This is a genomic window from Anaerobacillus sp. QJM3NY_17, from assembly GCF_056173665.1.
Genome location: NZ_CM149685.1, coordinates 2,702,255 through 2,817,597 on the forward strand (window position 1 = coordinate 2,702,255; position 115,343 = coordinate 2,817,597).

Genomic DNA, 115,343 nt, shown 5'->3' on the forward strand with positions numbered 1-115,343 from the left:
TCTTTCGTATAGTTCTCTACATCCGGGAATCGAAGTTCATATTCAGAATCATTTTCAACCGCGTCCATAAAGTCTTTAGTTAAACAAATCGAGATGTTTGCACCAGTCAAGAAGTCAGGATTGTGGACAGAATACGTTCCACCCGTTGCAAGCTTATCCTGCGCATCCTGCATCACTTTTTCTTCAAAGCCACCTGTTCCGGGAATACTACGGTAGTTTAAGATACTTTGGTACATAGATCTTTCCGACTCTGAGAGCGGTGTGAATTTCAACTTATCTTCTGCAAGTTTCTTAATTTGTTCATCCTTTGTATTCTCCATAAGGAAACGAAGAATGCGTGGATTCTGCATTTTTGAAATGATAAATTCAATAATATCAGGATGCCAGTCAGCGAGCATAATCATTTGGGCCCCACGTCTTGAGCCACCTTGCTCCACTAGATGCGTCAGCTTTGCAATATCATCCAGCCATGAAACCGAACCTGATGATTTACCATTCACACCCCTAGCAAGCGTGTTTCTAGGACGAAGTGTAGATCCGTTCGTTCCTACTCCACCACCTCGACTCATAATCTCCATTACTTGTTTACGGTGTTCAGAAATACCTTCTCTTGAATCCTGTGGAAACGGCATAACGTAACAGTTAAAGTACGTCACTTCCGTATCAGCTCCAGCTCCGTAAAGCACACGTCCTGCAGGAACAAAGTTCATTGATGAAAGTTCTTTATAGAAACGATCTTCCCAATATGTCTTTTCCCCATCTGTTTTCTCTACATCAGCAAGACCACGTGCATTACGACGAGCAATTTGCTCATAATATACTTCCAAGGGCTTTTCTATGACATCCAACGAACGGACAATAATACCTGATTCTCTTTCTTCTTCTGTGTCTAAAACGCCAACGTAATCCTCATGAACAGCTACAGTTGCTTTCTTAGATTGAAGATCGAATTCTTCAATATACCCAAGACCTCTTGCTGGAAATTTTGGATCTTCTTTAATCGTTAAGACAACAAAATCACCTTTTTGTAATGTCTTTTTCTCTGTATCTTTAAATGCATAGCGGTCAAGCATCACAAGACGACTAACACCTTTGTGAGTTAGATGCATATCCTCTGTAATCGGATGAACCTGCGCAAACATTTCAATATCCTTATTCAACTGCTCAATGTTAATAGATCTTCTTTTTTCATTGGTTTGTATTGTCATATAAACCCCTCCGTTTCGACATTTATACACTTAAGAGCATCTCTAGATGTATGTAGCTATGATAAATCGTCTTGATTAATAGTAGCACATGTACACGAACCAGACAATCATTTTTAACCATATATAGTGTTCAGAATTCTTCAATCAATACTACATATAGTAAAAGAGCGAATACTTTAGCGATTTGTCAACTTTCAAATCCAGTGAAAATGAAAGGTTTTCCTCGATAAATAAAGGTTAGATTAGAAGAATAGAGAAAAAAGAGGAATTTTGTCTATTGCACATTTTTCCACACTCTGCCTTTTTAACATAGGAGACAAAAATTAATTAGTTAACAGACCATGATTAAGATTAGAACATTTGTTCTTGTTAAGTCAATAGGAAAAAGCACCCAACGAAGGTGCTTATTTGCTAAAATTCCATTCCTTGCTAGCGTATTTCTCCTCTGCTATTTGAACAACAAAGGACTCTTGTTCATCCGTTAGTTGATATGGAACCAATTCAATATCAAGCCCCTGTTGAAAACCATCATAAAAAGCTTTAACCGCTTCTGATATCGATACAGGAGTTTCACGGAGTGCATTAATAGCTACAGCCTTTTTTCTAAAACCTCGCTGCATCCGCTCACGTATCCGTTCATTTTTAAATTTGAAACAATCAAACAATTGGTCCTCATCAATGTCAAGAAGAATCGATCCATGCTGGAGAATGACACCTTTTTGACGGGTTTGAGCGCTCCCAGCGACTTTTCGCCCTTCTACAACAAGTTCATAATAGGATGGAGAGTCAAAACATACACCCGATCTTGGTGCACGTAGCTCTTCTTTCTCTGCATCCGTTTCAGGAACAGCGAAATAAGCATTCAATCCAAGTTTTCTGAAACCAATCAATAACCCTTCTGAAATAACCCGGTACGCTTCTGTTACGGTTGAGGGCATGTCTGGATAATCTTCAGAGACAATAACGCTATAAGTCACTTCCTGATCATGAAGGACAGCTCTTCCACCAGTAGGGCGTCTCACAAACCCTAGACCATTTTTTTCTACAGCATCCATATTAATATCACGTTCGATACGCTGGAAATAACCAATTGAAAGTGTTGGGGGATTCCACCCGTAAAATCGAATAACAGGGGGGATAGTCCCATCACTATGCCATTTCAATAATGCTTCATCAAGTGCCATGTTATAAGCTGGAGAACGTTCTCCCGAATCAATAAATGCCCATTGCTTCATTTTCGGAACTCCTTTATCACTGTCAGTTTTCTAACACCTTCCCTATTCTAGCAGAGGAGAAAATGGATGACCAATGAACACTCTCAATTATTTTAGCTATGTCTTGAACATTATTGGTTTTTCGATCTTTCGAGTATAGGCGAATCTCCTCTATCCCAACTAATTTAGAACAAATTTGATTTAATTACTGAATACTACCTATTCTTTTTATAGTTATTCCTTTTTTCTTTTGCGGAAAGCCGAAAAGACGTGTAAACTTAAAGTTGTCGATTTTACTTGAAAGGGTGTAACAAAGTTTATGGAATGGATTATCGCAATACTCGTCGCGATCATTGTGTATGTTGTCATTACTCGATACATGCAAAAGAGGAATTTGAAAACGTTAACGGAGGAAGAATTCCGTGCCGGCTATCGTAAAGCCCAACTGATTGATGTTCGTGAACCAAACGAATTTGATAATGGCCATATTCTAGGGGCAAGAAACATCCCTGTTAGTCAGCTAAAAATGCGAATTAAAGAAATCCGCAAAGATCAGCCAGTTTATATGTACGACTACAACGGAATTATTGTAGCTCGTGCTGCAAGCATTCTTAGAAAACATGGCATTAAAGATCTTTATCAATTAAAAGGCGGCTTCAAAAAATGGGGCGGCAAAGTAAAGAAAAAATAAAAAGCAGCTGCCTTTGCAGCTGCTTTTTTTGATTGCTATTCAGCAACTCAAAATGGCTTTGTTGATTTTGCATCATTGATTTATCCATGTTAAACGTATCTCTCATTTGAATGAGCCATAATCGAGTAGTGAACAATATAAATTAACAGGGCCTATCAATAAGCATTAGGCTTTTTGATAACGTAAAACAGGCTTTCTGGCAGCCGTGGTTTCATCAAGGCGACCAATAACTGTTGTATGTGGGGCTTCCTGAACAATTTCCGGATTTTCCTCTGCTTCTTTTGCAATTTGAAGCAGTACATCACAGAACTCATCAAGTGTTTCTTTTGATTCTGTCTCCGTAGGTTCAATCATCATACATTCCTCAACGTTAATTGGGAAATAGATCGTTGGCGGGTGGTAACCAAAGTCTAGCAGTCGCTTTGCCATATCAAGCGTTCTGACACCAAGTTTCTTTTGTTTTTTTCCTGAAATCACGAATTCATGCTTGCAGTGCTGTTCATAAGGTAACACAAAGGCATCTTGTAAGCGTCTCATCATATAGTTAGCATTTAATACCGCATTTTCCGATACTTGCTTTAAGCCTTCTGGCCCCATAGTACGAATATACGTATATGCTCGAACATTGATACCGAAGTTACCATAGTAAGGCTTTACACGACCAATGGACTGAGGACGGTCATACTCGAAACGATAGGCATTATTCTCCTTCACGAGTACCGGCTTAGGAAGATAAGGAATTAAATCAGATTTAACACCAACCGGTCCAGATCCAGGTCCACCACCACCATGAGGTCCAGTGAAAGTTTTGTGTAGATTTAAGTGCACAACATCAAAACCCATATCTCCAGGACGAGCAGCCCCCATAATAGCATTCATATTTGCACCATCGTAATATAGCTTTCCACCTGCGTTATGAATAATTGACGCCATCTCTGTAATCTGTTCTTCAAATAGTCCAAGTGTATTTGGATTTGTCAGCATCAGCGCAGCCGTATCTTCATCTACTACACGTTTTAAATCTTCAAGATCAACTAGACCTTTTTCATTTGATTTCACTGTCACTGCCTCAAAACCAGCAACTGTTGCAGAAGCAGGGTTTGTACCGTGAGCTGAATCTGGAACAATGACCTTTGTGCGATTGAAATCACCGTTCGCTTCATGATAAGCACGGATCATCATTAATCCTGTCCACTCTCCGTGAGCACCTGCTGCAGGTTGAAGCGTTACTTCATCCATACCTGTTACAGCCACGAGGTTTTCCTGAAGATTGTACATCATTTCTAGCGCACCTTGAACGCCCTCCTCTTCTTGAAGCGGATGTATGAAGGCAAAGCCAGGATACCTTGCTACATCTTCGTTAATTTTTGGATTGTACTTCATCGTACAAGACCCAAGTGGATAGAATCCAGAATCCACTCCATGGTTACGCTTAGACAAGGCTGTATAATGACGCATCAATTGTAATTCTGACACTTCTGGTAACTCTGGTTCTGTTTTACGATTAAACTCTTCTGGCAACCACTGATCTAAATCCATATCAGGAACATCAAGTTCAGGTAGACTATAAGAAATACGCCCCGGTTCACTTAGTTCAAATATTAATGCCTGATCTTTACTCATTGTGCTCCCCCCACTTCTTTTACGAATGCATCAATTTCTTCTTTCGTCCGATTCTCTGTAACAGCTATAAGCATGTGATCCTTCAGTTCTGGATAATCTCTTCCAAGATCATATCCACCAATAATCCCTTTTTCTAATAACATTCGATTAAGATCTTTAACCGAACCGTTTAATTTAATCACGAATTCATTGAAGTACACTCCATCAAAAACGGTTTCAACTCCCGCCTGTTTCAGCTGACTATTTGCATAATAAGCTTTCTTCATATTTTGCTCTGCCATATGTCGAACGCCTTCTTTACCAAGAGCACTCATAGCAACTGAAGAGGCAAGAGCATTCAACGCCTGATTGGAACAAATATTAGAAGTCGCTTTATCCCTTCGAATATGTTGCTCGCGTGCTTGTAAGGTTAGAACGAAACCGCGCTGTCCATTATCATCAGTTGTTTGCCCAATCAAACGACCTGGTACTTTTCGCATCAGTTTTTTTGTCACTGCGAAATAACCACAATGCGGTCCACCAAATTGTGCCGGAATTCCAAACGGTTGACAATCTCCAACAACGATATCTGCCCCCATCTCTCCTGGAGGAGTTAAACGACCAAGGGCAAGCGGGTTACTTGAAACAACAAACATCGCTTTTTGCTCATGAACAAGCTTTTCAATTTCTTGTAAGGGCTCTAACTGACCAAAAAAGTTCGGGTACTGAACCATAACACATGCAGTATCTTCGTCGATTTCATTTTTCAATTTATTAAGATCTGTACACCCATTCATCGTATCTACTTCAACCACTGAAAGACGCTGTCCACGCGCATATGTGTCAATGACAGCACGGGCTTCAGGATGTACGCTCTTTGAAACAATGATCTTTTTCTTTTTTGTTTGTCCAGCACTGAGCAGTCCAGCTTCGGCAAGAGCAGTTGGACCATCATACATCGAGGAATTCGCAACATCCATTCCAGTAAGTTCACTTATCATTGTCTGAAATTCAAAAATGGCCTGCAATTCCCCCTGTGAAATTTCAGGTTGATATGGAGTATAAGCTGTATAAAACTCTGATCGACGAATTACATGATCTACAACAGAAGGAATAGCGTGATCATAAACACCAGCACCAAGAAAAGATACATTCTCCTGTGTATTCGCATTCTTAGAAGCCAGTTTTGACATATATCGAATCAGTTCAGGTTCAAATAACTGTTTCTCTACTTTAAGATCTCCCTTAAAACGAATAGCCTCCGGAATATCTTCAAAAAGAGCTTGGACTGAGTCCACTCCAATTGTTTCAAGCATTTCCTTTCGATCTTGATCAGTTGTCGGCAAGTAGCGATGTTTCATATGTTTTTCTCCTCCTCTATTTCCCTTTATTTCTGTCGTTTATAAAATGGTGATGGAACAACTTTAGCTCCCACACGTTTGTTACGAATTTCAACATCTAGCTCAGTACCCATTTCTGTAAACTCTTTCTTTATTAATACAAGACCAACATTTTTCTTCAAAGTTGGAGATTGTGTCCCAGTAGTAACTTCGCCAATCAATTGTTCCCCTTTGTAAACAGGATAGTGGGTCCGCGGAATCCCGCGCCCAGTCATTTCAATCCCAACTAACTTTCGCTCAAGACCATTTTCACGCTGACTTAGTAGAACAGATTTTCCGATGAAATCAGCTTCTTTACTAGTTTTAACAGCAAAACCTATTCCCGCTTCTAGCGGAGAAATATCTTTCGTTAACTCCTGCCCATAAAGAGCTAGCTTTGCCTCAAAGCGAAGCGTATCGCGAGCCCCAAGGCCACAAGGTAGAATATTTTCTGGCTCCCCCGCAGCAAGAATCGCCTTCCACAGTGAAGGGGCATCCTCCCAAGAAGTATACAGTTCAAAACCATCTTCACCCGTATAGCCGGTTCTAGACACTAACGTATTAATGCCCTCAATCACGACTTCATTCTGAAATTTAAAGAAACCGATAGTTGAAAGATTCACCTCCGTTAGACGTTGGAGAATCATCTCTGCTTGTGGACCCTGAATAGCAAGTTGGGCCATCTGACTTGATATGTTCTGAATAGAAACTCCTTCGATAAGGTGTTTTTCAAGCCAGTCAAAATCTTTCTCAGTGTTAGCAGCATTAACTACCAATAAATAATGGTGTTCTGAGTGCTTATACACAAGAAGGTCATCCACAGTTCCGCCATCTTCATAGCACATTGCTGTATATTGAGCACCGTTGACCTTTAGTTTGCTTATATCATTTGTCATCATCTTTTGAAGGTAATGAAGCGACTGTTCACCACTAACATCAATTTCTCCCATATGAGAAACATCGAATAAACCTGCTCTCGTTCTAACGGCCTCATGCTCTTCTTTAATACTTGAAAACTGAACCGGAAGAGCCCATCCTCCAAAATCAATTGTTTTAGCGCCCATAGCTTTATAGGTTTCAAATAATGGTGTTTTTAATAGTTCACTCATCTTATTCCCTCCTAAAATCATTCATCTTAAAAAGCTTATACCGAAGCATAAAAAAGGACAGAGAAAACCGCTTTAAGTAGCGCGGTTTCTCTGTCCCGTTGACCTGAAAGTTTCTCCTCACATTACGCGAGAATTACATCTTTGGCGGCTATAAAAGCTCTCTCCAGAGGTGCGTCTAGCAAGAGTCTTTTTGCCTGAGAGATTCACAAATTTGTTTGCTCCTTCGGCGCTGCATATAGCAGTCTCTCCTCTTGCTTTCATTCGCCTATTTTCAGTTTTAAGGTATTGGATTCTACTGATTGATTCATACTAATAGTGCTTTCGATTTCAATCCTACCACTACCATAGTGGCATTGGCAACAATCTTTTTAATAATGAAAGTATTTTAACTAATATATTAAACACGAACATTATTATACATTAATCATGTATCATTCGTAAATAACCTTTACCGAGAAAGGGTTTTCATTTTGAGAACAGAGTTGAAATTTGATCAAGAGTGGACAAACAACTTTCTGAAACAAATTGATGAAGACGGCCCCTGGGCTAACTGGGACCTTTTTAAACTGGCTATCGAAGCTGAGCATCATACAACCATCCCCACTTTCGCAGGCTTACAGGCGCCATCACATCTCCCTCATTTAACACCACATCCTTACCAGCTTGAAGCAGCTCGGCGAGTTGTAGAGGAAATGAACGGAAAAGCGATTCTAGCAGATGAAGTTGGCCTAGGAAAAACCATTGAAGCTGGTTTGATTATTAAAGAATATATGATTCGGGGTCTTGTCAAAAAAGTCCTGATCCTTGTTCCGGCATCATTAGTATCACAATGGGCTATTGAATTAAATCAAAAATTCTACATTCCAGCTGTAGTCCAGAGGAAAAGCTATGTATGGGATCAATGTGACGTTGTGGTTTCATCGATAGATACAGCTAAACGAGAGCCTCATCGCTCAATAGTTTATGAGCAGAACTACGACATGGTTATTATCGATGAAGCACATCGTCTAAAGAATAGTCGTACAAAAAATTATGAATTTGTACAGCACTTACCTAAAAAGTTCTGTCTGCTATTAACGGCTACCCCTGTTCAAAATCGTCTTGATGAAGTTTTTAACCTTGTATCTTTATTAAAACCAGGACATCTAGGAAGCTTGGAAAATTTCGAAAAAGACTACAATGGTAAAGAAAAAAAGGTCGAAGACGAAGAAAGACTTCGCGCTCTCATTCAAAAAGTGATGGTCAGAAACCGGCGTGAAGATACCGGAATGGACTGGCCAGAACGTATTGTTCAAACAGTACCTATTACTTTCTCACCTGAAGAAGATGAGCTTTATCGTTCAGTCGAAGCGCTAAAGAAACAGCCCATGGCTACGAGAAGTCAATTCTCGATCATCACTTTACTAAGAGAAATCTGTTCAAGCCGCGAAGCAGCATATATGACATTAAAAAAAATGCTTGATAAAGAACACCTTGACGACTCTTCTCAAACTCTCATTCAAATGTTAATTAAAAAAATTGAAGGAGTGCCAACGAATTCAAAAGCAGAAAAAGCCCTTGAATTGGTTCAATCAATCGAAGGTAAGGTCATTATTTTCACAGAATATCGAGCGACTCAGTTATATTTACAGTGGTTTTTAAAAGAACATGGAATTACTTCTGTCCCATTTAGGGGTGGATTTAAACGAGGGAAAAAAGACTGGATGAGAGAACTCTTCAAAAATCACGCAAAAGTCCTCATTGCAACAGAAGCAGGGGGAGAAGGAATCAATCTTCAATTCTGTCAGCACGTTATTAACTACGATCTACCTTGGAACCCAATGAGAATTGAGCAGCGCATCGGTAGAATACATCGGCTTGGGCAAGAAAGCGATGTGCACATTTATAATTTTGCTACGAAGCATACAGTTGAAGAGCATATCCTTACCCTCTTATATGAAAAAATTCAACTATTTGAAAGTGTTATTGGACAATTAGATGAGATTTTGACACGACTTGGTATGCGCGATATTGAAAAGCATATTTCTGATATACTTCTACACTCTGAAAGCGAAGGAGAAATCCGAATTAAGATGGAGAATATTAAAGAGCTTATCAATTATCAGAAGGAGGAGACAGATGCAACAAGAAAATATTCATAATTATCTGCGCTCGTATTTTCTAGCCAATGACTGCCAGATTCGAGAAGAAAAATCCGGCTATCTTGACGTCCAATTAACGATTGATCTTGATAAAGAACTAATGAACCGCCCTTTTTATTGGCACTATCTTGAGAAGACTGGTGGTACTCCTCGACCAATGACACTCACCCTAATTACAAACCAATCAAGCGATGAAAAAGGGGAGTTCGTTCACTTTGGTGCACCAAGACTACATCAAATTTTCTCATCTACTAAAAAGCTTGCGTCCTCTATCCGACTTTTTGAGGATGTGCAAACAAATTATCAACAACAATATTCTCTTCATCCATGGCTCTGCCTTAATATTAAAATATCTTATCAGTGTGATCGAAAGAAACACCGTCTCCTCTCCCTCGGTCTACACCTTGTAAGCGGAGCGGTTGTTGATGACTTTCACCAATTATTACTAACAAAGAAACTCACTCCTAAAATTCCAGATTATGCTTTTACAATAACGCCAATTATTAAACCCTCAAGCGGCTTGAAGAGACTTGAAGATGTGGTAGAAATGCTTATTTCACAGGAGGATTTAGAATGGGCAGAAGAAGCAAAAATGAGATGGGCCACTGATTTAAACCTTCTTGATCAATTTTATAACGGAAAAACCAATGATCAGAGCTATCAAGTTGAAAGAGATGCTCTTCGAAAACAATATGAGCCAACAATTACGGCAGAAATAATTAACGGGGGCATCTTTCATTTAGCACCAGGTATTGAGTCACATCCTTCCTAAACGAAGAATGTTAAAATTAGCGAATCCATACAAAAAAGCTCAGACGAGTCAGTCCGAGCTTTCATGTTTCTTTTTTTTAACAAACATTGAAATCGACATAGGGATAATGCCAAACCATCGAAACAAAAATGGTTGCTTTTTGGCTTTTTTGACAGCACGCTGTTGCTGCCTTTCCTCTTTTGGTTGATCAATATAAGACACAACTTGCTGAGTCATATATTTCACAAGATCATTTGATGACATCCTGATCACCCTTTAATAGTTGTCTTCTATTTTAAGGATGCCCATTTATTCTTTGTTTAACCAAGCAGGTTACATATTTCCTTTACAATTCCCCCTACTGAACGTTTCGTTGTGTCAATTTCATATTCAGCTTCACGATAGAGTGATAATCGCTCTTTGAATATCGTATGAACCTTATGTTCTAGATCCGCTCCAGCAAGTAAAGGCCTTGATGTATCACCTTCAAGTCGCTTTATGATTTCTTCTGGTTCACAATGTAAGTAAATCACCGTTCCATTTTGCTTCATAAATGTTCGATTTTCTTCTTTTAAAACAATCCCACCGCCTGTACTAATGATCACGTTTTCAGTTGGTAGATCTTTTAGAGAGGCTGATTCATACGTTCTAAAAGCAAATTCTCCTTCCTCTTCAAAAATGGCAGGAATGGTCTTGCCTTGCATTTTCGTAAGATGCTCATCTGTATCAACCGATTTCAGCGATAACGCTTGAGATAATTCCTCACCTATAGTTGTTTTGCCAGAGCCCATAAATCCTGTTAAATAGACCGCTCTCATGTTGAACCTTCACTCCATTCTACGACTTGCTTCATCATTTGATTGTATTGAAAAGACGCAGCTACGCGTATTCCATTATCCGTCGTTCCACTCAACGTAATTTGCAATACATCAGAAGAAGAATTAATCACAGCGCGAACTGTACCTTCATTGTACGTAAACGTTCTCTCCGCACTAGATCCCCCTGTTTTCTGTATATATGAAATTGTATCTTTCATACTAAGGACTAGCAAGGTCTGCTTCTTAATTTCTTCCTCTTCACGATCAAGAAAAACTCGCTCATTTTGTGTCACATTCCATAAATGAAAAACAAAACCAAGAAGCAGCGTACTAATCATCATCATCATAGCCGTCATATAACCTCTTTCATTAAGGTTTATGAGACATTTGAAATATAGCGCGCTTTTCTTTCTGTCCATCAGCAAGTTCCACCTCAACAATCACTCTTCCATCAGTTACTTCAAGAAATAACTCCCGAATGTTCTGTAATACAATTTCATGCCCAGCATTGTTTACTCTACGCCGAATAGACGATCCGTAGCGTTCGTATCGTATAGTTGTTCCGTTCTTCGACAACATCTCAATTCCGCCATTATGGATCTGAATTCGAGAAGATTCACGAACTTCTTTAGAAAACAAATGAAAGAACAATTGTGCTTCCTCATGCTGAAAATCTGCATTCACTTCTTGTAAAGAAGCGTTCATTATCAAAGGAAGCACACATACAATCGCAATGAGAATGGTCACAGTTAACATCAATTCTAGTAATGTGATTCCTTTTTCATTCATTATCTTGCGGTAAGCTTTTACATATCATTGATTCAGTTTTTACTCCGCTATCAAAAGAAACACACACTTTATCAACTATTACTAAAAAGGAAAATTTGGAGCCTTCAACGGTTTCGCTTGCAGGTAGAATTCTCCCCTCCAAGACCATTCCCCTCCAGTATTGATCAAGCAATATCACTGCAGTTTTTCGCACATGTATCACCTCTCGCTCTTCATAAAGATGGGAATAAATCGGTAATACACTTGAAGATAAGATCGTTAAGATAGAGAGACCCGTTAATGCATCAAGCAAAGAATATCCTTTACAACTTCTTAATATAGAAACGACCAGCTCCCACCTGCACCACAAGTTTATACTCCTCCTTGCCATCCTTTATATAAAGTGTTCCTGCTTTTTGAACGTTTCCATTCCCCCCAAACACAATTTGATACCCCATTGTTCCTTCATCAATCGTAATATGTTCTGGAATTTCATTCGACTTCACTACCGTAGATGCGGTGCCCTGTATACTATACGACCCTTTACTAGGTGAAATGGAAAATCGATACGAGGATTTATTTACATATGCAAGCTCCTGGGTATACCTTAGATCTGATTGGATGTCGTCTAGAAAATGTCGTGTGGAAGAAGCATTTTGTGTAGGGGAAATGTGTAGAAAGATCAGACATAGAAGAATTGATAAAACGGAGAGAACAATCATCATTTCTAGCATGGTGTAGCCAAAAGAATTTCTGAATTGCACACGAAAAAACATTAGTTAGCTAGCTTTACCTTCCCATCGGCGACGGTTAACTCTTCACCTCCAGGACAAGTTACTTCATCCATGTCTAGGTATTCTTCTGAAACAAGATCATTGATTGAAGTTGGATAGGATCCAAAATTCGCTTTATACGCCGCTACCTGTGTTTGGGCAACTTTTATTGTGGCCTCGCAGCTTTTCGCCTCAACAACCTCATTGTTTTTAGTTAATCCTGGCACCGCAATTAAAAGCAATATTGAAATGATCATAATAACAATCATCATTTCGATTAGCGTAAACCCTTTCTCATCTTTAATAAAACCTAACCATTTCCTTATTTTCATTTACAATCTCCCCTTTAAATATTTTGCAAATAATAAAACATGGGTAAAAGAATAGACATAAACATCAACATAACAACAAGACCAACACCGACAAAACTAACTGGTTGCAAAATCATAAATCCTTTTTTTACCAACTCCTCAAACCGTTCACCGATCACCTCCCCATATAAGATTAGCTCTCTTCCTAAATTCCCGCTTGCCTGGCCATGCATTAAAATTTCTTTGAATTCAGGAACATACAAACGTGGCTGATCAAATAAATCCTCTAATTTTTCACCACGCATTAATGATCGTGAAACACGTTCGGCTTCTTCTTGAAAAAACACAAAGTGAGATTGTTTCGTTAATAACGAGAAAGCTTCTGCAATTGAAAGACCGCTTTGAAGTAGGAGCCCCAGGTGAAGAGAGGTATGATGTGTCAGATAAAGAGGAATAAAAAAATGCACGAACGGAATTTTACTGTAGACAAGCATTTTGTGTACAGCTGAACTTTTCTTGTTTTTTATCAAAGTGGAAAGGTAAAGGACAATAGAAAGTAAAATTAAAACGACAAAAATAGCTGGAGTAAATCTAACGAGCGTCATAAAAAATCTTGAAATAAAAGGGAGTGGAACATCAAGGGAGTGGTAGAGCGTATTAAATTGAGGTAATAAATACTTTCCTACGACAAACAGCATGATCGCTGTCATCCAAAATAAAAAGATGGGGTAAGCAAGCGTACTTCTAAGTCGTTTTTGCCATTCACTTCGCGTTTTCATCAACTGACCGGATGCCGAAATACCGGTTGCAAAATCTCGCTGCTCAGACATATATAAATAGGATAAGATATCTGCTGGAAACTGAAAATCTGCTAAAACATCGTGAAAGGAATCACCACCCTTAAGTCTGATAATAATCATTTCAATATTTGATCGAATATGGTCGTTTTGATATAAGGCGTATACCTCCAAACATTTGGCAAGTGAGTATCCTTCCTCAAGCATCTTCCCTATACGACAAAGAAAATCCGCTTTACGGTCAAGCTTCCATTTGAATCGTTTCACGATTAAATAAACCCAACTCCTTCTCGACAGTCTCTTTTTGAATATAACCTAGGGCATATGCTCGAAGAATGTAATCTTTAATGGTGGATTGACCAGGGATCGATAAAAGATCTGGATGATCGAGGGCTTTTTGAAGATGAAGACCAGCGAGAATTTCAACGACAGCAAGTTTTCTTCGTGTTCTTCGTTTTAGACACTCTAGAGAGCATACTTGACAATAGGGACACTTTAGGGGTACGAGTCGTTGAGTGGCGACTCCTCTTAACGTTTGAGTAATATTATGAAGAGGAATACCAAACTCAAGTAATCTTGGAATGCACTCTAGCGTACTTCCAGTGTGTAGCGTTGAAACCACAAGATGCCCCGTCATGCTAGCTCGAATAGCGAGTTGGGCAGTTTGTTCATCTCTTATTTCCCCAACGACAAGAATATCTGGATCATGCCTGAGCCCAGCTTTGAAACCTTCATAATAAGATAGTCCAGCTTTCTCATTGACTTCCATTTGAATAAAATCAGGATTGCGCTTTTCGATGGGATCTTCAATTGTAAGAACTCGCCTATGCCGCTTAACGCTGAGAGTTTGAAGGAGGGAATACATCGTTGTAGTTTTTCCTGAACCTGTTGGTCCTGTAATCATAAATAAGCCACTGTTACAACTTACGATTTGGAGAAGTCGAGTTGCAGTTGAGGGGAAAAGAAAGAGTTCTTTAAAGGAGTGGGTTTCATCTTGCGGAAGGATACGAACGACAAGACTTTCGTGATAAGGGGTGGGAATCGTTGAGAGTCTTAAGTGGAGTTTTCTTGGATATAGAACCATATCCATGGCCCCATTTTGCGGGCGACGCTTCTCTCCAATATCCATACCACTGAGGAATTTAAAATGAGACAATAGCTTTTCTGCTACCGTCATAGGAAGCCAAAGCGCATCATAAAGTCGATTATCAACACGAAATTGAATCAACGCTCCTTTTTCTTTCGGATGAAAGTGTACATCTGAGGCCCCTACTTCCACCGCTTGCTTAATAATATCCTTTCCTTTTTCTTCAATGTTCAGCAAAAACACACCTTCCTTTCATATAAATTGACAGCAAAACCAGTCACGATTTTTAAATCGTAAAGAGAAGGATTCGCCAGGTAAATGGCAATTCCTTCTTAATAAAGAAATTTCTTTTTGACTAGCCCTCAATAATGATTTGGGGTTTATACTCAATATTCAATATCTAAATGACGCATCATTGAGAAAATCATGAACCTTTGTTTCAAATAATGCTTTTTCTTCAAGAAAAGGATAATGATTGCTTTGATCAAAAATAGCCAGTTGGGCATTTGGAATTCCATCTGCTATTTCTTCCGAAAATAATAAAGGACACTGGACGTCATGCTTCCCACATGCTATTAAAGTTGGGGCAGATATTATATTAAGTTGTTTCGTTACATCAAATTGGATGATTTCGCGGGCAAAAAAGTTCATCCGATTTGTTGCCATCTTTTTATTTATTCGTTTTGAAAAATAGTCTTGATATTTTTCTGGCAAATAAAGAGACAGCTTGGTTCTGTCTCTGGTGATCCTTTCCCGCTCATCATCACCAAGTCTCGAGTCTTTTAGTTTTTCTATGTAATGCTGCATGATGTGATAATTCTCATGCGCAGAGTTATATATACATGCTGACGACGAAGAACCATATTCTCTAGCTGCAGCTCCTACTATTATTATGGCTGTAAGCGAACGGGATGCATGAATTCCATATACACAACCAAGCATCCCTCCCGTAGAATGACCAGCGAATGTCCACTGTTTAACTCCAAGAGCTGATCTAACACTTTCAAGATCAAATACAGTCTCCAACATAAAATACTCATAAGGTGCGTTTACAGAATCTGAATGACCCGCATCCTTTAAATTAACTAAGTAGACTTTATGACTAGTCGTAAACGTATCTGCAAAATAGTCTCCGCTTTCATTAAATTGAGAGTACAGGTGCGTCACACATAATGGAGGACCGTTCCCTTTGATAAAAACTTCAAAAGTCCCTCGCTTTGTATTAATAAGCGTTTGTTTCCACATATAGACCACTCCCTTTACTTAGGTTGCGTGAATCCCGTCATCCTATAATAACCGCTGTTCCATAAGCTATAATTTCTGATGCGCTTGACATTACAGCTGAAGACTGAAGGCGAAAACCGACAATCGCATTTGCTCCCTTCCCCTCAGCATCTTTGACCATTCTTGCGATAGCTCTTTGCCGTGCTTCCGTCATCATTTCTGTATATTCTGTTATTTCTCCCCCTACTATTGTTCGAAGACTTGCTAGTATGTCTTTCCCTACGTGTTTGGATTGAACTGTGCTCCCACGAACATACCCAATAACTTCCTTGATCTCTTTCGTTGCTATCTCATCAGTAGTTACGATCATCATCACTTTTTTCTCCTCTCTCCATCGATCTTCGTTCTTTTATTAGTACAAGAATTAAAAATAAAAGTGAAAGAACATATGCCAACGCAACAATCGGCACCCAAACTTTCTGGATAAAGAACATTACTACAATAAGGAACTGAAATACAGAGGCGCTAATTATAAGGAAAATCTTAATTATGCTCTTCCCTTTCATTCTTCAATTACTACTTAAAGAATACCTTATTAGGATCTACTTTACTTCGTTTTCTCTGAAAATTTCGCCTTTATTAGTGAACATTTTTATTTTTCACTAATTAATTAAAAAAACTTTAACAAACTACAAAAAAGCGATACGCAGAAGTTTTCCGCATATCGCTGTGACATGGATTATGATGCTATCTTATTCAAATAAGCAGTAGGACATTCCTAAAACATACATTACTTATTATTATTTAAAGTGCTAACTCAGAAAAAAGATACCATTACAATTCGCACCTTCAATGTAAGTATAAGTTACTGATTCTCTGATCATACTATCAGAGAAATACATGATTGGGCTATAGCCAAGCGGTAAGGCAACGGATTTTGATTCCGTCATGCGCTGGTTCGAATCCAGCTAGCCCAGCCAATTTCTTATGAAACCACCGCGAGTTTTTTCTTTCGCTGTTTTAAGTTCTGAAGTCCTGATTTGTTATAGCCCACAATCAGTTTTTTTCCATTTGTTACGATAGGTCTTCTAAGAAGTTTTGGTTCGTTATGCATAAGCTCTAACATCTCTGTTATGGTTAAATCGTCAATTTCAACATTTAGCTTTTTAAAGGAGCTACTCCTTCTAGCTAGAATCTCTTCAATTCCGTCAGTAGAAAGAGTGATAATTTCTTTTAGCTCTTCAATGGAAGGTGTGTCTTTAAATAAGTGACGCTCCTCAAAATTAACGCCATTTTCTTTTAACCAGGCTTTTGTTTTTCTACATGAGGTACAACTTGGATAAGTGTAAAACAATAATTTATCTTCCAATTTAAATCCTCCCCGTTTCGTTTTCCGTTAATAACTAACATTACCCACATTATACAACACTTAAACAAATATTGTACAAGAAAAAGATTTGTATTTTTGTGAACGATTTGGGATAATAAATTGGAACCCTTTTCAAGGTTAAATAAGGAAAGTCATTATTTTGCCATGAGACTAGCATTTACTTTTCTACAGAACCTCATATATAATACGATATGTATGAGGAATGAACGAGCAAGGGAGGAACTTTTATGCCTAGAATGTACCGAGTTTTAGCTTTCTGGACCGGCATTTTCTCACTAATGGGCTTTGTTGGTGAGATGCCAGTATTGGGATTGCTGTTCCTTGGCCAGGCCGGCATGTTTTTAGCGTTAAGTTATTTAAACTTAACAGAACGTACTTATCTGTATATTTTTGGTGTATACTTAACTTTATTTATGGTCGGTTTTTCATACTGGTCAGTGTTCATGATGACGCCTGGATCAGGCGGACATTAATTCGAACGAAAAAAGACGATGCTCATGCATCGTCTTTTTTTCTTTGGCGCTTTTCTTGAATCATGACAAGAAACTGATTTGATTCTGCTAACCATCTAATTGCTCGATTTTGTTTTTGTTCATTAGAAAACGGTTTATCTGGATTGACTTGCTTAATAAAGCTTAATAGATCATGCTTCAAAAGAAACTGTCCCTGCGGCAAGCACTCAAGCCATTCTAGTCCATTTTCTATTCCAATCTTTTCAATTGCATCAATAGAAACATGGGTGGTTAAATCCATTTCCCCTGGATACTGAAGAACATCTTCCATTAATTGGTGTTTCCTGTACCCGCGCAGACTCCCCCTTTTCCTTGCAGGATGTTGCCATTCCTCGTTCGTGTAGCCGTAGTCAATTGTATAAACTTTCCCCTCGGAAATCCATTCACCAGTCTTATAAAGCCAATCGCTCATGATCAAGGGTACTTCAAAGCGTTGATTTTCCGCAAGAACAACGTCATGATGATTTAACCATTTGATTAGCTTTGCATCTGTACAAGGTTTGTAGATCTCCCTAAAAGAACCACGATGATCTATTCCCACACATACTTCCCACAATTGATTTTGAAATTTCTCTACAACCCGAACAGGAAAAGCATCTAACAGTTCATTGGATAAAAGAATACCGTTTAATATAGGTACGTCATTCTTTATTTCAGAAAGTGAAGCATACATTCTCACGTTAAGCTCGTGCACCTTTTCTTTAATTAGACGACGATGGTATTGACTTGCTTCTATCACACAATAAGTTAGTTGATGAAAAAGTGCCTGGTCTTTTTGTTTCACTTCATCAAGAAAGGAGGCAATGAAGTTCCCATCACCAGACCCTGCATCAACAATGAAAGGTTCAAGATTATGCTTGTGAATATCGGCAATCAGAACCCGAGCCATAACTCTAGGAAAAATATCATGAACACTTGTAGATGTATAGAAATCACCGTTTCGACCTGTTTTAGGTTGATTTACCTGGTAATAGCCATACCGCTCATGATAAAGAGACAGCTTCATAAATTTCTCGAACGATATAGCGCCTCCAGGACTACGCTCGATCTCCTTCATGATTTCATCCCTTAAAGACGTCATTTATAAAGAAAATCCATTTAGAAACGGATTCTCTGCCATCTCCACTTCTATTGTCGTAGACGGTCCATGACCAGAGGCTACAATCGTTTCTTCTGGTAATACTAGAAGGCGGTTATGTATACTGTTCAGCAGCTGCTTTTGATTTCCACCAGGAAGATCAGTTCTTCCTACGCTACCTGCAAAAAGGGCATCACCTGAAAAGACTAGATTAACGTCTTTAAAATAAAATGAGACGCTACCAGGTGAATGTCCTGGCGTTTCAAATACCTCAAATTGAAACGGTCCGATTGTCATTTTCCCTTCACTTTCAATTAAATGATCAGCCGGCTTACCTTCAATATTATCAACTACCGGAAACAGCTTAGAGCCATTTAAAGAAGCATCTGAAAGCCATTTTTCCTCATAAATATGTAAGTAAACTGGGATTTGATACGTTTCTCTTATCAGATCCACCGCTCCAATATGATCGAAATGAGCATGAGTTAAAAGAATAGCGATTGGTTTTAGTTCTAGCTTTTCCACTTTCCTTTTGATTCGACCACCTTCAGCTCCCGGATCAATGATAAGAGCCTCATTTTGCTCATTCCATAAGAATCCTGCGTTTGCTTGCACCGGCCCAACAGCCATTTGTTTCCATTCCATTGTCATCGCCTCCATTGAAAGATTATGTTTCTTATTCTACACTATACAAAAGGTTGTACAAAAGGAGATGTTTATGTTGAAAAACATGTATGGCGTAGAAATGAATCCCCCAAATAATAAACTACCTGGCTTCATGGCCCAGATAGTGAAAAAGACAGCCGAACTTGCAAAAGTGTTTGATCGAGATAAACAGCTCGTTATTCTAAATGATCGTGAAGAAGCTGTTGCTCTTCAGGAATACTACATTTCCAAAAATATATTTCAAGACTTCTACCCACTTCTATACCTTTCTCCAAACACAGAAATAACTCCCTCTTTTTCAGATTATGGGTTTGTTTCTCAAAACAATGAGTATTTTCTTTATAAAAAGATGGTCTCCTGCTTTACTATAAGGAACGGAGAGCAGCCGCAAATCGAAATGGCGATTCTTCAAATGGAAGAGCATTTGATTTGCAAAGAGGGTGAACTCTTTTTTGTTGATCATATGTCCATTGAACTAATGGAGGGTATTGCTCGAGCTTATAACATTGAACTTACATTTTTGGATGAATAACACCTCGACAAACGAAAAGAAAACGGTTAAAATAAGAAAGGACTTATCGTACATACCACGCAAGTTAGAAAAATTTATGATTTAACCATGCAACAGCTATTTTACGGGTATACTGATAAAGAGTGCATGGATAGGGAGGTATTCCAAATGGGGTTAGCAATTATTTTTGCAATCGTTACGTTATTTTGCGTATGGGGCGTATTCCGTTCTCTTCGTGAAAAGAACTTTATGGGCCTTGCCTTTGCAGGATTAACAGTGCTTGTATTCGGCGCCTTTACCGTTGCCACAATGATCGATATACTTTTCGGATCTGGGGGCGGCGGAGGCCACTAAAAAAACAGCCATTTAGGCTGTTTTTTTATTTCGAAGAAAAATGAAAAGAATAATTTTATGAATCTGTCACAGCATAGCAAAACAACCAGTAATCAACTAAATGATGACAGGCACTTATTCTAAGTGCCTGTTTACCGAATCAAGTTTATCATCCATCTTAACCTTTTTATCACGACGATCATCTATACGAAGGTTAGTAGCGACACGCTCTATCCCCGCTTGAAAAGGTGCCTCATGTATGGCATGGACCACCTCGAGAAGATCTGCTATTTCCCCTTCAATAAGAGTGCTCATTGGTGTTAACCTATAAGTAACTCGATCTGAATAAGATTCAAGAATCTTCTGTACCTCAGCTACATATTTGCTGACACTAGGAGTTTCTGTACCAATCGGAATAACCGTAACGTCTACAATTGCCATTATTTATTTCCTCCTTTGACTTCTAATAACTGCATCTTTCGATTATAGAAAAAGCGGTATGTAACTAACGATATAATCATCGCACATATGGAAACGGATGAGAAGATGCTTATCGATATTACAATTTGATATCGTATAGCTTCAATGGGCGAAGCGCCACCTAGAATAAGTCCTGTCATCATACCGGGCAATTGTACAAGACCAATCGTTTTTAATCCATCTACGTTAGGGATCATAGCCGCACGAATTGTTTTCCTTATGATCATTTGAGAAGCTTGTGACGAATTTGCCCCAAGTGACAACGCTGCAAGAATTTTCCCTTTGCTATCATGAAACTCATTTTTCATTCTCTCGAATGCTAGACCTGTTGCAACCATACTATTACCAATAATCATTCCACTCATTGGAATGACTTGTTCTGATTTAAATGGAATGATATCAAAAATAATCCATAGTGAGAGAACAAACACTTCAATCAATATGAGAGAACAAAGAGATAGCAGAAAGGCATAGGGTATACCCTTTCCTCTTTTGGCAGCTTGTAGAGAAGCAATGACCAGCATAACCGCTACCCAAAGACCTATTCCCTGCCAATCACGCATTGAAAACAAAAAAGTAAGAATGTAGCCTATAAAAAATAATTGAACTACCCCACGTAAGGAAGACCAAATCGCGGATTTGCCAATTCCTAGTGAAAATAAATAAGAAAGAGACACGGGGATCATGACAAAGAGAATCATCGTTAATAAAGATAGACTTGATATTTCAGTCATTGGTTATCCTTCCAAAAAGTGCTTTAAAGCATCTGATTTAGGCGATTGAAACAATTTTTTCGTTTCTCCTTGTTCTTCAATCTTCCCTTCATTCATAAAGAGAGTATATGAACCAAGCCTCTTCGCCTGCTTTAGATCATGTGTAATCATTAGAATCGTTTTCCCTTCTTCATTCACAAGTGTATGTAACAATTCTTCCATCCAATCAACTGTACGCATATCAAGCGCACTAGTCACCTCGTCTAATAACAACACCTCAGGATTATTAGCAAGCGTTCTCGCAAATGCCACTCTTTGCTCTTCACCACCAGATAAATTTTCCACATCTTTTGTTAAAAAATCGCGAGGTAATTGAACTTTCTCTAATAGTTGAATGCCCATTTTTTCATTCCATTTCTTTTCTAGAAGCGGTCCAAACTTTAAATTATCTTCAATTGTTCCATTAAATAGGTGAGCCTGTTGAAAGACCATCCCAATATTTCGACGTAGCTTATTGATTGAAAATTCATCTAGCTTCTTTCCTTTAAAGAGAATTTCACCTCTATCAGGATCCTCTAATCGGTTCAGCAACATCAATAAGCTACTTTTTCCAGCGCCTGAAGGGCCGATGATCGTTGTTAATGATCCTTCTAGCATATCAAAATGAATATCTGACACACGTTCATTATTCACATTTTTCACTTCAATTATTTTATTCATGAGACGACCTTTCCTTACTGTAAATTAACACCATTATTCTATCATGCATTGATGACCTATGATACGAAAGTGCCTTTCGTGTATAGCTTATGTATTTTCGACCTTCTCATCCTAAAAGACAACCCCAAATAAAAAACTCTGCGCAGTGCAGAGCTATTGTTTCATTCCACTTATTAGCTTTTGCCTATGCGCAGAGTGGTTCGTAGGTCCAATTCCATTACCTATAGAAAGAGAATTCGCAATGGCTGCTGTAATAAATTCTTTTGCAGTTGAGACCGCCTCTTGTATTGTTCGTCCTTTCGCAAGCTCTGCAGCGATGCAAGCAGAGAAGGTACATCCCGTTCCATGAGTATGTTTTGTATCAATTCGTTTAGACTCATAGTGATAAAAACGTTGGTTCGCATACAAAACATCTATAGAAGTTTCTCCATCCATATGTCCGCCTTTAACAAGGACAGCCTTTGCACCAAAGTCCTGTAATGCTGCTGCAGCTTCTTCCATTTCTCGAACTGAAGTAATTGAGTCGCCACCTAATAACTCCGAAGCTTCAGGAATATTTGGTGTAATAATAGTACCAAGAGGAATGAGTTCTTCCTTCATGGCACGAATCGCCTCTTTTTGAAGGAGTGATGCTCCTCCCTTTGCAATCATAACAGGATCAATCACAAGGTTTGGCACCTGGTATTCTCTTATCTTCTTAGCAACGCCCAAAATAATATCACTAGAGAAAAGCATACCAGTTTTCACAGCATCTGTTCCAATATCCGATAGCACAGCATCTAACTGAGATTGAACCGCTTCTATAGATTGGGGATAAACATTGTGAACCCCTAGAGTATTTTGAGCTGTAAGTGCCGTTATGGCACTCATCCCAAACACTTCACGCTCTTGAAATGTTTTTAAATCGGCCTGAATACCAGCTCCTCCTCCACTATCAGATCCAGCTATCGTAAGTGCTTTACGCATAAAACTCACTCCTTCATTATATAACCTGGAAACGATCAGGTCGAAATTGACCGAGCCCTATTTCACTAACACTTCCATCGATTTCATTTGCTACAATTTTTGCTGTAACAGGACTAAGTAAGATTCCGTTCCGATAATGACCAGTGGCTAAAATAACCTTAGGTTTATGATCTAGCTTTCCGATAATAGGAAAGCCATCTTGAGTAGCAGGTCTTAACCCCGCCCACTTATGAAATGGATTTTTCTGCTGTAAGGCAGGCATCACTTGCTTACTCCATTTCTCAAGTCTTCCTACACCATGTTCTGTAACAGATGTATCAAAACCAGCGATGTCCTCCGAAGCACCAGCAACAACTGATCCATTTGCTTTCGCTACAAGATAGCCTTGACTTGTAAAAATAATGTGATTGAGAGATGGGGCTTCATATGCGCAAATTTGTCCTCGTATTGGATAAATGGGCAACGTCAAACCAAGTGCTTCCTCCCAGTACATAGACCATGCTCCTGCAGCAAGAACAACTCGATCGCTTTCGATCCGTTGACCTTTTACCACAACGTTATTCTCTTCAAACGTCGCCTCTCCCGCATTCTCTATCACCCGAACACCTAACTTGCGACAAGCATCTAAAAGCGCTGAGACGTAGCCAGGAGCATAAATATGTGACTCTTCTGGACACCATAATGCTGCAACAACATCTTGAGAAAGGCCTGGCTCTTTCTCTCTTACTTCGTCAGCATTTAATATTGTAGATTCGACGTTAAACTTACGTTGCCAGGCCTGCTTTGTCTCAAGAGACAGCCGATCAGCCTCATGAAAGATACAATAAAGACTGCCGCTCTCGCTATATTCAAAATCAACATCTGAATTCTGTTTGATTTCTTCCTGCCATTTCGGGAAAAGCTTTAAACTATGTTGGCAAAGCCTGAAAAAATCATCTGGATCTTCTTCAATTTCCGAATAAGGCGCAAGCATGCCTGCAGCTGCACCTGAAGCTTGCCCCCCACACTTATGAGCTTCTACTACAGTCGTTTCATGTCCCCTCGTACGGCATTCATAGGCAATGGAGAGACCAATCACTCCGCCTCCTACAATCGTAATGTTAGCCATGATCGCCCTCCTTCTATTAATTTCGTACTGGACTACTTGCAGTGGCGTACTTCTTTTTAGGAATTCTTCCTGCAACGTAAGACAATCTTCCTGCTCTAATAGCCAACTTAACTGACTCAGCCATCATAACAGGGTTTCTCGCTTTCGCTATGGCTGTATTAAGGAGGACTCCATCTGCCCCAAGCTCCATCGCTTGTGTTACATCAGATGCATGTCCAAGACCCGCATCGACTATGACGGGTACCTTCAGTTGTTCTGTAATTAGTTCAATATTGTATGGATTTAAGATGCCGAGACCAGTTCCAATAGGAGATCCACCTGGCATGACAGCCGCTGCACCTGCTTCTTGTAGTCGATAGCAAAGTGCTGGATCATCAGAAGTATACGGTAAAACAACAAAACCTTCTTTAGCAAGAACCTCTGTAGCTTTCAAAGTTTCCACCGGATCAGGGATTAGCATTTTTTCATCACGACTAACTTCGATTTTTATCCAATCACTTAAGCCAGATGCTTTTGCTAAACGAGCGATGCGAATGGCTTCTTCAGCAGTCGTAGCTCCGGAAGTATTGGGCAAATAGTGAAATGATTGATTCTCGATGTGCTGTAAAATCGCATCTTCATTTGGTGCAGTAAGATTCACTCTTCGAATAGCAAATGTGAGAACTTCTGCTTCAGAAGCTTCAATTGCTTTATTTTGAACATATGGATTTGGATATCTTCCCGTGCCAAGAAACAATCGTGAAGAAAGTTCTTTACCGGCTATTGTTAATTTATCATTCATTCGGTCAACCCCCTCCTACAAAGTGGACAAGTTCGATTTTCATTCCTTCTTTTACTTCTGTATCGATCCATTCCGAGCGATCAATAATTGTTCCATTAACTTCAGTGACAACCAACCCTTCTTGCAAGCCAAAATGAGTAACAACTTCTTTCAATGTTGCCACTTCTAAATCATGCTGCTCTCCATTAACTAGTAATGTCACTTGGGAATCACCTCTTTTTGAATGGATTGAATAAATGCTTCGCACGTGCCTTTAATATCGGCACTACCAACTACTTCACTAATGACACATACTCTAGAAGCACCTGAATGGAGGACGTCCGAAACATTATGCAATTTGATGCCGCCGATGGCTACAAACGGAATAGATATTTCTGCTGCAACTTCTTTGAGATAGTCAGTTGTTACTGGATCAACAACATCGCTTTTGCTATTTGTAGGAAAGACTGGCCCAGCCCCGATGTAATCAGCACCACGCTGCTCTGCTTCACGCGCTTCTTCGATTCGATGTGTGGAGATACCGATGATCTTATTAGGTCCAACAATCTTCCTTGCTACCTCTAAAGGTAAATCATCCTGACCGAGATGAATGCCATCAGCATCAACGGCTAGCGCAATATCAATGTGATCATTCACAATAAAGGGAACTTCATATTTTTGTGTTAGCTCCTTTAATCTCAAAGCTTTTGCTAGTACAACCTTTTTAGAATTCGTCTTATCACGCAATTGAATAATATCAGCACCACCTTGTATCGCTTGCTCCATTACCTCAACTAGGTCTCGATCAGGGTGGAATTCTTCCCCTGTAATGACGTATAATTTAAAATCCTTCATTATTTACCTCCTCTAATACTTTTAACCTTAAGCCTATGTTAATGAGCTTTGTTGATTTTCGGCTCAATTACGCTCTGTGATAACCAATCGCTTCGAGCTAAAAATCGAGAATCAAGAGTATAAGCTACCACCGTAAACGCTTAAAAACGATTAACATAAAACACACTAAAAAACCCCATTCCGCGTAAGGAATGGGGGTAGTAATACGTAATCAATACTGCTACCGACTTCCCTACGCTGGTATCAACCAGATCAGGTTCAAGGGTAAAAGAAATGACGGTTTCTTTTTCTCAGCCTTCCCTTACATGAAGGCACCCCTAGTCTTTGGAATTATGAAATTAAGTTTATTATGACAAAGAAGTGATTAAAAAACAAGCCACTAACCTACATATACAGAGAAGAAAGGAAAATCCCTAACGTATCTTGGTAAATAGTGTTGAAATCAGAAGTAGGCAAAGGACTTTCCCCTTTTCCAATTTCTACGGTAAAACCCGGTCTTCTAAAGTCTTGAATAAACCAATCCTTGTATCCAGCGAAACTATCAACATAGCGAACTGCTCGATAACCGCTCAGTCGCGAAAATTCTCTCACTAAGATTTCTGACTCAGGAGGTTCAAGTCCTTCGAAACCCCAAAAGATCACTTCACCTTGAGAATGAAATGCTAGCGCACGATCAAATTCCTTTCTTCTCGTCAGGTCTGCGATCGCTATTGCTTCTGGCTCTGTAAGCGGTGCTTTTCCCGGGTAATTTCTTGGAGAAGGTTTTGTTGGTTTTCGTTCAGCTTCTATTTCCCATTTAGCAGGATACTGATTGTTTAAATCAACTCCCCTAATGTTCGCCTTCCATCTGTTAAATTGTTCACTTCCATTATTAATTTGATCCGCTAATGAGCGATAAGGTTCTTCTTCAGGTAATCCATTAATGACAAGATCAACGCCATCTGGGTTTACCATGGGTACAAGAGAGAGAGAAGTCGATTCATATAGAGATGGGAGGTAAACACCGCTCAATCTCTGACTATTCGTCAATTCACGAGAATAATCATCTACAAATTTCATAATGAGAGTTGAGGTTAACCATTCATTAGCATGAAATGCTCCATTCATATGAACTTTTTTCTTTCCTGTTCCCACTACTAGTTCTGGGATTGGCTTTTCCATGACAGATTCGCCAATGATTGATCGTTTAATAAATGGATAAACAGCAAGTATTTTTCGAATATCATTAACAAGGGTTTGATAATCGTAATTTTGATTTGGGTTAATGAGTGACCACGTTACACGAATCGGTATATTCACTTTTTCTCCTGGTTGTAACGAAAAAGGATTCGAATCGTTTAGCAAAAGAACACCATCTAGGGGTGTTCCGTACCATCCTGCTATTTTCCATAATGTATCTCCTGGCTTAATGGTATAACTTTTCGTGACAAACCCAGGGATCTGAATTTGTTCTCCGACTATAAGTTGATCAGGATTCTCAAGATTATTACTATCTAATATTAATCGAAGTGGAATTTGAAACACTCGGCTATATTTCCAAAGGCTATCCCCACTCTTCACCCTAATTTTCATGTCATACCCTCCCACATTTCATATCCTTCTTACAATGATATGAAATAATGAGTGATGCATATGCTACATAATTAGGACATATTAGCCTTATTGCTCGCCTCAGAAAAAATTCATTACAATACAATAACCCCACCTAACATCCAAGGTGGGGTTTGCATCTTTCATGCTATTTTTCTATTTCTGTATCCTCTTGTTGCTCATCATGCTTGCCTAAGAAACGTAGAAGGTCTCCATAAACGATTTTATCTGAGTAGGCAAGATCAGTTTTTGCCTTCTCCATGTATGGTTCACAGGCTGATTTATCCGTTTCTTCTCCTGTTTCTTTGTCATAACAGACATTTTTAGTGTATAGATTATTTTCAGTAATGAAGCTTCCATCGCGAAGGATAGTGAAATTATCCTGTTCTTTTGCAAAAAGATCGTTACCAAATTTAATCATATCCTTCGTATCAATACCAAGCAGGTGCATGATCGTCGGCTTCAAATCAATTTGACCACCGACCTGGTCCATCACTTCCCCTTCTTGGCCAGGAATATGAACAACGAGTGGAACTTTTTGAAGTTCCGTGGATTCAAATGGTGTAATTTCTTTGCCTAAGAATTCTCCCATAGCTTTGTTATGGTTCTCAGAAATTCCATAGTGATCACCGTACATGACGAAGATGGAATCTTCATAAAGTCCTTCTTCTTTCATGCGCTCAAAGAATTTCTTTAGAGCTTCATCCTGATATCGAACTGTAGTGAAAAATCTGTTAACAGTTCCATCATCTGAAGTCCACTCTGGAATATATTCATCCTCTGATTCAAGTGTAAAAGGAAAGTGGTTCGTTAATGTAATGTATTTAGCATAGTAAGGTTCCGGTAGCGTTTCTAAATATTTAATGGATTGATCAAAGAAATATTCATCTTTCAATCCCCATCCGATTGAATTATCAGGCGTTACTGTAAAATCGTTAATGTCATAGAACTTATCGTATTTAAGGGAGTCATACATAACGTCACGGTTCCAGAAGCTTTTGTTATTCGCGTGGAAGACAGCATTATAGTATCCATCCTCACTTAATATTTCTGGAGATGCATTGTATTCGTTACCTGAATGGGTAAAGAATACAGCTCCACTTGGGAGTCCATATAATGAATTCTCAAGAATAAATTCGGAGTCAGAAGTTTTACCCTGAGCTGTTTGATGATAGAAATTCGGGAAATAATAACTTTCATCTATAAGATCATTTAAGAAAGGCGTAATTTCTTCTCCATCCACTTCTTCATTCACTACAAAACTCTGTGTGGATTCTAACGATACAAGGATGATGTTTTTCCCTTCTGCTTTACCAAACATTTCAGGATCTGGCTCAACGTGGTTAGCTTTTACATAGTTTTCGATATCTACAATCTCACTGCCATCTGCAAATGCTCGCTGTGCTTTTGCTTTCGACTGAAGAACAGCGTCATAAACGTGGTAGTTATAAGTACCAATATATTTTATGAGCATTTCACGATCAAACGTACGAGTTAAGAGCTGCGGGCGTTCTGTTTCTGCAAGCCCAACATTAACAGCAAAAAGAGCTATAGCACTAGCAAATACAATAGCAATTTCTTTCTTCTTAACCGTGTACGCCTTCGTTTTTCTTACGAAAAGGAAAACTGACAGAATAATGATATCTACAAAGAGCAAGAAATCAAAACCGCTTACAAGTTCAGCAATACTATTTCCGAGCTCTCCCATATTATTCGTTTGAAACAACAATGGTATTGTTATAAAATCAGTAAATTCACGGTAGTATACGACGTTTGCAAATAGAATAAATGAGCCAATAAAATTAATGACCAATAGTACTCTGTTGCGATACTTTGGTGAGGCAAATAGGGCAAAACCGAGGAATAGCAATACAGAACTAAGTGGGTTTAGCAGTAAAATAAACCCTTCCATTTTATTTTCAGGTTCAATGTTGAAAGCAAATTCATACACCAAATACGTTTTTAACCACAGCATAAAGGCTACGATTAGGAAAAAAGAATACTTATTTTGTAGCTTTTTCATGTTTTCTTAGTACCTCCTTAGTTGAATATAAGGAAAAGCTACCATTACTTTCTACGACCATACATAATCGCAATGATAGTATGTTTTCGAAATTTAATCAACTAACTTTTGTCCTTATTTTAGTATTTCTTTCACAATTATTTTGATTCTGAGCAGCCTGTCTGTTAGTAATAACGAATGAAAAGGACAAAAAGTTTCATTTGGGCAATTTTTTTACATAAAAAAAGAAAAGATCGAACTTAACTGATCTCTTCTTCCCTTGTTATAGCAGGCTGAAACATGAAAAACTAGGACTATTTCATCAATTTCGTTTTTACGAGCCACGCTCCTCCTATTACGCCAGCATCATTGCCGAGTGTGGCAATTGCAAAATCCGCACCTTCTCTAACTCTTGGCAATGCATATTTTTCAAATTGTTTTTTTAAGGGGGTTAGAAGTACATCTCCTGCTTTTGATACGCCCCCACCTATTACAATTTTAGAAGGATTCAAGGAATTAGCCAGGTTTGCAATCGCAAGTCCTAGATGGAAAGTTACATTATTCACTACTTCAACAGCATATGGATCCTCGGCATCAGCGCCTTCAAAAATATCACGAGAAGTAATTTCATTCTTTTCTTGATAAATATGATATAGGACACTGTCCTGATGTGACATAAGTTTTTCCATCGCAATACGAACAACACCAGTCGCTGATGCTACTGTTTCAAGGCAGCCTGTTTTGCCACAATTGCATTGCGCTCCACCATCAGGGATGGATGTAATATGACCTATTTCCCCCGCCATGCCATTCGTTCCATGAATGATTGTTCCATTCGTAATAACGCCTCCGCCTACTCCAGTCCCAAGCGTGACGCATAGCAAATCACGTGCTCCATCACCTGCGCCACGCCACATTTCACCAAGAGCAGCAATGTTCGCATCGTTATCAATAATAACTGGTAACCCTGTTTCAACTTCAAGCTTGTCTTTTAAAGGAAAGTCTCGCCATCCAATGTTTACTGCGTGGTAAATAAATCCTGAATCCATTTCAATGAAACCTGGAGCTCCCATACCGATACCAGAAAACTTCTTTCTGCTAACGTTCATTTCTTCCATCTTATCATCAATAGCACGAGCTATATGAGTTGTGATATGACGACCAGCTTCCGATTTATCAGTAGGAATTTCCCATTTACTAATAATTTCACCATAAAAATCTAGGAATGAAAGCTTGATGGTTGTTCCACCTAAATCAACACCAATGAGCCATTTTTCTTCTTTCATCTTAATCCACCTTTCGCAAGTAACACTTTATTTCAGAGGAAAACCTTTCTTTTCAAGAAATTTCTTCATATACGTTCGAACAGGGGTCGCTAATTTATGTGCCATCATAGAAGTCCATCCTGCTGATCGTTGACCTCCCGTTCGATTCGTGTAATAACCTGAAATAACTTCATCATATTCGTTTAATCCTTTTTTAAATGCATTTGCATCCTGCTCATATTCATCAATATGATAGATGTTATTTAAGGGCAATCGTGGTTTTACATCTGGATCCTGATCGGGATATCCAACACAAAGACCAAATAAAGGAATAACAAATTGAGGAAGATTCAATACTTCACTCACTTTATCAAGGTCGTTCCGAATGCCACCAATATAGCAAATACCTAGTCCCATTGACTCTGCTGCTATGCTGGCGTTTTGTGCAGCAAGCGCTGCATCTATTAATCCTACCATGAACTTTTCAGTTGTTTGCGTCGTTTCCGTTACATCTGTCCCATGCATTTCAGCTGTTGCATGGTGACGATTGAAATCTGCACAAAAAACAAAGAAGTGACCATTTTTTTCAACATAACTTTGCCCACCAGCTAATTCAGCAAGCTGCTTTTTCTTTTCTTTGTCTTCCACACCAATGATCGAATATGCTTGTATGTAGCTTGAAGTTGAAGCGGATTGCGCTGCTTTTACTAACGTATGAATTTGCTCTTCTGTTAATGGCTTATCTTTAAATGCTCTAATTGAGCGGTGAGCAAGCATCGTTTCAATTGTCTGATTCATGTTTTGTCCCTCTCCTTGCTAATTTCATTTCTTATGATCATTCTGGCGACGAGGTAATCCTCATTCTCGAGAATTTTCATATCGTATAACTCTTGGATCTCGCCTTCCATTAGTTCAAGGTCTCCAAGTCGAGTTCCAGTATAAACAATCATGCCATATTGCTTTAAAAGCTGCTGTATATCATAAAATGTTTTCATTTTCTTCACCATTGTTCATTATAGCAATCCCTAGCGCCAAAAAAAATAATTACGCACAAAAAGACCACATTCCCGTTTAAGAAATGTAGTCTCTGCTTTACATCTTGTAAATAAGCCATTGATATTAACGATCCGGATCTTTAGGATGTAATACCGTAGGTCTACGATTTTTAAGTGGCATAGGTGATCTGAATATAACATCTCGAAATGCCCGATAAGAAAACGGGATAAACGGCCATAGATAAGGAATATGAAACGATTTTGTACGAATTAAAAGCATTATCCATAGTGTAAATCCTCCAACAAATCCAATTACGCCAAAAGCTGCGGTCAAAATGAGCAATAAGAGACGAAAAAGTCGATTAGCAAGACTTAATTCATAGGATGGTGTTGCGAATGTCCCCATTGCTGCAAGGGCCAAATATAAAATGACCTCATTAATAAACAGTCCTACCTCTACTGCTACTTGTCCAATCAAAATGGCCGATACAAGACCAAGCGCAGTCGCAAGGGAGGTTGGAGTATGAATGGTTGCCATCCTGAGTATATCAATCCCTATTTCTATAAGTAAAAATTGAACGAACAGAGGCAACGTTCCGTTTTGATCTACCCCAATAAACTGCATATTTGAACCGAGTAACCGTGGGTTTGTAGCAAATAAATACCATAGCGGCAAAATGAAAATTCCGATCCAAACGGCTATAAAACGAACAAGTCTCAAATATCCGCCAACAAGCGGCTTTTGTCTGTACTCTTCAGCATGTTGCAGATGATGCCAGAAAGTAGTAGGGGTAATAAGCACACTGGGCGATCCATCTACAAAGATCAATACGTGACCTTCATAAAGGTGAATAGCTGCTGTATCGGGACGCTCTGTGTACCTCACAAGAGGATAAGGATTTAAATGTCTTCCACAAATAAACTCTTCAATCGTCTTTTCGCCCATCGGTAAGCCATCTGTATCAATGTTACTAACAGAATCCTTAATTCTATTTACGATTTCAGGATCAGCAATATCTTCAATATAACTAACACAAATGTCTGTTTTGGACCTTCTACCTACTTGCATATATTCCATTCTTAACGTTTTATCTCTCACTCTTCTTCTCGTCAGTGATGTATTGAATACGATCGTTTCTACAAAGCCATCTCTCGCGCCCCTTGTTACACGCTCCAAATCTGGTTCCTGTGGTCCTCTGACCGGGTACGTTCTTGCATCGATCATAATAACTTCGCTCATACCTTCTACAATAAGGGCAGTTGGACCAGCAAGCACTAAATCCATTACAACATCCAGATCCTTTTGTCGATCAATTTCAACGTATGGGATATGTACTTTCATGAGCTTCTCAAGTGGATCAGGATCAAGTTGGGAAGGTTCAAGTCTTGATAGTAACTTCATAAGATAGTGAAGAATATCATCTTTGACAAAGCCATCGATTAAAAACATCGCCATTTTTCTACCTGCGTAATCAAGATCTAGTTGAATAACATCAAAACTTTTCCCAACACCTAATTCTTTATGAAGGAAATCGATATTTTCCTCAAATGAACGACTAACGGGATGAATGATCTTTTTTTGAGACATAGTTCCCCCTCCTCCCTTCCATCATTCACCATTCTTACATTATGCATACCTCATTGGAAAATTGGGCATAGAAAAACCAGCCTTTTAAGAAAGGCTGGTTATCTCATTCAATCGATCATTTCCGATAAGAGGTACTGATAAATTAAATGTGCTGTATGAAGCATTGAATCCTGATGTGTTCGCTCATATGCGTGGGAAGCATCAATACCAGGACCAATAAGCGCATGACGAACATCCACTCCTGCCCGAATGGCAGCTGATGCATCTGACCCATAATAAGGATAAATGTCGAGTTTATACTCAATCTTATTTTCCTCTGCAAGCTTCACAAGATGTTTACGTAAGCGATAATGATATGGACCGCTTGAATCTTTGGCACAGATCGAAACCGTATATTCATCAGAAGTTTGTCCATCTCCAAGTGCTCCCATATCCACAGCTATGTATTCGATGGTTTGATCAGGGATATTGGAATTACCACCATAACCAATTTCTTCATTATTCGAGATTAGAAAATGCGTCGTATGTGGAAGCCTGATGTTGTTTTCTTTTAGTTTCTTAATGTTTGCAAGAAGAAGAGCTACACTAGCTTTATCATCCAAATGGCGTGATTTAATAAATCCAGAATCGGTAATTTGGACACGAGGGTCAAAAGAAATAAAGTCACCAACACTCACTCCTAAATTCATGACATCTTCAGGATTAAAGACACGCTCATCAAGACGCACTTCCATGTTCTGTTCGTCTCGTTTGACCTCCCCATTGTTTTTATAAACATGAACAGAGGTTTGGTGTAAAAGAATCGTTCCAGTAAAACGCTTGCCATCTCCGGTGATAATCTCACAGTACTCACCTTCAATTGCATTAAATCGAAAACCACCAATTAAAGATAAGCGCAGGCGACCATCACTCTTAATTTCTTTCACCATCGCTCCCAATGTATCAACATGAGCTGTTAACATCCGTTGACGCGACGAATCTGCCCCTTCAATAGTAGCAATGAGTCCACCCTTATTATTTCGTTTTGTCTCTACTCCAAGCTCTTGCATTCTCCCCTCAACCCAACTAATGACTTCATCAGTGTAACCAGATGGGCTTGGAATACTAACTAATTCTTTCGTAGTTTGTAGAAGTTCTTCTGCATGAAATAAATCACTCATTGATTTCATCCTCTCAAATTGAATTAATTGGAAAAGCAAACGAATCCTTCTTCATATTTCAGTTAACTATCACATACATATGATGACAAGCTTACTCATTTGGAGGTATCGGGATGATCAAAAGAATTCACTACGTTATCATGCTAGGTATGATTGGTTTTTTTGCGCTCATCCTTGTTAACACTAGTAGTAATCCTGTTAGGGAATCATTTACGTATTTCCCACCTGATCCAGACGTCGCATTTGATTCAGCAAGCACATCTCTTTCTATTCTAACGCAGGACGATGAAGATGAATACACATTGGATTGGAAGACAGAATCAAGTCTTTCTGAAGTGGCTTACCTTCGTCAAGATTTATCATTTCTCTATGAAGAAGGTCGCCTGATTGATTCCATGTCAATTTGGAAAGAAAATACGGCTACACTTCGTCAAAAAAAAGAATCTACAAGTGAAGATAGCGGACATTATGAAGCGATTACCTACCATTATGGAGAAATCCATTACCCTAATGATGTAATTAAAAGTGCCCAGCAATTGAGTTATGACCAACTTTACGTCATTGACTCTCCGATGACACCACTTGAGTCTTTTAAAAAGGCTTCAAGTGAAGAGGAAAAAGAATGGCAATACATCCTCGATCATGCCATGGATCAACAAGCCCAGTTGGTTTTCAAAGCTATGGTAACAGAATATAATCTTCATCCTGAAGACTATTATATTTTCCCACTAACCTCGTTAGATCAATATCAACAGCGAACGCTCCCAGGACTATCTCAGAAACAGACCGCTGATACGATCGGAGGCATTTGGGAAGGTCTATACAAAAACTATTTCCTTGGCATAATTCCACCGAATGGCCCGACAGAATCACCTATTGGAAGTACAATTCCAATCATATTGCTTCATAAAGATTCACCATATTTACTCATCCTATTCCAAACGAAAAGTGGAAAGAACATTGAGCTTATTCAATACCTTAACGAGCCTATATTAGAGCCACAAGATACAGAAGAATAAAGAAAGGATTAATTGATTAATACTTTCTTCAGTTCTTCATAAGTCAATATTTCTGGAATATCTTTGCGAATTGCGTGGTCAACAGCTTCATTCCTGGAATTAAAATATATTGCATCAAAGCCTGCTTCTATAGCAGGCTTAATGTCATGATCCCACGTATCCCCTATGTAAAGATACTGCCCCGTACTTCCAAGAACATATTGAAATATGTCAACGTCTGGCTTTTCAATCCCTACAGTTTCTGAAATGTAAATATTCTCATGAGGGATCCATTGAAGCAGTTGAAGAGCTTTAATTTTTGCTAGCTGTGTTTCCTGCCCACCATTTGTAATAATGCCCAGCTCTATTCCACTATCCCTCAAATTAGATAGAATAGAGGAAACCCCGTCATATAATTCAGCGAAGGAGGCAACTTTAGATTGATATTCTCTTTGGAACTCTAACGCTTCCTCCTCAGAGCAAGTTAAGTTAAAATAGTCATTCGTTTTACAAAATCGCTTCACCTGGTACCGCTCTCTTGACCATCTACCTTCTTCATAGGCATTCCAATATTGATCGCAATTAGATTTGAATACATTAAACCACTGCTCAACTGAAACAGATTTACTTTTATTTAGCAACATTTTTTCTGCACAATGCAAAATGGTTTTTTTAAAGGCCTTTTCATGATCATAAAGAGTGTTATCTAAATCAAAGTAGATGTGTGTCCACTTCATCTAAAGCTCCCCCAGTCTCCGGTTAATCAAACTATTCCTTATTGTCTTCCCCCTATTCTAACCTTTTCAATTTTTAGAAGAAAGCTTTGTTAGCTTATATTGTTGATTCTCGACTTTTGCCTCATTCGAGTGGTCATCACAGAGCATAAATGAGCCAAAATCAACTGCGTGCATTAACATACCCTAGAACAAAGAAAAACCTCCACCGGTGAGGTAGAGGTTAAGATAGAAAAGAGCTAAAAAGTTTGTTACGTAAACCTGGAAATTTCAACGAATTTCCGACGACAAAGCGCCTTATCACCGCGACGCCTAGCAGCCCATTTAATAATCGGTATCGGTATTCATACAACACGACTACTAAAGATAATAGAACAAGAACCTTCGTTATTTTCATCATTCTCCTCCTGAAACTGTACTATATCTCTACTGTTTGCAGGTAATGACGTTTTTATCCATGATTCACAGAGGGGTCTTCACCTAATTTCTTATTATTCCAATAGCCCAAAATCACAGTAAATAATGGTGATAGCCATAGAAAGACTGCAAACGGAAGATAGCTTAACACCGATACCCCTAACGTTTCTGCAAAAAAGGCTCCCGATACTCCCCATGGAATTAACGGATTAATGAGCGTCCCAGCGTCTTCTAATGTACGGGAAAGATATTTCCGATCCACGCCTGCTTTATCATAAAACGGCTCAAACGTTTGACCAGGAAGAAGAATTGACAAATACTGCTCACCTGTTAACAAATTCACTCCAATTGCAGATGTGGCTGTGGCAGAAATTAAATGACCTCGCTTATTTAGAAGCTTTGTTAACCCGCTCATGAGGGATTGAATGATTCCCATCACTTGCAGAACGCCACCAAGTGCTAATGCTAAAATAATCAGTGAGACGCTCCACATCATTGATTGAAGGCCACCTCTATTTACGATTCCATTTACAAGATCACTTGATGTATCACTCACAAAACCATTTTGCATCGTTCCAAGAATTGAACCAGCTGAATACACGCCTTGTGTTAACATTGATACGATAATTCCCGCAAGAAGCCCGGCAAACAAAGTGACTAGGACAGGCACTCTTCTTACAGCAAGAACGAGCACGATAACAGGAGGAATTAACGTCCAGAGTGATATATTAAACTCACTTTGCAAAACCGACATAGCTTTGTTCAAATCCTCCGGGTTAACGGAAGTAGATAAATTTTTACTCATCATAAAAAAGAAGATTACTGCTACGACAATGGCTGGAATGGTAGTCTGTGTCATATGTCGAATATGAGTGAACAGATCTACTTTTGCAACAGCAGGAGCAAAGTTGGTCGTATCAGAGAGGGGAGACATTTTGTCTCCGAAGCATGCACCTGAAATAACAGCTCCAGCGGCCAAAGCCGGGTTAACACCCATTGCTGCTCCTATTCCCATCATCGCTACGCCAATGGTACCGATTGTAGTAAATGAACTGCCTGTAAAGCTTGAAACGATAATGGTCACGATCAATGCACTGATGAGAAACCACTCAGGCTGGATGAACTGAAGCCCTCCATATAACAATGTTGGCACCGTACCACTCTGCATCCATACGGCGATCATCATTCCTACTACAAAAAGAATGAGAACTGGCTTTAAGCCCGTAGTTATACTCTGCAGTAAAGCCTTCTCTATTTCTTCCCACTTCATACCAAGAATTAATCCCAAAATCCCCATTCCTACTACGCCAGCAAGAAGAGGAATATGCGGTTCTACCTTTAAGCCAATAATACTAAACAACATCCAGCTCATTAATAGCGCAATCACAACAAGCGCTATTGGAAATGATATTTTTTTCATTTTCTTTCTCTCCCTTGATCTATGTTCTCTCACCGATTAGTTTTGCTCTATCTGTATTTTTCCATTAAAAAAAGCCCTTCAATAATTGAAGGGACGAAATTTTTTCGCGGTACCACCCTTATTGACAGTAATAACTGCCCACTTATATCCTCAATATCGGGAGGATCACCCGTACCTAGCTCCTCAAATGTAATTTCACTCCTAGACGCCCTAGTTTTCACCAACCACCAGGTCTCTTCGACTGCTTATCTAGAGAAGCTACTTTTTCTGAATCTTCGCTTTTGTACTTTTATGCTTTTGTGCGTTTAAGTAACATCGTTATTCTATAATTGAATATGAGCTATGTCAAGGATAAGAGTTAAGATGTCAAAAAGCACCAGCCTAAGGCTGATGCTTTTTACATGCCAATATATCTTGAATAGAGTGCTTTTGCTCTTCCACTATCTTCTGTTCCTTGAATAAGTACCCGTCCATCTGGAAATAACACTAGTCTTTCCCCTTCCTCAAGTTGCGCTTTAAGTAAGAAAGGAGTTTTCTTAACTGTTGTTGTTTTTTCTAGCTTTGATGCCCATTCTTTTAAATCAAAATGACTTTCAAGCTGTATCTGAATCGTTTCTCTTCCACATAGAGAGGTGATATCCTGCTTAGCTCCCGCTTTTAATGATGGATATTCGTTTGTTTGGCATGTTGGACAACCTTCTTTAGGCGAAGAAAATTTCATCGCATAACTATGATTATGCCAAATATCCATTGTCATTAGGCTGCGATGAAGCTTCTCATGGTCTCCCGCTATATATTTCATAATCTCCGTCACTTGATACGATGCGATAATATCAACGATAGGAGAAATAACCCCGATCGTGTCACACGTTTCACCAGTCGTTCCTTCGCCACCCTGAATAAAGCAACGAAGGCAAGGCGTTTCACCAGGAACAAATAGTGCTGTCATTCCCCTTGAACTTACCGCCCCACCATATACAAAAGGAATATTCATTTTAAAACAAGCATCATTTAAAAGAAAACGTGTGGAAAAGTTATCGGTCCCGTCCATAACAAAGTCCACTTCTTCCATAAGGTCACTTACGTTACTTGCATTAACATCCGCTATGATCGCTTCGATTTCAACTGAGGAATTCATTTTTTCTAGTTTCTTTTTGGCTGCAATTGTTTTTGGTAACGCTGCCGAAACATCCTCTTCGTCAAAGAGCATTTGTCTTTGAAGATTGCTCTTCTCAACATAATCACGATCGACAATTCTTACACGACCGAAGCCCGCTCGCACAAGATGATTGGCAATCGCTGTCCCTAGTGCACCCATTCCTACAACAAGAGCCCGTGATTGACTGAAATTCTTTTGGCCTTCTTCGCCTATAGGAGAAAACAGCATTTGTCTTGAATACCTTTTAAAGTCATCCATTTAATCTCTCTCCTTTTGAACAAATTTATATTCTTCTTTTGTATTTACATTTAAAAACTGCTTTTTCAGTTCTTCAACTTTTATATATTGGGCATTAATTAATTCAAAAAGATCATTCATTTTTCTTTTTCCTGATAAAAGAAGCTCTTCGATAATGGATTTACAGGAAGAATGATAGATAGCACAGAGTGGCTGGCTTCTTCCTGAGCTCACCGGTATGACGGCCATTGCTTCTGGATGTTTGATCATTTCTTCAATTAGTGTAGAAAATAGACCATCTGTTACGAACGGCATATCACAAGCGACCGTTAGATAAAGATCACCATTCGTTTGAGTCATCCCAGAATAAAGACCTGCTAGCGGTCCCATCCCTACAAATTTTTCCTCATCTCTTATCACTCTTATATCTTCTGATGTGCTCATCCTAAACTGCTCTAATAAATCTCTATTTGTTACGATAATGGATTCATTTACAACAGGGTGAAGTTGATTCAGTACCACTTCATAAAAAGGCTTGCCGTGATAAGTGGCAAATGCTTTTGGGGATCCAAACCTTCTGGACTCCCCTCCTGCTAGCAATGTACCTATTATTTTCATAACCACCATGCCCCTCCCACAAGAGCGCCAATCATAGACGAGGCGAAATTGACCACGTCATTATTAAATCCTTTTATACCGCTGATTTTGACTGTCCTATTTCCACAATGCATATGGCGTTCGGTTTTTGAACCACATTTCTGACATTTTAATTCTTCTTGCAAGGTTGCTCCAATCAGCGTATCGCTTAAACAGCCGACAAATCCTGCGACCGTAACAATAACTAACCCTAGAAAAGATAAGTCAAAAACAAGTGAACCAACTCCTCCAATTAAACCAGCTCCGAGCAAAGACGCCAATATACCTGGCATACTAATAGCTCCAGAAGTGCCTGCCGGAACGAATTTCATCGTTATTATATGAAGGGGGCGTCGCTTTGAGAGAACGCCAAGTTCAGATGCCCAGGTATCAGAATTAGAAGTGGCAATCGCACTTAGAAAAATAAACAGCCATACATCCCCAGGGAATAAAAGCATCATTATTCCAGCGAAAGCAGCAACCCCACCATTTGCAAGAACTTGATACTGATCTCTCGAAGCGCCCTTTTCAACAATTTGTTCCACGCCATCTTTTAACTGCGCTTTATACTTACTCCATATAGTAGAAGTTAAAAAAAAGATACCAAGAAGCAAGAGCCCTTTCCAGCCAAAACCTAGTGCGATCGCGCACCCAACACCTGTGGCGGCTATTGCTCCATTTCTCGAAAGTGCATGAACTTTATATCCTAAAATACCTGTTATAGCACTTAAAAAAGCGTAAATGATCATTTTACGTTAACAAGCTGTTCATTAGTAATGATGGCTTCCACAGGTACGTCAAAAGATTCGGTTGGCACCTTTTCAACGACTTGAAATTGATAGGCAAGGGATACGGTTGAGTTTGAATAGTGTTGCAAATATCGATCATAGAAACCGCCACCAAATCCAATCCTAAAGCCATTAAGATCAAAAATGAGACCAGGAACAAGCAAAAGATTTATTTCTTCTGGGGGACACATTACTGTTTTATCGGGACGAGGTTCTTCCAACCCAAAATAAACGCTTTCTAGCTGATCCCACTCTGTTAAATAGCGAAAAGTCATCTGCTTCGTTTTCGGATTGCACTTCGGGACTGCTACTCTCTTTCCATTAGTCCAAGCTTTTTCTATAACTTTCTTCGTATTTATTTCACCTTTCATTGCCACGGTTAATCCGATCGTTTTAGCCTTTTTGAATGGTTCATATGTATAAAGACGTTCACGTATTTGTTCATCAAGCAATATTTTCTCATCAGCACTAATTTCTTTTAATTTCACTTTCATGTTTGTTCGCCATTCATGTTTTGATTGCATCATCATTCCTCCTACTTTTCTCTTCTATTAGTTTACGAGAAAATGTGCAAATAAAAAAGCAGTAGGATATCCTACTGCTTACTTTGTTTCGCGATGTAACGTCTGCTTTTTAAGTCTTGGGCTGTATTTTTTAAGTTCAAGACGATCAGGGTTAGTACGTTTGTTCTTCGTCGTGATGTAGTTACGATCGCCTGTTTCAGTGCAAGCCAATGTAATTTGTACGCGCATGAATATCCCTCCAAATCCTATCAAACTGTTCATTTAACAACATACTTCATTATGATAACAAACATATCTCATTCAATCAAGTTGTTTTTGTTGAAGAAAGTGACTCATATTTCTCAAGATAATCCTTCACCACATCTACGTACGTTGCATGTGACCAGGTTAAGGGTGCTACAGATAGTGGTTTACCCGTGTAAGGATGAACCTGCTCTGGTAGTATACCACTTGTGAGGGCCTGCTTAAATACCCAATCAATATGATTCTTCGCATCGCGAAGTTGTTCAATCGTTTGAGCACTAGAAATTTTCCATTTGGCGATCCATAGAGTACAAATAACCCAAGGATTCCCTGGTACTTCTTCTACATTTTGTGATTGTTGAAAATAATAATCACTAACATAACGTGCTACACCGCCTATACTTGTTTTGACAGACAGGCGTTTTTCAATTTCTTCCATTGTACGAACGACCCTTGGATCATCTGCAGGGAATACTCCAAAAGCAAATAGACCAAACAAACTGCTTTCTATTGTATAATCCTTCGTTATCTCTCCAGTCTCACCATTGCGGTACAACCCCCGAATAAAGCAGGAACGGGTCTTATCATATAAATGTGTCTCAATTCCTTTTTTGATCCGCTGCGCCCCTTCAAAATAGCTATCAGCGCGGTCATCTTCACCAAATAGCCTTGCAAACGAATGAGCTGCCATCAAACCTCCATAGCAAGCTGAAGCTGTAAAGCTAAAAATTCCAAATCGCTCTTCCCAAAGATCGTAAGAAGGAAGTGGTAAATCTAGCGCTTCATCCATAAATTGCAACAAGAACTTAGCTCCTGGCCGTACTAAGAACTTATAGAGCGATTGAGCAAATTCAATATCTCCTGTCGATTGATAATGCTCCCAAAAGGCCCAGAGAACAAGAGCAGTTTCATCTTCTTGTATTGGAAGCTGAGATTGCTTTAAACGATCCACATAGGGATGCCAGCTCGATCCTACAGAGCCATCAGGATTGTATTTGTGATGTAAATACCCTTCTTTTGAAAGAAGCTCTGCACAGCAGCGATAGAAGTTCGCCACCATTCCATGGTAACCTGCTTTTGACATCGCTGAAGCAATGAGAGCGCCATCTCTTGGCCACATATAACTATAATGGTCTCGATTGTAATGCAAAATGTCTGAATCATTCGCCGCAATAATCGTTCCATTTTGGTTGGTTTGCGTTCGAACAATTAATAAGCTTCTTTTATAAAGTGAAAGAATGTCCGATCCTAAGTCTGTCTCAGGTAACACCGACTTATTCACCCAACGGTTCCAGTACATCCGAATTTTTTCAACAGTCAATTGTGTTCCAATCTCACTTACATACTCATGAATACTACTAACTTCTTCCTTCGTCCTTCCAACTGTCATCCAATAATAGGCTACTTTCTCACTGTTAGGTTCCAGCTTCGTTTCCAAAGAAAATGTGCTATCTACTGATCCCTGTGCGATGGGATTCACATGTAAGTGGCCGTCTTCAGCATCGCGCCACGTACCTTCAGCAGCCTGGAATCGTTTCACACCAGAAGTATACTGTTTAATTCCCGCCCCATCTATTTCACCATTAAAAAGAAAATATCGATATCGTTTGTAATGAATCATCGACTTAGTGTCAGGACAATAATAAGCTGTATCGCCTACTTCAGTTTCATAAATATTTAGATCTTGATGAAAAAAAATCCTAACGTCACGTCTTTGACCTTCAAGGTTATGAATCGTAATCTTACGAATCATCAGCATCTCACGCTGATGGACCCCCTCTTCAAACACAAGCTTAAGTCCAAGATGAGGATGGACAGCCGTACTATATGTTACCAGCGTGTCTTGATCATAATTAGGCTGAATCTCCCATTCAGATGAATGTAACCATGAAAATTTCCCATCTACCCAAACCCCTATACGATTTGCATGACCTTGAACGTGATTTTGCTGCCCAACATACGGATAATAAATATCTCGTATTTGAAGAAACTGATCCATATTTATAAGCAATTGTCCATTTCCTATTACTAAGTGTCTTGGCATTTTGCTACCTCCTATCCATCTCCTACACTAGTTTATTGCACGAGTGGACAGGTCATTACTTAAGCTTTCTAATTATATGAAAAAACCACACTCTAATTTAGAGTGTGGTTCGATCACTATGCATTAAGGTCGTATCGTTTCCCCTTCACAACATAAATCACGCTTTCGGAAATGTTCGTACAGTGATCACCAATACGTTCAACATAGCGGCATATAAATGAAAGCTGTTGAATTTGACTAACACTTTCAGGATGTTCGGTCATTAACTCAAGTAGCTCCTTCACAAGACGACCATACATGTTGTCAATTTCATCATCTGCATCCGCAACAGCCATTGCCTTATTCACATCTTCATCATAGAAAGATGCAAGCACTTCTTTCAGCATGTTGTTTGCTTTCTGAGCGAGCGCTGGAATTTCTTCGATCGGCTTTACAAATGGTTTATCGCCAATACGAATAATCGACTTTGCAATGTTAACTGCTAGATCTCCAACCCGCTCAACATCAGTTGTAATTTTCAGGGCTGAAATAAGTCTTCTTAGATCGGTTGCAAGCGGCTGCTCCTTCGCGATTAACCAAATCGCTGTTTCGTTAATCTCTTCCTCGAGGCGGTTAATTTTATAATCATTATCAATAATTTCAAGTGCTTTATCAACATCCTGATTCTTTAATGCAGTAATCGCATCATCAACCGCCAACTGCGCTAAAGAGCCTAGTTCAAGAAGCTTAGTCTTTATTTCATCTAACTGTTCTTGGAAATTTTCTCTTACTACCATAAATGCTCACCCCCGAAATAATTAACCGAAACGGCCTGTAATATAGTCTTCTGTTCGCTTATCTGTAGGATTAGAGAATAACTGGTTCGTATCAGAAAACTCTACGACTTCACCGTTTAAGAAAAAGGCCGTTTTATCAGAGATACGAGCTGCTTGTTGCATGTTGTGCGTTACGATAATAATACTGAAATCTTTCTTTAACTCTTGAACAAGTTCTTCTACTTTTAGAGTAGAGATTGGGTCAAGCGCAGATGTTGGCTCATCCATCAAGATAACATCAGGCTCAATTGCGAGACAGCGAGCGATACAAAGGCGCTGTTGCTGACCACCAGATAAACCGTAAGCATTTTCGCTAAGACGATCTTTTACTTCTTCCCAAAGCGCTGCACCTTTTAAGCTTTTTTCGACAATTTCATCAAGTACTTTTTTGTTTTTAATGCCGTGAATTTTGGGACCATAAACGACATTTTCATAGATTGATTTTGGAAATGGATTCGGCTTTTGGAAAACCATCCCCACTTTTGTGCGCAAATCTTCTACTTTGTATTTGTTCTCAAAAATATTTTTCCCACGATAGTTAATATCACCAGACATTTTTACAATTGGCACCATTTCAACCATTCTATTAAGAGCTTTAATAAACGTGGATTTACCACAACCGGATGGCCCGATAATGGCTGTTACCTGTTTTTCTGGAATTTCGAATTTAATATCTTTTAGAGCCTGGTCTTTTCCGTACCATAAATTAAAATTTTGAATGCTATATACAGAATCTTTTTCTTTTATCTGTTCTTCTGACCGCGGAGCTTTTACGACTTTCTTTTCATCCATAACTGTTTTCATTTTCAAAATCCCCTTTACACATTGATGAGAGTTTTACGTAGCTACAGTCTTTTAGAAAACTTATTTCGAATTAAGACAGCAATTGAATTCATAATGAGCAACATCGCAAGAAGAACGATAATTCCAGCTGCCGCAACATCATGGAACTCTGTCTGAGGTCGACTTGTCCAGTTGAAAATTTGGATTGGCATAACGGTGAAGCCGGACAAGAAATTCTCAGGCAAGTAAGCTACAAACGTTAATGCACCAATCATAAGAAGTGGCGCTGTTTCACCGATTGCGCGTGATAGCGCAAGAATTCCTCCTGTTAAAATCCCAGGGATCGCAGCTGGTAATACAACCTTTTTGATTGTTTGCCATTTCGTAGCACCCATCGCATAAGAAGCCTCTCGAAGTTCTTTTGGAACCGAACGTACAGCTTCTTGAGCAGCAACAACGATTATTGGCAAAATTAATAAACTCATCGTTAAACCACCGGCTAGAACACTGCGCCCCATTTCCAACATCCGAACAAATACAGTTAGACCAAGTAAACCAAAAACGATCGAGGGCACACCTGCTAAGTTTGAAATATTTATTTGAATAAACGTTGTAAACTTATTTTTCTTTGCATATTCTTCAAGGTAAATCGCGGTTCCAACTCCAATTGTAAGTGCCACTGGAGCTATCACTGCCATCATCCATAAAGTACCGAAAAATGCTGCTTTAATCCCTGCTTTTTCAGGGAAACGAGACGCGAAATTTTGAAAGAACTCAAGATTTAAGTAACCAATTCCTTGAGTGAATATCCGATATAACAAGATAACAAGCACTACGAGTGCTAGCATTGTTGCTCCAAAGAAAATTCCTTTAAGAATCTTATTTTGTGCCAGTCTGGTTTGCATTTTACTTTTTACTTTTGCCTGATCTACTAATTGCATTAGTATTCCTCCCTGAATCTACGAGAAATATATTGCGCGATAAGGTTCATGATAAGTGTGAAAAGGAAGAGCGTCATCCCAACAGCATAAATGCTGTAGTAAATTGTTGTTCCATAACCAGCATCCCCTAGACTTACCTGCACAATATAAGATGTCATTGTCTGTATAGACTCCGTTACATCTAGAGTAAGTTTTGGTGTTGCACCACCTGCGACTGTTACGATCATTGTTTCACCGATTGCTCTTGAAATCGCAAGTACAAAAGATGCAATAATTCCTGATAATGCTGCTGGTAGAACTACTTTCACAGCAACCTCAAATCGTGTAGCGCCAAGTCCGAGTGCACCTTCTCGAATTGCGTTCGGTACAGAGCTCATCGCATCCTCTGAGAGAGATGCAACCATAGGAATAATCATAATCCCTACAACGATACCGGGGCTTAACGCGTTGAAAATAGGAAGACTCGGAATAATATTTTGTAGAACTGGTGTAACAAAAGTTAAAGCAAAGAAACCATATACAATCGTAGGAATACCTGCTAATACTTCCAGAATCGGCTTAATGATTCTTCTAACGCTATCACTTGCATATTCACTCAAATAAATGGCTGCTGCTAAACCTAACGGAATGGCAACGAGCATGGCGATCCCGGTAATCATTAATGTTCCAGAAATCAGTGGCCAGATTCCATAATCAGGGTTGTCTCCAAAAAACGGGTACCAATCTTTATTCGTAAAGAATTCAATAATTGAAACACGGTTGAAAAACGTAATTGTTTCTACAATCAATGTAAAAACAATACCAAGCGTTGTTAATACAGAGATAATTGCACATAAAAGCAATAAGCCCGGTACAAGTTTCTCCATAAACTTCGCTCGTGATTGATTTTTCTCTTTTTTGTCTTTAATCATCTGACGAACAGAGCTTTGCATTTATTACTCCCCCTCACAAAGAGCAAAACAGGATAAAGTGAGGAGCCGTAACTCCTCACCAATCTGTTTCATTTTATTCTTACTTACCAGCGATTTCTTCTAGTTTGTTCATGTCTTCTGTATACTTTTCTTCTGGAAGAGCTACATATCCAACTGCTTCTGCCATTTCACCAGCGTTTTCTAGTGCATATTTAGTGAAATCATATACTGCAGGATTTTCTTCTACTGCAGAGTGCTTCACATAAGTGTATAGCGGGCGAGACAGTGGCTCATATGTTCCATCTTGAATTGTTTCTGCATTTGGTTCTACAGCTTCACCGTCACCATTAACGATTGGAACAATGTTAAGGCTATCTTTGTTTTCAAGGTAGTAAGCATAACCGAAGAATGCCATACCGTTTTTAGAGCCAGTTACACCATTTACAAGTACATTGTCATCTTCAGAAAGTGTTGCTTCTTTCACCATTTGCTCATCTTCTAGTACTACTTCATTAAAGTAGTCATACGTTCCAGAATCTGTACCAGGGCTAAATAATTCGATTTTTTCTTCAGGCCATTCAGGGTTAACGTCGCTCCACATCGTTGCTTCGCCTAACCAGATTTTCTTTAAGTCGTCAATTGTAAGCTGATCTACCCAATCATTCTCAGAGTTAACAACGATAGAAAGACCGTCTTTTGCAATTTCAAATTCTGTGAAGTCAATACCAGCTTCTTCAAGTGCAGCTGTTTCTTCTTCCTTGATTGGACGAGAAGCGTTACTCATGTCTGTTTCACCAGCAGAGAATTTCTCAAATCCACCACCAGAACCTGAAACACCTACACTAACTTTTACATCAGGTTGTACAGAAGCGTATTCTTCAGCAACTGCTTCCATAATCGGGAATACTGTAGAAGATCCGTCCATTAGAACTTCGCCAGATACTTCTTCACCAGAAGCTTCTCCGCCGCTGTTTGTGTTACCAGAATTATTTCCGCAAGCTGCTGCGAAAATCATTACCATCGACATAACTACCATAAGCATAATGCCCTTGAACTTCATGTAATTTCCCCCTAAATGGATGTTTGTACTTTGTGACCAACCAGGTTGTTTGTGTATTGGCCTCTCAATCACAATTCTTAGAATACAGGCTAGATATTAATGTCGTATAAACCGAATGTAAAGAGATTGTAAATGCGTGTCGGAAAACGTTTTAATTAGTCTTTTTGGTGCATACCTTACTTTTGCAATGCATTCAGCCTATCACTTCACCTCAATCTGACAGATATTATTCATTAATTTGTCCTTAAACAATAAAAAAAACCGCTTTTCAGCGGTTTTTCATGAAATGCTATTCTGTTTCTTTTTTGTTAGCCTCAATAGGTTTCTTCGCTTCATCTTTTAAATCAAAATAAGCATCTAGAACGCGTCCACCTATTTTTTTATTAACATATCCTGAAGAAGAATCATTTACTTCTGGAACTACTACAGAAAAGGCTACTTCGGGATTATCATAAGGTGCATAGCCAACAAGGGTCAAATTATATCCATCTCCGATTTGCGCTGTTCCAGTCTTCCCAGCAGCTTGATAATCATCACTTTGGAAATAAGGATAATGTGTACCTGCGGTTCCATTTGCCGTATTCATAACCATCCACATCCCCTTTTGGACATGTGTCACTTCTTCTTCACTCATTTTAATTTTGTTTAACACCTCTGGAGTGTTTTGGAAAAGAATAGTATTTGATAGACCATCTTTTTCAGAAGGTTCATGAACTTCTTTTAATATGTGTGGCTCAATACGATAGCCGCCATTTGCGATTGTAGAGGTATACTGAGCCATTTGCATTGGTGTATACGTATCATACTGTCCAATTGCAAAATCGAGAATTTTACCAAATTCATTCACACCTCCGTTTAATCCTGCACTTTCACCAGGGAGATCAACCCCGGTTTTAACGCCTAGACCAAACTGAGAGAATGACTCTTTTAGCTCATCGTAAGCTGAAGGGTCATAACTACTACTTTCGTACGGAGCATAGTCATAGTCAGCCATCTTCATCGCGATTTTCCACATATATACGTTTGAAGATCTTTGTAAAGCAACTAGGTCTGATATAGGCCCCATTGCATTAGCCGTATATGAAGATTTTTTACCTTCGTCCTTAAAGTATAAAACTTCATCCACAAGCGTCGTATTCGGGTTAATAACACCATACTGATAACCTGTTAAAACAGTTGCTCCTTTAACAGTCGATCCCATTGCGTAGGAGTCACCGATCACTCCAAACGTTCGGTCTTTAAACTCTCCGTTGCTATATTCCTTACCAGCAAGAGAAAGAATTTCACCTGTTTTGGGATCCATCATGACTACATAGCCTCGTGTTGCCCCATATTGTCTTGCATCACGAAGCTCTTCATCGAGAATTTTCTCGACTTCCTTTTGAAGATCGATGTCTAATGAGAGGACCAAATCGTTTCCTCTTTGTCCTTCAATTACTTTCGGTTCACCAATTGGCTCTCCTGATTTGTCGGTCACGTAGGTTTGCTTTTCTTTTTGACCTTTTAAGTACTCTTCATATTCTTTCTCGAGATAGCTAATCCCCACTTTGTCATTTCTTTCGTAATCTCTCAAACCATAATAATCTAACTCATCCTTAGGGATTGGTCCGACCCTTCCGAAAATTGTTTGAAGAGTATTTCCATAGGGATATTCTCGAGTTGCGTCTGCTTGAATTTCTATTCCAGGTAGTGAACCAAGGTTTTCACTTACTTTAGCAATTTCATCTTCAGTTAAACCAATCTTAATTGTTTGAGATGATAAAGCGTACCCAGTATCCATCGCCCTTTTGATAGCAGCTACCTCAAGCTCTTGTGGATCGTTCTTAATCTCTTCTAAATCATCATCATTAATCCGTTCAATTTGGAGTTGATAAGCCTCACTCGACTCAAGTTCTTCCCACTCTTTTTCCGTTAGCTTTGCCTTCGCTTTTTCCGGATTCGTTACAATCCAATAATCTTTAAGATCTCGATCAATGACATCATCTGTATCTTTTTCAATATACCCAGCTAATTTCTGAGCTAATTCAAGCCTCTCAGCTTGCTTAGTATTCTGCGTTCGGATATATGTAAGCGCAAATTCAGGGTTATTATCAACCAGAACTCGCCCATAACGGTCATACATTTTCCCACGAGGTGCTGTTGATTCTGCTGTAACATTCTCAGTTTGCTCAGAAACACGCTCGTATTCTTCACCGTTTACAATCTGTATAACGCCCAGTCGAAGAATTAATGTAGAAAACAAAAGGAATACAGATAAAAATAATATATTTAGCCTTAAAGGCACATGATTTTTCTTTTTCTTCGTGTTCACGATAGACTCCCTTCCCTTAAACAAATATAGACACCTGTTCCAGACAGGTGTCTCTGCTCTCTCTTCTACTTACTATACTTAGTGAAATAAAAAAAGTAAAGGGTCTAATGAGCTATTGTACGGTGTCAGGAGAAGGGTTTGGGGGATGGGGAGCTTGAAGTTTTCTTACAAATAAGTAAATAAACGAATGGCCAGCACCAACAATTAATAATAAAATCGGAATGCTCGTTTCATCGTCGAATAACGCTACTGTTATTAAGAATAAAAGAACGGAAACAATTCGTCCTAAGTTTAAGTATACCTCTCGAACGACAATATACTCAATCCGCATTTCAGCTGCATTCCAAGCCTTACCGATCACATCGTACGTAAGCGAAATGTAGGGGACAAGTAAAAGTGGATAAGCAAGAGAAATACAAACACCATACATTAACAACCGGGCAAACGTTAGGTCGGATACAAGTAAAAAAACCGAAGCGTAAAGAATAAGTCCGCCATATAAAATAGCCTTCTTACGATATCGCGGTTTAATCAATCTCGTCGCCAAATAATAAGCTAAAAACGATACTCCTGAATTAACAAGTCCAAAAGTACCAATTGCAAGCTCACTTTCCGTCGTAATAAAAACTAGGACAACGATAATGAAAATAAAGGTACCTTCTCTTATACCTTGAAAAAAATGCGCGTGTAAAATGTTAAGCCAATCTGTATTCGCTTTTCTTTCTTGAAAAACACGTGTAAATGAAAAAGTCCCTTTGGCAGAACGACGTTCGAGAAAGAAACTTAAGATTACAGCTGCGAAAAACAAAGCAAGTGAGACGGCAAATATTACTTTGTACCCCGTGAATGCTTCTAGACTTGAAATAATAACACCAGCAAATATTGGCCCAATCATCCCAGCGAAAGATGTAAGTAAACCAAGGAATCCATTAAAGAAATCCCTTGTGTCCGGTTCTGTAATTTCGAATGTTAGCACATTAAATGCAAGCCAATAAAAGCCAAACCCTATTCCGAGTAAAGCGCCCAGTAAGATAAGCAAATGACTAGCGTTCTGACCAAGAAAAAGCACTGTTATATAGAAAAGAGCGAGAAAAATCACTCCAATCCGCAATACAATAACTCTATCCATTTTTTTAGCCCATCTACCTGCGAGAATAAAGGTAAGCGGCTGACTTATAACCGCAGCAAGGTTGTATATACCTATATCCGCAAAATCACCAGACTGCTTCCACAAGTAAACATTTACGAACGTATTTGAGAGCGCAATACTCAGCGCGTATAAACCACCGATTGTAAGTAATAACAACAAATCTTTTGTTACCTCTATCTCACCAATCATATGTTTTATAACTTTCATAACAAACTCCCCTTTTTTCATCCACCCTTATTTTGACTTAAATTCTGTTCGTTATGCGGATGAAACAAAAAGGATAAACTGTTTTTGAAAGGGGACTGGGTATGTATTACTTTCTATATCGGACAGACTACATTTCTGAAAACAGTCAAATCCAACTACTTCAAAGCGTTCAACATCTTATAGGAGATGATGAACACTCGTTCTTTATTTATAGGATGAGGCACTATCTTCAAATCCAATATCGAATTGATCTCATCTCTTTAACCATCACAGATCATCAAGTTCTGATTTGTACACCTCATGATTTTGAAACTGGCTGTGATTTTACAGATTTTATAATAAATTTCATGCTACACCATTTAGGAACAATTTATACCTTAATCGAACCATAATAGAAAAACCCCCAACATAAATGTCGGGGGTTTTGAAAGCTTGGTAAATTATTTAGCTGCTTCGTAACGCTTTGCAACTTCATCCCAGTTAACTACATTCCAGAATGCAGCGATATAATCAGGACGTTTGTTTTGATACTTAAGATAATAAGCATGCTCCCAAACATCTAGCCCAAGAATTGGTGTAACACCTTCCATTACTGGAGTATCTTGGTTTGGAGTGCTTGTTACTTCAAGTTCTCCACCTTTTACTACTAGCCAAGCCCAGCCTGAGCCAAAACGACCAGCTGCAGCATTAGCAAATTCTTCTTTGAAGCTTTCAAAGCTACCAAATTTCTTTTTAAGTGCTTCGCTTAGATCACCTGATGGTTCGCCGCCACCGTTAGGGCTTAGCAATTGCCAGAAAAGTGAGTGGTTAGCGTGCCCGCCACCATTGTTTCGAACAGCAGTGCGAATGCCTTCAGGAAGTGCGTCAAGGTTGCCAAGAAGATCTTCAAGGCTCTTAGATGCATGCTCCTCATGACCTTCTAGTGCACCATTTAATTTTGTTACATATGCGTTATGGTGCTTGTCGTGGTGGATCTTCATTGTTTCTTCGTCGATGTGTGGTTCTAGTGCATTGTAGTCGTAAGGTAGTTCTGGTAGTTCAAATTTAGCCATTGTGAATCTCCTCCTTAAATATAGTATGTAACTTGCTGTTAGGGTAGCGTTAGCCACCACTTGAACATGATGTCGTCACAAGTTTACACTAGCAGAATTGTCATGCGTTTTCAAATAATAAACCTTTGAATTTCCGCAACACAGATAAAGTTTCCCCTCAGTATATGGAATTAAACATCTTAAAAGAAAAAATCGAGAATTAACATCGTAATAACATACATAAAACATAAAAAAACTCGTCATTATTTGACGAGTGGGATCTTTATTGAGTGGTGGCTCCGGACGGAATCGAACCGCCGACACGAGGATTTTCAGTCCTCTGCTCTACCGACTGAGCTACAGAGCCGAATCATGTTATCAGTATTAATTTTAATTAGTATGTAGTTTGCATTTACATTCAAAATAATTTGGAGTTGCTATGAGCTTAGGTTGCCCCTAGAGCACTCCATTTAAATTCTAACAAAGAAGTATGTTCGACGTAGTAAGAATTTTATTTTGGTTGCGGGGGCAGGATTTGAACCTGCGACCTTTGGGTTATGAGCCCAACGAGCTACCGAACTGCTCCACCCCGCGATGATGTAAAAGAACCTAATTTGCATCCATTTTTTAGAAAGCTAACTTTTAGAAAATGGAGGAGGAAGAGGGATTCGAACCCCCGCGGGCGACTAAGCCCCTGTCGGTTTTCAAGACCGATCCCTTCAGCCAGACTTGGGTATTCCTCCGATATGCATTTGGTGGACCCTGCAGGACTCGAACCTGCGACCGGACGGTTATGAGCCGTCAGCTCTAACCAGCTGAGCTAAGGGTCCTTATGTAATAAGTGGGGCGGCTGATGGGAATTGAACCCACGAATGCCGGAATCACAATCCGGTGCGTTAACCACTTCGCCACAACCGCCATGTTGTATCGTTGAAATATATGGTAGCGGCGGAGGGGATCGAACCCCCGACCTCACGGGTATGAACCGTACGCTCTAGCCAGCTGAGCTACACCGCCATATGGCTCCACAGGTAGGATTCGAACCTACGACCGATCGGTTAACAGCCGATAGCTCTACCACTGAGCTACTGTGGAATATTTCTTAACGACAAGAACTAATATATCATATGGATAAAGAAAGAGTCAATAAGTTTTTCAAATTTAATTGAATTAATCTTAATTTCAATTATGAAAATACTATATCACGCTTTCATTTTGTCATCAAGAACTTATAGGACATACACTAGGAACACAACCACCATAATCGTTTGGAGTAATCCTTTCATAACAGCTCCACCAAGAAAACCAAGCAATGAACCTACACCTACTTGAACAGATTCTTTAAAAGCTTTTCGATGAATAACTAGTTCAGCTAAGATAGCCCCGATAAATGGTCCAAGGATGATCCCTGCAAACGGAATGACAAATGGGCCAACAAGTAAACCAATTGTACTCCCCCATATCGCCGCCTTTGACCCTCCATACTTCTTCACGCCAAATAAATTACTAGCATAGTCCGCAACAAATAATAGCATCGTCAGCAGAACTTCAACAATCCAAAAGGAAATAGTCATTGAACCAAAATCAAAAAACACCCCATACAGGATAAACCCAACATAAATAAATAGTACGGCTGGAATAATTGGATAAATCAATCCCACAAATGCAATGATGAATGACGCAATGATCAGGCACCATAATAGAATATCCACGCTTTTAACCTCCCTTCAACTTGACTCTATTTTAGCGGAGATGTCACTTTTCTTCTATATAATGATAAAAAGAAGCAGAGGCATCCCTCTGCTTCCCACATTTATTCTTCTCCAATGACGGCTTCTGCAATATTAACCGCATGGTCACCAATACGCTCAAGGTTACTGATGATATCAACAAAAACAATTCCAGCACTTCCAGTACATTCACCCTCATTTAGACGAAGGATATGCTGCTTACGAAGCGTTCTTTCCATTTTGTCGATCTTATCTTCTAGCTTAACAACTTCCTGCGCCTTAGCTACATCCCATTTATCAAGTGCATCAAAGGCTTCATTGAGTGCAGAAAGAGTCAGATTAAACATTTCATCAAGGTCTTTCATAGCAACGTCAGTCATCTTCACTTTATTGCTTATTTGATAATCAACCAACTCAACAATATTCTCCATATGATCGCCAATACGCTCGATATCACGAACTGAGTCCATTAGCATACCGTGTCGTGTCGACTCATCTCCAGACAGAGAAGTTGCTGATAATTGGATAAGGTAATCTGTAATTTTATTATCCAGGTTGTTAATAGCTTCTTCATACTGAGCGGTTTTTTCAGCGCTCTTCTGACTCTTAGATGTTAAATAATTTGATGCTTCTTTAACACCCTTATAAGCAAATCCGCTCATTCGAATCACTTCTTCTTTAGCTTGTCCTAATGCAACAGATGGAGAGCGTTCGATAAATACTGGATCAAGGTGTTTTGGCTTATATTCAATCGTTGCATCATCACCAGGAATAATTTTTGTAACGAGATAGGCAAGTCCGGCAATGAATGGGAACTGGATAACAGTATTTGTAATGTTAAAGATCCCGTGTCCGAATGCAATCGTCATTTCCGGTGTTAAGTTTAATGCATCTCTTAAGTATTCAATAAACGGCGTATAGGCGAATAAGAATATTAGGAAAAGCGCCGTTCCAATTAAATTGAAAATAACGTGAGTCAGTGCTGTACGTCTAGCGGCAACGGATGCACCGATAGAAGCAAGAACTGCGGTAATCGTTGTACCGATATTATCTCCAAACAGAACTGGTAATGCAGCTTGAATATCCATTGCGTTCTGTGAATAAAGACCTTGCAATACACCAATTGTCGCACTGGAACTTTGTACAATGACAGTAAATACTGTACCGATCACAACGCCTAACAGTGGGTTCGAGCTCATGCTTACTGTTAATTCTTGGAAAGCCTCAAGGCTACGAAGTGGTTTCATTCCCGTACTCATTAATTCAAGTCCAAAGAACAACGCACCAAATCCGAAGACGATTTGACCAGCGTAGTTAATTTTCTTGTTTTTAAAGAAGAAAATTAACAAAGAACCGATGGCTATAATTGGAAGTGCGTAATCTTTAATAGGAAAACCAATAATAAATGCTGTAACAGTTGTACCAATGTTCGCACCCATTACAACGCCAATTGCTTGCTTCAGAGTCATAAATCCTGCGTTAACAAGACCGACTGTTAAAACCGTTGTTCCTGAACTACTTTGTATGAGAATAGTTACAATGACCCCAGCGAGCACACCCATAAACGGGTTAGTCGTAAAACGATCGAGAATGTCTCTTAATCGATCACCTGCTGATCGTTGAAGGCCGTCTCCCATATACTTTAGTCCAAACAGGAAAATACCAAGACCTCCCACAAACTGAAAGATCATCTCCTGAACGTTGAGTTCCATCATTTCAACCCCTTGCACTTATGTTTTATTTTTTTCGACAATACTCAACAAAGTCCCTTGTCTATTATCTACATCGCTCCCCCCTTTGTAAAGAGTTAATATAGATTTGTAAAGATATTATGCTGAAAACAAATTTATTTCAATAAAGTTTCACCAAGAATACTGTTCCCTTCTCTCTATATAAGATAAACTGATTGGGTGGAGAAACGCTCCACATTTAGAAAGGAGATTATTAATTTGAACGTTTTTAAACAACTTTACTACAGCTTATTTTCCCCTAAGATGATGGCCAGATTCCGTTTTCAAAAGCTAGGCAAGCCAATATTGTACGTGTTTTTACTTATGTTCATTTCTTCTGTGCCAGTAGGAATTATGACGGCTCTATCCTTTACAAACGCTTATGAGGATCTCAAAACACATATGTCAGATCTACCAGAATTCACTTTAGAGGACGGATCTTTAACAAGTGAACAGTCTGAACCGCTTATTCGACAAAATGATGAAAATACTTTTATTTTTGATGCGACAGACCAGACAAAGCCTGATGATGTTGATCAATATGATTCCGTTATCGCATTCCTAAAAGATCGTGTAATCGTTGTAGATAGCGGTGCTAGACAGGAGTTTAATTACAGTAACTTTAGTTCGATGACTTTCACGAAGCAAGATGTTAATGAGCTAAGTAATAATCTGGACAACCTGCTCCCTATCTTTATTCCGTTACTGATATTCGTTATCTATTTGTTTCAAACCGGCCTTAAGTTTATAGGAGTTACCGTACTAGCTACAATTGGACTACTATTGAGAAGTATTACCGGAAGAAAAGCTTCTTATAAACAACTTTGGGTCTTATCTGTTTATTCAGTAACAATTCCAACGCTCTTCTTTGCGATTATGGCACTCATTAAAACAGCAGTCCCTTTAGGATTCCTACTTTATTGGATTGTGGCCATCATGCTACTTTATCTTACGATTAAAGAAATCCCGTTACCAAAAAAACGTGTAACGAACGAGCGAGCAAATGATTCAACAGAAGAAAAATTTTGATAATTTACTCAAATCCCTTGCTTTTCACTTTAAAGTGATGTAGATTATGAAAAAAGCGACACAATAAAATTCCATATATTTTCAATTCTTATCAAGAGAAGCAGAGGGACTGGCCCTATGAAGCTTCAGCAACCACCAGATATTTTCTGGTAAGGTGCTAACTCCAGCAAGTTGATTTCAACTTGGAAGATAAGAAGAAGAGCAACCAAAGTCTTCTTCTTATAGAGGGCTTTTTTTATTGCCCTTATTCAATGAAAAGGAGATTGATTATGTCGAATAAACAGTTAGAAACACTACTTGTCCAATTAGGTAATCATTCAGATACTAAAACCGGTGCGGTAAATCCTCCAGTGTACTTCTCCACATCGTATAGCCATGAAGGCATCGGTCAATCCACCGGATTCGATTATTCAAGAACCAAAAACCCGACACGATCCATTTTAGAATCCGCTATATCAGAACTCGAACATGGTGATCAGGGATTTGCTTTTAGTTCCGGAATGGCTGCGATTCAAGCAATCCTTGCCATATTCAAAAGCGGCGACCATATTCTCGTCTCAGATGATTTGTATGGTGGGACTTATCGATTATTTGCCCATGCTGAAAAACATTATGGTATCTCCTTCACATATTTTGATACACAAAGAAATGAACAACTTTCATCACTCCTAACTCACCGTACAAAAGCCATTTTTGTTGAAAATCCATCTAATCCATTAATGAAATTAACAGATCTTGAAAAAATTGCACGGATAACAGAAAACAGGGACCTATTATTTATTGTAGACAATACTTTGTTCACCCCTCTTCTACAAAACCCACTACTGCTTGGGGCGGATATCGTCGTGCATAGTGCCACTAAGTATTTAGGCGGTCATAATGATATTCTCGCAGGGCTTGTGGTTGCAAAAGGTGAGAATATTTGCGCTGAAATCCAACAATACCAAAACGGTGCAGGCGCTGTGCTTTCTCCTTTTGATTCCTGGTTATTAATGAGAGGCATGAAAACCTTGCCACTCAGAATGAAGCAGCATGAAGAGAATGCCAGAAAGATAACTGAATTTTTAACAAATCATGAAGCAATAACAGACGTTTTTTATCCAGATAAAGGTGGGATGCTTTCTTTCAGATTGCGCTCCGAAGAATGGGTAGATCTCTTTCTTAGAAAATTAACACTTGTCACATTTGCTGAAAGTCTTGGAGGGGTAGAAAGCTTTATCACATATCCTTCAACGCAAACTCATGCTGAGATACCAGAAGACATCAGACTTGAAAAAGGGGTGTGCAATCGACTGCTACGTTTCTCTGTTGGGATTGAAAACATTGATGACTTAATACAGGACCTGAATCAAGCATTGTCCATTTTTAAAGAGGAGGTTGTTCAAATTGACAAATACTGATTATACATTTCAAACAAAACTTCTTCATAACGATCACAAATTTGATAAAGCTACGGGAGCTGTTAGCGTCCCTATCCAACAGGCTTCTACATTTCATCAGATGGATTTTGACCAACCTGGAAAATACGATTACAGTCGTTCAGGCAACCCCACTCGCGAAGCGCTTGAAGAAACAATTGCCAATCTTGAAGGTGGGGTTAAGGGATTTGCGTTTGCTTCTGGGATGGCCGCTATCGCCACCTCGTTTATGCTCCTTTCACAAAACGATCACGTTCTTATATCTGAAGACGTCTACGGTGGGACGTATCGCATGATTCACGACGTTCTCGGGAGATTTGGAATTAAACATACTTTTGTAGACATGACAGATTTAAATGAAGTGGCGAGAGGTATTCAATCCAATACTAAAGTAATCTATATCGAAACGCCTTCTAATCCTTTACTGAAGGTAACTGACATTCAAGCCGTTGTTAAATTAGCTAAAGCGAATAATTGTTTAACATTTGTCGATAACACCTTTATGACACCTGCTCTACAACGTCCGTTAGACTTCGGAGCCGATATCGTATTGCATAGTGCTACGAAATTCATTTCAGGACATAGCGATGTCGTCGCTGGTCTTGCTGCCGTAAAAAGTGAGGAATTAGCGGAACAGCTTGCATTCCTGCAAAACTCGTTTGGATCGATTTTAAGCGCTCACGATTCCTGGTTAGTTCTCCGTGGCTTAAAAACATTGCATTGTCGGCTAGATCAATCGTCTAGATCTGCGTTTCGTCTTGCGCATGCTCTTACTAAAGAAAAGATGGTAGAAGAAGTCTTTTATCCAGGGCTTTCTTATCACCCTGGTCACTCCACTCATATTTATCAAGCCGCTGGTCCTGGTGCAGTTTTGTCCTTTCGGTTACCTGATGAAAATGCCGTGCGTCTATTCACAAAGCATGTTCAAATTCCTGTTTTCGCGGTAAGTCTTGGTGCCGTAGAATCAATTCTCTCCTATCCAGCTAGAATGTCACATGCTTCTATGCCTCCTATAGAACGAAGAAAACGAGGCATCACAGATGGATTATTGCGATTGTCTGTGGGACTTGAAAATCCTGATGATTTATTAAAAGATTTCAAAATTGGATTTGCAGCTATTAGAAAGCAATACTCCGCTTCCGAAGCGAGTGGTCAACTATGAGTTTCCTTAATAAATTAAAAAACAATATTCTAATCGGTGATGGCGCGATGGGAACACTTCTCTATTCATATGGGGTAGATCAATGTTTTGAAGAGTTAAACCTATCGCATCCAGAGCAAGTATTAAACATACACCGCGCATATGTAGAAGCAGGTTCAGACGTGATACAAACGAACACCTATGGAGCAAACTACAGTAAATTAGCGAGATATGGTCTTGAAGATCTTGTAAAAGAAATGAACACTGAAGCTGTTAAATTAGCTCGACAAGCAGCAAACAAAGCGACTTATGTATTTGGAACGATCGGTGGCATACGAGGAATCAATACTCAAAAGACTTCTCTTGATGAAATCAAACGTAGCTTTAGAGAACAGTTATACTGTCTTCTACTTGAGGGCGTTGACGGGATCTTACTCGAAACTTATTACGATCTTGAAGAAATTTCATCAGTCCTTGGGATTGCTCGAAAACAAACGAACCTCCCCATAATAGCTCAAGTTTCCATGCATGAACCCGGGGTTTTACAAAACGGGACCTCCCTTCCATCTGCTCTTAAACAATTAGAAAAGTCTGGAGCAGATGTGACAGGTGTTAATTGTAGACTAGGGCCATATCACATGATTCAAGCTTTTGAAGAGGTCCCCCTTTCAACTAGTTATCTCTCTGCTTATCCAAATGCAAGTTTACCTGACTATGAGGAGGGACGATTGGTTTACCCCACTGCCCCTGATTATTTTAAACAAAGTGCTGAATCTCTCCGCAAACAAGGTGTTCGATTAATTGGAGGATGTTGTGGTACAACACCAGAACATATTGCTGCTGTTTCAAAAGCTTTAAAGGGAACAAAACCTATTACTCATAAAAAAATAGAAGTAATAGCTAAAGAAGTCACACAAACCGAAAACAACATAGAACGTTTGCCCCACTTGCATGAAATTGCTCAAAAGCAACGTTCTGTTATCGTAGAGCTTGATCCGCCTAAGAAGCTAAATACAAAGAAGTATCTCCAAGGTACGAAGGCCCTACAAGAAGTCGGAGTAGATGCTATTACACTAGCTGATAATTCCCTTGCCTCACCTCGTATTTGCAATACAGCTATGGCATCAACTATTCAGTCACAATTTAATGTTCGCCCTCTCGTGCACATAGCTTGTAGAGACCGGAATATCATCGGATTACAATCGCATATAATGGGGCTTCATACACTGGGAATTAATCAGGTACTCGCTGTTACTGGAGATCCTACAAAAATAGGAGATTTTCCAGGTGCAACTTCTGTATATGACGTATCATCTTTCGACCTTATCCGGTTAATCAAACAATTCAACAACGGGTTATCTTATTCCGGTAAATCACTTGGGATGAAGACTTCCTTTTCGATCGCAGCAGCTTTTAACCCTAATGTTCGCCATCTTGATCGAGCTGTCGCAAGACTTGAGAAAAAACAGCAGTATGGGGCGGATTATTTTATTAGTCAGCCTATCTATAGCGAAGAACAATTAATCGAAGTACATGAAGCTACAAAACATTTAACGTGCCCTATTTACATCGGAATCATGCCGTTAACAAGCTATCGAAATGCCGAATTCCTGCATAATGAAGTACCAGGAATAAAATTATCTGATTCAATACGTAAGCGAATGTCCACAGCCACCGATGCCAGTGAGTCACAAAATGAAGGACTCGCCATCGCAAAGTCCTTAATTGATGCAGCATTCGATTTATTCAATGGCATTTATTTAATAACACCGTTTTTGCGCTACGAATTAACAGTAGAATTAACTCGTTACATTAAAGAAAAAACTCGTATTGAAGAAGAAAGGAAGATTCATAGTGGTCTACCCCTCATTTGAAGATCTACTTAAGAAGAGAATTCTTGTTCTTGATGGAGCCATGGGAACAATGATTCAACAGGCTAATCTTATGCCCGCTGATTTTGGTGGTGAAGATTTCGAAGGCTGCAACGAATACTTATCTTTAACAAGACCAGACCTTATCTCCTCAATACATGATGATTACTTAGCTTGTGGTGCTGATATTATTGAAACGAACACTTTCGGAGCGACCGATCTCGTACTCGACGAATATAATCTTGGCCATCTTGCTGAAAAGCTTAACTACACATCTGCCATTCTAGCAAAAGAAGCAGTTTCCAAAGTGACGACATTTGATAAGCCCCGTTTTGTAGCTGGTTCAATGGGGCCAACAACAAAAACATTATCTGTTACAGGTGGCACTACATTTGAAGCTCTATGCCGATCCTATCAATTACAAGCAAAAGGATTACTAGAAGGTGGCGTAGATCTCCTCCTTGTTGAAACAAGTCAGGATATGCTAAATGTTAAAGCCGCTTTTATTGGGATTTCAAAATCTTTTAAAGAAAGCAATCGTTCTGTTCCCCTTATCATTTCTGGTACTATCGAACCGATGGGAACAACTCTCGCAGGTCAAAGCATTGAAGCTTTTTATTTATCACTTGAACACATGAACCCAGCTGTTGTTGGTCTAAACTGTGCAACAGGACCAGAATTTATGAGAGATCACCTCCGATCTCTATCAGATCTTGCCACAACTTCTGTGAGTTGCTATCCAAATGCGGGTCTTCCAGATGAAGAGGGGCATTATCATGAAACGCCAGAAAGTTTGGCATTAAAAATTAGAGGATTTGCGGAAAAAGGATGGCTAAATGTAGTTGGCGGTTGTTGTGGAACGACACCTGCTCATATCAGAGCGATATCAGATTCTGTGAAGAATGTTCAGCCTAGAAAAGCACCTCACTCCCACCCGCACGCAATTTCAGGGATTGAGCCATTTATCTATGATGAAAACACAAGACCTGTTCTTGTCGGAGAGCGGACAAATGTGATTGGTTCACGGAAATTCAAACGTCTTATAGCTGAGGAGAAATTTGAAGAGGCTTCTGAAATAGCTCGCTCACAAGTAAAAAAAGGAGCGCAGGTTATCGATATTTGCCTAGCAAATCCTGACAGTGACGAACTTGCAGATATTGAGAATTTCATGAAATATGTTGTAAATAAAGTAAAAACCCCTCTTATCATTGACTCAACAGATGACGCGGTGATTGAAAAAGCCCTTTCTTATTCACAAGGAAAAGCGATCATCAACTCAATTAACCTCGAGGATGGAGAAGAACGATTTGAAGCTGTCACTCCTCTTATTCATAAATATGGCGCCGCCGTTGTAGTTGGCACTATTGATGAGTCAGGGATGGCGATAACAGCTGAACGTAAGCTCGAAGTTGCCAAACGCTCACATGAGCTACTCGTTTCTAAATACGGTCTCAAATCTTCAGATATCATTTTTGATCCACTTGTTTTTCCAATCGGAACAGGCGATGAACAATACATCGGCTCAGCTTCTGAAACAATTGAAGGGATAAAGCTTATTAAAGAAGCGCTCCCGGACTGTCAGACTATACTCGGAATTAGCAATGTATCATTTGGGCTTCCTCCTGTAGGGAGAGAAGTATTAAACGCTGCCTATTTGTACCACTGTACAAAAGCAGGATTAGATTACGCAATTGTGAACACTGAGAAATTAGAACGATACGCTTCCATTTCTGATAAAGAAGTTCGGCTTGCAGATGAACTTCTTTTCGAAACAAACGACATGACTCTTGCTGATTTTACAGCTTATTATCGTGGTAAAAAGAAAGAAAGCAAAGTACAAACGTCGAACCTCACGCTTCAAGAACGACTTAGTTTATATGTAGTAGAAGGAACAAAAGAAGGTTTGCTGCAGGATTTAGAAAAAGCCCTTAATGAATACAGTTCTCCACTTCAAATTATCAATGGACCTCTAATGAATGGGATGGCAGAGGTGGGTAAATTATTTAATGATAACCAATTAATTGTTGCTGAGGTACTCCAAAGTGCAGAGGTGATGAAAGCTTCCGTCGCTTTCCTCGAACCTCACATGGAAAAAGAAGATGCCTCCCATACCAAAGGGAAAGTATTATTAGCAACCGTTAAAGGCGATGTTCATGATATTGGTAAGAACCTAGTTGAAATAATATTAAGTAATAATGGTTTCGAGGTGGTTGACCTTGGAATCAAGGTTACCCCTACCGATCTTATTCATCAGATTCACGAGCAACAGCCAGATTTTGTTGGACTTTCAGGACTATTAGTGAAATCTGCCCAACAAATGGTTCTGACCGCTCAAGATATGAAGCAAGCTAAAATATCTATACCAATTATGGTAGGCGGTGCGGCTCTATCACGTAAATTTACCGATAATAAAATTTCAGCTGAGTATGATGGACCTGTTTTTTATGCAAAGGACGCAATGGAAGGACTATCGCTTTCCAATCGGCTAAGTAATGAAGAAGAAAAAAGAACTCTTATGGAAGAGCAATCTAAAAAAAGAGCTACTCAACCTGTCATAGAAAGGAAAACTAGCTCTAATAACGGAACGGCCGTTGCTGTTAAACCTGTTTCTAATGTAACGACTGATGTGCAGGTTTATCAGCCATACGATCTCGAGCCGCATATTTTAAGAAATTACTCTGTTGCACATATTGAGCCATATATAAATATGCAGATGTTAATTGGACATCACCTGGGTCTTAAAGGGAAGGTATCAAGACTATTAAAGGAAAAAAACGAGAAGGCTGTTCATTTAAAAGAAGTGGTTGACCAGCTGTTAACTCGAGCGAAAAAAGAAAATTGGATACAGCCCTCAGCGAAGTATCAATTCTTCCCAGCACAGTCCAATGGGAATGAAGTGATCATTTACTCTCCACATGATCATCAAACAGTTATTGAACGGTTTTCGTTTCCTCGTCAGCAAAAAGAACCTTTCTTATGTCTTGCTGACTACCTTCGTTCGGTATCAAGTGGTGAAATGGATTATGTTGGATTCTTTGCTGTTACAGCGGGAAGAGGAATTCGAGAACGTTCTCTAGAGTTAAAAAATAAAGGTGATTATTTGGAAAGTCATGCACTACAAGCATTAGCTCTAGAGACTGCTGAAGGTCTTGCTGAACACATTCATCAGTTGATGAGAGATAAATGGGGATTCCCAGACCCCACAGATTTCACTATGCAGAATCGATTTTCAGCAAAATATCAGGGTCAACGCTTTTCCTTTGGATACCCTGCTTGCCCCGAACTCGAAGATCAAAACAAGTTATTTGCACTCATTCATCCCCGAGACATTGGGATTGAATTAACGGATGGATGTATGATGGAGCCCGAAGCCTCTGTCACTGCAATGGTTTTCGCTCACCCAGAAGGAAGATACTTTAACGTTTTATAAGAAACAAAGAGGCTGGGACAAAACCCGGTAAATTAAAAAAAGAGTGGCCCGCGAACAACGTAGTTGTTCGCGGGCCACTCTTTTTATGTTTTTCATCTCATTTTAATAAGAAAATAAGGACACCATCTGATAAAATTAAAGTTACCACACAATAACCATCGGAGGTGCCCTTATGTTTAAAGAGTATAACATGAATCAAGTGATTTTACCTATGGATTTAGGAATGAAACTTCAAGAAAATGATATTGCCTATGCCGTTCACGACCTGGTCGAACAGATTCCAGATGAAGCTTTCTCACGTTTTTTACGCGATACAGGATGTCCCTCTTATCATCCACGTATGATGATGAAAGTGATTCTATGTGCGTACACGCAATCGGTTTTTTCAGGAAGAAAGATTGAAGCCCTTCTTTACGATAGCGTTCGCATGATGTGGTTGTCTCAAGGTTATGAACCGAGTTACCGTACGATCAATCGCTTCCGTGTCCATCCCGAAGCTATGGAGCTTCTTCGCGAGTGCTTCGTTCAGTTTCGATGTCATTTGGTTAAAGAAGAGGCGATTGATCAGGAAGCGATTTTTATTGATGGAACCAAAATTGAGGCGAACGCCAATAAATTTACGTTTGTTTGGCGCAAGTCTGTTGAAAGGTATAGTGCCAGTCTGATCGAAAAATCGAACCAAATGTATGATGAGTTGGTTGAAAACGAAATTATTCCTGAGATCAAGCGAGAAAATCCGGAACAACTCTCCATTGAAGAGCTTTTAAAAATCGAAGAAAAGCTGGAAGATAAGGTGGAGGAATTGAGTGAGAAGATTGACGCCAGTGAAGAGGTAAACGAGCGAAAAAAACTTCGGTCCGAGCGAAAAGGGCCGAAGCAATCCCTCAAGCAGTTGAAAGATATCGTAGGGCGCAAACAGAAATACGAGACCGACATGGCCATTTTCGAAGAACGCAACAGTTATTCGAAGACTGATCACGATGCCACTTTCATGCGCATGAAAGAAGATCACATGAAAAACGGTCAATTAAAAGCTGGTTACAATCTCCAAATTGCGACAGAAGGACAATATACGCTCGCTTACGATATCTTTCCAAACCCGACGGATACACGTACATTACGTCCCTTTCTCGACCATATCGAGAACGACTTTTTTACACTCCCTGACTATATCGTCGCCGATGCCGGTTATGGAAGCGAAGAAAATTATAAGGATGTTTTGAAGAATCGTGAGCGCAAGCCACTGATAACATACAGTACCTATCGCACCGAGAAAAAGAAGCGTTTCAAGCAGAATGAATTCAACACAGCCAACTGGGCCTACAACGAGGAAAGGGATTCGTTCATATGTCCGAACGGACAACAGTTGATGTTCCGTCACCTCTCTCATCGAACCGATCGTGGAGGTTTCACACGGGAATTCAGGGTTTATGAATGTGATGACTGTTCAGATTGTCCTCTTCGTTCGCAGTGTACCAAAGCGCAGGAAGGGAACAATCGCAAGATCTATTATAATGCCCAATGGGAAGAGCAAAAGAAAATCATTCGAGAACTGCTTTCAGAAGAAAAAACGGGAAAAATCTACGGTCAACGGAAAATTGACGTAGAACCAGTTTTTGGATTTCTGAAGGCTAATTTGGGTTTTACTCGAATGTCCGTTAGGGGCAAAGAAAAAGTCAAAAATGAATTAGGCTTTGCGCTCATGGCGGTGAACTTGAGAAAGTACACCGCCATGATTACCGACAAAGCTAAAAAGAATAGGAACAAACACGCCAAAAAAGGTCCCGTTCATCAAAAACCGATGAACGGGACCTTTTTTTCAGTAATTTAGGCTATTTATGTCCCAGCCTCTTCTTATCTTATGGTAATTTTAGGATCGCTTCAAATGTATCATTGATGATCTTGAAACAGAAAAATAGTCTAAGCGAATCAATAGCATGTGATTATAGAAATGTCTTATTCATAGCTTTTTCTAAAATGTCCTTCTTTTCACTTTCACACATGTTATTGCTCTTTATTTCCAGCCTTTTCTTATATAAACTCTCTACATACTGTCCATATGACTGGTCATATTGCAACGAAAGGTCATCTCGAATTTTCTTTGCGAGCAACGGACTTGCTCCACCTGTGACAACAGATATCACTAATCTTCCTCGCCTCAACGTTGCAGGTAGAGACACGTTACCTCTGTCAGCCTGATGTGATGCATTAACTAGCTGATTATCTTCGGCATGTTTGACAACAAATTCATTCACTTCATACGAATTGGTCGCTACAATAATTAAAAACGCATTATGTATATCACACTCCCTAACTGCGCGTTCCACGAGGGTAATATTGTCAGAATCCACATATTTCTTAATATCACTGTGAATATCAGGGCTTACTACTTTTAGATTCGCACCGCAACCAAGTAGACCTTTGAGCTTCCTAAGCGCTATACGCCCCCCTCCAACAATGACAACTTTTTTTCCTACCAGGTTAAGGGTAACCGGATATTCCCTCATACCTTTACCTCCATCTCATATGCTTCTATTACTCTTTCTTTCAATACATCTTTCAAAAATTCATGGTAGCCGAGGTAATGACAAAGATAGAAATCTGGACCATCTCCATCTAACCTACTTATTTTATGTTCCATTTCTCTCATTAGAACACCTGTAAATAAAAGATAAGGAATGACAAAGATCTGACTATTAGTGCCGTTTTTAGCGTGTTTAATTCCTTCATCAAAGGTTGGAGTTGCAGCTGCAAGATAGCACACAGAGACCTTTTTAAATCTCATCTTTTCAAGGATTCGCCTTGCGATTCGATCTAAATCTCTTATTATATCAGGATCACTACTTCCTCTCCCTACAAGTAGAGCACTTGCATCTTGTTGAATGGAAACTCCTGTCTCCCTAACTCTTTCTTCTATAATAGAGATCAACTTATCGTGTACTCCTAAAGGACATCCCATGTGAACAGTTATCGATGGAAATTCTCCAGAGACGCGCTCTACTTCGTTTGGAATGTCCTTCTTTACATGAGTTGCTGCAAGTAATAAGACGGGTACTACCACAATTTCTTTCGCACCTTGTTGTACACATGTTGATATACCTTGATAAATATCGGGCTTCGAAAGCTCAAGAAAACATGTCTCTTGTATTGGATACCCAAGTTCTTTTTTACACTTCTCAACAAATTCTACCGCTTGATTTCTTCCTTCTTTCACGCGACTACCGTGACATATATATAGAACGGCTTTCACTATCCACCACCTCCTATAAGGCGCTAACGACCGACTTAGTGCTTTGTTCATCTCGTGACATTTTCTCAAACCAATTCAGTTTCGACCTTAGGTTTACCACTTCACCCACGATAATCATGCTTGGGTTTTGCACTCCTGCTTTCTTTACATCTTCTGTTATTGTCTCAAGGGTACCCGTTACCGTTTGTTGCGTTTGTGTTGTTCCCCAGTGAACAAGCGCAACAGGAGTTTCTTTATTTCTTCCATATTTTCGAAGCATCGAGCAAATATAAGGTAGATTTTTCACTCCCATATAAATGGCGAGTGTATCTATACCTTTGGCGAGACTCTCCCAGCGTAATTCTTCTTCTTCGCCTTCTTTACGATGACCAGTTACAAATGCAAATGTTGAACTTAGTTCACGATGTGTTACTGGAATGCCTGCATACATAGGGGCAGCAATACCAGAAGTAATTCCTGGAACGATTTCAAAGGGGATTCCATGGTTTGAAAGGACTTCGGCTTCTTCACCACCTCGACCATAAACAAAAGGGTCTCCTCCTTTTAACCTTGTGACCACTTTCCCTTTAAGTGCATGCTTTACGAGAAAACGATTTATGGTTTCCTGTTTTAGCGTGTGGTAATCAGGTAACTTACCGCAGTAAATTAACTCGACTCCTTCTTTTGCGTAATCGAGAAGGTCTTGATTGATTAAGCGATCATAGAGGATCACATCTGCCTGCTCAATACACTTTACGCCTTTCACTGTAATTAAGTCGATGTCTCCTGGTCCTGCGCCAACTAGATAAACTTTCCCCATCTGATTTCCTCCTCCACGAGATGATTTTATTCTTAAAAATCACTTAAGATCAAAAGTTATTGATTTATAATCAACCCTTGCTTTACTAAATAGGACATCACTTTATCAGCACATTCTTCTCTTGAGTCGTTATAGGTATCAATGGTGATTTCGGGATTGATCGGTTCTTCGTAAGGAGATGATACGCCTGTGAAGTGAGGAATCTCGCCACTACGAGCTTTTTTGTATAATCCTTTAGGATCTCGACTCTCACACTCATTTATTGGACATTTCACATATACCTCAATAAATTCACCTTGTTGCAGAAGTTCACGTACTACTTGTCTATCACTATTGAACGGGGAAATAAATGCAGTGATTGCGAATTGACCGCTATCAACTAGTAGTTTAGACACCTCCCCAATACGTCTAATATTTTCCTTGCGATCTTCTTCTCGAAAACCAAGATCCTTATTTAAACCCTGACGGATATTATCTCCGTCTAGTACATAACTTTGGACGTTTAATTCATGAAGCTTCCTTGAAACATCATTTGCCAGCGTTGATTTCCCGGAACCAGACAAACCTGTAAAGAAGAGTACTGCACTTTTATGCTGATTCCTCTGCTGCCTCATTTCTTTTGTTATCACTGTATCGTGCCAGGTTAAGTTATTGTTCACTGTCATCTCAAATCTCCCCCTTATGCGTTCACTGTCTTCTCACTCATCCCTTTAATTAATACCTCCACTACCTCAGGACGACTGAATGTTGCTGGAGGCTGCTCCCCATTTCGTAAAAGGGCACGTACTTTAGTACCTGATAAAATGACGTGATGTTCTTTTCCATGAGGGCACGTTTTGGCCGAAGCCATGCTATCGCACTTCTCGCAGTAGAAACTGTGTTCAAAAAAGAGTGGTGTAATTCCTAATTCCTCGCTTGTAAATTGACTAAAGATTCTCTGGGCATCATAAGTGCCATAGTAATCACCTACTCCGGCATGATCTCTCCCCACAATAAAATGTGTGCATCCAAAGTTTTTTCGAACAAGCGCATGAAAGATTGCCTCTCTTGGCCCTGCATAGCGCATAGCAGCAGGAAAGACACCAAGGTGCACACGATCTTCAGGGTAATAGTTCTTAAGTAGAACTTCATAACTTTCCATTCGAATTTCTGCTGGTATATCATCTGATTTGGTTTCACCTACAAGAGGATTCAAGAACAAGCCATCCACTGTTTCAAGTGCGGTCTTTTGAATATACTCGTGCGCTCGATGAACCGGATTTCTTGTTTGAAATCCTACAACTTTCTTCCAGCCCTGACGTTCAAAATACTCTCTTGTTTCAGATGGATCATAATGATAGCGGTCAAACTTGCCTTTTTCGGTTCTTTTAATAAGCGTAATTGGTCCACCAATGTAAACATCTGGTCTATCGTAAACTTTTTTCACTCCTGGATGTTCACTGTCCTCTGTTAAATACACGTGGCGCCCCTCCACTCCCTTATCAGGAGTATATTTGGATTCCACTTCTATTGTGCCGTACACAGTCCCATTATTAGTTAACTTCACTTTATCACCAATTGCGATCTCAGCAGCTCGTTCGTGCGTAACTGGCAACGTAATAGGAATGCTCCATGGCAACCCACTTTCTAATTTGAGGTGATGAACGACTGACGTATACTCATTTTCATTAAGAAAACCAGTTAACGGACTATACGCTCCTGTTCCGATTAATTCCAGATCACTTAACGCAGTAGCGTCTAACTCAATTTCTTGAATAATCCCATCAATTTCAGTATTAGGTTTGTAACGGTTAATCAATGTTCCTCCATGCGCGTTAATTGTTGCCATCTTAATCCCTCCAAATTGAATTTATTATAAGCTTCCTTCGTCTTGTAATGTTCTCTTTTGAGAGCGAATCGATCGAATTAAACTTCCTGACCCAAGCGTCGCTAGAATAACGCTGCCAATTGCAATTAATGTATATAAATCACTTTCTAAAAAAAGTTTGATCATACTATAAGAAATAACTAAAGAAAAAACCGGTGAAACTGCCCAAACTTTAATCATTCGCGTAATGACATCTTTCTGCCAAAGCTGAAATCCATCTTTAGCAGTTCCGATACCAATGATCGATGAGGTGGTAATCTGGGTAAGCGGCACCGGAATCCCAAATAAGGAAGCTCCAATCACAAGTCCAGCGCTCGTACCTGATATAGCACAACCTTCACCAAGTGAAAATTTTGTGATGCGATAACCATTCGTTTCAATGACACGTTTACCAAAAACTAAAGCACCTAAAGCAACAAAAGCTCCCCCAAAAAATGCGCCGTGAGAAAGGGATAAAACTCCCGCTCCAACTAGCGGTCCAATCGCATTTGCGACGTTATTCATTCCCGCTGAAAAGGCTTCTAGAAAACCGGCTACAATTAAAAAAATGGTGAGTGGCTTTTGCCACTTTGAAGTAAGATTGATTCTTTGTTTTAAAAGACCAAAAATTTTCCCAACACTGAGAGCTGTCGCAAAAGCAATAACCGGTATAACGATCCACAACAACATAATGAACATCACATTCTGAAAGTACAAAGCACGGTAAGCAATACCAACTCCTACCACTGCGCCCACAGTAACTTCACTTGTTGATAATGGAATCCCCATCATATTTGCTAGAAAGAGCGCTGTTGTAGCTGAAATAAAAATAATCAAGATAACCTTTAGACTGAGTACGGAAGAAGGTATAATGCCACTCCCCATTGTTTTAATAACATTACCTCCACCTAATGTGGCACCACCAACAATCCCAATCGCACAAACACTCAGTGCTACGCTTCTTCTTTTAATCGCTCCAGCCCCGTAAGCCACTCCCATCGATGCCGCAGCTCCACTAGCCCCAATATTCATAGCAAAAAAGAGAGCCACTGTAATAACTAGGGTTGTCATGACCGTCACCGATTTGGTGCTGAATCAAAATGCAAGCCGCATTCCGTTTTTTCCTGATTTGCCCATCTCCCAGCTCTAGAATCACTACCTTCCAATACTCTTTCAGTGCATACCGCACATCCTATACTTGGGTACCCTTTATCATGAAGAGGATTGTATGGTAAATCCTTTTCGTACACGTACCTCCAAACATCTTTCCATGTCCAATGAATAAGTGGACAAACCTTAATCGACTGAAACTTATCATCTCTATTGAAATAATTTGTCTTTTGTCTGAGTGGCGACTGCTCTCTCCTTAAACCTGAGATCCATGCACTTACATGATCTAATTCTTCATGCAATGGTATGATTTTCCTCAAGTTGCAGCACTGTCCCGGGTCTCGCTCCCATAGAGCATCCCCTTTACTTAATGCCTGTTCTTCGACCGACTCCTTTGGTTGCTTTAACTTAATATTTAGAGATGGATATTTAGCTTTCACTTTATTAATTAGCTCATAAGTCTCATCAAAATGGAGACCTGTATCCAGAAAAACAATCTTCGCGTTCTGGTTTACCCGGGAAATCAAATCAATTAGAACGACACCCTCAACACCGAAACTACAAGCATATACAATATCATCTTGGTATATTTGATACGCCCACTCCAGAACTTCAAGAGCCCCTTTCGTTTCTGATTCAACGTCGAATTCAGGTTCCTTACCCGACCAATTATTATAGAACCAATTCATTTCTAACCCTCCCAATTCCGATCAAGGAAATATATTTAAAAGTTTAAAAAAAGAGGCGGTTCTAACCTTTAGGGTTAGAACCGCCTCTAGTTTCTCTAGTCAGCGCCAATATTAAAGTCGTTCTTTTTCTTTTCTTTCAAGTTGAACAACTTTCCCATCTTGAACAACAAGCGTAATTGACCCAAATTTTAACGAACTTAGCATTCGTTCTATACGTACAGCAACGTCTGAAAAATTCTGGTCTTTCGTTCCCATCATGCAACCTCCCTTAGTCGTAATAATCATGAGGAGAAGCTTATAAATGAAAAAAGCCTTCCCAAATTGGAAAGACAGATCAGGTTACCTTAATTCACCTTATCTTCCAAAATGGACTCCATTTTGCTGGAAGTAGCACCTTGCCAATCAGGCAGGTTGCTGGACGTCAACGGGCCAGTCCCTCGGTCTCTCTTGATAAGTTATTTTCTAAATCTTAACTATTATCTAACAATATGTCAACCCTAGTTTAGAGATCGGGATAAAGGGATTAGAAAAGAATATGAAAAAAACCCCGAATCTATGACTCGGGGACCATTTTTAAATTGGATGACGTTTACTTTCTTCTTTTTTCTCTTCTATTAAGATACGCGTACCATCTACAGACGTAATAACTACTGCCGTATCCTTGTCGATCCAACTTCCAACAGAAATGGCGCTGTACTTTTTCTCATTGACTTGTATTGTTCCACTTGGTCGAAATGGAGTAATTGTCATAGCCGATTCTCCAACTAAATTCTTATACTCAGCGTTCATGGAATTATACCCCATTTCACTGCTTAACCGATCCTTTAACGTCATTTTCGTCCACATAGAACGTGCGGGGAAAACACGCAAAAACAGGAATGAAGCAGCCGTACCAATTAAAAAACCACTAGAAACGAGAAGGCCATAAAGGAAAGTCGGAGAAGGAATGGCTACGGCTGTAACCATCATAATTAATCCAATCAAACCAAATGTACCATCATTGAGTAATTTCCCATCAAGAATAACTAAGCCTAAACCAACAGCAAACACAAGTCCCATCCAGAGAATTGATGATAAAGAAGTAAGATGGAAACTAAAATAAAATGTGAGCAATAGTATTCCGATCAATCCAAAAATACCTTTTACACGGACAAGTAACTCAGCAAACAAGAATAGCACGCTAAGTAAAACGATAAGAAAGCCAACTGCTGGCAAAGATAGAATCTCCATCCTCGCTCCCTCCTTTTCCTTCTTCTCTTATACGTTCAAAAGGGAAGAAAGTTTCAGTCACTTGTCACCTTACGATTGAAATACCCCTTTTATTCCATCAATAATCGCAATAAAGAAATCAATGATTTTTTGAATAAATGACTGTGTCTCGTCTTTATTTAAAAACTCGTCCAGGTTTTCTCTCGCGTTCTGCAACTGACTCTTCATTTGATCCCAATCAATATCAAGATTTTTCATTCGATTAAACAGTGCAACAAGACCATCCAACTCATCTTGAGTCAATTCAATACCTGAATCGTTAGCAATTTGTTTAATAACTGTTCTTAAATCATCTTCCGTCTCAGGTGGGTTTGTAGCAATTTCATCCTTAATCTTAGTCATTAGCTCTGTTGCTTTATCTGCGCCAATACTATCGCTCAATTTTGCAGTAGTGACAAGCTCTTCATTTGCTACTTGTTTTTGCTCCTCAGGTATCACTTCATCTGTGCTTAACTCATAAGCTTTGATTAAACCAGTTAATGCAGCCGTACCTGAAACCTCCATTGGTGCTGTCACATAAACATCAGCATCTTTTACTCCAGCTGTTATTAAAGCATTTGCGTACATTTCATCTGTTACCCAATTAATATTTTTTGTGTCAACGCTTAAACCAGCATCTTTTTCACCAATGGTTATGGAAGAAGAAGATAAGGCGCGGGTACCGATTAGCGCTTTACTTATATAATTCCCAAGATATTTATGCTCTTCTTCATTTGATACCGTTACCGTCATTGCATTTTCCGGAGCTTCCATTTCATCAACTAGCTTCTGTTTTTGCTCTTCAGATAGATCTTCACCAAGTGTAACGATGACATCCCCGACGCTCGCATCCGCTTGTGCCACCATAGGAATAATAGACATCATTAACACCATCGACAATAAAAACGGCAATCCTTTTTTAAGCATGTTTTTTGTCTCCTTTTAACGTGAGGCTCTAATGAAGAGTAACTCAGTTAATCTCCCCATCTCTTAGTATTCTACTCGACACTCGATCGAAAGAAAAGATAATTCACTAGGAAATCTGTCATATCATGGAAGGACAAGCATATCGTAGTACAAAGGAAATCATTCTGAAGGAGTTGCGAGAGATGCGAAAACTATTGTTAAGTTCCCTATTTCTGCTTGTCCTTCATACAACTTATTATGATTTAACAACAGGAACTCTTACAAATAACAGAGCTATTTCAGAAGTATCAGAAGCAGTCGAAGTGGGGTCACCTGAAAAAAACTCTCCCTATGTGGTTTATAAAATAAATGCTGGCGATACTGTTCTTTCTTTAGTAGAAAAAGCGAACGGCTCAATACCGGTTCCGATTGAAACGGTCGTTCACGATTTTGAAACATTAAATAAAATTCATCCAACTCTTATACAAATTGGGGAAGAATATAGGATACCAACTTATGACCAAACATCTGCTCAATGATTATTTCTTGTCAATAGCTCTCTAAAGTTGCTACAATGGGATAGTATTACAGATGAGTCTTATTCCCTACAAGGGAGTATATAAAAGCGATCTAAATCATGAGGTAAGCAATCCTACATGTAAAAGGAGCGATTTTCGCATGAATGAAATTACCCACCGTAGTCAAACTAGACCTGTTAAAGTAGGTCCTTTAACAATAGGCGGTAACGATGAAGTTATTATTCAAAGTATGACAACAACCAAAACTCACGATGTGGAAGCAACAGTTGCTGAAATCAATCGTCTTGAAGAAGCTGGTTGTCAGATTGTACGAGTAGCTTGTCCAGATGACAGGGCAGCAGATGCAATCCCTGAAATCAAAAAGAGGATTAATATCCCTCTTGTCGTTGATATTCACTTTAATTATAAGCTAGCACTAAAAGCCATTGAAGGTGGAGCAGACAAGATACGTATTAACCCTGGTAATATTGGACGGCGCGAAAAAGTGGAAGCTGTCGTAAAAGCAGCCAAAGCAAAAGGCATTCCGATTCGCATTGGCGTTAATGCTGGTTCACTTGAGCGAAAAATCCTTGAAAAATACGGCTATCCTACAGCTGAGGGAATGCTAGAAAGTGCCCTCCACCATATCAAAATTCTTGAAGACCTTGATTTCTACGATATCATCGTCTCCATGAAAGCTTCCGATGTTAACCTTGCAACTGAAGCATATGAACTGGCAGCACGTTCTTTTAATTACCCACTGCATCTCGGAATTACAGAGTCAGGCACTCTATTTGCAGGTACAGTTAAAAGCGCAGCCGGTCTTGGTGTTATTCTTTCAAAAGGAATCGGAAATACGGCACGTATTTCTCTTAGTGCGGATCCGGTTGAAGAAGTAAAAGTAGCTAGAGAGCTTCTTAAATCATTTGGACTTGCAGCGAATGCAGCCACATTAATTTCTTGTCCAACTTGTGGTCGTATCGAAATTGACCTTATTTCAATCGCAAATGAAGTCGAAGAGTACATTTCAACAATCAAAGCACCTATTAAAGTAGCCGTGCTTGGATGCGCAGTGAACGGTCCAGGTGAAGCGCGTGAAGCTGATATCGGTATTGCAGGTGCACGTGGTGAAGGTCTCCTCTTCCGACATGGTGAAATTATCCGTAAAGTTCCTGAGGAAACCATGGTAGAAGAGTTGAAAAAAGAAGTCGACAAAATAGCAGAAGAACATTACAAGAAAATGGCAGAAGAAAAAGAGAAAGCTGAAGCTAACTCTTAATTCTTTTTCTTGATCAAAGAAGAAAAGCCAGGCACTTTAAAAGTGCCTGGCTTTTCTATTAAGGTTTTCAACTAAAAGAACGGTGCGAAGAATAAGCTGATGATCATTGAAGCGGCACCAACACCAATCGCCCATGATCCGAGCGTTGTTAGTCCCTTTCTCCTAGCAACAAATCCTACGACGATTCCCGCTGCTCCAAGAATGACGGGAAGTATAAACAAGGAAATAACCGATAAAGCAAGAGCAGCTACACCCACTCCCACTCCTGTTCGATCCTGTTCTTGTCTTTTAGCTTCAAAGTGTTCATGATGCTCCTCAGCAGTTGGACGTTCATTTTCAGGCGACTGTAAATAAGGACGGTCTAATACACCAGGGGCTACTTCAGCTGCAGCTTCCTCAAGATATTCCTCTTCCGATTCGCTGCGAACTTCGCGCTCCTCGATAAAGTCCAGATCGTCATCATGTCTGTCTTCTGTCATATACATCCCTCACTTTACCTTGTTGTGGAGCATGATTAGTATTTGTCAGTGAGTGTAAGAATATGTTCGTTCAATCAGTAAGATAATCCCAATTCCTTCTTATTGCCTTTCTTTTCTATGATATGATGAAAAGAGAGCAAATCAAAAAGGAGTTTTATTATGACGATCAAAAGACTAGGACTTGATATTGATGGAACTGTAACAAGTCCTAAAACCTTTCTTCCTTATTTAAATTCTTCATTTAATAAACAATTATCCTTACATGATATTACACAGTACAATCTTGCTAACCTTCTCGGCATTCCTCAAAAAGAGTTTTTTGAGTGGTTAAAAATAAATGAAGAGAAAATTTACGCAAATGCCCTTATCGCAGATCAAGCTCATCCTATACTAGAAGAATGGAAAGTGGATTATGAACTTTTCTACATTAGTGCAAGAGGGGATCATTTACTCAACACAACAAAAGACTGGTTTACATCAAATGCCGTCCCTTATCATCACATCGAACTTATTGGAAAACATGATAAAATTGATTCCATTAAAGAACATAGCGTTGACGTTTTTTTTGAGGATAAATACGATAATGCATGTGCGATTGCAGAGGAATGTGAGATCCCAGTGATCCTTTTTGACACTCCATACAACCAGGGAACAGTGCCTTCTAATGTATCTCGATTGGAAACCTGGCCAGAAGCTCAACAGTGGCTTAAGCACCATAATAAAAGCGGAAGAGCATAACTATGCTCTTCCGCTTTTAGGCATATGCCTGACATGCACCACAACGACCGTACACTTCAAATTTATGTCCTGTTACTTCAAACTCAGAGTCCCCTACTGGGATGTTCTCCATTGGACATGATTCTATTTGGCGAGTTTTACCGCAATCCAGACAAATGAGATGATGATGATGCGTATTCGTTGAACAGCTAAGACGATAGCGCTTTTCACCGTTCCATTCTGTCTCCTCTAATATCGTTAAATCCGCAAACAGAGTTAAATTTCTGTAAATCGTATCAACACTCATCCCGGGATAGCTTTCTTGCATATGGTTCAGCACATCTCTTGCTGAAAGATACCTCTTTTCTTTGGCGAAAAGAGTGACGAGATCCTCCCGTTTTTCAGTGTATTTATAACCTTCATCCTTTAAAATACGCAATGCTGTAGAGACATTCATATATCCACCTCATTATGTTAAGATTTCCACTGTTTTAATCTTTTGAATAGAAGAACGAACAACAAGATCAACGCTGATAGAATAACAATTGTTCCACCAGGGGCAATATCTAGATAATATGCCAGAACCAGTCCACCAAGCACCGCAACTTCTCCCAAAATAATGGAGTATGCGATTGTTTGCTTAAATCCTCTAGCAATTCGAATACTTGCAGCAACAGGAAGCGTCATAAGCGCCGAAACGAGTAGTACACCTACAATCTGCATCGAAACGGCAATCACGAACGCGACAAGTAAAATAAAAATGAAATGAATCCACTTTCCTCTAACGCCTGATACGATTGCTTGCTCTTCATCGAATGAGAGAAAAAATAGTTCTTTGTATAATAAAATCACAACAAGTACGACAATAATCGTTATCACTGCCACAGCCATTAAGTCACTTCGACTAATGGCAATGACGCTTCCGAATAAATAATTAAATAGATCAGAATTGAATCCATCTGCTAATGATAAGAATACGACCCCAAGTCCAATCCCCCCAGATAAAGTAATGGGGATCGCTAGCTCTTCAAAATGCTTGTACACTTTTCGCAGTTGCTCAATAAATAACGAACCCGCTGCTGAAAATCCCATTCCCATATAAACAGGATTAACGCCCTGCCAGAATGTAAAATACTTACCTAGAAGTAAACTAGCAGCTATTCCTGCCAAAGTAATATGTGATAAAGCATCCGCTATTAACGCCTGTCTTCTAACAACAATAAACACTCCAAGTAGCGGCGCAATAATTCCAATTAATATGCCAGCCAAAAAAGCGTTTTGCAAAAACTCAAATTTCCATAAAGCTTCTATCATTTTCTAAATGCCTCCGTGATCATGGTCGTGACTTAGAACGTGAACATGATGGCCATAAAATCCAGATAGTTCACGATCATTAAACTGTTCAAATTCATTTGTTTCACCATGAAAGTGAAGGGTTTTATTCAAACATGCCACGTGCGTTACTTTATCCGTAATCGTACCGATATCATGTGTTACAAGAAGCAAGGTAATGCCATTCTCCTGATTAAGCTTACCAAGAAGTTCATAGAAATCACTCGTTGAATTAGCATCTACCCCCACCGTAGGTTCATCAAGAATAAGAATTTCTGGTTTACTGACAAGCGCTCTTGCAATAAACACTCTCTGCTGCTGTCCACCAGAAAGTTCTCCAATATTACTTGATGCATAATCACTCATTCCTACTTGTTTGAGGGTCTCCATAACTGCTTTTCGATGCGCTGCTTTCATAAATTTGAATAATCCAAGTTTACTCGCTAATCCCATCGAAACGACTTCAAATACAGAAGCAGGAAATCCTGAATTAAAACTATTTGCTTTCTGAGAGACATAACCGATTTTGCTCCACTCATGAAACTTATTCATCTTCTTGCCGAATATATTCACTTGTCCCTTTTGAGGCTTCAATAGTCCAAATATGATTTTAATTAAAGTTGATTTACCTGAACCATTCGGACCTACAAGTCCTACAAAGGCTCCACTAGGAATAGAAAAAGTAATGTCTTCAAGAACATATCCATCCCCATAATGAAAAGAGATATTCTGAAGATCAATGATATTTTGAGAAGTTGCCATAAATAAAACCTTCCATCTATAAGAATCATTACGATTTACATTATGTAGTATACCTTACATGATGAACATTTGTAAATTTCCTTGATGATATTCTATCTCAGATAACTTATTGTAGTCGCCCCCCGTAATTTGATTGGTCATAAATCGTATAGGAAGTTCCTCAATAACATTTAATGGCCACAGCTTTCAGACTTGTAAGCTGTGGCCATCTTTACGCTTCTTCGGAGAAAGAAACGAAGGTGCTTTTAAGCTGTGTTTACATTTCATGAAGGCTAGCCATCTCCTGAATCTCTTCTGAATAGCTACTTTTCGGTGTTCCTTTTTCTGCTACATAAGCCTTCAATCCGCCGATGCCTCGGTTATAAGCTGTCAGAGCTTCATCCCAATTCTCATATTTTTCATAAAGATAATCAAGATAGGTGACGGAAAGTGTTATTGAAAAATAAGGGTCAAATAGCTTGTCCTCTGAATAATCAATCTCCGCCATATCGGCAATCCATGGAGCCGTATTTGTCATGAATTGAGCCATCCCATAAGCATGCCCATACTTTGTTTCTGGCCCAATGAGTTCAGGGTCAAACGTATTTCCTGTCTCAACTTTCAGAAGCTCATAAACGATTGTAGGATCAATATCTTCTTTCATAGCCTGATACGTTAAGAACAATCCCCACTTCTTACTAAACTTCCCCTCACTATCTTGATAGAACTGTTCAGAGTAAGCTTTCGCCTGCTTCCACTCTTCTACACTTACTGAGTTTGGGTCAAGTGAGTAACCCGTTTCTTTTTCTAATTTACTAATAGCTGTCTGTGTTTTCATCTGATCATTCTGGGATGATTTCTGATTCAATTCACCGACAGTTGTTTCAGCATCGGCAACCTGCTCATTAAATAGATGAGATTGTACAAGGACTAGTGCTAGAACAAGTGTTAGAACAATTACAGTGATCATAGACAGAGGTTTTTTGATATTGTTTTGAATAAAATTAATAGTGTTGCACTCCTTTTCAACTGGTATTAATAAAGCTGAAGAGCACCAGTTAAGGTAATACCCTATCATCTTTTTCTCAAACCTTTCTACTATTTTGCTCATAAATCATTACAATTTCATAAGAAAAAAGACCCCCGGTATAGGAAGTCTAATGAATTGGAGATTTGAACTTCGCCCCTCTTGTTTCTTGAGTATTCATAATTGTAATAAATGCATGAGGGTCAATGTCGTAGATCACACTTTTTAGTTTCGTCACCTCTAACCTTGTTATAACTACATATATAACTTCTTTCTCCTCGTCAGTATAACCACCTTTACCAACGAGTTTTGTCGTTCCTCTACCAAGTCGATCTAAAATAGCATTCGAAATTTCCTCGTATAAATCCGAGACAATCAATACAGCTTTCGTTTCATCAAGACCTTGAATCACCGTATCAATTGTCTTAAAAGCGATATAATACGCCATTACAGAATACATCGCATTCTCCCAACTGAAAACAAATCCAGCCCACGTAAAAATAAATATGTTTGTAAACATAACAAACTCGCCAATTGAAAAAGGAATTTTTTTCGTTAACAAAATCCCTAATATTTCAGTTCCATCCATTGAACCGCCATGTCTAATCACCAATCCAACGCCTAGTCCTAATGTCAATCCGCCAAAAACCGTACCAAGAATAGGTTCCGTTGTAAATGGATCTGTATGGTGAAGAAAGGTTTCGAATGTAGCAAGCCCGATAATCCCGAATAATGTTGAAAAGGCAAACGTCTTACCAATTTGCTTATAACCATAATACATAAATGGAAGATTTAACACGACAACCAGAATAGCAAAATTAAATGCTGTGAGGTGATCTAAAATAAGGGATATCCCTATAATTCCACCGTCAATCAACTGATTTGGAACTAAAAATAATTCAATGGCTGCGGCAGCGAGAAAAGCGCCAATCATAATCATAAAAAGTCTATAAATTAAATGCGTTTTACTTTCTTTCCTATGCTGTTTTTTCTCCATGGGACCCTCCAAAGTATGTCTCTTATTTCTTTGAAGCCTATGTTAATGAGCATGATTGTCTATTGGCTCATTCACGACAAGTCATGAGTCAAAAGTCAAGAAAACGATAATAAAATAACCTGATCCTAAAAGTTTAGAATGTTCTTTTAGCGAACACCATCGTGAACTGTGTGCATAGTATGAGATAGGCAAAGGGGGCATCGTGATGAATCCAATACAGCTTCAACTTGTAAATTTCAAATTGAATCGTATTACAACAGAGGAATTGCTTCAACTATCTAACCAATATGGTATTACACTTTCAGCAACAGATGCAAAGAAAATTGTGCAAATTTTAAAACAAGAGAATATTGATATTGCGAACCAAACGCAACGAAAACGTATATTAATGAAAATTAGTCGTGAAGTTAGTCCTTCGGTTGCGTCACGCGTAAACAAGTTAATTCTCTCTTTTCTTACCCAATAACAAAAAACCGCTTAAGCGGTTTTTTGTTAGACAGACATTAGATTACTTTTTAAATCTTCATCAAACTTTTGATTTCGAAGCATTTCAATCTCTAATTTATAAGGCGCCTTCTTATTTTTCTTGTCTTCTCCTACATAAGGCGTTTCTAAGATCTTCGGAACATCTTTCAATTGAGGGTGATGAATCACCTTATTAAGTGCATCAAAGCCAATATAACCAAACCCAATATTTTCATGACGGTCTTTAGACGCACCACGCTCATTTTTACTATCATTCACGTGAAGCACCTTTAACCGATCCACTCCGATTACTCGGTCGAATTCATTTAGAACCCCGTCAAAGTCATGCACAATATCATAGCCTGCATCGTGCGTATGGCAAGTATCAAAACAAACGGATAACTTTTCATTATGTGTAACACCATCAATAATTTGAGCTAGTTCTTCGAAGCTTCTTCCGCACTCAGAACCCTTACCGGCCATTGTTTCAAGAGCGATTTGAACTTCTTGATCGGCTGTTAGCACCTCATTTAATCCTTCGATAATTTTCTGAATTCCTTTATCTGCCCCAGCACCTACATGAGCACCAGGGTGGAGCACGATTTGACGAGCACCAAGAGCATGTGTACGCTCTATTTCAGATCTGAGAAAATCAACTCCGAGTTGAAAGGTTTCAGGTTTTGTAGTGTTACCAATATTAATAATGTATGGCGCATGGACAACAATGTCACTGATACAATGCTCTTTCATATGGGCCGAACCTTTATCAATATTAAGCTTTTCAATCGCTTTACGCCTCGTATTCTGAGGTGCACCCGTGTAAATCATAAAGGTTGTAGCGCCATATGAAACAGCTTCTTCGCTTGCTCCTAGAAGCATTTTATCACCGCTCATTGAAACATGTGAACCTATTTTTAACATTATCTTCAATCCTTCCCTTTTCACTTCATCATTTTATTATACCTTTTTTGCTAATCTGCCATCTATTCATGTCGATTGAAAAAGTAAACTTAACACATGCCCTCTCATACGATTAAGCAGACAAAAACCCTCTGTCATAAGAGGGTTTTGAATTATTTCCGACCGCGCTTTTGCTGAATACGATCTCTTTCCTGCTGCATTTTCTTTTTATAGCCTGGTTTTACTTTCTTAGGCTTAGGTACAAAAACCTCAGGTTTTGATGAGGTAGGCTTTTTTCTTGGAGTTACGGGCTTCGCTTCTACCCACTCACCATTTTTAATTTCTTTGTACTCAATGCTAATGCCTTTTGAAGATAGCTTTTGTATAGCTTGTTGATCAGATGGTTCTGCCAATGTATATGCTATTCCATCGTGACCTGCTCTTGCTGTACGTCCTACTCGGTGAATATAGAAATCAAGATCTTTTGGTAGTTCAAAGTTAATCACGTGTGAAACGCCCTTAATGTCGATCCCTCTTGAAGCAAGATCAGTTGCGACTACATACTGACATTCAGCTTCCTGAATTTTCTTCATGATTTGTTTACGCTGACGTGCTTGAACACCACCATGAAGTCTTTCAACATTATGGCCATTTTCGATAAGGAAGTCAGCCACTTCATCTGCCGTTTGTTTAGTGTTAGTAAAGACAAGAGCAAGATAAGGATTAATTGCCTTAGTCACATTTAAAAGTAGCTCTTTCTTCTCTTTATATCGTGCAGGAATAAAAATGTTTTCTACTTTATCAGCCGTCACTTGTTCTGCATTCACTTCTACAAATTTAGGATTGTCCATGTACTTTTTCAAAAATGGCTGCAAGCTCTTTGGAATAGTTGCAGAGAAAACAAGCATTTGTAATTGTTTTGCCATTCGAGATGCGATATAGTCTACATCTTCAATGAATCCCATGTCCAACATTTGGTCCGCTTCATCAACAACAAGCATCGTTGCAGGAAAAACGCTTAGCGCCTGCTCTTCGACAAGATCCTTAATACGCCCAGGAGTGCCGATGACAATATGGGGTGTATTTTTCATACGACTAATCATACGTTTACGATCAGTTCCACCTACAGCCTTTTTAATAGAAATTGCTTCTTCTTCAGGGAGGGTAGAGATCAATTTTAACGATTCGTTGTAAATTTGATCGGCCAATTCTCTCGTAGGCGCTGTAATAACAGCCTGACATTCATTTAATCCACTATCAATTCGATGAATAAGTGGGAGTAAGAAAGCAAGCGTTTTGCCTGATCCTGTTTGCGATTGTCCGATCGCACTGTCACCATTACGTATCGCTGGGACCAGTCTCTCCTGTATTTCGGTTGGTCTGTTGAATTTCTGAGCTTCTAGAGCATCAACTAAAAAAGGCTTAAGCCCTAATCTATCAAAGTGTTTCATTATTATTGTTCCTCCATCCATTAATCCAACTTGTATTATAGAACATTTTTGCTCAAAGCGCCATACGTTAAGGGAAGAGCGATCCTCTTATTTATTTTAGAAAGCCATAAATTCGATGAAAGTGATCGTTTTTCAATTTTGCTACACGTTTGCCATAGTCACCGAACAAGAACAACAGAAAACTATAAGATTGGATCGTCGAACACCATTTTATTAGTAAAGCGATGCCCTAACTAATTTCACTTCATACAACTTCTCATTACTTGTATTGCCCATTAATCTCTATTCTCACACCTTCTATTTTTGTGGCATACCATATTAATACCAAGAGCTTATTATGGTCAAGTTATCATAAGGAGGGTAAGACATGAATCAATTTCCTCCCTCCCCCCAAAGTGGTCCGGGTCCAGGTATGGGCTTTCCATTTTCCGGAGGAGGGTTTCAAAGTCCTGGGCCAGGATTTACACAGCCTCAGCAAACAGGAGGCGGCGGTCTGCTATCCAGGTTTTTAGGAGGAGGCGCTCCTCAAGGAAGTCAGGGACTCCCGACTCCTCCAGGAGCATTTCCAGCCATGCAACGAGGTACCATCCCAGGTTTACCCCAACAAGCCGGCATGCTCTCTAGAATCCTTCCGGGTGCCGGACAGGGTGGCATGGATATGATGGGAATGATCCAAAATGTTCAAAAAGTGATGCAGGCTGCTGATACAATTAAACCAATGGTACAACAATACGGTCCAATGGTTAAGCAGCTCCCAGAAATGATTGCTTTGTTTAAGGAATATCAGAAGTCTTCAGGGTCAAGTGAAGAGGACGAAACAGAGGATGAAGTCAAAGAAAAAACGATCAAGCAGAAAAAAACCCCAAAGAAAAAATCAACTAAGCAGCCCGCTGGAGTAAAAGCCAAGAAAAAAACAAAAACAACAAGCTCAAATGAAATCAGTATCAAGTCTAAGCCGAAACTCTATGTATGAACATCGTGATTCATTGAGTTATCTCGGAATCTCCTTTATAATTGAGTAAGAACAGTTATACAACAATCCGTATTTGGGTTGAGGAGGTACTCGATGAAAGTAACTAAAATTTCGCCAAGAGGTTATTGCTATGGTGTTGTCGATGCTATGGTAATTGCACGAAATGCTGCATTAGATAAAACATTACCGCGCCCGATCTTTATTCTCGGGATGATCGTTCATAATAAACACGTGACAGATGCATTTGAAGATGATGGTATCATTACACTTGATGGACCAAATCGGATGGAAATTCTCGAAAAAGTAGAATCAGGAACTGTCATTTTCACTGCGCATGGTGTTTCACCTCAGGTTCGAGAGCTAGCGGAGAAAAAGGGCCTAACTGTACTTGACGCTACCTGTCCAGATGTAACAGTGACACATGATTTAATTCGCGAAAAACAAAAAGAGGGCTATCACGTCATTTATATTGGCAAAAAAGGCCATCCTGAGCCTGAAGGTGCGATGGGGATTGCTCCTGACATTGTGCATCTTGTTGAAAAGCCTGAAGAAGTTGATGAACTTGAAATCGATTGTGATAACATCATTATTACAAATCAGACGACCATGAGTCAGTGGGATGTTCAAGAAATTATGGAAAAAGCAATGGAACGTTATCCACATGCGGTTATTCATAATGAAATTTGTAATGCCACTCAAGTTCGTCAGGAAGCCGTAGCCCAACAAGCAGGTGATACAGACTTAGTTCTTGTAGTTGGAGATCCTAAGAGTAACAACTCTAATAGACTTGCCCAAGTTTCCATTGAAGTTGCTGGCGCACCAGCCTATCGGATTGCGGATATTTCTGAATTAAAGCTTGAATGGCTTGAAGGTGTTGAATCAGTTGGAGTAACTGCAGGTGCTTCTACACCAACTCCGATTACAAAAGAAGTGATACGTTTTCTTGATCAATATGATCCTGACAACGAAGAAACGTGGACTCGTGAGCTAAGCGTTCCTTCTTCTAAAATTCTCCCTAAAGTGAAAGTGAAAAAATAACAAAAATCCCGCCTACTTTTAGGCGGGATTTTTGTTTATCTAAACTGAAAGGGGTCCGTTATTTCTTGTGAAGACATAATAACCGTATCAAAATTTTTCTCTTCTACAAAAGCCTGCAATTTTTCCCGTACACCCTCAATCATAATCTTTTCAATATTATGGCCTGCATCAATAATTTGGAGCCCCTCCATCATAGCATCGTGAGCTACATGGTAATAAATATCACCTGATACAAATACATCTGCTCCACTAAATCGAGCTGCACTAATAAATTTATTACCGTCTCCACCTAACACAGCAACTTTTTTTATTTTAGAAGTAAGGTTGCCTACAATTCTAACACCACTTGCGCCAAGCCTCTCTTTCACAAAACCAGCAAAATCTTCTAATGTCATTTCTGCATCAAGATGACCTATTCTTCCCAGCCCAAGCTTTTCTGGTTCATTTTCTAAAGGATAAATATCGTAAGCTACTTCTTCATAAGGATGCGCCTTTTTAACAGCATTTAAAACCTTCGCTTGTTGATCTGCATGAAAAATGCTTTCAATTTTCACCTCTTGAACAGCTTCTAACTCTCCTGATTCACCAATAAATGGCTGCGCTTGAACTGTGGGCTTGAATCGGCCAGTTCCTTGAGAAGTAAATGTACAATCACTATATTCACCTATAAACCCTGCTCCTGATTTCGAAAGAGCTGTTCTAATTTGTTCCTGATGTGTAATTGGAACGAATATAGCTATTTTCTTTAGTTCTCGTTGAAATGTTTCAACAAGAACGCTCGTTTCTTGTAGTCCTAATGCATCCGCTAGCATATCATTCACGCCACCAGGTGCAACATCTAAATTTGTATGTGCCGCGTAAACAGTGATGTCATTTTTAATTAGCTTCTCAACCATTTTCCCCTGTTCTGTATCCAAATTGATTTTCTTAAGAGGACGGAAAAGAATGGGGTGATGGGCAATAATTAAATCTACCCCTTCTCGAACCGCTTCGTCTACCACGTTGGGAAGAACATCAAGCGCGGTCATTACCTTTTTAACCTTTTTGTTTAAGCTTCCGATTTGCAATCCAATTGGATCACCATTTTCGGCATACTTCTTTTTTGACCAGGCCTCAAATTCTTGAATAATCGCCTGAGCTGAAGCTATCTTGCTCATGAGAGTACCTCCTTAATGATGTCACGCTCATTCGTTACCTGCGCTTCTTTGTCAGAAACACCTTCTGTATTTGTAAGAGACTGTAAGATCCGTTCTCTTTTCTTTAATTCAATCTGCCATTTTTTCATAAACGCTTCATTTCTATCCTTTAGGAGAAAGGGGCCCGCAAGTAAATTCTTTTGAAGTTCTTTGCCATCCATTCCAGCGTAGGGTTGCTTTCCATTGCCAGCATCAAATACAAGGACTTCGTAAATTTTATCATCTTCCTCAAGAATCCGTTCGTCGACAAGTTCCCAGTTCAAATCCGCAAGTCGTTCACGTAAAAGATGTGCCGCAACATTAGGTTGTAAGATTAGCCGCTTTACATTTTCTAGCTTCTCTACTCCGCCTAGCAAGATATCCCGTATGAGTTGCCCTCCCATTCCTGCGATTGTAATCACATCCACTTCTCCAGGCGAGATGACTTCAAGGCCATTTCCCTTACGTACTGTTATTTCATTGGTGAATCCGCTTCGCTTAACTTGCTTGATTGCCGATTGGTATGGACCCTCGTTCACTTCTCCGGCAATCGCCATAGTAATACGTTGATGATTCATCAAATAACATGGCAAATAGGCATGATCAGATCCAATATCAGCCACACTACTTCCCTCTGGAACAAAATTCGCAACCATTTTCAAACGTTCAGATAATAATTTATCGTTCATTTTTTCACCACTACTTATCCAGTTTTCTTCTCTATAGTTTACCCTCTCTGCATGCAAGCTAACAAGAATTTGCATTCCGTAAAGGTTAATTGACATACAAATAGAAAAGCCTCCTGTTCTCACAGAAAGCTTTTTTCCTTCTTATTTTTTCTCAGATAACCACTGAGCTACTGCTTCAGCTTGTTCTCCCTGAATAACTCCAGCTGGCATTCCCGAACCTTTACCATTATTAATAATGTCGAGAATTTCATCTTTGGAGTACTTTCCGCCAACAGCATTTAGAGCTGGTCCAACCTGGCCGCCTAGATCACCGCCATGACAGGAAGCACAGTTCTGAGCGTAAATATCTTCTGGTGCTGCTGCTTCAGCTTGTTCTTGCTTCTCGCCTTCACCTTCAGCACTTTCTTCGCCGCCCTGTTGCAATGCCCAGAAAGAAACACCAATAATGAGAATTAATCCGATAACTGCCGTCCATGCAAATGGAATAAGCGGATTCTTTTTCATTTCTTTTCCTCCTTGTACCGATTCGCTGATATCGTTTTCCCCAATTATGTAAGAGTAAACAAATCATAACTTATTTTACTTGAAAACGCTATGAAAGAAAAGGGGAAGCGAGGCAAATCACATATTTGTCATTGATTTCACTCTATACTTATCATAGCAAATTTTTCTAATAAAACAAACGGCATCAGCACAATCACTGATGCCAACAATTATTTTTATTTGGATATTTCTGAAGTAAGGTTTGCCCATTCAACTGCTGATTCACGTAACTTGTATTTTTGTATTTTTCCCGAAGCTGTCATTGGATACTCATCTACAAAGAAGACGTGTGCAGGTACTTTATATCTTGCAATTTTGCCTTTACAGTATAAAAGAATATCGGAAGCATTAACTGCTTCTTTTTCTTTTAATTGAATGCATGCTACTACCTTTTCACCGTATTTCTCATCTGGTACTCCAATAACCTGAACGTCCTGAACAGACGAATGGGTATACAGAAATTCTTCAATCTCCCTGGGGTAAACATTCTCTCCCCCGCGTATAATCATATCTTTCAAACGTCCTGTAATCTCTACATAGCCCTCTGAGTCCATTTTAGCGATATCTCCAGTATGAAGCCATCCTTCTTCATCAATCACTTGATTCGTAGCCTCAGGCATGTTGTAGTACCCTCTCATCACGTGATACCCTCTCGTGCATAGCTCACCAGCTTCGCCAGATGGAACCTCGAGGCCTGATACGGGATCAACTATCTTCACTTCGACACCTGGTAAGGCTCTTCCCACTGTATTAACTCTATACTCGAGCGGATCATTGGTTCTTGTTTGGGTAATTACTGGTGAAGCTTCAGTCTGTCCATAAGCTATTGTTATTTCTACCATATTCATTCTTTTCATGACGTTTTTCATCACTTCTATCGGACATGGGCTTCCAGCCATTATCCCAGTCCTTAACGAGCTTAGATTATAGGATTCAAATTCAGCAAGACTGAGTTCGGAAATGAACATCGTTGGTACACCATGAAGTGCTGTACATCTTTCTTTCTCCACAGTTCTTAGTACCAGTTCTGGTTCAAACTCAATGATCGGAAAGATCGTCGCTCCTGCAGAAAAAGCCGCTAAAGTTCCGAGCACACAACCAAAACAGTGGAAAAATGGAACAGGAATACAAAGTCGGTCATTATGAGTGAGCTCCATGCATTGGCCAATCTGGTAGCCATTATTGAGAATATTATTATGAGTGAGCATCACTCCTTTTGGAAAGCCGGTCGTTCCTGACGTATACTGCATATTAATGACATCGTCTGGATCAAGTTCTCCATTTCTCATTTCTAATGCTTTATCCGTCACCGATACGCTTCCCTTGAGAAAATCTCGCCACTTCATGAACGAAGAACGTTCTTCTGTACCAATATAAATAACATCTTTCAAATATGGAAGACCAGCTATCGCACATTTCCCAACAGTCAGTTGATCATTGCTTTTTTGAAGTTGCAAGAAAACCTCAGGATAAGAAGTGCCTTTGAAGCCATCAATTAAAAAGAGACGAGTGGATTCTGACTGCTTTAGGACATATTCTAACTCTGATGATTGGTAATTCGTATTAATCGTGACAAGAACCGCCCCCACTTTTGCAGTGGCAAATTGCAATAGTAACCATTCCGGTACATTCGTAGCCCAAACTGCTACGTTCTCTCCTTTAGTAACACCCAACCCTAGCAACGCTTTAGCAACTCTGTTCACTTCATTATTGAACTCTTCAAACGTGTATCGAACTTTTTCTTTTGAGTAGACGACAGCTTCTTTATTACCAAACTGATCCACTTGTCTTTCGAGCATCGATCCGATCGTCTCATGAAGCAATTTCGTCATAGTAACACTCCTATCATCATTAAGAATCCAGAAGAGATAAAGAGATCATCTTCTTCTCTTCTGGACCATGGGTATTTGCTTAGCTAATAATCAGTGTTGGTTTTGGCTCCTTTACGACTTGAACCAAAACTAACTAGTTAATGGGGTTCACTAATAAATTCATGTTATGAAAAAGACAATAATAAAGAAACTTCAAGAGTAACAACTAATCGAGCGCTCGTTCAGTTTAACAACCAATTTCTCGTGCAATAACCATTCTTTGGATTTCTGAAGTACCTTCTCCAATTTCAAGTAGTTTTGCATCTCTAAAATAACGCTCAACGTGATAATCGCGCATATATCCATTTCCTCCATGAATCTGAACAGCTTGATCACAAACTTCCATACAAATTTCTGAAGCATAGAGCTTACAAATAGAAGCTTCTTTCGTGAATTTCTTCCCTTGATCTTTCAACCAGGCTGCTTTATATACCATCGTTCTCGCTAATTCAATTTTCATCGCCATATCCGCTAGCTTAAATTGAATCGCCTGGAAGCGTGAAATCGCACGACCAAACTGCTTACGCTCATTAGCATACTGTAACGCCTTCTCATAAGCTGCCTGAGCAATCCCTACTCCCATAGCACCTATTCCAATTCGACCACCATCAAGAGTAATGAGAAACTGTCTAAAGCCATCTCCGCGTTTCCCCAGCAGATTTTCTTCTGGCACTCTCACGTCTTCCATTACAAGTTCCGTTGTGTTTGAAGAATGAAGTCCAAGCTTCTCATAGTTATCCACTACTCTAAATCCTGGTGCAGAAGTAGGCGCAATGATTGCACTAATTTCTTTATTACCATCCTTACGATCAGTAATAGCGGTTAATGCAAGATGATCAGCATACGAAGCATTGGTTATATAACATTTACTTCCATTAATTACCCATTCTCCATCTTTCAGTACGCCTTCAGTCTCGGTCCCACCTGCGTCAGAACCAGCATTAGGTTCTGTTAAACCAAAGGCTCCTAATGACTCACCAGAACAGATTGGCGCAAGATATTTCTGCTTCTGTTCTTCAGTACCAAATAAGTTCAGCGGTGCTCCTCCGAGTGATACGTGCGCCGAGTATGTAATTCCAGTTGAACCACACGCACGACTCAATTCCTCTACTACGATTGCAAAGCTGACGGTATCTGCACCGCCTCCTCCATATTCTTCTGGAAATGGAAGCCCCATAATCCCCAAGTCACCAAGCTGTTGAAATATCTCTTTTGGAAACCTTTTCTCTTTATCGCGTTGTTCGGCACCTGGCGCCACTTTTTCGTCAGCAAATTCTCGAATCATTTTCTGAATCATTTTTTGTTCTTTCGTTAAGTCAAAGTTCATGAACAAATAACCTCCTGTAAATAAAAATCCAATAATGTGAATGCGCTTACATTTCATTATCTCCTTTGATTGCTACTTTTTCAACATTTTAGAATATAAAAATAATTTTATATATTATTTTTTTGCCAAACTATTTTGAGAAGCCTACTACAACGGGCGTTAACGCTTTTTATACAAAAAGCGGCATTTGCAAAACGAAAGAAAAATCAGTAAAATAAATGACAGGAATTGTATTCTTTATTGATCCGTTTCACTAACGATAAAAAAAGAGTTTTTAACTAAACCGTTTTCACATATGGTAAGAATGTGATTCATTAAGCCATAAAAAAACTCTCTGACTGCATGAGCAGACAGAGAGTGATCCATTCTATTCAAGAAAATCTTTGAGTCGTTTGCTTCTACTTGGATGACGGAGCTTGCGAAGTGCTTTCGCTTCGATTTGGCGAATTCGCTCACGTGTAACTCCAAAGACGCGACCTACTTCTTCTAGGGTTCTTGTACGTCCATCATCAAGTCCGAAACGCAGTCTAAGAACATTTTCCTCTCGATCAGTTAGCGTATCTAGTACGTCTTCAAGCTGTTCCTTGAGTAGTTCATAAGCTGCAGCATCGGATGGTGCCAATGCATCTTGATCTTCAATAAAGTCTCCGAGGTGGGAATCGTCTTCTTCCCCAATAGGCGTTTCTAAAGATACTGGTTCTTGAGCTATCTTAAGAATTTCACGGACTTTTTCAGGAGAAAGGTCCATTTCCTTACCAATTTCTTCAGGAGCAGGTTCACGGCCAAGATCCTGAAGAAGCTGGCGCTGCACACGAATCAATTTATTGATTGTTTCAACCATATGAACTGGAATACGAATCGTTCTAGCCTGGTCTGCAATGGCGCGAGTGATAGCTTGACGGATCCACCACGTGGCATAAGTACTAAATTTGTAACCTTTACGGTAATCAAATTTCTCAACGGCTTTAATAAGCCCCATATTTCCTTCCTGAATTAAATCAAGGAAAAGCATCCCACGACCAACGTAACGCTTCGCAATACTAACAACAAGTCGAAGGTTTGCTTCAGCAAGACGACGTTTTGCTTCTTCGTCACCTTCTTCAATACGTTGTGCTAGACTAATCTCTTCCTTTGCAGAAAGAAGGTCTACTCGGCCAATCTCTTTAAGGTACATACGAACAGGATCATTTATTTTGACACCCGGAGGAACACTTAAGTCATTAAGATCAAATTCTTCTTCCTTATTCACTTCTTGAGGCGAAGGGTTTTCAGTACTATCTTCGATGACTTCTACACCTTGTTCCTCTAGATATTCAAAGAATTCATCCATTTGATCGGAATCCTGTTCAAACGGGGACAACCGTTCTACGATCGTAGAGTAAGTAATTAAGCTTGTTTTCTTTCCAAGCTCTACTAACTGCTCTTTCACTTGATCGATGGTTAATTCACCTTCCGCCGGCTGGCGAGTTGGTTTTTCAGCCATTCGATCCCCTCCTTCCATACATCTCAACAATAAAAATAGTTAATTTCTTAAAATGAATTTTTTAAGTTCTTCTTCATTTCAAGAATTTCCATAGCGATCTTAGCTGCCTGGACAAAGTCTTGCTTCATTTCCGCTTCTTTTTTCTCTTTTTCTCTCTCTTCTATCTTTATCCATTCTGGATAATTTAACACCTGCCGAATATAATCATGAAGTTCTTTATCCGACACGTCTTCATTTAAATCCATCATGGCCAGTTCAGAAGCAATTTTGACAAGGTTAGGATCAGTAAGCTGCTCCATGAATTGACTAATGTCCGCCTCATGGCCGTTAGCATAAAAGCTATACAGATATGCAGCGATCGCACTATGCTCGTCAATATTAAACGAACCGCCAACCTCTTCCTGTACTTTTTCTGCAACATCCAAATCTCGCATCATATATGCAAGTAAGATTCGCTCTGAATTCTGGAAAGCAGGCAGAAGCTTTTTCTTCACATAGAAATTTTTCCTAGCATTATTATCCCTTTTAGGAGGAGCATTATCCTTACTTTTCTTGCCCTCTTTATAAAATTGGGTAACTTGCTGCTTTAGCGCATCGAGTGAAAGCGAGAATTCTTCCGATAGCTGTCTAAGATAATGGTCTCTTTCGACAGGGTTTGAAAGGCCGCTAATTTCTTTAAGTACTTCTTCGATGTAGCGGATTCGTTCTCCTTCATCCGATAGGTTTTTTCCTGATCGAAAAACTTCCATTTTAAAAGCCATTACTGTTGACGCTGCCCCTATTACATCCTTTTCAAACCGTTCTGCACCGTATGTTCGGATATAGTCATCGGGATCAAGTCCGTTTGGCATTTTTGCGATTCTAACATAGCAACCGGCTTGGACTAATTCATCCGCGGCTCTTGTAGCAGCATTAATCCCCGCCTTATCTGAGTCATAACAAATCACCACTGATTCTGTCTGTCTTCGTAGAAGTTTAGCCTGATCTTTGGTTAATGCTGTCCCAAGACTCGCTACAACGTTTTGTACCCCATTCCCGTACGCTGTAATCACATCCACGTAACCTTCTAAAAGGATAGCCTGGTCTTTTAAGCGGATAGAAGAACGGGTAAGATGAAAACCATACAAAAACTTCCCTTTCTGAAACAATTTTGTTTCAGGGCTATTCAAGTATTTCGGTTCACCTTCCCCTAATATCCTACCTCCAAATGCGACCGGTCTTCCTTTTGGATCCCATATTGGGAACATAATACGATTACGAAAACGATCAAAATATTTTCCATCAAATTCCCTTTTCGCAAGAAGTCCGGCATTTGCAATTTTTTCTATAGGATAGTTTCTTTTCTCCAAATATCCCGTTGCATAATCCCACGAATCAGGGGCAAAGCCAAGTTGGAACTTCTCAATCATTTCATTTGTAAAGCCTCGCTCGCTCAGATAATCACGAGCTTTTTCGCCTTCTGGCGTCTTCACCATGCAATGATTATAAAGCTTAGCTAGAAAATCATGAGCCTTATAGATGACCTCATTCTCAGATGTTGTCTTTGGATTACTATTTTGATTGTCTTGAACTTCAGGTAGTTCTATCCCTGATTTCTGCCCAAGTGCTTCAACAGCTTCTATGAAGTTGTAACCTTCAATTTCCATTAAAAATGAAAATGCATTACCACCAGCGCCACAACCAAAACAATGATATATTTGCTTATCGGGAGCTACTGAAAATGAAGGAGTACTCTCCCCATGAAAAGGGCAAAGACCGAAGAAATTCCTTCCTTGTTTCTTCAGTTGGACATAATCACTAATCACATCAACGATATCGGTGGATTTGCGAATCGCTTCAATTTTCTCTTCCGGGATTCTGCCACTCATTAATTATCACCAACAGGTTCTATAATTTCGACAAATAGAAATGAACTCCTTCATAATTCGACAAAATTTTAATTAATTCTTTCCGAAACTCATCTCGATCTTCACTTGTAAACTTACGCGGACCTTTTGTATGCTTACCCGCTCTTCTACTTTTCGATGCTAAATAACGCGTATGTAGAAGAGTAGAAATGTTCTCTTCAGTGTATCTTTTTCCTCTTGGAGAAAGGACAAAAACACCCTTTGGAAGGAGTATACTTGCTAGTCCATAGTCTTGAGTTACAGCTAAATCACCTTTCTTAGCATGACGATGGATGTAGAGATCAGCTTCTTCCTTTTCAGAGTCTACCATAACCCACCTCGCTTCACGGAACGTCGTGCTCATATGAGCATACGATGCCACAAAAACGATTTCGGTGTCTGATAAAGCTTTTTGAAAAGACATCATTTCTTCTTTAATTAGTACAGGACATGCATCTGCATCGACAAAAAGCGTCAGTTTCTTTTTCGTCATAATTCTGTATTCTACATCTCCCTGAGTTATCCTTCTTTTGAAATTTATGTTTTAACTTTCAGAATTTTAGTTCAAGCCTCAATAGTATAAGAATCTTATTAAAGCCTTCTTATATGATTATAGACAATTTTTATTGACAATATTTGATTATATACTAAAAATATTAAATTGAACAGGTAAAAACGATAAAAAAACGCCATCATCGTGACCAGATTCAATCCGATGATGGTGTGATTCATTGATTTTCAAGCTATCTTCATGTTTGTTCATCACTGGTTAAGTTTTCAGCATAGCTAAAAGGCGAGATATCAATAAAATTAGATCAAATAGCTTTTGGTGAAAATGTAGATGAAACCAATCATTCTATCCAAGCTATTTTTAAGAAGTATGCTTCCCTTTATGTAAGCTAAGAATTAAATTAGCTGTTTCTTCAACAGCACGATTAGAAACATCGATCACCTGACAATTCATCTTATTAATAATCGTATCAAAATATTCAAGCTCATCTTTTATTCTTGTCATATTTGCATAGCTCGCTTCGGCATTTAATCCAAGAGCAATTAGCCTTTCTTTGCGTATATTGTTTAATTTCTCGGGGCTTATTTTAAGGGCATAGCATTTACCTTCACCAACAGTAAATAGTTCTTCAGGTGGGTCCACCTCAGGAACAATCGGCACATTAGCCACCTTCAACCTTTTATGAGCTAAGTATTGAGATAGCGGTGTTTTCGATGTTCTTGAAACTCCCACAAGAACAATATCTGCTAGTGCAATTCCTCGTGGGTCTCTCCCATCATCATATTTAACAGCAAACTCAATTGCTTCTACTCGACGAAAATAATCTTCATCGAGTTTATGTACGAGTCCAGGCTCATTGCGCGGAGCTTTACCAATAACTTCTTGCATATGATCAATCATAGGACCAATAATATCAACAGCCTGAATATTTTCTTTTGAGGCGACATCAAGAAGAAATTTTCTTAATTCAGGCACCACTAGGGTAAACGCTACGATCGCTTTCGTTTCTTTTGCAAGTGTCATCACTTCATGTATTGTAGCCGTATCCTCTACATAAGGAACTCTTCTAACATCGAAATCGGTAGGGTCAAACTGACTTGCTGCCGCCTTTACGACAAGCTCCGCCGTTTCACCAACCGAGTCTGAAATAACATACACAATTGCACGATTTGTTGTATTTGTCATATAAACCTCCTAAGCTAAATAATTTCATCCTTAGCCAGATCTACAAGAGCTCTGGTAATATTTGTTTTCGTAATTCTTCCGATAACCTCTATGCCGTTCTCTACATCTTTTACAATCGGTAAGGCATCTATCTGCTTTTCGATTAGCTGATTTGCCACTTCAATTAAAAGATCTTCTCGTGAGCAAACAGTAATATTGGGCATTCTTGTCATAATAATTGTTACTGGAATACTACCAAGATCTTGCTTACCGAGCGCAGCTCTTAATAGGTCTTTTCTTGATAAAACACCGACTAAATGAGCCATTTCATTTACAACAAACAGCGTACCTACATCCTCAAGAAACATCGAGCAAATCGCATCATATACGCTTGCGTTCTCTTGGACAACTACTGGTATAGACTTATAATCGTCAACTTTAATTTTTCTTATTTTCTCAGTAAGAAGTTGTGAGCCTGTTTTCCCTGTATAAAAATACCCAACTCTTGGCCGTGCATCAAGATAACCTGCCATTGTAAGGATAGCAAGATCAGGTCTAAGCGTTGCGCGAGTCAAACTAAGCTTTTCAGCAATATGCTCGCCTGTAATAGGTCCTTCGTTTTTTACGATCTGAAGGATTGTTTCCTGTCGATTATTCAGTTGGATAAGAATCACCACCTCTACTAAAAATGTTATACTGTATTTTCATTATTATATACGATTATACCATTTGAACGAAAGCATCGAGCCTGTATTTGAAAAAATCAAGCCATAAAAACTTTTTAAGTGATATTGTGAAGTAAATAAAAGCTATATGATGGAATATCGTTGATTTAGCTCTATTGAAAATAAAAAGCCTCCGGATTCTCTCTCCGCAGACTTTTTACTCCAGTTTGAATTTGTCTAACTGATCCAAAAATCGTTTTGACTTTAGGTAAAGGCCCGAATAAGCGTCAAAATACAAATTAAGAATGTGCCTAATCTCTTTTTTAGTTTCATCTTTAAGTGAAATATTTCCTAATCTTCCGAGATCAATGTGGGCAAACAGGTGAAGAAGCTCTGCCGTTCGTTTTGTCATTGGAAGATGATAAGGATCGACTGAAAGACAACGGTGACATAGCAACCCACCTTCATTAATTGAAAAGTGGAATTTCCCTTCAGGAAGGCCGCAGTTCGCACAACGATCCAGTTGAGGGGTTATTCCAGCAACACGTAGCATTTTTAATTCAAATATAAACACCACTACTTCAGGGTCTTTTTCTTCATCTAACGCGTGCAGCACCTGATAGAGCATCTCAAATAAATAGGGGTTAGGCTTTCGTTCCTCTGTTAATTTGTCAACAAGCTCTGCCGCATAAGCAGCATATGAGGTAAGAAAAAGATCATTGCGAATGGAACGAAATGAATCAATGATTTCTCCCTGATTCAGTCCCCCAAGACCGGATGTATGCTGGTAAAGATACTGACCATATACAAAAAGTTGAGAAACAGCAGAAAGACGGCTTTTAGGTTTTTTTGCGCCTCTTGCCATAACGCCAACCTTACCCGTCTCTCTTGTAAAAAGTGTTAGTATTTTATTTGTTTCACCATAGTCTACGGTTCGAATCACAATTCCTTCAACCTTTTTTAACAAGAACATTCACCAACCGTTTCCTGTTAACATTCCATAAGGTCAAGTGAGGCGAGTTACTTCTTCCAAATCGATAAGAGATTCTCCCTCTTCATCGCTCGGTGTTTCCATTTCCTTCAAAAGAAGATAAGTATCAATGTTTCCTGTTTCACAAAATATTTTCCAGGTAAACTCTAACACTTTAGATCCCACCTTTCATTTTGTAAAAAAGTTTTTCTCTTACCTCTAGCTTGACCTGACATATGTCGGTTTATGTGATGGAATATTTAACAAAATTTCACTTAATAGTCATCTTCCCGGTAACCATAATCACGTAATGATGATGGTTTGTTTCGCCAATCTTTTACTACCTTCACCCAGATCTCCATAAATACACGCGAACCAAGAAGGGCTTCAATATCTTGCCTTGCTCGCTTTCCTACTTCTTTTAGCATTTTCCCCTGTTTCCCGATGATAATGCCTTTTTGAGAAGAGCGTTCTACGACGACTGTAACATGAATATCAATGACATCAGAACCTTCACGTTTGATCATTTGTTCTGTGACAACTGTAACTGAGTGAGGGATTTCTTCTCTTGTCAAATGAAGAACCTTTTCCCTTACAAGCTCTGCCACAATAAATCGTTCAGGGTGATCGGTCACATGATCACTTGGGTAATATTGGGGCCCTTCTTCAAGATAGCCAACTACCTGCTCTAAAAGTGTATTCACATTATTTCCTTGCAAAGCAGAAATCGGAACGATTTCGGCAAATGAATATTTATCTTTATAAAAATTAATCATGGGGAACAATTGATCAGGGTGGACTTGATCGATTTTATTTATGACTAGGAAGACTGGACTTTCTACATTCTGCAAGCGATCAATAATATACTGATCCCCAGCTCCGTAACCTTCTTCAGCATTAATAACGAACAATATTAAATCGACTTCATTTAATGAACTTTGAGCCATTTTAATCATAAAGTCGCCTAGTTTATGTTTTGGCTTATGAATCCCTGGCGTATCGATAAAGACAACTTGTGCATCATCTCTCGTATAAACGCCTTGAACTTTGTTGCGCGTTGTTTGAGCTTTGTCACTCATAATCGCAATTTTTTGGCCAATCACTTCGTTTAACAAAGTAGATTTCCCTACATTTGGTCTACCAACAATTGATACAAATCCTGACTTAAATACTTCTTTACTCATTCAAATCCTCCGGTGAAAATGCGCCAGGAAGCAATTCGCTGACGGTTAATTCATGTATTTTTCCATCTAAGTTTGTTAAGATAACTTGCATATCTGGAGAACAAAGTTCAGATATCACCTGTCTACACGCACCACATGGTGGGACTGGCCTTTTAGTATCTGCAACTACTGCAATCGCTTTATATGCTTTATGACCTTCTGAGTAAGCTTTAAAAAGGGCTGTACGCTCCGCACAATTACACATGCTGTATGCAGCGTTCTCAATGTTACATCCACCAAATACTGTGCCATCTTCAGAAAGAAGAGCCGCACCTACTTTAAATTTTGAATAGGGAACGTAAGCCATTTCTCTTGCCTTTTTAGCTTCATCAATCAACATTTGCTTATCCATTACTATTCCTCCTTATGACTGAAACAAGTGAACAATCGGTTCGAAAAAGAGAAGGATACCGATTATAACTGAAATGACCGCAAAAAGAAAGACTGCAGCGGCTGAAACATCTTTTGCCACTTTCGCTATAGGATGTTCTTTTTCGGTAATTAAGTCAATCGACCTCTCAATCCCTGTATTTAACGCTTCTAAGCTTAACATGATACCGATTACAGTTAATAAAATGCTCATCTTTATCACAGATAGCTCAAGAATTAGCCCCGCTATCAGAACGAAACTACCTGCAATAAGATGAAATAGAAAATTTTGTTCATTTTTCACTAAATAACGAAAGCCTTGTGAAGCATATAGAAAGCTACGTAAAAACCGTAACAACCTAGACCGATTATCTCGTGAGGCCATATTGTTCTAACAGCACTTTTTGTTTTCCGAACATTTCTTTTTCATCTTCCTCGGTCATATGATCATAACCAAGTAAATGAAGAAAACCATGAACACTTAAAAAGCCAAGCTCCCGCTCAAAACTATGCCCATATTCAGTAGCTTGATCCTCTATTTTTGGAACGGAAATAACAATTTCTCCGAGTAAATGCGGTAGTTCTTCACCAATAATAAGCGGTTCTTCTCCCTCTTCCTCATCATCAAGTGCGAAGGAAATGACATCTGTCGGTTGATCTTTCCCACGATATTCGCGATTGATCTCGGTAATACGTTCATTATCCACAAACATAACCGACACTTCACTTCCCGGTCTAACCTCTTCTTCCTTTGCAGCATGGTTTAATAAATTCTCGAGCATCTCAAGCTGCTCTTTTTTAATTGAGTTCGTCTCATCAACAAAGTCTATCGTTAAATTCATGAAGTCACCTTCTTTTTTAATTCTGTTGGATATTCAATTCGACTATGAAAAATACCATTTAATGTTTCTAATATTGTTTTTGCAACAATGTCGAGCTCTCTGAGAGATAAATCACATTCGTCAAACTGTCCATCTTCAAGTCTTTCAGTAATAATTTTTCTTACGAGCGATTCTATGGTATCAGGGTTTGGTTTGTTCATCGACCTCACTGCCGCTTCGATACAGTCTGCAATTCCAACAACAGCGGCTTCCTTCGTTTGAGCTCTTGGTCCAGGATAGCGGAATTCAGCTTCAGACACCTGCTGATCAGATTGTTCACTTGCTTTGTAATAAAAGAACTTCAGCAGTGTCGTTCCGTGATGTTGTTCAGCTATATCCACAATTTCTTTTGGCAATCGATGCTTCCTGAGCATCTCCGCCCCGTCAGTGGCATGAGAAACGATAATTGTTTTACTTAAATATGGAGAAATTTTATCATGCGGATTTTCCATATTCATTTGATTTTCAATGAAAAAGTGGGGGCGTTTTGTTTTACCAATGTCGTGGTAATAGGCTCCCACCCTTGCTAGTAAACCGTTGGCTCCAATCGATTCACATGCTGCCTCCGATAAGTTAGCAACCATTACACTATGGTGATATGTTCCCGGTGTTTCAACAAGAATTTTTCTCAGAAGTGGATGGTTTGGATTAGATAATTCGATTAATCTTGTAGTCGAGATGATCCTAAAACCTGCTTCAAAGAAAGGCATAAGTCCTAGTGTTAACATAGATGAAAGAAAACCTGATACAAATGCAAACAAGAAATGGTAGCTTAATTCGATACCACTGTATTGTCCGTTCTTTAACATTAATAATATAGCCACTGAAACGATGTTTATTAAGGATACTAGTAATCCTGCTTTCAATATGTTGGATCGATGATTTCTTTTACCGAGGAAAAAGACTCCCGATAAAGAACTCATCAATACATAGAAAGCAAGTGACGCATTCATTGGTCCCGTTATTTCTCCGTTGAAAAACACGCCAGCACATACTCCAAAGAGGAAGCTTGATGCAATGGCTAATTGTTCATTAAAGAGCATTTTTATGAGCATAGAACCTACCGCTACAGGAACAATATAAGCAATACCCGGCAATTCAATTCCCTGCATCAAGCTTGATAGTTTCAGAACAAGCAGTGTGCTGAGATAAATGAGAACGAGAATCAATAAATTTGTATTGGCTGAGCGGACTCTTGAATTTACATCCTGAAAGAAGTAATACAAATAACCAGTAAGAAGGACAACTAGCAATGCAAGGCCGATATAAGGAACTGCATCAAACCCCTCATCAAGAAGACCAGCTAGTCTTAATTGCTCCATCACTTCTCTATTAATCATCGCTCCTTCTTCAACGATAATTTGGCCTTCACGAATCATAACCGGCTGAACTGCTTCTATTGCTTCTTGACGACTTTGTTCGGTTTGTTCTGGATCTAGAAAATAATTAGGCACAATACTCTGCTGTGCTACTGTTATCATTGCTTTTTTCTGCTCAGTAGGTAGAGAAGTAAGGGATAACCGATCTTCCACATCCGTTTTAGATTGCTCTAAATTATCAATAGACACTCTATCAGTCATGACTTCCATTACTTCAGATAGTGTCAGCTCTTTAATTAAGCTAATTTGAGACAATTCCGCTTCAAGAAGCGGCACGAGAGTTTCGTTTGAAAGTTCTGCTGACATCGACACAGATAGCAAAGATTCAAGTTCTGTTATTTTCTCTTCTGTCGTTTCAGCGTCATCACTATCATTTTTTTTAACCTTTTCAATACCTGAAAACAAATCATTTAATTGATCGACCTGTGACTGAGAAACTTCATCTCTGTAAACATATTTTGCGTCGATTTGAGCTGCTTTCGATCGTTCATCTTCTGTGGCTGTTTTATTTTCGATCGTAATAGGCGAAGCTATATCATGATCTGCTCTTGAATAAAGAGAAACGTCCAATGATTCAGGAATGACATTTGAAAGCATCGTTAAATACATGATGAGAGCAACTAGGCCATAAAGAGACCATTTCACCATTTTAATTCGTTCAATATTACGGAGATTATCCTGAAACAGACGTTTAATCTTCGCAACCATAGCTTCCTTCACCTCATAAGTTCTGGCCTCTACTACTCTTCTTCATATTTTATCAGAATTCCCTAATAAATGGAGCGGAATCTCACAATAAGTTAAACTGATTGCTAGCAGTTCAACTTGATGAAAACATAAAAGATAAAGGTATCTTGTTGAATTCTTAAAGGCTAAAAAAAGACCCGTTTTTCACGGGCCTTTGAAAGCTTATTTCGTTTCATGCTCGTATGCGTCAATAATTCGTTGAACTAATGGGTGCCGGACCACATCCGTTTGCTGTAAGTAAATAAATGAAACGTCTTTTACTCTCTTAAGGATTTTTTCGGCAGCAGCAAGGCCTGATTCTTTACCTTTCGGAAGGTCAATTTGCGTTATATCTCCAGTGATAACCATTTTAGAACCAAATCCTAATCGTGTTAAGAACATTTTCATTTGCTGAGAAGTTGTATTTTGTGCTTCATCTAAGATAACGTAGCTATCGTCAAGCGTCCGACCTCTCATATAGGCAAGTGGAGCAATTTCGATCGTGCCACGTTCAATTAAGCGCGTCGTTTGTTCAACACCAAGTACATCATGAAGCGCATCGTACAATGGACGTAAGTATGGGTCCACCTTTTCCTTCAAATCCCCTGGTAAAAACCCAAGACTCTCTCCAGCTTCAACTGCTGGGCGAGTTAGCACAATTTTCTTCACCTGGTTGTACTTGAGAGCTGTTACCGCCATTACAACAGCAAGATACGTCTTGCCAGTTCCAGCTGGCCCAATCCCAAATACCAGATCGGTTTTCTTCATAGCCGAAACGTAATGACGCTGTCCCAGCGTCTTAACTTTAATCGGTTTCCCTTTAGCGTTCGTTGTGATTTCTTCTTGGTAAAGTTCAAGAAGCTGATCTAGCATTCCCTGTTGAACAAGTTGACAAGCATAAACGACATCTCTCCCTGAGATACTTGCTCCGCGTTTTATAAGGGTGTGAAGCGTGTGGACAACTTCCTTTACCATGGCGATGGTTTCTTCATTACCTTTTACGGATATGCCTTCTCCACGAGTAACAAGTGAAACTTCAAGTGATTCCTCAATTATCTTTAAATGCTCATCGCCAGGACCAAATAAGCTTTGAGCTTCATTAGAATTTTCTAACTGCAATGTAAGTTCAACATAAGATTCTGCCAATAGCCATCAATCTCCTTGAATAATCGGTATGTCTTTCCCGATCTCTTCTATTACTTCATAGTGTATCTTTACGTTTACTTTACCATTCTCTACCTCATGGTGCAAAATCTTTTCCTCTTTAATTTCAGCTTCTTTGGAGGTTTTATTTAGGATGTCCTCCCGACTAACACTACGCGCCGCATTCAGTGCTTCTTTTTCTGTGTATTTTCTTGTCACTTCCTTTGTTGCCAGCACCTCTGTCGTTTGAAAAGCTATCGGGATTTCCCACTTCAAAAAATGAAAATCAGTCTCTCTTTTGAGCTCTTCGTAGTGTTCAAAATCTGGTTTAGAGAAGCCCCATATTGGGATGCGTAAGCCAAACAATCCAATCGCGTATTTCGTTTCTGATTCTCCTGTGTTTGTTTGAAAAGTAGATTCAAGTGGAATGGAAACATTAGTTACATACCACGTCTTTCCATAAACTTCGCCTCTTGCAGGAACAAGTTCACTCTTATCTTCTTTTCCAATAAAGCCTGAAATAAGCAATTGACCCGGTTTGACATATGTGTTTTCCTCTACCTGCGCCTGACCTTCCTCAACATACATTTTTGTAATGATCGCTTTCTTATTCGCAACGATATGCCTAGGACTTAGCGCAGGTTCTTTTTCAGGAAGCTGTTTTTGCACAACTTCGAAATGATAGGTAGTCCCGCTTTGCTTAACACCAACCCACGTAATTTCTTCTAAACTCTCTGTAATCTCGCGCTGAAGCTCTTGATTAGAAGGCAATTGAAAGATAAATTTACCCTTCTTTACTCCTAGCTCGACTGCTGCCTGCTTTAGTTTATGCTCCACTTCAGGTGTAGCACCATTTACTGTAATAGACCAAACCATGTTTGATAAAATGAATATCAATACTAAACATCCAATTACTCCACTGAGAAAGCCTCTAGAATATACGATCCTTTTAATTACAAATGGAAAACCTTTTCTTTCATGAATTCGAATTCTACACCTTGTCCTCTTTAAGTGCGGCCTAATTCTCTTTACATCAGAAGTATAGAGCGAAAGAATAATAGTATCTTTATCCAAACGAACAATATCCCAAATTGGTATGTTGTACTCAATACACCGATTAATAAAGAGTTCTGAATAAGAACCCACTACTTTAATTCGAACAAATCCTGAAAAAAGTTCTCGTAAGTATTCCTTCATAGCAGCCTCCTGTATAGTCAGCCTGAGGATATCATAAGGCTTCTGATCAGTTATTAGGTCGATCAAGGTAAGAAACATGTTCAATTTTACCCTCAAGAAGTATCTCTTCTGGAAGAATTGTCTTAAGCATAAAATCTTTTCCTTTAATCAACAATTGGCCATTCTTAAGAAGGAGGCGAACTTCTTCATTAGAGAATTTTAAAACACCTTGATGATTCTCTATGTAGATATGCAGCTGCCCTACCATGGTTATTCGTGGTAAATCCATGACTGCATCTGCAGGAAGCTCTAACCTTCGGGTTAACCAGCTTTTTAGACCATGCTTCCACTTTGCCATGGATGCTCCCCCCTCTCCCTTCATCTTTATGAAAAGAATCGCAAAACTATCCCACTTACATTTGATTAAAAATCCTGTTCTCATCTTATGCAAACTTAAAATGAATGATCGCGCTCCAACAAAAAAAGACGCCAATCGGCGTCTTTTGAACATTTTATTTCTTCATCTGTTTCATGCTTATCATCGAGGGATGCGGTTTTCTTGAGCGCGGCGGCCCAAGGATTTCCGACCAGATTATACCATCCCTTACATTCTTCTTATTTATCGAAAGATTCTTATCATTCTTATAAGAAGTTTGCTTCACATTCTTTTGAACTTTAATATCGTTCTCTGAATATCGATTCTCCCGCTTCGCCATCCGTCCTAGAGCTTCTTGATAAGCACTGACAGTCTCAGTTTGAGGAGTTTCCTCTTCCCCTATCCCATTAGACTCTGAACGGCCTGAGGCGGTATTTCCCTGCTCTCTCCGTCTTTGTGATTGCTGGCGATTGTTAGCAGTGGGCTTCGATTTCTGTTTTTCTTCCTCACTGCCCATTCGCTTAAGGAAACTAATAATTCCCCCAATAGCGACCAACACAAAAACAAAATTATTTAGAAGCAGTTCAATCAGATTATCCAACAAGATCACCTCCACCACAGGACTTAGGAAACAGTTTAGCGATCATCCTCATCTTCTTCCTGATTCGGTTTCCCGATCATGTCACGCATATCTGTATCTGCTTCAATGTTCTTTAAATTCATATAGTCCATTACTCCAATATTACCAGCTCTTAGGGCTTCAGCCATTGCCATCGGTACCTCAGCCTCTGCTTCAACAACTTTAGCACGCATTTCCTCTACGCGAGCGCGCATTTCTTGCTCTTGGGCAACAGCCATCGCACGACGCTCTTCAGCTTTCGCTTGTGCAATATTTTTATCTGCTTCAGCTTGATCCGTTTGTAGAACCGCACCGATGTTTTTACCGATATCAATGTCAGCAATATCGATCGAGAGAATCTCAAATGCCGTACCTGCATCTAACCCTTTGGAAAGAACCGTATGAGAAATCATATCTGGGTTCTCAAGTACCTTCTTATGATTTTGAGAAGAACCAATTGTACTAACAATACCTTCGCCTACTCGAGCAATAACAGTATCTTCACCAGCTCCACCTACAAGGCGGTCAATGTTAGCACGCACTGTAATTCTTGCTTTTGCTTTTACTTCAATTCCGTCCATCGCAACACCTGCGATAAAAGGGGTTTCAATCACTTTCGGGTTAACACTCATTTGCACAGCTTCTAATACATCTCTACCCGCAAGATCAATCGCAGCTCCTCGTTCAAAGCTCAGTTCTATATTCGCGCGGTGCGCTGCAATTAACGCATTAACAACACGGTCAACGTTACCACCAGCAAGGTAGTGGCTTTCTAATTGATTTGTACTTAACTCAAGTCCCGCTTTTACAGCTTTAATTAACGGATTAATAACGCGTGATGGGATAACTCGACGTAATCTCATCCCCACAAGATTGAAAATACTAACTCGCACACCAGCTGCTAATGCTGAAATCCACAACATAACAGGTACAAACGTGAAAAGAATCGCTAAACCAATAATAACTAACCCTACTATAACTAATAAACCTAACGTTCCAGTATCCATGATTTTCCTCCCTGATTTAAACTATTTATTTTCTCTTACAATGACTCTAGATCCATTTGTTTTTACAACCTTTACTGCTGTCCCAGCTGTTAAGAAACTCCCCTCCGTTACAACGTCCAGACGTTCGTCTCCAAACTCCGCTATGCCCGATGGTCTAAGCGGAGTCACCGCTACACCTTCCATTCCAAGCAGTTCTTCCCGAGTAGCATTTGAGACATACCCAAATTCTGACTTCGTTGAATCAGAAAGAACGATTTTTTTGAAGAAGCCACGATAGCCGAATAGCCGAATGAACAGATAAGAACCACCAATTGTAACGGCAACGGCAATAAGGACCGCAATTAAAACGTATTGCATCGATTGTCCTGAAGCAAGAACAATACTTGCTACAACACCTACCGCCCCAAGAACGCCGAATATCCCAAAGCCAGGAATGAATATCTCGACGATGATCAGCACAACTCCGACAATCAATAGAAGAAGAGATTCCCATCCAGCAAAACCAGCAATCATATGACCAAAGAAGAACAGTAGAAGAGCACCCGCTCCCATAAATCCCGGTACTCCAAATCCAGGTGAATATAGTTCCAATACAAGTCCCAAACTCCCTATAGATAATAAGATGGGAATAATGATAGGATTTGTAACAAAACGTGCAATTCTCTCTGCAATACTAACTTCAGCATCACTTACTTCGGCATCCTTAAGATTTAGAACGCTTAGTAGTTCTGTGCGATCTTCTGCAGTCCCTTCGGCATATCCAACTTTCACAGCTTCCTGATCGTTAAGCGTTAAAAGCTCACCTTTAGGTGCGTTATAATCCGGAAGATCTACATCAGGATCAGCCATTGCTAGCGCATACTTTGGGTCTCGGTCATTAAGTTCTGCGGCCGACTTCATAGCCGCATGCCAGAAAGACTCTGCTTTCTTTCCTGCCGTATTGCCAGATTGATCAATGATAGCAGCCGATCCCATAAGTGCTCCTGGTTCCATAATAATCTGATCCGCATTTAAAGCAATATAAGCACCAGCTGAAAGTGCTCGATTGGTAACATATGCTGTAATCGGAACATCTGATGCTTTCATAATCTTGGCAATATTATCAGCCGCATTCACAGCCCCTCCAGGCGTGTTAATTTCTAACACAATGTGATCAGCTCCCTGGTCCTCCGCATCCTGGATCGACCGTTTTAGAAATGCTTCCAACCCCCGCTCCACTTCCTGCTCCACAGGTATAAATGTAACGAGATCTCCTTCGCCTTCACCCAAAACTAACTCCCCAAAGAACGGAAGAAAAACCATCATCATGAAGCAAATACACACTAAAAACCTGACTATGTTTTTTCCGATAGTAATCCCTCCCTCCAACTTCCTAAGTATACGAATGAGATCATCATGAAGTTTCAATTTTATGTAGAAGAATATCTTTAGTATGACAAAAGGATTTAGAAAATACTAGTTTGAAATGGCATATGGATCAAAATTCTTTGAAATATAACATAACTATTTTTCCTTTTCACTTGTATCGTATGTATGAGCGAGCGTTGATAAAAAAAACACGCCCTGTTCGTACAGGGCGTGTTTGCGCTTGATCATATTTATCCAACACTTAATGCATAACTAAGTTCTTCTTCTCTTTAACAGGGAAGTGAACACCCAGTCACGCCTTAAGGTCTGATTGTTTCAACTAGTCATCTTTAGAAAACAGATAATCTTCTAAAGTGACAGCATCACTTTATGATAAGTTTTTTTGTACAAGACGATTAACAAGTCCGCCGTCCGCTTTGCCTTTTACTCGAGGCATTAGCGCACCCATTACCATACCCATATCTTTCTTTGAAGACGCGCCAGTTTCAGAAATAACTTTCTGAACAATCTGGTCAACTTCTTCTTCAGAGAGTTGTTTCGGCAGGTAGACAGATAAAATCGACAGCTCTTCATCGAGATTCTGCACAAGATCACTTCGGCCAGCTTTTTCAAATTCAAGGAGGGAGTCTTTACGTTGCTTGACTTCGCGAGTGAGAACGGTAAGTTCTTCCTCTTCAGTTAGATCATGACCCAATTTAATGGACTCATTCTGAATTGAAGATTTCACCATCCGAATAACAGATAGTTTGTTCTTCTCTTTGTTCTTCATCGCTACTTTCATATCTGCTGTTAAACGGTCATTTAGACTCACTGACCTAACACCCTCTCTTAGAACTTACGCTTTTTCCTTGCTGCCTCAGATTTCTTTTTACGCTTTACACTTGGCTTTTCATAGTGCTTGCGCTTCTTTACTTCAGCCATAGTGCCTTCTTTAGAAACCGTTCTCTTGAAGCGACGCAGAGCATCATCGATCGACTCGTTCTTACGCACGCGAGTTTCCGCCATCTCTATCCCTCCCTCCAAAACATAGACAATCATAACACATGACTTTCTAACAAAGACATGTCACCTGCAATTATAATACATCCCGTCCTGTTTATCAACATTTCTTTCGTATATTTTATTTATATTAGTCTTATTAAAGATTTTTTGTTTTTCACACATAATTGCTTTAAAACCGCAACTAAGTGAAAATTTAACTATTTGAATGAGCGGTGGTTATAATGAAAACTTTTTCCATAGCAATGAGAAAAAACGAGCATGTAACACGGATCCTGTCCATAAACTTTCAATGGAAAGGGGAAGTGCTAAATTGAGTCAATATATTGCATCTTTCATCGTCTTCATTAGTATTTTTCTTTTTGGAATGGCTGTTCTCCGCGTTGGACTAAATACAATCTCCAGTTCCAGGCTACAAACATGGCTTTATAGGGCTGCTTCAACGCCTTTACGCGGACTAATTACCGGCGCTGTTATAACAGCCCTGTTACAAAGCAGCTCTGCTGTGATGGTCATTACAATAAGCTTAATTGCGGCTAAGCTGCTTACCTTTAGACAGTCAATTGGAATTATTCTTGGCACGAATATTGGGACTACTATTACAGCTGAATTAATGACTCTTAATCCCGATCAACTTGTCATACCGCTATTATTGAGCGGCTTTGTCTTGCTTCAAGTTAGAAAACAGCTGCTTTTCAGCATTGGAACAGTTCTCTTCGGCTTAGGTTGCATTTTCGTTGCTATGCATGGGCTAGAAGCACTTGCTAAACCTTTATCGACTTTATCATTTATTAAAGATGTTATCCATCATACGAATTCAAACCTTATGTATGGTATTGGAATTGGGACATTATTAACTGCAGTCATCCAATCAAGTACAGCAACAACTGGAATTACAATGAGCTTTATTAATCAGGACTTACTTTCGCTATCCTCAGCTATTGCCATCCTTTATGGAGCGAATATCGGCACTTGTATCACAGCGGTCATAGCAAGTATCGGAAGCAGTGCAGAAGCTAAACTTGCTGCTTATGCTCACGTTTGGATAAACATAATAGGTGTAGTCATATTCTATCCGTTAATAGGGATTTTTGGCACGATGGCTTCTACCCTTACTACCTTTCCTGACGTTCAACTTGCTCACGTATCTATCCTCTTTAACGTCTTGTCTTCATTACTCTTTTTACCTGTAACTGGTTTGTTAGCACTATCCATAGAAAGGGTACACTCAAAAAACAATTTAATATAAAGCTAGCGAATTCAGCATAAATTCTCAGGCTTAGTTCAATTGACTGTCACCTTATTATCTACTGAGCAAAACGATATTCCCTCTCCTTCATAATATCTAAAAAACCCCATCACTTCTGTTAATAGAAGTAATGGGGTCGTTATATTAATAATCCGTATCTGCTGTTTCACCTTGCACAATTTTGACTCCAGCACTAGCTCCAATACGTGTAGCTCCTGCATCAATCATTGCTTGAGAACCTTCTAGGTCGCGAACTCCTCCAGAAGCTTTCACACCAATGTTCGGCCCAACTGTATTTCTCATTAGTTTAATATCTTCAACTGTAGCTCCACCAGTTGAAAAACCAGTTGATGTCTTAACATAGTCAGCCCCAGCTTTTACCGAAAGCTCACACGCGCGTGTTTTTTCTTCATCAGTTAGAAGACAAGTCTCAATAATTACCTTAACAAGCGCCTTACCTTTTGCCGCTTCAACAACAGCTTTGATATCTTGCTCAACAAAGTCGTTATTTCCATCTTTAAGTGCACCAATGTTAATAACCATATCTACTTCAGTAGCACCCTTTTGAATCGCATCATTTGTTTCGAAGGCTTTTGTTTCTGTTGTAACGGCTCCTAGAGGGAAACCAATTACTGTACAAACTTTAGCTTCAGCACCTTGCAACATTTCCGCTGCGAGGGAAACCCAAGTAGGATTAACGCAAACTGAAGCAAAGTTAAATTCTCTTGCTTCTTCACAAAGCTTTTCGATCTGCTCTCTGCTAGTATCTGGTTTTAGTGCTGTGTGATCAATCATTTTTGCTAGTTCTTTATTCATGATAGTCATCCTTCCAATTCTGTTTAGTTAGGTTAAGTTAATAGCTTAAAATGAAGCAACTGCAGCAGTTGGCTCGTCCTCGTTCATAACGCGAACAAATTGACCTTCATTATAAGGATATCCTGGTTTAGTGATTTTCACTTTAACAATTTTTCCAATCATTTCTTCAGATGCTTCAAAGATTACTTTCATATAATTCGCTGAATAACCAACGAATAAGTTTGATTCTGGGTCATCCTTGTACTTCTCTTCCGGAATTACCTCAAGCACTTCACCTTCATAATGGGATGCGTACTCTTTCGCAAGTTGATTTGAAAGCTCAATTAAATGATGAACACGCTTGTTCTTAACTTCATCATCAACCTGGTCTTCCATCCGAGCTGCAGGCGTACCTGTTCTCTTTGAAAATGGGAAAACGTGAAGTTCTGAGAATTTATGCTTTGCAATAAAGTCATATGTCTCTTTAAATTCCTCATCTGTTTCACCAGGAAAGCCGACAATAACGTCGGACGTAATTGCTAATCCTGGAAGTGCTTTTTTCAAACGCTCTAAGCGCTCACCAAACATTTCCATTGTATACTTTCTTCTCATTCGCTGTAGTACTGTATTGGATCCAGATTGAAGCGGTATATGAAGATGCGGAACAACTTTTTCAGATTGATTCAATACTTCTATCACTTCATCAGTTACCTGACTGGCTTCAATAGAAGAAATCCGAATTCGCTTAAGACCTTTTACTTTAGCATCAAGGTCACGAAGAAGCTGAGCAAAGTTGTAATCTTTCAAATCCTCTCCATAACCTGCTGTATGGATACCCGTTAGAACGATTTCTTTATAACCGGCATCAACAAGCTGTTGAGCTTGTGAAATGACCGCTTCCGGTTCACGAGATCTGAGAAGCCCTCTTGCCCAAGGAATTATACAGAAAGTACAGAAATTGTTACAACCTTCTTGAATTTTAAGAGAAGCTCGGGTGCGATCTGTAAAAGCCGGAACTTCAAGCTCCTCATATACACGCGCTTTCATAATATTGCCTACGCCATTTACAGGCTCTCGTTCGCGCTTATACTGTTCAATGTAATCAAGCATTTTAACGCGATCCTGAGTTCCTACAACAACATCCACTCCAGGAATAGCCATAATTTCTGCAGGTGAAGTTTGAGCATAACAACCTGTTACACAAATGACGGCATCAGGATTTTTACGAATCGCACGACGAATAACCTGTCTGCTTTTTTTATCCCCAGTATTCGTTACTGTGCACGTATTAATAACATAAACATCAGATGCATGATCGAACTCAACGCGTTCATAATCATGATCTTTAAACAACTGCCAAATCGCTTCCGTTTCGTAATGGTTTACTTTACAGCCTAATGTATGGAAAGCAACTGAAGGCATATAATCACCTCATTAGTTCAAAATGATAAGAAACTGCTGCCAGCACGTACATAGCAGCCGTTTCTGTTCGCAAAATCCTTGGACCAAGTCCACATGAAGCAAAACCAGCTTGAATTAAACTGGCTACTTCATTATCTGAAAGTCCGCCCTCTGGTCCAAATACGACCATTATTCGGTCATTCACATTTGCCTCGTGAAGCGTTTGAACAAGCGCAGCAGTTTCTCCTGCTCTCGCTTCCTCTTCATAAGCAATTAATTTATAATCATAAGACTCACTTGCTTTAATAAGTGATGAAATGGAATGAGGCATTTCAATCAATGGAATGGTTGTTCGATGGGATTGTTCAGCCGCTTCTTTTGCAATTTTTTTTAGCCTTTGCAACTTTTTAGCGCTTTTTTGCTCATCCCATTTTACAATAGAACGCTCAGCTTTAAAAGGGATAAACTGATCTGCACCTAGTTCTGTGCCCTTTTGTATGACTGTTTCTAGTTTATCTCCTTTAGGCAGTCCTTGAACAATTGTAACATGAACAGGGAGTTTCTTTTGTTCTTCCAACCATTCTATTGGAACAGCTTTGATTAAGTCCGAATTAATTTCTTCTAATTCGCATAGGGCTGATTTACCGTCTTCAGTGCAACATATGATGTTGTCACCCTCTGTCATTCTCATCACTTTCGAGATGTGCTTCACATCTTCCCCTTCAATAGTAACGTGACCGTCTTGAACTTGAGAGGCAGAAATGAAATATCGTTGCATCGTTCTACCTCCTTACTCGTGGGGTTTTCTGGCAATAAACGCAACCCAATCTTCCATTTGGAGCGTTTCTTCAATGATAAGACCCTGTTCAATGATCGACTGTTTTACTTCCTGCTTTTTCGCAGAGATAATACCCGAGGTGATAAATGCACCACCTGGTTTAAGGACGCGGGCCACATCGTCTGTAAAGCGAATAATAATTTCTGAAAGTAAATTAGCGACAATGACATCGTAAGTTTCATCAATGCCCTCAAGAAGATTATTTTGACTAACACTAACTTTGTGATGAACTTTATTTAATTTAGTATTTAACGCAGCGCTTTTAACAGCTATTTCATCAAGGTCAAGTGCATCAACTGGTTCAGCCCCAAGACTAGCAGCCGCGATACTTAAAACACCTGACCCCGTACCAACGTCAATCACACGCTGACCCGGCACAATGATTTTTTCAAGCGCTTGAACACACAATACCGTTGTCGGAT

At 39.4% G+C, this 115,343-nt stretch carries 120 protein-coding genes, 8 tRNA genes, 4 riboswitches and 1 other annotated feature (2 of these 133 running past the window's edge); of the genes, 22 read left to right on the forward strand and 106 right to left on the reverse strand.

The genetic code is table 11. From position 1 onward, the window contains the following. Together AC0VYV_RS14170 and AC0VYV_RS14175 are read right to left on the reverse strand one after the other, a co-directional pair. Positions 1–1,208 carry the beginning of a vitamin B12-dependent ribonucleotide reductase gene (locus AC0VYV_RS14170; protein WP_475365468.1) on the reverse strand. It extends 1,357 nt beyond the left edge of the window, so 1,208 of the gene's 2,565 nt are visible here — the first part of the coding sequence; the start codon lies at positions 1,206–1,208; its stop codon lies off the left edge, out of view. A gap of 404 nt (positions 1,209–1,612) precedes the next feature. Beyond that, complete coding sequence (locus AC0VYV_RS14175) at positions 1,613–2,443, reverse strand: lipoate--protein ligase family protein (protein WP_475367737.1); 831 nt, start codon at positions 2,441–2,443, stop codon at positions 1,613–1,615. A 298-nt stretch (positions 2,444–2,741) separates the two neighbouring features. Here AC0VYV_RS14175 and AC0VYV_RS14180 point away from each other — a divergent pair, with 298 nt between their 5' ends. Further along, the gene (locus AC0VYV_RS14180; RefSeq protein ID WP_194222130.1) at positions 2,742–3,113 is read left to right on the forward strand and encodes a rhodanese-like domain-containing protein; all 372 of its coding nucleotides are present in this window, start codon (positions 2,742–2,744) and stop codon (positions 3,111–3,113) included. A gap of 165 nt (positions 3,114–3,278) precedes the next feature. Here AC0VYV_RS14180 and gcvPB read toward each other — a convergent pair whose 3' ends face one another. Genes gcvPB through gcvT form a run of 3 tightly spaced genes read right to left on the reverse strand, consistent with a single transcriptional unit; the run spans position 3,279 to position 7,203 of the window. After that, entirely contained in the window at positions 3,279–4,736 is a 1,458-nt protein-coding gene (gene gcvPB, locus AC0VYV_RS14185) for an aminomethyl-transferring glycine dehydrogenase subunit GcvPB (RefSeq protein ID WP_194222131.1), read from the reverse strand. Continuing rightward, a complete protein-coding gene (gene gcvPA / locus AC0VYV_RS14190) occupies positions 4,733–6,076 on the reverse strand; it encodes an aminomethyl-transferring glycine dehydrogenase subunit GcvPA (protein WP_475373935.1) in 1,344 nt (447 codons plus the stop codon). The genes gcvPB and gcvPA overlap by 4 nt, the downstream gene beginning before the upstream one ends. 26 nt (positions 6,077–6,102) lie before the next feature. After that, on the reverse strand, positions 6,103–7,203 hold the full coding sequence (gcvT, locus tag AC0VYV_RS14195; protein ID WP_194222133.1) for a glycine cleavage system aminomethyltransferase GcvT: 1,101 nt from the start codon (positions 7,201–7,203) through the stop codon (positions 6,103–6,105). A 172-nt stretch (positions 7,204–7,375) separates the two neighbouring features. Then, positions 7,376–7,464, reverse strand: a riboswitch (glycine riboswitch). Between the two features lie 209 nt (positions 7,465–7,673). Between gcvT and AC0VYV_RS14200 the strand changes: the two genes are divergently transcribed. Together AC0VYV_RS14200 and AC0VYV_RS14205 are read left to right on the forward strand one after the other, a co-directional pair. Beyond that, entirely contained in the window at positions 7,674–9,344 is a 1,671-nt protein-coding gene (locus tag AC0VYV_RS14200) for a DEAD/DEAH box helicase (protein ID WP_475367739.1), read from the forward strand. Next, the gene (locus AC0VYV_RS14205; protein WP_194222135.1) at positions 9,322–10,116 is read left to right on the forward strand and encodes a YqhG family protein; all 795 of its coding nucleotides are present in this window, start codon (positions 9,322–9,324) and stop codon (positions 10,114–10,116) included. The genes AC0VYV_RS14200 and AC0VYV_RS14205 overlap by 23 nt, the downstream gene beginning before the upstream one ends. Positions 10,117–10,164: 48 nt before the next feature. Here the strand turns inward: AC0VYV_RS14205 and AC0VYV_RS14210 are convergent, their stop codons facing one another. The 10 genes from AC0VYV_RS14210 to AC0VYV_RS14255 all read right to left on the reverse strand — a co-directional run bounded on the left by AC0VYV_RS14210 (position 10,165) and on the right by AC0VYV_RS14255 (position 16,246). Then, positions 10,165–10,359 (reverse strand): YqzE family protein, encoded by a 195-nt coding sequence (locus AC0VYV_RS14210; RefSeq protein ID WP_194222136.1) that lies wholly within the window; start codon positions 10,357–10,359, stop codon positions 10,165–10,167. Between the two features lie 56 nt (positions 10,360–10,415). Continuing rightward, positions 10,416–10,913 carry a shikimate kinase gene (locus tag AC0VYV_RS14215; protein ID WP_194222137.1) on the reverse strand — a complete coding sequence of 166 codons (498 nt, stop codon included), beginning with the start codon at positions 10,911–10,913 and terminating at the stop codon, positions 10,416–10,418. Next, a complete protein-coding gene (gene comGG, locus AC0VYV_RS14220) occupies positions 10,910–11,332 on the reverse strand; it encodes a competence type IV pilus minor pilin ComGG (RefSeq protein ID WP_475367740.1) in 423 nt (140 codons plus the stop codon). The genes AC0VYV_RS14215 and comGG overlap by 4 nt, the downstream gene beginning before the upstream one ends. Then, the gene (locus AC0VYV_RS14225; protein WP_194222139.1) at positions 11,283–11,702 is read right to left on the reverse strand and encodes a ComGF family competence protein; all 420 of its coding nucleotides are present in this window, start codon (positions 11,700–11,702) and stop codon (positions 11,283–11,285) included. The genes comGG and AC0VYV_RS14225 overlap by 50 nt, the downstream gene beginning before the upstream one ends. A 302-nt stretch (positions 11,703–12,004) precedes the next feature. After that, positions 12,005–12,445 (reverse strand): competence type IV pilus minor pilin ComGD, encoded by a 441-nt coding sequence (gene comGD / locus AC0VYV_RS14230; RefSeq protein ID WP_475367741.1) that lies wholly within the window; start codon positions 12,443–12,445, stop codon positions 12,005–12,007. Positions 12,446–12,456: 11 nt separating this feature from the next. Beyond that, positions 12,457–12,786 carry a competence type IV pilus major pilin ComGC gene (gene comGC, locus AC0VYV_RS14235; RefSeq protein ID WP_194222141.1) on the reverse strand — a complete coding sequence of 110 codons (330 nt, stop codon included), beginning with the start codon at positions 12,784–12,786 and terminating at the stop codon, positions 12,457–12,459. A 14-nt stretch (positions 12,787–12,800) separates the two neighbouring features. Next, positions 12,801–13,829 (reverse strand): competence type IV pilus assembly protein ComGB, encoded by a 1,029-nt coding sequence (gene comGB, locus AC0VYV_RS14240; RefSeq protein ID WP_475367742.1) that lies wholly within the window; start codon positions 13,827–13,829, stop codon positions 12,801–12,803. Next, positions 13,804–14,886, reverse strand: a complete 1,083-nt coding sequence (comGA, locus tag AC0VYV_RS14245) for a competence type IV pilus ATPase ComGA (RefSeq protein ID WP_430244324.1) — start codon at positions 14,884–14,886, stop codon at positions 13,804–13,806. Before comGA ends, comGB begins: the two co-directional genes overlap by 26 nt. Before the next feature lie 156 nt (positions 14,887–15,042). After that, positions 15,043–15,894, reverse strand: a complete 852-nt coding sequence (locus AC0VYV_RS14250; protein ID WP_430244322.1) for an alpha/beta fold hydrolase — start codon at positions 15,892–15,894, stop codon at positions 15,043–15,045. Positions 15,895–15,931: 37 nt separating this feature from the next. Continuing rightward, positions 15,932–16,246 (reverse strand): YbjQ family protein, encoded by a 315-nt coding sequence (locus AC0VYV_RS14255; RefSeq protein WP_194222145.1) that lies wholly within the window; start codon positions 16,244–16,246, stop codon positions 15,932–15,934. Positions 16,247–16,778: 532 nt separating this feature from the next. On the opposite strand from AC0VYV_RS14255, the gene AC0VYV_RS14260 reads away from it, so the two are divergent. Further along, positions 16,779–16,853, forward strand: a tRNA-Gln gene (locus tag AC0VYV_RS14260). 5 nt (positions 16,854–16,858) lie between these two features. On the opposite strand, the gene AC0VYV_RS14265 is transcribed toward AC0VYV_RS14260, so the two are convergent. Continuing rightward, a complete protein-coding gene (locus AC0VYV_RS14265) occupies positions 16,859–17,242 on the reverse strand; it encodes a Spx/MgsR family RNA polymerase-binding regulatory protein (protein WP_194222147.1) in 384 nt (127 codons plus the stop codon). Between the two features lie 248 nt (positions 17,243–17,490). On the opposite strand from AC0VYV_RS14265, the gene AC0VYV_RS14270 reads away from it, so the two are divergent. Next, entirely contained in the window at positions 17,491–17,736 is a 246-nt protein-coding gene (locus tag AC0VYV_RS14270) for a DUF2626 domain-containing protein (RefSeq protein WP_098444207.1), read from the forward strand. A 22-nt stretch (positions 17,737–17,758) separates the two neighbouring features. On the opposite strand, the gene AC0VYV_RS14275 is transcribed toward AC0VYV_RS14270, so the two are convergent. After that, entirely contained in the window at positions 17,759–18,832 is a 1,074-nt protein-coding gene (locus AC0VYV_RS14275) for an SAM-dependent methyltransferase (RefSeq protein WP_475367743.1), read from the reverse strand. 24 nt (positions 18,833–18,856) lie between these two features. Further along, positions 18,857–19,498 (reverse strand): MBL fold metallo-hydrolase, encoded by a 642-nt coding sequence (locus AC0VYV_RS14280; protein WP_475367744.1) that lies wholly within the window; start codon positions 19,496–19,498, stop codon positions 18,857–18,859. A gap of 73 nt (positions 19,499–19,571) precedes the next feature. Here AC0VYV_RS14280 and AC0VYV_RS14285 point away from each other — a divergent pair, with 73 nt between their 5' ends. Both AC0VYV_RS14285 and AC0VYV_RS14290 read left to right on the forward strand, forming a co-directional pair. Further along, positions 19,572–20,051, forward strand: a complete 480-nt coding sequence (locus tag AC0VYV_RS14285) for a hypothetical protein (RefSeq protein ID WP_475367745.1) — start codon at positions 19,572–19,574, stop codon at positions 20,049–20,051. 147 nt (positions 20,052–20,198) lie between these two features. Next, a complete protein-coding gene (locus AC0VYV_RS14290) occupies positions 20,199–20,384 on the forward strand; it encodes a DUF2759 domain-containing protein (RefSeq protein ID WP_098444211.1) in 186 nt (61 codons plus the stop codon). Positions 20,385–20,498: 114 nt separating this feature from the next. Here the strand turns inward: AC0VYV_RS14290 and AC0VYV_RS14295 are convergent, their stop codons facing one another. The 15 genes from AC0VYV_RS14295 to AC0VYV_RS14365 all read right to left on the reverse strand — a co-directional run bounded on the left by AC0VYV_RS14295 (position 20,499) and on the right by AC0VYV_RS14365 (position 34,565). After that, entirely contained in the window at positions 20,499–20,804 is a 306-nt protein-coding gene (locus tag AC0VYV_RS14295) for an MTH1187 family thiamine-binding protein (protein WP_194222151.1), read from the reverse strand. Continuing rightward, positions 20,804–21,577 carry an ABC transporter permease gene (locus AC0VYV_RS14300; RefSeq protein WP_475367746.1) on the reverse strand — a complete coding sequence of 258 codons (774 nt, stop codon included), beginning with the start codon at positions 21,575–21,577 and terminating at the stop codon, positions 20,804–20,806. The genes AC0VYV_RS14295 and AC0VYV_RS14300 overlap by 1 nt, the downstream gene beginning before the upstream one ends. A 3-nt stretch (positions 21,578–21,580) precedes the next feature. Then, entirely contained in the window at positions 21,581–22,276 is a 696-nt protein-coding gene (locus AC0VYV_RS14305) for an ATP-binding cassette domain-containing protein (RefSeq protein ID WP_475367747.1), read from the reverse strand. Between the two features lie 153 nt (positions 22,277–22,429). Further along, a complete protein-coding gene (thiD, locus tag AC0VYV_RS14310; RefSeq protein WP_194222154.1) occupies positions 22,430–23,242 on the reverse strand; it encodes a bifunctional hydroxymethylpyrimidine kinase/phosphomethylpyrimidine kinase in 813 nt (270 codons plus the stop codon). Between the two features lie 16 nt (positions 23,243–23,258). Further along, complete coding sequence (thiO, locus tag AC0VYV_RS14315; RefSeq protein ID WP_475367748.1) at positions 23,259–24,350, reverse strand: glycine oxidase ThiO; 1,092 nt, start codon at positions 24,348–24,350, stop codon at positions 23,259–23,261. Positions 24,351–24,366: 16 nt separating this feature from the next. After that, positions 24,367–25,131 (reverse strand): thiazole synthase, encoded by a 765-nt coding sequence (locus AC0VYV_RS14320; RefSeq protein WP_194222155.1) that lies wholly within the window; start codon positions 25,129–25,131, stop codon positions 24,367–24,369. A 4-nt stretch (positions 25,132–25,135) separates the two neighbouring features. Continuing rightward, a complete protein-coding gene (thiS, locus tag AC0VYV_RS14325) occupies positions 25,136–25,333 on the reverse strand; it encodes a sulfur carrier protein ThiS (protein WP_194222156.1) in 198 nt (65 codons plus the stop codon). Further along, entirely contained in the window at positions 25,330–25,965 is a 636-nt protein-coding gene (gene thiE, locus AC0VYV_RS14330; protein ID WP_475367749.1) for a thiamine phosphate synthase, read from the reverse strand. The genes thiS and thiE overlap by 4 nt, the downstream gene beginning before the upstream one ends. A gap of 212 nt (positions 25,966–26,177) precedes the next feature. After that, positions 26,178–26,294: riboswitch (TPP riboswitch) on the reverse strand. Between the two features lie 55 nt (positions 26,295–26,349). After that, positions 26,350–27,537: a M14 family metallopeptidase gene (locus AC0VYV_RS14335; RefSeq protein ID WP_430244299.1), complete on the reverse strand. Its 1,188-nt coding sequence runs from the start codon at positions 27,535–27,537 to the stop codon at positions 26,350–26,352. A 166-nt stretch (positions 27,538–27,703) separates the two neighbouring features. Beyond that, positions 27,704–29,578: an LTA synthase family protein gene (locus tag AC0VYV_RS14340; RefSeq protein WP_430244296.1), complete on the reverse strand. Its 1,875-nt coding sequence runs from the start codon at positions 29,576–29,578 to the stop codon at positions 27,704–27,706. 293 nt (positions 29,579–29,871) lie between these two features. Continuing rightward, a complete protein-coding gene (locus tag AC0VYV_RS14345) occupies positions 29,872–30,843 on the reverse strand; it encodes an ROK family glucokinase (protein ID WP_430244294.1) in 972 nt (323 codons plus the stop codon). Positions 30,844–30,870: 27 nt separating this feature from the next. Next, a complete protein-coding gene (nfsA, locus tag AC0VYV_RS14350) occupies positions 30,871–31,620 on the reverse strand; it encodes an oxygen-insensitive NADPH nitroreductase (protein ID WP_475367751.1) in 750 nt (249 codons plus the stop codon). Beyond that, complete coding sequence (locus tag AC0VYV_RS14355) at positions 31,617–31,817, reverse strand: YqgQ family protein (RefSeq protein WP_303530630.1); 201 nt, start codon at positions 31,815–31,817, stop codon at positions 31,617–31,619. Before AC0VYV_RS14355 ends, nfsA begins: the two co-directional genes overlap by 4 nt. Positions 31,818–31,941: 124 nt before the next feature. Continuing rightward, positions 31,942–33,405: a spore germination protein gene (locus AC0VYV_RS14360; protein ID WP_475367752.1), complete on the reverse strand. Its 1,464-nt coding sequence runs from the start codon at positions 33,403–33,405 to the stop codon at positions 31,942–31,944. Between the two features lie 107 nt (positions 33,406–33,512). Further along, entirely contained in the window at positions 33,513–34,565 is a 1,053-nt protein-coding gene (locus AC0VYV_RS14365) for a M42 family metallopeptidase (protein WP_430244288.1), read from the reverse strand. A gap of 113 nt (positions 34,566–34,678) precedes the next feature. Here AC0VYV_RS14365 and AC0VYV_RS14370 point away from each other — a divergent pair, with 113 nt between their 5' ends. Continuing rightward, positions 34,679–35,584 carry a hypothetical protein gene (locus AC0VYV_RS14370; protein WP_475367753.1) on the forward strand — a complete coding sequence of 302 codons (906 nt, stop codon included), beginning with the start codon at positions 34,679–34,681 and terminating at the stop codon, positions 35,582–35,584. Between the two features lie 8 nt (positions 35,585–35,592). Here the strand turns inward: AC0VYV_RS14370 and AC0VYV_RS14375 are convergent, their stop codons facing one another. From AC0VYV_RS14375 to AC0VYV_RS14450, 16 genes are all read right to left on the reverse strand, one after another. Continuing rightward, positions 35,593–36,300, reverse strand: coding sequence for an HAD family hydrolase (locus AC0VYV_RS14375; protein ID WP_475367754.1), 708 nt, complete (start codon positions 36,298–36,300; stop codon positions 35,593–35,595). Between the two features lie 220 nt (positions 36,301–36,520). Next, entirely contained in the window at positions 36,521–36,694 is a 174-nt protein-coding gene (locus AC0VYV_RS14380) for a hypothetical protein (protein ID WP_194222167.1), read from the reverse strand. Positions 36,695–36,748: 54 nt separating this feature from the next. Next, positions 36,749–38,134, reverse strand: coding sequence for a Na+/H+ antiporter NhaC (gene nhaC, locus AC0VYV_RS14385; protein WP_475365486.1), 1,386 nt, complete (start codon positions 38,132–38,134; stop codon positions 36,749–36,751). Positions 38,135–38,220: 86 nt separating this feature from the next. After that, positions 38,221–38,419: a binding site (T-box leader), on the reverse strand. A 112-nt stretch (positions 38,420–38,531) separates the two neighbouring features. Continuing rightward, the gene (locus AC0VYV_RS14390) at positions 38,532–39,551 is read right to left on the reverse strand and encodes a ThiF family adenylyltransferase (RefSeq protein WP_475365487.1); all 1,020 of its coding nucleotides are present in this window, start codon (positions 39,549–39,551) and stop codon (positions 38,532–38,534) included. Then, positions 39,552–40,148 (reverse strand): molybdenum cofactor guanylyltransferase, encoded by a 597-nt coding sequence (gene mobA, locus AC0VYV_RS14395; RefSeq protein ID WP_475374894.1) that lies wholly within the window; start codon positions 40,146–40,148, stop codon positions 39,552–39,554. After that, entirely contained in the window at positions 40,145–40,915 is a 771-nt protein-coding gene (locus tag AC0VYV_RS14400; protein ID WP_475365488.1) for a DUF92 domain-containing protein, read from the reverse strand. The genes mobA and AC0VYV_RS14400 overlap by 4 nt, the downstream gene beginning before the upstream one ends. Further along, on the reverse strand, positions 40,912–41,478 hold the full coding sequence (locus AC0VYV_RS14405) for a 5-formyltetrahydrofolate cyclo-ligase (protein ID WP_475365489.1): 567 nt from the start codon (positions 41,476–41,478) through the stop codon (positions 40,912–40,914). The genes AC0VYV_RS14400 and AC0VYV_RS14405 overlap by 4 nt, the downstream gene beginning before the upstream one ends. Positions 41,479–41,556: 78 nt before the next feature. Next, the gene (rpmG, locus tag AC0VYV_RS14410; protein WP_048308894.1) at positions 41,557–41,706 is read right to left on the reverse strand and encodes a 50S ribosomal protein L33; all 150 of its coding nucleotides are present in this window, start codon (positions 41,704–41,706) and stop codon (positions 41,557–41,559) included. Between the two features lie 76 nt (positions 41,707–41,782). Beyond that, positions 41,783–43,765: a glycoside hydrolase family 15 protein gene (locus AC0VYV_RS14415; RefSeq protein WP_226614275.1), complete on the reverse strand. Its 1,983-nt coding sequence runs from the start codon at positions 43,763–43,765 to the stop codon at positions 41,783–41,785. A 116-nt stretch (positions 43,766–43,881) separates the two neighbouring features. Further along, complete coding sequence (gene phoU, locus AC0VYV_RS14420; RefSeq protein WP_475365490.1) at positions 43,882–44,541, reverse strand: phosphate signaling complex protein PhoU; 660 nt, start codon at positions 44,539–44,541, stop codon at positions 43,882–43,884. Between the two features lie 21 nt (positions 44,542–44,562). Beyond that, positions 44,563–45,384: a phosphate ABC transporter ATP-binding protein PstB gene (pstB, locus tag AC0VYV_RS14425; protein WP_224883996.1), complete on the reverse strand. Its 822-nt coding sequence runs from the start codon at positions 45,382–45,384 to the stop codon at positions 44,563–44,565. 41 nt (positions 45,385–45,425) lie between these two features. Next, positions 45,426–46,304 carry a phosphate ABC transporter permease PstA gene (gene pstA / locus AC0VYV_RS14430; protein WP_160918775.1) on the reverse strand — a complete coding sequence of 293 codons (879 nt, stop codon included), beginning with the start codon at positions 46,302–46,304 and terminating at the stop codon, positions 45,426–45,428. Further along, on the reverse strand, positions 46,304–47,236 hold the full coding sequence (gene pstC, locus AC0VYV_RS14435; RefSeq protein ID WP_098444237.1) for a phosphate ABC transporter permease subunit PstC: 933 nt from the start codon (positions 47,234–47,236) through the stop codon (positions 46,304–46,306). The genes pstA and pstC overlap by 1 nt, the downstream gene beginning before the upstream one ends. Positions 47,237–47,315: 79 nt before the next feature. Continuing rightward, on the reverse strand, positions 47,316–48,275 hold the full coding sequence (locus tag AC0VYV_RS14440; RefSeq protein ID WP_475365491.1) for a PstS family phosphate ABC transporter substrate-binding protein: 960 nt from the start codon (positions 48,273–48,275) through the stop codon (positions 47,316–47,318). A gap of 289 nt (positions 48,276–48,564) precedes the next feature. Then, positions 48,565–50,586, reverse strand: a complete 2,022-nt coding sequence (locus AC0VYV_RS14445; RefSeq protein WP_475367757.1) for a peptidoglycan D,D-transpeptidase FtsI family protein — start codon at positions 50,584–50,586, stop codon at positions 48,565–48,567. Positions 50,587–50,698: 112 nt separating this feature from the next. Next, entirely contained in the window at positions 50,699–51,943 is a 1,245-nt protein-coding gene (locus AC0VYV_RS14450) for an MFS transporter (RefSeq protein WP_475365493.1), read from the reverse strand. Positions 51,944–52,044: 101 nt separating this feature from the next. Between AC0VYV_RS14450 and AC0VYV_RS14455 the strand changes: the two genes are divergently transcribed. Further along, complete coding sequence (locus tag AC0VYV_RS14455; RefSeq protein WP_430244264.1) at positions 52,045–52,335, forward strand: hypothetical protein; 291 nt, start codon at positions 52,045–52,047, stop codon at positions 52,333–52,335. A 48-nt stretch (positions 52,336–52,383) separates the two neighbouring features. On the opposite strand, the gene AC0VYV_RS14460 is transcribed toward AC0VYV_RS14455, so the two are convergent. The 10 genes from AC0VYV_RS14460 to AC0VYV_RS14505 all read right to left on the reverse strand — a co-directional run bounded on the left by AC0VYV_RS14460 (position 52,384) and on the right by AC0VYV_RS14505 (position 56,416). Then, entirely contained in the window at positions 52,384–52,995 is a 612-nt protein-coding gene (locus AC0VYV_RS14460) for a superoxide dismutase (protein ID WP_194222182.1), read from the reverse strand. Positions 52,996–53,265: 270 nt separating this feature from the next. Further along, positions 53,266–53,341 (reverse strand) — tRNA-Phe (locus AC0VYV_RS14465). Positions 53,342–53,491: 150 nt separating this feature from the next. Continuing rightward, positions 53,492–53,568, reverse strand: a tRNA-Met gene (locus AC0VYV_RS14470). 56 nt (positions 53,569–53,624) lie between these two features. Next, positions 53,625–53,717 (reverse strand) — tRNA-Ser (locus tag AC0VYV_RS14475). A 10-nt stretch (positions 53,718–53,727) separates the two neighbouring features. Further along, a tRNA-Ile gene (locus AC0VYV_RS14480) sits at positions 53,728–53,804 on the reverse strand. 12 nt (positions 53,805–53,816) lie between these two features. After that, a tRNA-His gene (locus AC0VYV_RS14485) sits at positions 53,817–53,892 on the reverse strand. 22 nt (positions 53,893–53,914) lie between these two features. Next, a tRNA-Met gene (locus AC0VYV_RS14490) sits at positions 53,915–53,991 on the reverse strand. A gap of 3 nt (positions 53,992–53,994) precedes the next feature. Further along, positions 53,995–54,069: transfer RNA gene (locus tag AC0VYV_RS14495), tRNA-Asn, on the reverse strand. A gap of 134 nt (positions 54,070–54,203) precedes the next feature. After that, positions 54,204–54,686 carry a DUF456 domain-containing protein gene (locus AC0VYV_RS14500; protein ID WP_283153979.1) on the reverse strand — a complete coding sequence of 161 codons (483 nt, stop codon included), beginning with the start codon at positions 54,684–54,686 and terminating at the stop codon, positions 54,204–54,206. Positions 54,687–54,787: 101 nt separating this feature from the next. After that, a complete protein-coding gene (locus tag AC0VYV_RS14505; RefSeq protein ID WP_283153978.1) occupies positions 54,788–56,416 on the reverse strand; it encodes a Na/Pi cotransporter family protein in 1,629 nt (542 codons plus the stop codon). Between the two features lie 237 nt (positions 56,417–56,653). Between AC0VYV_RS14505 and AC0VYV_RS14510 the strand changes: the two genes are divergently transcribed. The 6 genes from AC0VYV_RS14510 to AC0VYV_RS14535 all read left to right on the forward strand — a co-directional run bounded on the left by AC0VYV_RS14510 (position 56,654) and on the right by AC0VYV_RS14535 (position 67,154). Next, positions 56,654–57,463 carry a DUF1189 domain-containing protein gene (locus AC0VYV_RS14510; RefSeq protein WP_475373936.1) on the forward strand — a complete coding sequence of 270 codons (810 nt, stop codon included), beginning with the start codon at positions 56,654–56,656 and terminating at the stop codon, positions 57,461–57,463. An 85-nt stretch (positions 57,464–57,548) separates the two neighbouring features. Then, a riboswitch (SAM riboswitch) is annotated at positions 57,549–57,659 on the forward strand. Between the two features lie 73 nt (positions 57,660–57,732). Further along, positions 57,733–58,863: a methionine biosynthesis PLP-dependent protein gene (locus AC0VYV_RS14515; RefSeq protein ID WP_475372669.1), complete on the forward strand. Its 1,131-nt coding sequence runs from the start codon at positions 57,733–57,735 to the stop codon at positions 58,861–58,863. Beyond that, on the forward strand, positions 58,850–60,043 hold the full coding sequence (metC, locus tag AC0VYV_RS14520; RefSeq protein ID WP_475373937.1) for a cystathionine beta-lyase: 1,194 nt from the start codon (positions 58,850–58,852) through the stop codon (positions 60,041–60,043). Before AC0VYV_RS14515 ends, metC begins: the two co-directional genes overlap by 14 nt. Beyond that, complete coding sequence (locus tag AC0VYV_RS14525) at positions 60,040–61,896, forward strand: bifunctional homocysteine S-methyltransferase/methylenetetrahydrofolate reductase (protein ID WP_475373938.1); 1,857 nt, start codon at positions 60,040–60,042, stop codon at positions 61,894–61,896. The genes metC and AC0VYV_RS14525 overlap by 4 nt, the downstream gene beginning before the upstream one ends. A gap of 40 nt (positions 61,897–61,936) precedes the next feature. Next, positions 61,937–65,323 carry a methionine synthase gene (gene metH, locus AC0VYV_RS14530; RefSeq protein WP_475367497.1) on the forward strand — a complete coding sequence of 1,129 codons (3,387 nt, stop codon included), beginning with the start codon at positions 61,937–61,939 and terminating at the stop codon, positions 65,321–65,323. Between the two features lie 172 nt (positions 65,324–65,495). Then, positions 65,496–67,154 carry an IS1182 family transposase gene (locus AC0VYV_RS14535; protein ID WP_475373223.1) on the forward strand — a complete coding sequence of 553 codons (1,659 nt, stop codon included), beginning with the start codon at positions 65,496–65,498 and terminating at the stop codon, positions 67,152–67,154. Positions 67,155–67,266: 112 nt separating this feature from the next. Here the strand turns inward: AC0VYV_RS14535 and AC0VYV_RS14540 are convergent, their stop codons facing one another. From AC0VYV_RS14540 to AC0VYV_RS14585, 10 genes are all read right to left on the reverse strand, one after another. Further along, positions 67,267–67,830, reverse strand: coding sequence for an NAD(P)-dependent oxidoreductase (locus AC0VYV_RS14540; RefSeq protein WP_430244251.1), 564 nt, complete (start codon positions 67,828–67,830; stop codon positions 67,267–67,269). Beyond that, positions 67,827–68,573 (reverse strand): sirohydrochlorin chelatase, encoded by a 747-nt coding sequence (locus AC0VYV_RS14545; RefSeq protein WP_475373939.1) that lies wholly within the window; start codon positions 68,571–68,573, stop codon positions 67,827–67,829. Before AC0VYV_RS14545 ends, AC0VYV_RS14540 begins: the two co-directional genes overlap by 4 nt. Before the next feature lie 13 nt (positions 68,574–68,586). Continuing rightward, positions 68,587–69,372 (reverse strand): uroporphyrinogen-III C-methyltransferase, encoded by a 786-nt coding sequence (gene cobA / locus AC0VYV_RS14550; protein ID WP_283153972.1) that lies wholly within the window; start codon positions 69,370–69,372, stop codon positions 68,587–68,589. 56 nt (positions 69,373–69,428) lie between these two features. Next, the gene (gene cysC / locus AC0VYV_RS14555) at positions 69,429–70,037 is read right to left on the reverse strand and encodes an adenylyl-sulfate kinase (protein WP_430244247.1); all 609 of its coding nucleotides are present in this window, start codon (positions 70,035–70,037) and stop codon (positions 69,429–69,431) included. Between the two features lie 14 nt (positions 70,038–70,051). After that, a complete protein-coding gene (gene sat / locus AC0VYV_RS14560) occupies positions 70,052–71,200 on the reverse strand; it encodes a sulfate adenylyltransferase (RefSeq protein WP_475365499.1) in 1,149 nt (382 codons plus the stop codon). 24 nt (positions 71,201–71,224) lie between these two features. Next, complete coding sequence (locus AC0VYV_RS14565) at positions 71,225–72,289, reverse strand: inorganic phosphate transporter (protein ID WP_475365500.1); 1,065 nt, start codon at positions 72,287–72,289, stop codon at positions 71,225–71,227. A gap of 5 nt (positions 72,290–72,294) precedes the next feature. After that, on the reverse strand, positions 72,295–73,017 hold the full coding sequence (locus tag AC0VYV_RS14570; RefSeq protein WP_475365501.1) for a phosphoadenylyl-sulfate reductase: 723 nt from the start codon (positions 73,015–73,017) through the stop codon (positions 72,295–72,297). Between the two features lie 111 nt (positions 73,018–73,128). Continuing rightward, positions 73,129–73,272 (reverse strand): YezD family protein, encoded by a 144-nt coding sequence (locus AC0VYV_RS14575; RefSeq protein WP_194222197.1) that lies wholly within the window; start codon positions 73,270–73,272, stop codon positions 73,129–73,131. 96 nt (positions 73,273–73,368) lie between these two features. Then, a riboswitch (SAM riboswitch) is annotated at positions 73,369–73,474 on the reverse strand. A 116-nt stretch (positions 73,475–73,590) separates the two neighbouring features. Further along, positions 73,591–74,247, reverse strand: coding sequence for an NfeD family protein (locus tag AC0VYV_RS14580; RefSeq protein WP_430244241.1), 657 nt, complete (start codon positions 74,245–74,247; stop codon positions 73,591–73,593). 69 nt (positions 74,248–74,316) lie between these two features. Continuing rightward, the gene (locus AC0VYV_RS14585) at positions 74,317–75,192 is read right to left on the reverse strand and encodes a DUF1002 domain-containing protein (protein WP_430244239.1); all 876 of its coding nucleotides are present in this window, start codon (positions 75,190–75,192) and stop codon (positions 74,317–74,319) included. Positions 75,193–75,374: 182 nt separating this feature from the next. Here AC0VYV_RS14585 and AC0VYV_RS14590 point away from each other — a divergent pair, with 182 nt between their 5' ends. Together AC0VYV_RS14590 and ispG are read left to right on the forward strand one after the other, a co-directional pair. Continuing rightward, the gene (locus AC0VYV_RS14590) at positions 75,375–75,710 is read left to right on the forward strand and encodes a hypothetical protein (RefSeq protein WP_194219538.1); all 336 of its coding nucleotides are present in this window, start codon (positions 75,375–75,377) and stop codon (positions 75,708–75,710) included. Between the two features lie 139 nt (positions 75,711–75,849). Beyond that, entirely contained in the window at positions 75,850–76,968 is a 1,119-nt protein-coding gene (gene ispG / locus AC0VYV_RS14595; RefSeq protein ID WP_194219537.1) for a flavodoxin-dependent (E)-4-hydroxy-3-methylbut-2-enyl-diphosphate synthase, read from the forward strand. A 71-nt stretch (positions 76,969–77,039) separates the two neighbouring features. Here the strand turns inward: ispG and AC0VYV_RS14600 are convergent, their stop codons facing one another. Then, positions 77,040–77,447, reverse strand: coding sequence for a hypothetical protein (locus AC0VYV_RS14600; RefSeq protein ID WP_226614328.1), 408 nt, complete (start codon positions 77,445–77,447; stop codon positions 77,040–77,042). 159 nt (positions 77,448–77,606) lie between these two features. Between AC0VYV_RS14600 and AC0VYV_RS14605 the strand changes: the two genes are divergently transcribed. After that, entirely contained in the window at positions 77,607–78,185 is a 579-nt protein-coding gene (locus AC0VYV_RS14605) for a hypothetical protein (RefSeq protein ID WP_475365502.1), read from the forward strand. Between the two features lie 16 nt (positions 78,186–78,201). On the opposite strand, the gene AC0VYV_RS14610 is transcribed toward AC0VYV_RS14605, so the two are convergent. The 5 genes from AC0VYV_RS14610 to AC0VYV_RS14630 all read right to left on the reverse strand — a co-directional run bounded on the left by AC0VYV_RS14610 (position 78,202) and on the right by AC0VYV_RS14630 (position 82,261). Beyond that, entirely contained in the window at positions 78,202–78,621 is a 420-nt protein-coding gene (locus tag AC0VYV_RS14610; protein ID WP_430244234.1) for a Fur family transcriptional regulator, read from the reverse strand. A 17-nt stretch (positions 78,622–78,638) separates the two neighbouring features. Further along, positions 78,639–79,478, reverse strand: coding sequence for a metal ABC transporter permease (locus AC0VYV_RS14615; RefSeq protein WP_194219534.1), 840 nt, complete (start codon positions 79,476–79,478; stop codon positions 78,639–78,641). A gap of 3 nt (positions 79,479–79,481) precedes the next feature. Further along, on the reverse strand, positions 79,482–80,258 hold the full coding sequence (locus AC0VYV_RS14620) for a metal ABC transporter ATP-binding protein (protein ID WP_475373940.1): 777 nt from the start codon (positions 80,256–80,258) through the stop codon (positions 79,482–79,484). Between the two features lie 256 nt (positions 80,259–80,514). Beyond that, entirely contained in the window at positions 80,515–81,315 is an 801-nt protein-coding gene (locus AC0VYV_RS14625; RefSeq protein ID WP_475365503.1) for a lytic transglycosylase domain-containing protein, read from the reverse strand. Between the two features lie 79 nt (positions 81,316–81,394). Further along, positions 81,395–82,261 carry a YitT family protein gene (locus AC0VYV_RS14630; RefSeq protein WP_371018242.1) on the reverse strand — a complete coding sequence of 289 codons (867 nt, stop codon included), beginning with the start codon at positions 82,259–82,261 and terminating at the stop codon, positions 81,395–81,397. A gap of 205 nt (positions 82,262–82,466) precedes the next feature. On the opposite strand from AC0VYV_RS14630, the gene AC0VYV_RS14635 reads away from it, so the two are divergent. Continuing rightward, the gene (locus AC0VYV_RS14635) at positions 82,467–82,727 is read left to right on the forward strand and encodes a DUF2624 family protein (protein ID WP_194219531.1); all 261 of its coding nucleotides are present in this window, start codon (positions 82,467–82,469) and stop codon (positions 82,725–82,727) included. Between the two features lie 26 nt (positions 82,728–82,753). On the opposite strand, the gene AC0VYV_RS14640 is transcribed toward AC0VYV_RS14635, so the two are convergent. Together AC0VYV_RS14640 and AC0VYV_RS14645 are read right to left on the reverse strand one after the other, a co-directional pair. After that, a complete protein-coding gene (locus tag AC0VYV_RS14640; protein WP_475373941.1) occupies positions 82,754–83,647 on the reverse strand; it encodes a deoxyribonuclease IV in 894 nt (297 codons plus the stop codon). A gap of 152 nt (positions 83,648–83,799) precedes the next feature. Next, positions 83,800–85,077 carry a DEAD/DEAH box helicase gene (locus AC0VYV_RS14645; protein ID WP_194219529.1) on the reverse strand — a complete coding sequence of 426 codons (1,278 nt, stop codon included), beginning with the start codon at positions 85,075–85,077 and terminating at the stop codon, positions 83,800–83,802. 367 nt (positions 85,078–85,444) lie between these two features. Between AC0VYV_RS14645 and vrrA the strand changes: the two genes are divergently transcribed. Together vrrA and AC0VYV_RS14655 are read left to right on the forward strand one after the other, a co-directional pair. Continuing rightward, complete coding sequence (gene vrrA, locus AC0VYV_RS14650; protein WP_475373942.1) at positions 85,445–86,050, forward strand: VrrA/YqfQ family protein; 606 nt, start codon at positions 85,445–85,447, stop codon at positions 86,048–86,050. 93 nt (positions 86,051–86,143) lie between these two features. Further along, positions 86,144–87,088 carry a 4-hydroxy-3-methylbut-2-enyl diphosphate reductase gene (locus tag AC0VYV_RS14655; protein ID WP_475373943.1) on the forward strand — a complete coding sequence of 315 codons (945 nt, stop codon included), beginning with the start codon at positions 86,144–86,146 and terminating at the stop codon, positions 87,086–87,088. A 35-nt stretch (positions 87,089–87,123) separates the two neighbouring features. Here AC0VYV_RS14655 and AC0VYV_RS14660 read toward each other — a convergent pair whose 3' ends face one another. From AC0VYV_RS14660 to rpsU, 25 genes are all read right to left on the reverse strand, one after another. Beyond that, positions 87,124–88,245, reverse strand: coding sequence for a Nif3-like dinuclear metal center hexameric protein (locus AC0VYV_RS14660; RefSeq protein WP_430244219.1), 1,122 nt, complete (start codon positions 88,243–88,245; stop codon positions 87,124–87,126). Beyond that, positions 88,242–88,952: a tRNA (adenine(22)-N(1))-methyltransferase gene (locus tag AC0VYV_RS14665; protein ID WP_194219654.1), complete on the reverse strand. Its 711-nt coding sequence runs from the start codon at positions 88,950–88,952 to the stop codon at positions 88,242–88,244. The genes AC0VYV_RS14660 and AC0VYV_RS14665 overlap by 4 nt, the downstream gene beginning before the upstream one ends. A gap of 141 nt (positions 88,953–89,093) precedes the next feature. Beyond that, on the reverse strand, positions 89,094–89,456 hold the full coding sequence (gene cccA / locus AC0VYV_RS14670; protein ID WP_194219525.1) for a cytochrome c550: 363 nt from the start codon (positions 89,454–89,456) through the stop codon (positions 89,094–89,096). Positions 89,457–89,671: 215 nt separating this feature from the next. After that, positions 89,672–91,327, reverse strand: a complete 1,656-nt coding sequence (locus AC0VYV_RS14675; protein ID WP_475373944.1) for an AMP-binding protein — start codon at positions 91,325–91,327, stop codon at positions 89,672–89,674. A 226-nt stretch (positions 91,328–91,553) separates the two neighbouring features. Further along, complete coding sequence (locus AC0VYV_RS14680; protein ID WP_475365509.1) at positions 91,554–92,693, reverse strand: acyl-CoA dehydrogenase family protein; 1,140 nt, start codon at positions 92,691–92,693, stop codon at positions 91,554–91,556. A 367-nt stretch (positions 92,694–93,060) separates the two neighbouring features. Beyond that, positions 93,061–94,176, reverse strand: a complete 1,116-nt coding sequence (gene rpoD, locus AC0VYV_RS14685) for an RNA polymerase sigma factor RpoD (protein WP_194219522.1) — start codon at positions 94,174–94,176, stop codon at positions 93,061–93,063. Positions 94,177–94,223: 47 nt separating this feature from the next. Next, complete coding sequence (gene dnaG / locus AC0VYV_RS14690; RefSeq protein WP_475365510.1) at positions 94,224–96,044, reverse strand: DNA primase; 1,821 nt, start codon at positions 96,042–96,044, stop codon at positions 94,224–94,226. Positions 96,045–96,063: 19 nt separating this feature from the next. After that, positions 96,064–96,555: a YaiI/YqxD family protein gene (locus tag AC0VYV_RS14695; protein ID WP_475365511.1), complete on the reverse strand. Its 492-nt coding sequence runs from the start codon at positions 96,553–96,555 to the stop codon at positions 96,064–96,066. Positions 96,556–96,933: 378 nt separating this feature from the next. Continuing rightward, on the reverse strand, positions 96,934–97,758 hold the full coding sequence (locus AC0VYV_RS14700; RefSeq protein ID WP_194219519.1) for a pyruvate, water dikinase regulatory protein: 825 nt from the start codon (positions 97,756–97,758) through the stop codon (positions 96,934–96,936). A gap of 14 nt (positions 97,759–97,772) precedes the next feature. Beyond that, positions 97,773–98,414, reverse strand: a complete 642-nt coding sequence (gene ccpN, locus AC0VYV_RS14705) for a transcriptional regulator CcpN (RefSeq protein WP_276511807.1) — start codon at positions 98,412–98,414, stop codon at positions 97,773–97,775. A gap of 205 nt (positions 98,415–98,619) precedes the next feature. Further along, complete coding sequence (recO, locus tag AC0VYV_RS14710; RefSeq protein ID WP_303530562.1) at positions 98,620–99,369, reverse strand: DNA repair protein RecO; 750 nt, start codon at positions 99,367–99,369, stop codon at positions 98,620–98,622. A gap of 39 nt (positions 99,370–99,408) precedes the next feature. After that, entirely contained in the window at positions 99,409–99,546 is a 138-nt protein-coding gene (locus AC0VYV_RS14715; RefSeq protein ID WP_194219518.1) for a YqzL family protein, read from the reverse strand. Between the two features lie 101 nt (positions 99,547–99,647). Continuing rightward, positions 99,648–100,556: a GTPase Era gene (era, locus tag AC0VYV_RS14720; protein ID WP_430244206.1), complete on the reverse strand. Its 909-nt coding sequence runs from the start codon at positions 100,554–100,556 to the stop codon at positions 99,648–99,650. Then, positions 100,549–100,947: a cytidine deaminase gene (locus AC0VYV_RS14725; protein WP_226614372.1), complete on the reverse strand. Its 399-nt coding sequence runs from the start codon at positions 100,945–100,947 to the stop codon at positions 100,549–100,551. The genes era and AC0VYV_RS14725 overlap by 8 nt, the downstream gene beginning before the upstream one ends. A gap of 12 nt (positions 100,948–100,959) precedes the next feature. Continuing rightward, a complete protein-coding gene (locus tag AC0VYV_RS14730; RefSeq protein ID WP_194219515.1) occupies positions 100,960–101,349 on the reverse strand; it encodes a diacylglycerol kinase family protein in 390 nt (129 codons plus the stop codon). Further along, a complete protein-coding gene (gene ybeY, locus AC0VYV_RS14735; RefSeq protein WP_194219514.1) occupies positions 101,333–101,806 on the reverse strand; it encodes an rRNA maturation RNase YbeY in 474 nt (157 codons plus the stop codon). The genes AC0VYV_RS14730 and ybeY overlap by 17 nt, the downstream gene beginning before the upstream one ends. Further along, positions 101,803–103,932 carry an HD family phosphohydrolase gene (locus AC0VYV_RS14740; protein ID WP_475365512.1) on the reverse strand — a complete coding sequence of 710 codons (2,130 nt, stop codon included), beginning with the start codon at positions 103,930–103,932 and terminating at the stop codon, positions 101,803–101,805. The genes ybeY and AC0VYV_RS14740 overlap by 4 nt, the downstream gene beginning before the upstream one ends. A 201-nt stretch (positions 103,933–104,133) precedes the next feature. After that, positions 104,134–105,096 (reverse strand): PhoH family protein, encoded by a 963-nt coding sequence (locus AC0VYV_RS14745; RefSeq protein WP_475365513.1) that lies wholly within the window; start codon positions 105,094–105,096, stop codon positions 104,134–104,136. A 6-nt stretch (positions 105,097–105,102) separates the two neighbouring features. Then, complete coding sequence (yqfD, locus tag AC0VYV_RS14750; RefSeq protein ID WP_475365514.1) at positions 105,103–106,290, reverse strand: sporulation protein YqfD; 1,188 nt, start codon at positions 106,288–106,290, stop codon at positions 105,103–105,105. 46 nt (positions 106,291–106,336) lie between these two features. Then, positions 106,337–106,627 (reverse strand): sporulation protein YqfC, encoded by a 291-nt coding sequence (gene yqfC / locus AC0VYV_RS14755; RefSeq protein ID WP_194219511.1) that lies wholly within the window; start codon positions 106,625–106,627, stop codon positions 106,337–106,339. Between the two features lie 154 nt (positions 106,628–106,781). Continuing rightward, complete coding sequence (locus tag AC0VYV_RS14760) at positions 106,782–107,246, reverse strand: hypothetical protein (protein ID WP_475365515.1); 465 nt, start codon at positions 107,244–107,246, stop codon at positions 106,782–106,784. 35 nt (positions 107,247–107,281) lie between these two features. Beyond that, positions 107,282–108,271, reverse strand: coding sequence for a flotillin-like protein FloA (floA, locus tag AC0VYV_RS14765; protein ID WP_430244195.1), 990 nt, complete (start codon positions 108,269–108,271; stop codon positions 107,282–107,284). Positions 108,272–108,292: 21 nt separating this feature from the next. Further along, positions 108,293–109,579, reverse strand: a complete 1,287-nt coding sequence (locus AC0VYV_RS14770; RefSeq protein ID WP_475365516.1) for an NfeD family protein — start codon at positions 109,577–109,579, stop codon at positions 108,293–108,295. A 427-nt stretch (positions 109,580–110,006) separates the two neighbouring features. Further along, positions 110,007–110,450 (reverse strand): GatB/YqeY domain-containing protein, encoded by a 444-nt coding sequence (locus AC0VYV_RS14775; RefSeq protein WP_194219507.1) that lies wholly within the window; start codon positions 110,448–110,450, stop codon positions 110,007–110,009. Positions 110,451–110,467: 17 nt separating this feature from the next. Then, complete coding sequence (gene rpsU, locus AC0VYV_RS14780) at positions 110,468–110,644, reverse strand: 30S ribosomal protein S21 (protein ID WP_048312787.1); 177 nt, start codon at positions 110,642–110,644, stop codon at positions 110,468–110,470. A 307-nt stretch (positions 110,645–110,951) separates the two neighbouring features. On the opposite strand from rpsU, the gene AC0VYV_RS14785 reads away from it, so the two are divergent. Further along, positions 110,952–111,887, forward strand: coding sequence for a Na/Pi symporter (locus AC0VYV_RS14785; RefSeq protein WP_475365517.1), 936 nt, complete (start codon positions 110,952–110,954; stop codon positions 111,885–111,887). Positions 111,888–112,031: 144 nt separating this feature from the next. Here AC0VYV_RS14785 and deoC read toward each other — a convergent pair whose 3' ends face one another. The 4 genes in view from deoC to prmA are tightly spaced (at most 45 nt apart) and all read right to left on the reverse strand, a layout consistent with a single transcriptional unit that may run on beyond the window. Next, the gene (gene deoC / locus AC0VYV_RS14790) at positions 112,032–112,703 is read right to left on the reverse strand and encodes a deoxyribose-phosphate aldolase (RefSeq protein ID WP_475365518.1); all 672 of its coding nucleotides are present in this window, start codon (positions 112,701–112,703) and stop codon (positions 112,032–112,034) included. Between the two features lie 45 nt (positions 112,704–112,748). Next, entirely contained in the window at positions 112,749–114,104 is a 1,356-nt protein-coding gene (gene mtaB, locus AC0VYV_RS14795; protein WP_194219504.1) for a tRNA (N(6)-L-threonylcarbamoyladenosine(37)-C(2))-methylthiotransferase MtaB, read from the reverse strand. A gap of 4 nt (positions 114,105–114,108) precedes the next feature. Further along, the gene (locus tag AC0VYV_RS14800; RefSeq protein WP_475365519.1) at positions 114,109–114,861 is read right to left on the reverse strand and encodes a 16S rRNA (uracil(1498)-N(3))-methyltransferase; all 753 of its coding nucleotides are present in this window, start codon (positions 114,859–114,861) and stop codon (positions 114,109–114,111) included. 12 nt (positions 114,862–114,873) lie between these two features. Next, positions 114,874–115,343, reverse strand: the end of a protein-coding gene (prmA, locus tag AC0VYV_RS14805) for a 50S ribosomal protein L11 methyltransferase (RefSeq protein ID WP_475365520.1). It continues 475 nt past the right edge of the window; only the last 470 of its 945 coding nucleotides appear in the window; the start codon falls outside the window, past its right edge; its stop codon occupies positions 114,874–114,876.

Coding starts and splice junctions, on each gene's coding strand:
- cccA (WP_194219525.1), bottom strand. CDS start 89,456: ATGAAAAAGAATCCGCTTATTCCATTTGCATGGACGGCAGTTATCGGA.
- AC0VYV_RS14680 (WP_475365509.1), bottom strand. CDS start 92,693: ATGAACTTTGACTTAACGAAAGAACAAAAAATGATTCAGAAAATGATT.
- AC0VYV_RS14725 (WP_226614372.1), bottom strand. CDS start 100,947: ATGGATAAGCAAATGTTGATTGATGAAGCTAAAAAGGCAAGAGAAATG.
- cobA (WP_283153972.1), bottom strand. CDS start 69,372: ATGGGGAAAGTTTATCTAGTTGGCGCAGGACCAGGAGACATCGACTTA.
- AC0VYV_RS14305 (WP_475367747.1), bottom strand. CDS start 22,276: ATGAATAAAATAATTGAAGTGAAAAATGTGAATAATGAACGTGTGTCA.
- AC0VYV_RS14405 (WP_475365489.1), bottom strand. CDS start 41,478: ATGCAATCAAAACATGAATGGCGAACAAACATGAAAGTGAAATTAAAA.
- AC0VYV_RS14215 (WP_194222137.1), bottom strand. CDS start 10,913: ATGAGAGCGGTCTATTTAACAGGATTTATGGGCTCTGGCAAAACAACT.
- nfsA (WP_475367751.1), bottom strand. CDS start 31,620: ATGAATCAGACAATTGAAACGATGCTTGCTCACCGCTCAATTAGAGCA.
- AC0VYV_RS14255 (WP_194222145.1), bottom strand. CDS start 16,246: ATGATGATCGTAACTACTGATGAGATAGCAACGAAAGAGATCAAGGAA.
- AC0VYV_RS14225 (WP_194222139.1), bottom strand. CDS start 11,702: ATGAATGAAAAAGGAATCACATTACTAGAATTGATGTTAACTGTGACC.
- AC0VYV_RS14180 (WP_194222130.1), top strand. CDS start 2,742: ATGGAATGGATTATCGCAATACTCGTCGCGATCATTGTGTATGTTGTC.
- AC0VYV_RS14620 (WP_475373940.1), bottom strand. CDS start 80,258: ATGGCAACTTCTCAAAATATCATTGATCTTCAGAATATCTCTTTTCAT.
- AC0VYV_RS14370 (WP_475367753.1), top strand. CDS start 34,679: ATGATCAAAAGAATTCACTACGTTATCATGCTAGGTATGATTGGTTTT.
- AC0VYV_RS14365 (WP_430244288.1), bottom strand. CDS start 34,565: ATGAGTGATTTATTTCATGCAGAAGAACTTCTACAAACTACGAAAGAA.
- AC0VYV_RS14290 (WP_098444211.1), top strand. CDS start 20,199: ATGGGGTTAGCAATTATTTTTGCAATCGTTACGTTATTTTGCGTATGG.
- AC0VYV_RS14700 (WP_194219519.1), bottom strand. CDS start 97,758: ATGACAAATACAACAAATCGTGCAATTGTGTATGTTATTTCAGACTCG.
- AC0VYV_RS14655 (WP_475373943.1), top strand. CDS start 86,144: ATGAAAGTAACTAAAATTTCGCCAAGAGGTTATTGCTATGGTGTTGTC.
- AC0VYV_RS14210 (WP_194222136.1), bottom strand. CDS start 10,359: ATGTCATCAAATGATCTTGTGAAATATATGACTCAGCAAGTTGTGTCT.
- AC0VYV_RS14660 (WP_430244219.1), bottom strand. CDS start 88,245: ATGAGCAAGATAGCTTCAGCTCAGGCGATTATTCAAGAATTTGAGGCC.
- AC0VYV_RS14730 (WP_194219515.1), bottom strand. CDS start 101,349: ATGGCCTCACGAGATAATCGGTCTAGGTTGTTACGGTTTTTACGTAGC.
- pstB (WP_224883996.1), bottom strand. CDS start 45,384: ATGAAAACAGTTATGGATGAAAAGAAAGTCGTAAAAGCTCCGCGGTCA.
- AC0VYV_RS14630 (WP_371018242.1), bottom strand. CDS start 82,261: ATGGAGAAAAAACAGCATAGGAAAGAAAGTAAAACGCATTTAATTTAT.
- AC0VYV_RS14515 (WP_475372669.1), top strand. CDS start 57,733: ATGTCGAATAAACAGTTAGAAACACTACTTGTCCAATTAGGTAATCAT.
- AC0VYV_RS14390 (WP_475365487.1), bottom strand. CDS start 39,551: ATGGATGACTTTAAAAGGTATTCAAGACAAATGCTGTTTTCTCCTATA.
- sat (WP_475365499.1), bottom strand. CDS start 71,200: ATGGCAACAATTAACGCGCATGGAGGAACATTGATTAACCGTTACAAA.
- AC0VYV_RS14345 (WP_430244294.1), bottom strand. CDS start 30,843: ATGAAAGAAGAAAAATGGCTCATTGGTGTTGATTTAGGTGGAACAACC.
- AC0VYV_RS14565 (WP_475365500.1), bottom strand. CDS start 72,289: ATGACAACCCTAGTTATTACAGTGGCTCTCTTTTTTGCTATGAATATT.
- rpmG (WP_048308894.1), bottom strand. CDS start 41,706: ATGCGCGTACAAATTACATTGGCTTGCACTGAAACAGGCGATCGTAAC.
- AC0VYV_RS14250 (WP_430244322.1), bottom strand. CDS start 15,894: ATGTGGAAACAAACGCTTATTAATACAAAGCGAGGGACTTTTGAAGTT.
- gcvT (WP_194222133.1), bottom strand. CDS start 7,203: ATGAGTGAACTATTAAAAACACCATTATTTGAAACCTATAAAGCTATG.
- mobA (WP_475374894.1), bottom strand. CDS start 40,148: ATGAAAATAATAGGTACATTGCTAGCAGGAGGGGAGTCCAGAAGGTTT.
- AC0VYV_RS14605 (WP_475365502.1), top strand. CDS start 77,607: ATGACGATCAAAAGACTAGGACTTGATATTGATGGAACTGTAACAAGT.
- AC0VYV_RS14575 (WP_194222197.1), bottom strand. CDS start 73,272: ATGGGAACGAAAGACCAGAATTTTTCAGACGTTGCTGTACGTATAGAA.
- AC0VYV_RS14360 (WP_475367752.1), bottom strand. CDS start 33,405: ATGTCTCAAAAAAAGATCATTCATCCCGTTAGTCGTTCATTTGAGGAA.
- AC0VYV_RS14665 (WP_194219654.1), bottom strand. CDS start 88,952: ATGAACGATAAATTATTATCTGAACGTTTGAAAATGGTTGCGAATTTT.
- AC0VYV_RS14800 (WP_475365519.1), bottom strand. CDS start 114,861: ATGCAACGATATTTCATTTCTGCCTCTCAAGTTCAAGACGGTCACGTT.
- AC0VYV_RS14280 (WP_475367744.1), bottom strand. CDS start 19,498: ATGGAATGGAAACAAATGGCTGTTGGGCCGGTGCAAGCAAACGCAGGA.
- AC0VYV_RS14275 (WP_475367743.1), bottom strand. CDS start 18,832: ATGAAGGAGATCGAGCGTAGTCCTGGAGGCGCTATATCGTTCGAGAAA.
- AC0VYV_RS14450 (WP_475365493.1), bottom strand. CDS start 51,943: ATGAAAGTTATAAAACATATGATTGGTGAGATAGAGGTAACAAAAGAT.
- AC0VYV_RS14270 (WP_098444207.1), top strand. CDS start 17,491: ATGCCTAGAATGTACCGAGTTTTAGCTTTCTGGACCGGCATTTTCTCA.
- dnaG (WP_475365510.1), bottom strand. CDS start 96,044: ATGAGTGGCAGAATCCCGGAAGAGAAAATTGAAGCGATTCGCAAATCC.
- AC0VYV_RS14175 (WP_475367737.1), bottom strand. CDS start 2,443: ATGAAGCAATGGGCATTTATTGATTCGGGAGAACGTTCTCCAGCTTAT.
- thiE (WP_475367749.1), bottom strand. CDS start 25,965: ATGAAGGATTTTAAATTATACGTCATTACAGGGGAAGAATTCCACCCT.
- AC0VYV_RS14535 (WP_475373223.1), top strand. CDS start 65,496: ATGTTTAAAGAGTATAACATGAATCAAGTGATTTTACCTATGGATTTA.
- AC0VYV_RS14355 (WP_303530630.1), bottom strand. CDS start 31,817: ATGAAAACATTTTATGATATACAGCAGCTTTTAAAGCAATATGGCATG.
- AC0VYV_RS14335 (WP_430244299.1), bottom strand. CDS start 27,537: ATGAAAATTAGGGTGAAGAGTGGGGATAGCCTTTGGAAATATAGCCGA.
- AC0VYV_RS14740 (WP_475365512.1), bottom strand. CDS start 103,932: ATGGTTGCGAAGATTAAACGTCTGTTTCAGGATAATCTCCGTAATATT.
- nhaC (WP_475365486.1), bottom strand. CDS start 38,134: ATGAAAAAAATATCATTTCCAATAGCGCTTGTTGTGATTGCGCTATTA.
- vrrA (WP_475373942.1), top strand. CDS start 85,445: ATGAATCAATTTCCTCCCTCCCCCCAAAGTGGTCCGGGTCCAGGTATG.
- AC0VYV_RS14460 (WP_194222182.1), bottom strand. CDS start 52,995: ATGGCTAAATTTGAACTACCAGAACTACCTTACGACTACAATGCACTA.
- rpsU (WP_048312787.1), bottom strand. CDS start 110,644: ATGGCGGAAACTCGCGTGCGTAAGAACGAGTCGATCGATGATGCTCTG.
- metH (WP_475367497.1), top strand. CDS start 61,937: ATGGGAACAATGATTCAACAGGCTAATCTTATGCCCGCTGATTTTGGT.
- floA (WP_430244195.1), bottom strand. CDS start 108,271: ATGGATACTGGAACGTTAGGTTTATTAGTTATAGTAGGGTTAGTTATT.
- rpoD (WP_194219522.1), bottom strand. CDS start 94,176: ATGGCTGAAAAACCAACTCGCCAGCCGGCGGAAGGTGAATTAACCATC.
- AC0VYV_RS14610 (WP_430244234.1), bottom strand. CDS start 78,621: ATGAATGTCTCTACAGCATTGCGTATTTTAAAGGATGAAGGTTATAAA.
- AC0VYV_RS14600 (WP_226614328.1), bottom strand. CDS start 77,447: ATGACAGAAGACAGACATGATGACGATCTGGACTTTATCGAGGAGCGC.
- AC0VYV_RS14205 (WP_194222135.1), top strand. CDS start 9,322: ATGCAACAAGAAAATATTCATAATTATCTGCGCTCGTATTTTCTAGCC.
- AC0VYV_RS14695 (WP_475365511.1), bottom strand. CDS start 96,555: ATGACGAAAAAGAAACTGACGCTTTTTGTCGATGCAGATGCATGTCCT.
- gcvPB (WP_194222131.1), bottom strand. CDS start 4,736: ATGAGTAAAGATCAGGCATTAATATTTGAACTAAGTGAACCGGGGCGT.
- AC0VYV_RS14295 (WP_194222151.1), bottom strand. CDS start 20,804: ATGGCAATTGTAGACGTTACGGTTATTCCGATTGGTACAGAAACTCCT.
- AC0VYV_RS14505 (WP_283153978.1), bottom strand. CDS start 56,416: ATGGAACTCAACGTTCAGGAGATGATCTTTCAGTTTGTGGGAGGTCTT.
- AC0VYV_RS14320 (WP_194222155.1), bottom strand. CDS start 25,131: ATGAATGATAAATTAACAATAGCCGGTAAAGAACTTTCTTCACGATTG.
- era (WP_430244206.1), bottom strand. CDS start 100,556: ATGAGTAAAGAAGTATTTAAGTCAGGATTTGTATCAATTGTTGGTAGA.
- AC0VYV_RS14540 (WP_430244251.1), bottom strand. CDS start 67,830: ATGAGGGAATATCCGGTTACCCTTAACCTGGTAGGAAAAAAAGTTGTC.
- AC0VYV_RS14525 (WP_475373938.1), top strand. CDS start 60,040: ATGAGTTTCCTTAATAAATTAAAAAACAATATTCTAATCGGTGATGGC.
- AC0VYV_RS14285 (WP_475367745.1), top strand. CDS start 19,572: ATGTTGAAAAACATGTATGGCGTAGAAATGAATCCCCCAAATAATAAA.
- yqfC (WP_194219511.1), bottom strand. CDS start 106,627: ATGGCAAAGTGGAAGCATGGTCTAAAAAGCTGGTTAACCCGAAGGTTA.
- phoU (WP_475365490.1), bottom strand. CDS start 44,541: ATGGTAGTAAGAGAAAATTTCCAAGAACAGTTAGATGAAATAAAGACT.
- mtaB (WP_194219504.1), bottom strand. CDS start 114,104: ATGCCTTCAGTTGCTTTCCATACATTAGGCTGTAAAGTAAACCATTAC.
- AC0VYV_RS14635 (WP_194219531.1), top strand. CDS start 82,467: ATGAATCCAATACAGCTTCAACTTGTAAATTTCAAATTGAATCGTATT.
- gcvPA (WP_475373935.1), bottom strand. CDS start 6,076: ATGAAACATCGCTACTTGCCGACAACTGATCAAGATCGAAAGGAAATG.
- AC0VYV_RS14675 (WP_475373944.1), bottom strand. CDS start 91,327: ATGACGAAATTGCTTCATGAGACGATCGGATCGATGCTCGAAAGACAA.
- AC0VYV_RS14375 (WP_475367754.1), bottom strand. CDS start 36,300: ATGAAGTGGACACACATCTACTTTGATTTAGATAACACTCTTTATGAT.
- AC0VYV_RS14300 (WP_475367746.1), bottom strand. CDS start 21,577: ATGACTGAAATATCAAGTCTATCTTTATTAACGATGATTCTCTTTGTC.
- comGC (WP_194222141.1), bottom strand. CDS start 12,786: ATGAAAATAAGGAAATGGTTAGGTTTTATTAAAGATGAGAAAGGGTTT.
- AC0VYV_RS14770 (WP_475365516.1), bottom strand. CDS start 109,579: ATGATGATGGTTTTTCTTCCGTTCTTTGGGGAGTTAGTTTTGGGTGAA.
- pstC (WP_098444237.1), bottom strand. CDS start 47,236: ATGCAAAGCTCTGTTCGTCAGATGATTAAAGACAAAAAAGAGAAAAAT.
- AC0VYV_RS14590 (WP_194219538.1), top strand. CDS start 75,375: ATGCGAAAACTATTGTTAAGTTCCCTATTTCTGCTTGTCCTTCATACA.
- AC0VYV_RS14340 (WP_430244296.1), bottom strand. CDS start 29,578: ATGAAAAAGCTACAAAATAAGTATTCTTTTTTCCTAATCGTAGCCTTT.
- deoC (WP_475365518.1), bottom strand. CDS start 112,703: ATGAATAAAGAACTAGCAAAAATGATTGATCACACAGCACTAAAACCA.
- AC0VYV_RS14570 (WP_475365501.1), bottom strand. CDS start 73,017: ATGAATTGGTTCTATAATAATTGGTCGGGTAAGGAACCTGAATTCGAC.
- thiD (WP_194222154.1), bottom strand. CDS start 23,242: ATGCGTAAAGCACTTACGATAGCTGGATCTGATAGTGGAGGAGGAGCT.
- AC0VYV_RS14640 (WP_475373941.1), bottom strand. CDS start 83,647: ATGTTAAAAATAGGTTCACATGTTTCAATGAGCGGTGATAAAATGCTT.
- ybeY (WP_194219514.1), bottom strand. CDS start 101,806: ATGAATTTAACGATAGACTTTGTTGATGAGACGAACTCAATTAAAAAA.
- comGG (WP_475367740.1), bottom strand. CDS start 11,332: ATGGACAGAAAGAAAAGCGCGCTATATTTCAAATGTCTCATAAACCTT.
- AC0VYV_RS14585 (WP_430244239.1), bottom strand. CDS start 75,192: ATGCTTAAAAAAGGATTGCCGTTTTTATTGTCGATGGTGTTAATGATG.
- ispG (WP_194219537.1), top strand. CDS start 75,850: ATGAATGAAATTACCCACCGTAGTCAAACTAGACCTGTTAAAGTAGGT.
- pstA (WP_160918775.1), bottom strand. CDS start 46,304: ATGCAATTAGTAGATCAGGCAAAAGTAAAAAGTAAAATGCAAACCAGA.
- AC0VYV_RS14580 (WP_430244241.1), bottom strand. CDS start 74,247: ATGGAGATTCTATCTTTGCCAGCAGTTGGCTTTCTTATCGTTTTACTT.
- AC0VYV_RS14455 (WP_430244264.1), top strand. CDS start 52,045: ATGTATTACTTTCTATATCGGACAGACTACATTTCTGAAAACAGTCAA.
- AC0VYV_RS14625 (WP_475365503.1), bottom strand. CDS start 81,315: ATGATAGGGTATTACCTTAACTGGTGCTCTTCAGCTTTATTAATACCA.
- AC0VYV_RS14645 (WP_194219529.1), bottom strand. CDS start 85,077: ATGAAACACTTTGATAGATTAGGGCTTAAGCCTTTTTTAGTTGATGCT.
- AC0VYV_RS14400 (WP_475365488.1), bottom strand. CDS start 40,915: ATGATCATTTACGCTTTTTTAAGTGCTATAACAGGTATTTTAGGATAT.
- thiO (WP_475367748.1), bottom strand. CDS start 24,350: ATGGCTAACATTACGATTGTAGGAGGCGGAGTGATTGGTCTCTCCATT.
- cysC (WP_430244247.1), bottom strand. CDS start 70,037: ATGACAGTGAACAATAACTTAACCTGGCACGATACAGTGATAACAAAA.
- AC0VYV_RS14615 (WP_194219534.1), bottom strand. CDS start 79,478: ATGATAGAAGCTTTATGGAAATTTGAGTTTTTGCAAAACGCTTTTTTG.
- AC0VYV_RS14440 (WP_475365491.1), bottom strand. CDS start 48,275: ATGAAGTTCAAGGGCATTATGCTTATGGTAGTTATGTCGATGGTAATG.
- AC0VYV_RS14415 (WP_226614275.1), bottom strand. CDS start 43,765: ATGCCAAGACACTTAGTAATAGGAAATGGACAATTGCTTATAAATATG.
- yqfD (WP_475365514.1), bottom strand. CDS start 106,290: ATGAAGGAATACTTACGAGAACTTTTTTCAGGATTTGTTCGAATTAAA.
- AC0VYV_RS14380 (WP_194222167.1), bottom strand. CDS start 36,694: ATGAAAATAACGAAGGTTCTTGTTCTATTATCTTTAGTAGTCGTGTTG.